Origin of the sequence: Laceyella sediminis (genome assembly GCF_003003125.1) — a bacterium.
In the GTDB taxonomy this organism is placed as follows: domain Bacteria; phylum Bacillota; class Bacilli; order Thermoactinomycetales; family Thermoactinomycetaceae; genus Laceyella; species Laceyella tengchongensis.
The window spans coordinates 115,343-206,377 of the sequence record NZ_PVTZ01000006.1; the positions used below are offsets into that span (position 1 = coordinate 115,343).

The 91,035-nt window shown below is 47.5% G+C and carries 101 protein-coding genes, 1 tRNA gene, 1 CRISPR repeat array and 1 other annotated feature (1 of these 104 running past the window's edge); of the genes, 12 read left to right on the forward strand and 90 right to left on the reverse strand.

Features of this window, described 5'->3' with window-relative positions; genetic code table 11:
- The 30 genes from CLV36_RS08930 to CLV36_RS09060 form a co-directional block, all read right to left on the reverse strand.
- Nucleotides 1-511: the 5' portion of a ReoY family proteolytic degradation factor gene (locus CLV36_RS08930; RefSeq protein WP_022738489.1), read on the reverse strand. 35 nt of this gene lie to the left of the window's left edge; the window shows 511 of its 546 coding nt (coding positions 1-511); it begins with the start codon at nucleotides 509-511; its stop codon lies off the left edge, out of view.
- Between the two features lie 125 nt (nucleotides 512-636).
- A complete protein-coding gene (locus tag CLV36_RS08935) occupies nucleotides 637-1,758 on the reverse strand; it encodes a hypothetical protein (RefSeq protein ID WP_106342443.1) in 1,122 nt (373 codons plus the stop codon).
- 60 nt (nucleotides 1,759-1,818) lie between these two features.
- Nucleotides 1,819-2,316 (reverse strand): hypothetical protein, encoded by a 498-nt coding sequence (locus CLV36_RS08940; RefSeq protein ID WP_106342444.1) that lies wholly within the window; start codon nucleotides 2,314-2,316, stop codon nucleotides 1,819-1,821.
- 186 nt (nucleotides 2,317-2,502) lie between these two features.
- Nucleotides 2,503-3,780, reverse strand: a complete 1,278-nt coding sequence (aroA, locus tag CLV36_RS08945) for a 3-phosphoshikimate 1-carboxyvinyltransferase (RefSeq protein WP_106342445.1) — start codon at nucleotides 3,778-3,780, stop codon at nucleotides 2,503-2,505.
- Between the two features lie 124 nt (nucleotides 3,781-3,904).
- A complete protein-coding gene (locus tag CLV36_RS08950; protein ID WP_106342446.1) occupies nucleotides 3,905-5,011 on the reverse strand; it encodes a prephenate dehydrogenase in 1,107 nt (368 codons plus the stop codon).
- A gap of 6 nt (nucleotides 5,012-5,017) precedes the next feature.
- On the reverse strand, nucleotides 5,018-6,112 hold the full coding sequence (hisC, locus tag CLV36_RS08955) for a histidinol-phosphate transaminase (protein WP_106342447.1): 1,095 nt from the start codon (nucleotides 6,110-6,112) through the stop codon (nucleotides 5,018-5,020).
- Between the two features lie 33 nt (nucleotides 6,113-6,145).
- Nucleotides 6,146-6,943: a tryptophan synthase subunit alpha gene (trpA, locus tag CLV36_RS08960; RefSeq protein ID WP_106342448.1), complete on the reverse strand. Its 798-nt coding sequence runs from the start codon at nucleotides 6,941-6,943 to the stop codon at nucleotides 6,146-6,148.
- Nucleotides 6,940-8,148, reverse strand: coding sequence for a tryptophan synthase subunit beta (gene trpB / locus CLV36_RS08965; protein ID WP_106342509.1), 1,209 nt, complete (start codon nucleotides 8,146-8,148; stop codon nucleotides 6,940-6,942). Before trpB ends, trpA begins: the two co-directional genes overlap by 4 nt.
- On the reverse strand, nucleotides 8,099-8,782 hold the full coding sequence (locus CLV36_RS08970; RefSeq protein WP_106342449.1) for a phosphoribosylanthranilate isomerase: 684 nt from the start codon (nucleotides 8,780-8,782) through the stop codon (nucleotides 8,099-8,101). The genes trpB and CLV36_RS08970 overlap by 50 nt, the downstream gene beginning before the upstream one ends.
- On the reverse strand, nucleotides 8,779-9,561 hold the full coding sequence (gene trpC / locus CLV36_RS08975; protein WP_106342450.1) for an indole-3-glycerol phosphate synthase TrpC: 783 nt from the start codon (nucleotides 9,559-9,561) through the stop codon (nucleotides 8,779-8,781). The genes CLV36_RS08970 and trpC overlap by 4 nt, the downstream gene beginning before the upstream one ends.
- Nucleotides 9,551-10,579 carry an anthranilate phosphoribosyltransferase gene (gene trpD / locus CLV36_RS08980; protein ID WP_102992283.1) on the reverse strand — a complete coding sequence of 343 codons (1,029 nt, stop codon included), beginning with the start codon at nucleotides 10,577-10,579 and terminating at the stop codon, nucleotides 9,551-9,553. The genes trpC and trpD overlap by 11 nt, the downstream gene beginning before the upstream one ends.
- Nucleotides 10,576-12,102, reverse strand: a complete 1,527-nt coding sequence (gene trpE / locus CLV36_RS08985) for an anthranilate synthase component I (protein WP_181352944.1) — start codon at nucleotides 12,100-12,102, stop codon at nucleotides 10,576-10,578. Before trpE ends, trpD begins: the two co-directional genes overlap by 4 nt.
- A gap of 294 nt (nucleotides 12,103-12,396) precedes the next feature.
- Complete coding sequence (gene aroB, locus CLV36_RS08990) at nucleotides 12,397-13,491, reverse strand: 3-dehydroquinate synthase (protein WP_106342452.1); 1,095 nt, start codon at nucleotides 13,489-13,491, stop codon at nucleotides 12,397-12,399.
- Entirely contained in the window at nucleotides 13,491-14,651 is a 1,161-nt protein-coding gene (gene aroC / locus CLV36_RS08995) for a chorismate synthase (protein ID WP_106342453.1), read from the reverse strand. The genes aroB and aroC overlap by 1 nt, the downstream gene beginning before the upstream one ends.
- A 214-nt stretch (nucleotides 14,652-14,865) precedes the next feature.
- Entirely contained in the window at nucleotides 14,866-15,042 is a 177-nt protein-coding gene (locus CLV36_RS17270; protein ID WP_022738470.1) for a hypothetical protein, read from the reverse strand.
- Between the two features lie 164 nt (nucleotides 15,043-15,206).
- On the reverse strand, nucleotides 15,207-15,650 hold the full coding sequence (gene ndk / locus CLV36_RS09000; RefSeq protein ID WP_106342454.1) for a nucleoside-diphosphate kinase: 444 nt from the start codon (nucleotides 15,648-15,650) through the stop codon (nucleotides 15,207-15,209).
- Between the two features lie 99 nt (nucleotides 15,651-15,749).
- The gene (locus tag CLV36_RS09005; RefSeq protein WP_106342455.1) at nucleotides 15,750-16,721 is read right to left on the reverse strand and encodes a polyprenyl synthetase family protein; all 972 of its coding nucleotides are present in this window, start codon (nucleotides 16,719-16,721) and stop codon (nucleotides 15,750-15,752) included.
- A gap of 17 nt (nucleotides 16,722-16,738) precedes the next feature.
- The gene (locus CLV36_RS09010; RefSeq protein WP_022738466.1) at nucleotides 16,739-17,584 is read right to left on the reverse strand and encodes a menaquinone biosynthetic enzyme MqnA/MqnD family protein; all 846 of its coding nucleotides are present in this window, start codon (nucleotides 17,582-17,584) and stop codon (nucleotides 16,739-16,741) included.
- Complete coding sequence (locus CLV36_RS09015; RefSeq protein WP_022738464.1) at nucleotides 17,581-18,180, reverse strand: UbiX family flavin prenyltransferase; 600 nt, start codon at nucleotides 18,178-18,180, stop codon at nucleotides 17,581-17,583. The genes CLV36_RS09010 and CLV36_RS09015 overlap by 4 nt, the downstream gene beginning before the upstream one ends.
- Nucleotides 18,177-19,046 carry a UbiA-like polyprenyltransferase gene (locus CLV36_RS09020; RefSeq protein ID WP_022738463.1) on the reverse strand — a complete coding sequence of 290 codons (870 nt, stop codon included), beginning with the start codon at nucleotides 19,044-19,046 and terminating at the stop codon, nucleotides 18,177-18,179. Before CLV36_RS09020 ends, CLV36_RS09015 begins: the two co-directional genes overlap by 4 nt.
- A 26-nt stretch (nucleotides 19,047-19,072) precedes the next feature.
- Nucleotides 19,073-19,792 (reverse strand): demethylmenaquinone methyltransferase, encoded by a 720-nt coding sequence (locus tag CLV36_RS09025; RefSeq protein ID WP_029072105.1) that lies wholly within the window; start codon nucleotides 19,790-19,792, stop codon nucleotides 19,073-19,075.
- A 34-nt stretch (nucleotides 19,793-19,826) separates the two neighbouring features.
- The gene (locus tag CLV36_RS09030; protein ID WP_022738460.1) at nucleotides 19,827-20,546 is read right to left on the reverse strand and encodes a heptaprenyl diphosphate synthase component 1; all 720 of its coding nucleotides are present in this window, start codon (nucleotides 20,544-20,546) and stop codon (nucleotides 19,827-19,829) included.
- Nucleotides 20,547-20,755: 209 nt separating this feature from the next.
- Nucleotides 20,756-20,914, reverse strand: coding sequence for a hypothetical protein (locus tag CLV36_RS17275; protein WP_022738459.1), 159 nt, complete (start codon nucleotides 20,912-20,914; stop codon nucleotides 20,756-20,758).
- A 57-nt stretch (nucleotides 20,915-20,971) separates the two neighbouring features.
- Complete coding sequence (mtrB, locus tag CLV36_RS09035; protein ID WP_022738457.1) at nucleotides 20,972-21,187, reverse strand: trp RNA-binding attenuation protein MtrB; 216 nt, start codon at nucleotides 21,185-21,187, stop codon at nucleotides 20,972-20,974.
- A 103-nt stretch (nucleotides 21,188-21,290) separates the two neighbouring features.
- Nucleotides 21,291-21,367: transfer RNA gene (locus tag CLV36_RS09040), tRNA-Pro, on the reverse strand.
- A 78-nt stretch (nucleotides 21,368-21,445) separates the two neighbouring features.
- Entirely contained in the window at nucleotides 21,446-22,009 is a 564-nt protein-coding gene (gene folE / locus CLV36_RS09045) for a GTP cyclohydrolase I FolE (protein WP_022738456.1), read from the reverse strand.
- Nucleotides 22,010-22,165: 156 nt separating this feature from the next.
- On the reverse strand, nucleotides 22,166-22,441 hold the full coding sequence (locus tag CLV36_RS09050) for an HU family DNA-binding protein (RefSeq protein ID WP_022738455.1): 276 nt from the start codon (nucleotides 22,439-22,441) through the stop codon (nucleotides 22,166-22,168).
- Between the two features lie 173 nt (nucleotides 22,442-22,614).
- On the reverse strand, nucleotides 22,615-24,093 hold the full coding sequence (spoIVA, locus tag CLV36_RS09055) for a stage IV sporulation protein A (RefSeq protein WP_106342456.1): 1,479 nt from the start codon (nucleotides 24,091-24,093) through the stop codon (nucleotides 22,615-22,617).
- A 153-nt stretch (nucleotides 24,094-24,246) separates the two neighbouring features.
- The gene (locus CLV36_RS17280; protein ID WP_181352945.1) at nucleotides 24,247-24,411 is read right to left on the reverse strand and encodes a hypothetical protein; all 165 of its coding nucleotides are present in this window, start codon (nucleotides 24,409-24,411) and stop codon (nucleotides 24,247-24,249) included.
- A gap of 90 nt (nucleotides 24,412-24,501) precedes the next feature.
- A complete protein-coding gene (locus CLV36_RS09060) occupies nucleotides 24,502-25,236 on the reverse strand; it encodes a DUF3939 domain-containing protein (protein WP_106342457.1) in 735 nt (244 codons plus the stop codon).
- A gap of 312 nt (nucleotides 25,237-25,548) precedes the next feature.
- Between CLV36_RS09060 and CLV36_RS09065 the strand changes: the two genes are divergently transcribed.
- Entirely contained in the window at nucleotides 25,549-26,073 is a 525-nt protein-coding gene (locus CLV36_RS09065; protein WP_106342458.1) for a hypothetical protein, read from the forward strand.
- A gap of 159 nt (nucleotides 26,074-26,232) precedes the next feature.
- On the opposite strand, the gene CLV36_RS09070 is transcribed toward CLV36_RS09065, so the two are convergent.
- From CLV36_RS09070 to CLV36_RS17285, 11 genes are all read right to left on the reverse strand, one after another.
- The gene (locus CLV36_RS09070; RefSeq protein WP_106342459.1) at nucleotides 26,233-27,258 is read right to left on the reverse strand and encodes an NAD(P)H-dependent glycerol-3-phosphate dehydrogenase; all 1,026 of its coding nucleotides are present in this window, start codon (nucleotides 27,256-27,258) and stop codon (nucleotides 26,233-26,235) included.
- A gap of 22 nt (nucleotides 27,259-27,280) precedes the next feature.
- Nucleotides 27,281-27,883 (reverse strand): glycerol-3-phosphate 1-O-acyltransferase PlsY, encoded by a 603-nt coding sequence (gene plsY, locus CLV36_RS09075; protein WP_425436575.1) that lies wholly within the window; start codon nucleotides 27,881-27,883, stop codon nucleotides 27,281-27,283.
- A 26-nt stretch (nucleotides 27,884-27,909) separates the two neighbouring features.
- A complete protein-coding gene (der, locus tag CLV36_RS09080) occupies nucleotides 27,910-29,223 on the reverse strand; it encodes a ribosome biogenesis GTPase Der (RefSeq protein ID WP_022738443.1) in 1,314 nt (437 codons plus the stop codon).
- A 90-nt stretch (nucleotides 29,224-29,313) separates the two neighbouring features.
- Nucleotides 29,314-29,496, reverse strand: a complete 183-nt coding sequence (locus tag CLV36_RS09085) for a capping complex subunit for YIEGIA (RefSeq protein WP_106342461.1) — start codon at nucleotides 29,494-29,496, stop codon at nucleotides 29,314-29,316.
- Entirely contained in the window at nucleotides 29,493-30,401 is a 909-nt protein-coding gene (locus CLV36_RS09090) for a YIEGIA family protein (protein ID WP_102992266.1), read from the reverse strand. The genes CLV36_RS09085 and CLV36_RS09090 overlap by 4 nt, the downstream gene beginning before the upstream one ends.
- 6 nt (nucleotides 30,402-30,407) lie before the next feature.
- Nucleotides 30,408-31,019: a hypothetical protein gene (locus tag CLV36_RS09095; protein WP_102992265.1), complete on the reverse strand. Its 612-nt coding sequence runs from the start codon at nucleotides 31,017-31,019 to the stop codon at nucleotides 30,408-30,410.
- Between the two features lie 113 nt (nucleotides 31,020-31,132).
- Complete coding sequence (gene rpsA, locus CLV36_RS09100) at nucleotides 31,133-32,296, reverse strand: 30S ribosomal protein S1 (protein ID WP_106342462.1); 1,164 nt, start codon at nucleotides 32,294-32,296, stop codon at nucleotides 31,133-31,135.
- Nucleotides 32,297-32,409: 113 nt separating this feature from the next.
- On the reverse strand, nucleotides 32,410-33,000 hold the full coding sequence (locus CLV36_RS09105) for a lysophospholipid acyltransferase family protein (protein WP_106342463.1): 591 nt from the start codon (nucleotides 32,998-33,000) through the stop codon (nucleotides 32,410-32,412).
- A 3-nt stretch (nucleotides 33,001-33,003) separates the two neighbouring features.
- Nucleotides 33,004-33,672 carry a (d)CMP kinase gene (cmk, locus tag CLV36_RS09110; RefSeq protein WP_022738435.1) on the reverse strand — a complete coding sequence of 223 codons (669 nt, stop codon included), beginning with the start codon at nucleotides 33,670-33,672 and terminating at the stop codon, nucleotides 33,004-33,006.
- Nucleotides 33,673-33,966: 294 nt separating this feature from the next.
- Complete coding sequence (gene ypeB / locus CLV36_RS09115; RefSeq protein ID WP_106342464.1) at nucleotides 33,967-35,313, reverse strand: germination protein YpeB; 1,347 nt, start codon at nucleotides 35,311-35,313, stop codon at nucleotides 33,967-33,969.
- Between the two features lie 122 nt (nucleotides 35,314-35,435).
- Nucleotides 35,436-35,597 carry a hypothetical protein gene (locus CLV36_RS17285; RefSeq protein WP_181352947.1) on the reverse strand — a complete coding sequence of 54 codons (162 nt, stop codon included), beginning with the start codon at nucleotides 35,595-35,597 and terminating at the stop codon, nucleotides 35,436-35,438.
- A 124-nt stretch (nucleotides 35,598-35,721) separates the two neighbouring features.
- Between CLV36_RS17285 and CLV36_RS09120 the strand changes: the two genes are divergently transcribed.
- Both CLV36_RS09120 and CLV36_RS09125 read left to right on the forward strand, forming a co-directional pair.
- Entirely contained in the window at nucleotides 35,722-36,693 is a 972-nt protein-coding gene (locus CLV36_RS09120) for an asparaginase (RefSeq protein ID WP_106342465.1), read from the forward strand.
- 63 nt (nucleotides 36,694-36,756) lie between these two features.
- A complete protein-coding gene (locus CLV36_RS09125; protein WP_106342466.1) occupies nucleotides 36,757-38,034 on the forward strand; it encodes an NCS2 family permease in 1,278 nt (425 codons plus the stop codon).
- Nucleotides 38,035-38,082: 48 nt separating this feature from the next.
- Here the strand turns inward: CLV36_RS09125 and CLV36_RS09130 are convergent, their stop codons facing one another.
- Together CLV36_RS09130 and CLV36_RS09135 are read right to left on the reverse strand one after the other, a co-directional pair.
- Entirely contained in the window at nucleotides 38,083-39,063 is a 981-nt protein-coding gene (locus tag CLV36_RS09130; protein ID WP_106342510.1) for a YpdA family putative bacillithiol disulfide reductase, read from the reverse strand.
- Nucleotides 39,064-39,138: 75 nt separating this feature from the next.
- Nucleotides 39,139-40,422 (reverse strand): Glu/Leu/Phe/Val family dehydrogenase, encoded by a 1,284-nt coding sequence (locus CLV36_RS09135; RefSeq protein ID WP_106342467.1) that lies wholly within the window; start codon nucleotides 40,420-40,422, stop codon nucleotides 39,139-39,141.
- Between the two features lie 169 nt (nucleotides 40,423-40,591).
- On the opposite strand from CLV36_RS09135, the gene CLV36_RS09140 reads away from it, so the two are divergent.
- The gene (locus tag CLV36_RS09140) at nucleotides 40,592-41,266 is read left to right on the forward strand and encodes a PIG-L deacetylase family protein (RefSeq protein WP_106342468.1); all 675 of its coding nucleotides are present in this window, start codon (nucleotides 40,592-40,594) and stop codon (nucleotides 41,264-41,266) included.
- 58 nt (nucleotides 41,267-41,324) lie between these two features.
- Here CLV36_RS09140 and CLV36_RS09145 read toward each other — a convergent pair whose 3' ends face one another.
- Complete coding sequence (locus CLV36_RS09145) at nucleotides 41,325-41,924, reverse strand: genetic competence negative regulator (RefSeq protein ID WP_022738426.1); 600 nt, start codon at nucleotides 41,922-41,924, stop codon at nucleotides 41,325-41,327.
- Nucleotides 41,925-42,097: 173 nt separating this feature from the next.
- Nucleotides 42,098-42,676, reverse strand: coding sequence for a CPBP family intramembrane glutamic endopeptidase (locus CLV36_RS09150; protein ID WP_106342469.1), 579 nt, complete (start codon nucleotides 42,674-42,676; stop codon nucleotides 42,098-42,100).
- Between the two features lie 125 nt (nucleotides 42,677-42,801).
- Here CLV36_RS09150 and CLV36_RS09155 point away from each other — a divergent pair, with 125 nt between their 5' ends.
- Nucleotides 42,802-43,011, forward strand: a complete 210-nt coding sequence (locus CLV36_RS09155; RefSeq protein WP_022738423.1) for a ferredoxin — start codon at nucleotides 42,802-42,804, stop codon at nucleotides 43,009-43,011.
- 444 nt (nucleotides 43,012-43,455) lie between these two features.
- Here CLV36_RS09155 and CLV36_RS09160 read toward each other — a convergent pair whose 3' ends face one another.
- The 3 genes from CLV36_RS09160 to CLV36_RS09170 all read right to left on the reverse strand — a co-directional run bounded on the left by CLV36_RS09160 (nucleotide 43,456) and on the right by CLV36_RS09170 (nucleotide 45,207).
- Complete coding sequence (locus tag CLV36_RS09160) at nucleotides 43,456-44,076, reverse strand: hypothetical protein (protein WP_106342470.1); 621 nt, start codon at nucleotides 44,074-44,076, stop codon at nucleotides 43,456-43,458.
- 27 nt (nucleotides 44,077-44,103) lie between these two features.
- Nucleotides 44,104-44,673, reverse strand: coding sequence for a C39 family peptidase (locus tag CLV36_RS09165; RefSeq protein WP_022738420.1), 570 nt, complete (start codon nucleotides 44,671-44,673; stop codon nucleotides 44,104-44,106).
- A 192-nt stretch (nucleotides 44,674-44,865) separates the two neighbouring features.
- Nucleotides 44,866-45,207, reverse strand: coding sequence for a rhodanese-like domain-containing protein (locus CLV36_RS09170; protein ID WP_054096505.1), 342 nt, complete (start codon nucleotides 45,205-45,207; stop codon nucleotides 44,866-44,868).
- A gap of 125 nt (nucleotides 45,208-45,332) precedes the next feature.
- Here CLV36_RS09170 and CLV36_RS09175 point away from each other — a divergent pair, with 125 nt between their 5' ends.
- Nucleotides 45,333-45,827, forward strand: a complete 495-nt coding sequence (locus CLV36_RS09175; RefSeq protein ID WP_022738417.1) for an inorganic diphosphatase — start codon at nucleotides 45,333-45,335, stop codon at nucleotides 45,825-45,827.
- A gap of 49 nt (nucleotides 45,828-45,876) precedes the next feature.
- On the opposite strand, the gene CLV36_RS09180 is transcribed toward CLV36_RS09175, so the two are convergent.
- Complete coding sequence (locus tag CLV36_RS09180; RefSeq protein ID WP_245888332.1) at nucleotides 45,877-48,024, reverse strand: ATP-dependent helicase; 2,148 nt, start codon at nucleotides 48,022-48,024, stop codon at nucleotides 45,877-45,879.
- A gap of 164 nt (nucleotides 48,025-48,188) precedes the next feature.
- Nucleotides 48,189-48,435: a binding site (T-box leader), on the forward strand.
- Between the two features lie 65 nt (nucleotides 48,436-48,500).
- On the opposite strand from CLV36_RS09180, the gene CLV36_RS09185 reads away from it, so the two are divergent.
- From CLV36_RS09185 to CLV36_RS09195, 3 genes are all read left to right on the forward strand, one after another.
- Nucleotides 48,501-49,655: a pyridoxal-phosphate-dependent aminotransferase family protein gene (locus CLV36_RS09185; RefSeq protein WP_106342473.1), complete on the forward strand. Its 1,155-nt coding sequence runs from the start codon at nucleotides 48,501-48,503 to the stop codon at nucleotides 49,653-49,655.
- On the forward strand, nucleotides 49,648-51,228 hold the full coding sequence (gene serA, locus CLV36_RS09190; protein ID WP_106342474.1) for a phosphoglycerate dehydrogenase: 1,581 nt from the start codon (nucleotides 49,648-49,650) through the stop codon (nucleotides 51,226-51,228). The genes CLV36_RS09185 and serA overlap by 8 nt, the downstream gene beginning before the upstream one ends.
- Nucleotides 51,229-51,328: 100 nt before the next feature.
- Complete coding sequence (locus tag CLV36_RS09195) at nucleotides 51,329-52,015, forward strand: SDR family oxidoreductase (RefSeq protein ID WP_022738412.1); 687 nt, start codon at nucleotides 51,329-51,331, stop codon at nucleotides 52,013-52,015.
- Nucleotides 52,016-52,102: 87 nt separating this feature from the next.
- Here CLV36_RS09195 and CLV36_RS09200 read toward each other — a convergent pair whose 3' ends face one another.
- The 30 genes from CLV36_RS09200 to CLV36_RS09340 form a co-directional block, all read right to left on the reverse strand.
- Entirely contained in the window at nucleotides 52,103-53,905 is a 1,803-nt protein-coding gene (locus CLV36_RS09200) for an ATP-binding protein (protein ID WP_022738411.1), read from the reverse strand.
- Nucleotides 53,902-54,618 carry a response regulator transcription factor gene (locus CLV36_RS09205; protein WP_022738409.1) on the reverse strand — a complete coding sequence of 239 codons (717 nt, stop codon included), beginning with the start codon at nucleotides 54,616-54,618 and terminating at the stop codon, nucleotides 53,902-53,904. The genes CLV36_RS09200 and CLV36_RS09205 overlap by 4 nt, the downstream gene beginning before the upstream one ends.
- Nucleotides 54,619-54,643: 25 nt before the next feature.
- Nucleotides 54,644-55,843, reverse strand: a complete 1,200-nt coding sequence (gene ccsA, locus CLV36_RS09210; RefSeq protein ID WP_022738408.1) for a cytochrome c biogenesis protein CcsA — start codon at nucleotides 55,841-55,843, stop codon at nucleotides 54,644-54,646.
- Nucleotides 55,844-55,863: 20 nt separating this feature from the next.
- The gene (gene resB, locus CLV36_RS09215; protein ID WP_022738406.1) at nucleotides 55,864-57,447 is read right to left on the reverse strand and encodes a cytochrome c biogenesis protein ResB; all 1,584 of its coding nucleotides are present in this window, start codon (nucleotides 57,445-57,447) and stop codon (nucleotides 55,864-55,866) included.
- Nucleotides 57,448-57,570: 123 nt separating this feature from the next.
- Nucleotides 57,571-58,284 (reverse strand): pseudouridine synthase, encoded by a 714-nt coding sequence (locus tag CLV36_RS09220; RefSeq protein WP_029072101.1) that lies wholly within the window; start codon nucleotides 58,282-58,284, stop codon nucleotides 57,571-57,573.
- 101 nt (nucleotides 58,285-58,385) lie between these two features.
- Entirely contained in the window at nucleotides 58,386-58,919 is a 534-nt protein-coding gene (locus CLV36_RS09225) for a spore maturation protein (protein WP_022738403.1), read from the reverse strand.
- A gap of 22 nt (nucleotides 58,920-58,941) precedes the next feature.
- Nucleotides 58,942-59,553: a nucleoside recognition domain-containing protein gene (locus CLV36_RS09230; protein WP_022738402.1), complete on the reverse strand. Its 612-nt coding sequence runs from the start codon at nucleotides 59,551-59,553 to the stop codon at nucleotides 58,942-58,944.
- Nucleotides 59,550-60,701 (reverse strand): D-alanyl-D-alanine carboxypeptidase family protein, encoded by a 1,152-nt coding sequence (locus CLV36_RS09235; RefSeq protein WP_106342475.1) that lies wholly within the window; start codon nucleotides 60,699-60,701, stop codon nucleotides 59,550-59,552. The genes CLV36_RS09230 and CLV36_RS09235 overlap by 4 nt, the downstream gene beginning before the upstream one ends.
- A gap of 198 nt (nucleotides 60,702-60,899) precedes the next feature.
- Complete coding sequence (locus CLV36_RS09240; protein ID WP_223248070.1) at nucleotides 60,900-61,295, reverse strand: spore germination protein GerW family protein; 396 nt, start codon at nucleotides 61,293-61,295, stop codon at nucleotides 60,900-60,902.
- A 25-nt stretch (nucleotides 61,296-61,320) separates the two neighbouring features.
- Nucleotides 61,321-62,814, reverse strand: a complete 1,494-nt coding sequence (locus tag CLV36_RS09245; RefSeq protein WP_106342476.1) for a recombinase family protein — start codon at nucleotides 62,812-62,814, stop codon at nucleotides 61,321-61,323.
- A 91-nt stretch (nucleotides 62,815-62,905) separates the two neighbouring features.
- Nucleotides 62,906-63,049, reverse strand: a complete 144-nt coding sequence (locus tag CLV36_RS17290; protein ID WP_181352948.1) for a hypothetical protein — start codon at nucleotides 63,047-63,049, stop codon at nucleotides 62,906-62,908.
- A 1,195-nt stretch (nucleotides 63,050-64,244) separates the two neighbouring features.
- A complete protein-coding gene (locus CLV36_RS09250; RefSeq protein WP_146130618.1) occupies nucleotides 64,245-64,799 on the reverse strand; it encodes a hypothetical protein in 555 nt (184 codons plus the stop codon).
- 250 nt (nucleotides 64,800-65,049) lie between these two features.
- Entirely contained in the window at nucleotides 65,050-65,403 is a 354-nt protein-coding gene (locus CLV36_RS09255; protein ID WP_106342478.1) for a hypothetical protein, read from the reverse strand.
- Between the two features lie 51 nt (nucleotides 65,404-65,454).
- A complete protein-coding gene (locus CLV36_RS09260) occupies nucleotides 65,455-65,733 on the reverse strand; it encodes a hypothetical protein (RefSeq protein WP_106342479.1) in 279 nt (92 codons plus the stop codon).
- Nucleotides 65,734-66,555: 822 nt separating this feature from the next.
- Complete coding sequence (locus CLV36_RS09265; RefSeq protein ID WP_106342480.1) at nucleotides 66,556-66,951, reverse strand: endonuclease domain-containing protein; 396 nt, start codon at nucleotides 66,949-66,951, stop codon at nucleotides 66,556-66,558.
- A gap of 1,276 nt (nucleotides 66,952-68,227) precedes the next feature.
- The gene (locus CLV36_RS09270) at nucleotides 68,228-68,749 is read right to left on the reverse strand and encodes a hypothetical protein (protein ID WP_106342481.1); all 522 of its coding nucleotides are present in this window, start codon (nucleotides 68,747-68,749) and stop codon (nucleotides 68,228-68,230) included.
- A 382-nt stretch (nucleotides 68,750-69,131) separates the two neighbouring features.
- Nucleotides 69,132-69,624: direct repeats of the CRISPR family, unit length 30 nt; unit sequence ATTTCAATACCACTATGGTTACAACTAAAC.
- A gap of 454 nt (nucleotides 69,625-70,078) precedes the next feature.
- The gene (gene cmr6, locus CLV36_RS09275; RefSeq protein WP_106342482.1) at nucleotides 70,079-70,873 is read right to left on the reverse strand and encodes a type III-B CRISPR module RAMP protein Cmr6; all 795 of its coding nucleotides are present in this window, start codon (nucleotides 70,871-70,873) and stop codon (nucleotides 70,079-70,081) included.
- Complete coding sequence (gene cmr5 / locus CLV36_RS09280; protein WP_181352950.1) at nucleotides 70,873-71,283, reverse strand: type III-B CRISPR module-associated protein Cmr5; 411 nt, start codon at nucleotides 71,281-71,283, stop codon at nucleotides 70,873-70,875. The genes cmr6 and cmr5 overlap by 1 nt, the downstream gene beginning before the upstream one ends.
- 16 nt (nucleotides 71,284-71,299) lie before the next feature.
- Nucleotides 71,300-72,112, reverse strand: coding sequence for a type III-B CRISPR module RAMP protein Cmr4 (gene cmr4 / locus CLV36_RS09285; RefSeq protein WP_106342483.1), 813 nt, complete (start codon nucleotides 72,110-72,112; stop codon nucleotides 71,300-71,302).
- Nucleotides 72,113-72,126: 14 nt separating this feature from the next.
- On the reverse strand, nucleotides 72,127-73,272 hold the full coding sequence (locus CLV36_RS09290; protein WP_181352952.1) for a type III-B CRISPR module-associated Cmr3 family protein: 1,146 nt from the start codon (nucleotides 73,270-73,272) through the stop codon (nucleotides 72,127-72,129).
- Nucleotides 73,265-75,142 carry a type III-B CRISPR-associated protein Cas10/Cmr2 gene (gene cas10 / locus CLV36_RS09295; protein ID WP_106342485.1) on the reverse strand — a complete coding sequence of 626 codons (1,878 nt, stop codon included), beginning with the start codon at nucleotides 75,140-75,142 and terminating at the stop codon, nucleotides 73,265-73,267. The genes CLV36_RS09290 and cas10 overlap by 8 nt, the downstream gene beginning before the upstream one ends.
- Nucleotides 75,142-76,215, reverse strand: coding sequence for a type III-B CRISPR module RAMP protein Cmr1 (cmr1, locus tag CLV36_RS09300; protein WP_106342486.1), 1,074 nt, complete (start codon nucleotides 76,213-76,215; stop codon nucleotides 75,142-75,144). Before cmr1 ends, cas10 begins: the two co-directional genes overlap by 1 nt.
- Nucleotides 76,216-76,571: 356 nt before the next feature.
- Complete coding sequence (locus CLV36_RS09305) at nucleotides 76,572-77,606, reverse strand: hypothetical protein (protein WP_106342487.1); 1,035 nt, start codon at nucleotides 77,604-77,606, stop codon at nucleotides 76,572-76,574.
- 587 nt (nucleotides 77,607-78,193) lie between these two features.
- Complete coding sequence (locus CLV36_RS09310; protein WP_106342488.1) at nucleotides 78,194-78,502, reverse strand: hypothetical protein; 309 nt, start codon at nucleotides 78,500-78,502, stop codon at nucleotides 78,194-78,196.
- A gap of 51 nt (nucleotides 78,503-78,553) precedes the next feature.
- Nucleotides 78,554-78,889, reverse strand: a complete 336-nt coding sequence (locus CLV36_RS09315; RefSeq protein ID WP_106342489.1) for a hypothetical protein — start codon at nucleotides 78,887-78,889, stop codon at nucleotides 78,554-78,556.
- Between the two features lie 877 nt (nucleotides 78,890-79,766).
- On the reverse strand, nucleotides 79,767-80,009 hold the full coding sequence (locus tag CLV36_RS09325; protein WP_106342491.1) for a hypothetical protein: 243 nt from the start codon (nucleotides 80,007-80,009) through the stop codon (nucleotides 79,767-79,769).
- 601 nt (nucleotides 80,010-80,610) lie between these two features.
- Nucleotides 80,611-80,766 (reverse strand): hypothetical protein, encoded by a 156-nt coding sequence (locus CLV36_RS17295; RefSeq protein ID WP_181352954.1) that lies wholly within the window; start codon nucleotides 80,764-80,766, stop codon nucleotides 80,611-80,613.
- Nucleotides 80,767-80,812: 46 nt separating this feature from the next.
- Nucleotides 80,813-81,148, reverse strand: coding sequence for a hypothetical protein (locus CLV36_RS09330; RefSeq protein WP_146130620.1), 336 nt, complete (start codon nucleotides 81,146-81,148; stop codon nucleotides 80,813-80,815).
- Nucleotides 81,149-81,423: 275 nt separating this feature from the next.
- A complete protein-coding gene (locus CLV36_RS09335) occupies nucleotides 81,424-82,245 on the reverse strand; it encodes a replication-relaxation family protein (protein ID WP_106342493.1) in 822 nt (273 codons plus the stop codon).
- 80 nt (nucleotides 82,246-82,325) lie between these two features.
- A complete protein-coding gene (locus tag CLV36_RS09340) occupies nucleotides 82,326-82,700 on the reverse strand; it encodes a hypothetical protein (protein WP_106342494.1) in 375 nt (124 codons plus the stop codon).
- Between the two features lie 144 nt (nucleotides 82,701-82,844).
- On the opposite strand from CLV36_RS09340, the gene CLV36_RS09345 reads away from it, so the two are divergent.
- Nucleotides 82,845-83,315: an NUDIX domain-containing protein gene (locus CLV36_RS09345; protein WP_181352955.1), complete on the forward strand. Its 471-nt coding sequence runs from the start codon at nucleotides 82,845-82,847 to the stop codon at nucleotides 83,313-83,315.
- A 14-nt stretch (nucleotides 83,316-83,329) separates the two neighbouring features.
- Nucleotides 83,330-84,118: a GntR family transcriptional regulator gene (locus CLV36_RS09350; RefSeq protein ID WP_106342496.1), complete on the forward strand. Its 789-nt coding sequence runs from the start codon at nucleotides 83,330-83,332 to the stop codon at nucleotides 84,116-84,118.
- A 59-nt stretch (nucleotides 84,119-84,177) separates the two neighbouring features.
- Here CLV36_RS09350 and CLV36_RS09355 read toward each other — a convergent pair whose 3' ends face one another.
- The 4 genes from CLV36_RS09355 to CLV36_RS09370 all read right to left on the reverse strand — a co-directional run bounded on the left by CLV36_RS09355 (nucleotide 84,178) and on the right by CLV36_RS09370 (nucleotide 86,045).
- Nucleotides 84,178-84,618 carry an SMI1/KNR4 family protein gene (locus tag CLV36_RS09355; RefSeq protein ID WP_106342497.1) on the reverse strand — a complete coding sequence of 147 codons (441 nt, stop codon included), beginning with the start codon at nucleotides 84,616-84,618 and terminating at the stop codon, nucleotides 84,178-84,180.
- 185 nt (nucleotides 84,619-84,803) lie between these two features.
- Nucleotides 84,804-85,268 (reverse strand): SMI1/KNR4 family protein, encoded by a 465-nt coding sequence (locus CLV36_RS09360; RefSeq protein ID WP_106342498.1) that lies wholly within the window; start codon nucleotides 85,266-85,268, stop codon nucleotides 84,804-84,806.
- A 52-nt stretch (nucleotides 85,269-85,320) separates the two neighbouring features.
- Complete coding sequence (locus CLV36_RS09365) at nucleotides 85,321-85,794, reverse strand: SMI1/KNR4 family protein (RefSeq protein ID WP_102992207.1); 474 nt, start codon at nucleotides 85,792-85,794, stop codon at nucleotides 85,321-85,323.
- A 44-nt stretch (nucleotides 85,795-85,838) separates the two neighbouring features.
- On the reverse strand, nucleotides 85,839-86,045 hold the full coding sequence (locus CLV36_RS09370) for an SMI1/KNR4 family protein (protein ID WP_102993811.1): 207 nt from the start codon (nucleotides 86,043-86,045) through the stop codon (nucleotides 85,839-85,841).
- A gap of 121 nt (nucleotides 86,046-86,166) precedes the next feature.
- On the opposite strand from CLV36_RS09370, the gene CLV36_RS09375 reads away from it, so the two are divergent.
- Complete coding sequence (locus CLV36_RS09375; RefSeq protein ID WP_102992205.1) at nucleotides 86,167-86,673, forward strand: SMI1/KNR4 family protein; 507 nt, start codon at nucleotides 86,167-86,169, stop codon at nucleotides 86,671-86,673.
- A 40-nt stretch (nucleotides 86,674-86,713) separates the two neighbouring features.
- On the opposite strand, the gene CLV36_RS09380 is transcribed toward CLV36_RS09375, so the two are convergent.
- The 7 genes from CLV36_RS09380 to CLV36_RS09405 all read right to left on the reverse strand — a co-directional run.
- Nucleotides 86,714-87,973 carry a DUF4244 domain-containing protein gene (locus CLV36_RS09380; protein WP_181352957.1) on the reverse strand — a complete coding sequence of 420 codons (1,260 nt, stop codon included), beginning with the start codon at nucleotides 87,971-87,973 and terminating at the stop codon, nucleotides 86,714-86,716.
- Between the two features lie 20 nt (nucleotides 87,974-87,993).
- The gene (locus CLV36_RS09385) at nucleotides 87,994-88,605 is read right to left on the reverse strand and encodes a YIP1 family protein (RefSeq protein ID WP_181352958.1); all 612 of its coding nucleotides are present in this window, start codon (nucleotides 88,603-88,605) and stop codon (nucleotides 87,994-87,996) included.
- A gap of 16 nt (nucleotides 88,606-88,621) precedes the next feature.
- On the reverse strand, nucleotides 88,622-89,086 hold the full coding sequence (gene lepB / locus CLV36_RS09390) for a signal peptidase I (RefSeq protein WP_158283227.1): 465 nt from the start codon (nucleotides 89,084-89,086) through the stop codon (nucleotides 88,622-88,624).
- A gap of 83 nt (nucleotides 89,087-89,169) precedes the next feature.
- Nucleotides 89,170-89,295, reverse strand: a complete 126-nt coding sequence (locus CLV36_RS17865) for a hypothetical protein (protein WP_281257248.1) — start codon at nucleotides 89,293-89,295, stop codon at nucleotides 89,170-89,172.
- A gap of 78 nt (nucleotides 89,296-89,373) precedes the next feature.
- Nucleotides 89,374-89,814, reverse strand: a complete 441-nt coding sequence (locus CLV36_RS09395; protein WP_022739158.1) for an SMI1/KNR4 family protein — start codon at nucleotides 89,812-89,814, stop codon at nucleotides 89,374-89,376.
- 399 nt (nucleotides 89,815-90,213) lie between these two features.
- Nucleotides 90,214-90,612, reverse strand: a complete 399-nt coding sequence (gene cdiI, locus CLV36_RS09400) for a ribonuclease toxin immunity protein CdiI (protein WP_022739159.1) — start codon at nucleotides 90,610-90,612, stop codon at nucleotides 90,214-90,216.
- 39 nt (nucleotides 90,613-90,651) lie between these two features.
- Nucleotides 90,652-91,035 (reverse strand): CdiA family toxin C-terminal domain-containing protein (locus tag CLV36_RS09405; RefSeq protein ID WP_181352960.1); only part of this gene is annotated, 384 nt, incomplete at its 5' end.

Below are 91,035 nucleotides of genomic sequence, written 5' to 3' on the forward strand. Positions count from 1 at the left end.
GCCGTAAAAATGTTTCTTCGTCTCTTGCTTGGAGCGCATGGTCAATCCGCTTGTACAGTTCTTTGCGTTGGAATTCTTTTACCGCTTGGTCTAGGATGATCTCCGCGAACAGACTGAGCAAATGGTCTTGCACCAAGTCATGTTTTTCCATGGGGTTTCCCTCCAATATCGCGGCATATTCGGGACATGCGGCTCGGTCTTTAAAGTGAAGCCCAATATAAACCTCTTCGTTCGGATTCGTTCGGATATCATAAAACGCCGTCTCAACATCTGTACCTACGCGTTTGTTTTTAGTGAATCGAAAGGGAATCATTTTACTGCACTTCGCCGAGATGATCATCGTCTTCGGCAGATGGCGGACATGATCAACGAAATGCACCCTTGAAAGCAATCGTTCATTGGAAGACAAGAATTCAAGCAACCACGCAGCTTCTTTTTTTTGCAGCTCATAACGATTCAAGAACCAACGGATAAACTCTTTTTTCTCTTGAATAGTAACGCTGCTCTCCATTCTTACCCCTCACTCACTAAATTATTTGAATATTTAGTCTATTGCTGGGTTATGTTACGCAGAAACATCGTGGTTAGTTTCTGGTAACAATATAATTCGACTGATTTCGCCTATTTTCCTGCTCGTCAGCCCAATTTCAAAAATTGATCTTCGATGACTTTTTCCCTAAACGCAGTGATCCCCCGCAACCATTTGGCACCCATCGGAGTCAGTGACAGATAATGCACTTCACCATCCACCCCTTCTCGCAAAACCCCCAGGTGCACCAGCATGCGCACCACTTTGTCAAACAAGCTTTCTTTCGTCTCATAATAGTATGGGGCCAACCATGGATCAACCGCTTGGTAAACCACTTCCGTCATCATCCATCCCGGATGGCACAAAGAGCTGATCCAGCGAAGGATGATGGGAAGGTGCGGAATGGGTTTGCGGTACAATCGGATGAAAAACTTGACCATTTCTTTGCCTGCTTCTTCTTGTTTGTTTATTTTCCCGCTTTTTTCTACGTTCAAACGCAAATAGCCTTCTCGATCTTCAATAATATAACCTTGATAAAAAGCATAGTCGTACAAGAAGGAAAAACGGTCGGGATACTGATGGTATCTTCTGCCAAAGCCAAACCTGGGCCCCTTTGCAGTAATCGGCTTTTCTTCAATGGCCATCTTTTGCAAAATATACTTCTGCTGTTGTTTGTAGATGGACCCGTCCACTGTCAGCCGAATGTCCTCCTTGCCCAAAATATCGAGAAACAGCCGCAAATCATCCAACATTTGCCCCTGTTCATCCCGATAAAACGACGGCTTCGACATCAGCCGGAAATGGGGTTGCAAATAAGGCTCTAAAAAGATGTCACACATTTGTTTGCCCAAATCGGACGGCAAATGGTAGAGGTATTGCGTCCGATGCGAATACCCAGGAAACAGCCAACCTCGCTTTAAGGCACCGACTACCAATGACCGCGGCTCCCCATCCGTTCCGTCCAGAGCCGCTCTCCCTTTGGCCAATAATTCCTCAAATGTGTACGCCGGGCTTTGGTCAAACACGAGCAGTTGCAAAAACCGTTGCTCAGCTTGCGACAATGTGCTGATTTGGGAGCTCAACTGGTTTTTCTTGCCGAATTGTTGCAACAAGGCGCAGATCAAATCGTTTTTGGAATGCTGATTATTCGTTTGACAACCGTAAAACCGGGTCAATTGTTTCAATTGTTCAATATCGGCATAGGTTAACCAATCTGCAATCCTCACCATCTTCCCATCCTCTCGCTTCGTCATCATTCCTATTTTTGACAAAACGAGAGCGAGATAGACTCAAGTGGCCGAAGAAGGCAATTTTTTTTCTTCCCTCTGCGCCTGCCCGAGGTGTCGGAGTTCGTCCTCCCTCACATGAAATAAACGCCCGAGGATGAACATTCCTAGTAGCATGCCAAACAATTCAAAGGAGGTGAACATCCGTCCGGGAAGAAACAGCGCCAACATGTCATCCAACAAACCTTGCCAATCTCTAATGATCTGATCGAGCCACTGGGGAAACGGCAGAAAAAAAGTCCCGTGCAACAGCCCGAAGGTGCCGATCATCTGGGTCGGGGTGAGGGCGTGCGCATGTTTGGCGGCGGAGCCCAATCCCATATAGAGCAGGCATGTGCCCACTCCTATGATGATGGCCGTCCATTCCCCCATTTTTTCCGAAAGCAAGGGATTGGGATACCACATGGAAATCATCCAGGGAAAGAAGCCGTTTTTTAAAGCGATTAATATCCCCACCACTAGCAGGATCTCACAACCCAACCGGCTCATGTGCTTGACCATCGGAAACCACCTCACCCCACTTTTATGAATCTAATCCACAAAAAAGAACCGCTCTATGTAAGAGCGGCTTTGCACAGGACGTACAATATTGGATAGGAGTGGAGAGAAACCATACTGTATATCCAATTATACGACTGGAGCAGGACAAGGTCAATCTTTTTTTTGCAATTTTCTGATTGATATTTTCTATAACTGCGCAATCAGATCCGCAAAACCAGGGAAAGAAACATCCATTGCTTCCGTCCCTTCCACCACCACATCACCAGACGCTGCAAATCCGGCAATCGCCATGGCCATGCCGATGCGATGGTCCCCGTGGCTGTGGCAATATCCACCGCTGAGCTGCGTTCCACCTTCAATGATCAATCCATCTTCCGTCTCTTCCACGGACGCCCCCAGTTTTCTCAATTCCTTCGCGGTGGTTGCGATCCGGTTGGTCTCTTTGACTTTTAGCTCTTGCGCATCCTTAATCACCGTCGTGCCGTAGGCCTGCGTCGCAACCACTGCCAAAATGGGAATTTCATCAATCAAGCGCGGAATCAATGCTCCCCCGATCTCCACTCCATGCAGGTCATTACATGAGACCGTCACATTGCCGACCGGCTCATTGCACCAATGAGCGGTGATCTCTGTCTGCACCTCGGCACCCATCATCCGAAAAGCATCCAATATACCTGTTCGCGTCGGATTGAGGCCAACATGTTCCACTGTAACTTGGCTACCGGGTACCATCAATGCCGCTGCCAGGATGAAAGCAGCCGACGAAATGTCACCAGGCACCCGCACCTTGGTTCCGGTTAGCGTTTGACCGCCTTTGATCCTCACTTCCGTCCCGTTCGCCTCTAGTTCCACTCCAAACCCAGGCAACATGCGTTCCGTATGATCCCGCGATTGAGATGGTTCACGCACAACCGTGTCCCCTTCGGCATTCAGCCCAGCCAACAGCAAACAAGATTTCACCTGCGCGCTGGCCACGGGACTTTCATAAGTGATCCCCTGCAACGCGCCTCCCCTCACACCGATGGGGGTAAACCGGCCGTCATTCCGGCCGTCAATGCGCGCGCCCATCTTTCTTAACGGATCCACAACCCGCTTCATGGGTCGCCTAGCGATGGACTCGTCACCGATCAGCGTGGAATAGATCGGCACTCCAGACAGGAGGCCCAACATCAATCGGATTGTCGTACCGGAGTTGCCCACATCTAGTGGGGACGCCGCTTCTTTCAACCCTTCAAAACCGCGCCCGCGTACACGGACCGCCGTTTCGGACAAGCGTTCAATCTCCACCCCCATCTGCTGAAAACAGCGAATGGTGCTCAAGCAATCCGCTCCGGGCAAAAAACCTTCAATCTCTGTCGTTCCGTTGGCCACCGCGCCAAACATGATGGAGCGGTGGGATATCGACTTGTCTCCCGGCACGGTGACAGTAGCGCGAAATGGTTTGCGCTGTGATGTGCGAATCATGGATGATACCTCCCTTTGTTTATCTGTCAACTCTGTTTTTTTGTGTTGCGGCGCGTCTCATGATGTCAACGGCGCACATCTAGGCTCGGTTAAAACATGCAGCCGGTTGCGCCTTTTACCGCTATCACGTTCTGTCAGCGTACACGGCGTATCCAGCCTCTTTAAGGCAAGCCACGGCCCGCTTGAAATCATGCTCTTTTTTATAAGTCAATTTCAACACGCCGGGCAACTCTTCGCGATTGTTCAACACTTCGATGTTGCTGATATTGACGCTCTGCTCACTTAGGATCGCGGTGACGCGTGCAATCTCCCCGGGCACGTCCGGAATGTCGAGCCAACATTCATACACAGGCGCAAGCAAGCCCTTTTTACGGTCAGGCAATTGCGCGCGCAACCGCCTCGATCTCGCGAAAAAAGCTTCAATCCGGTCCCCATCCCCCTCGTGGATGGCGTCGCGCATATTGTTTATCTGCAACACCCAATCATCGAGCAGGTTGATCAACTCTTCCCGGTTTGAGAGCAGGATATCCCGCCACATGACTGGATGGCTGGCGCCGATCCGCGTCAAACTACGGAATCCGCCAGCCGCCAGCCGATGAAACCACTCGTTTTGCTCATTGTAATCGCCGACCATGTTGACAAGCCCCGCAGCGATGATGTGCGGCAAATGACTGATGGCTCCCACCACTCGGTCATGGTGAACCGGATCCATGATCACCAATTCTGCTTTGGTCGCCAAATGCAAGAGGCGACTCAGCTTTTGCACAGCCAGCAAAGACGTATCGGGATCCGGGGTCAACACATAATAGGCGTTTTCAAACAGAAGGGAATGAGCTGCTTTCATGCCCGAGCGATGCGAGCCGGCCATCGGATGCCCACCGATGAAGATGACGTCTTGCTGTTTTAGTTTTTGGGCGTGTGCGACGATTTCCGATTTGGTGCTTCCCACATCGGTGACAATGCAAGCGGCTTTCAACGGTAAGCTGGTCAACCGGTCGATCGTCTCTTTGATCGCTCCAACCGGCAACGCGATAATAATGATATCCGCATCGCAAACCGCTTCTGCCAAATCGGTTGTCGCTTCATCGACCGCCCCTAACGTCGCGGCCAAGGCCAAGTCCTCGTCAGAACGGTCATAACCGACCACCACGGCATCTGTTCGTTCCTTCAGTCCCAGCGCAATCGATCCGCCTATCAATCCGGTTCCCAATACGGCTATGCGATCTGGCATGCTGTGTCACTTCCCTCTCTTCTGTAAAAATGCGTGTAACTCTTCCAAGAAACGTTCATTCTGTTCCTTTTTTCCGACTGTTACGCGGATGTGTTCGGGGAAGCCCAAGTGCACTCCGGAGCGGACGATCACACCGCGGTGCAACAAATGCTGAAACACTTCGTCAGCGGGGTGCCCCGTATCGACCAAAATGAAGTTGCCGTGGGCCGGGAAATAAGAAAGGCCCCACTCATCAAACTTCTCAGTCATCTGTTTGATACCCATCCGGTTTTGGTTGCGGCAGTACAAGACAAATGCCTCATCTTCCACAGCCGCCGCCGCGGCTTTTTGCGCCAAGCGATTCACGTTGAACGGCTCACGCACCCGTTCGAGTTCTGCGATGACATCGGGATGGGCGATGCCATAACCGACCCGGAAGGCGGCAAGCCCGTATATTTTGGAAAACGTGCGCAATATGATGATTTGCGGATTGTAATCCAACAGAGAAATAGAGTCGGGATAAGTCGAATCCGTCACATATTCATAGTAAGCTTCATCCAAGACCACCAACACATGCGGCGGAATCCGATCCAGAAAATCACTTAGCAGATCCTGGCCGACAATCGTGCCTGTCGGATTGTTAGGATTGCAGATCCAGACGAGCCGCGTCTTCTCGGTAATCGCCGCGAGCATACCCTCCAAATCGTGCACACCTTCTCGTAGCGGCACAACGACGGGAACCCCTCCTTCGATGCGCGTCACCGTGTCATAACGGGGAAAGGTGAAATCAGCCATCACCGACTCAGCCCCCGGTTCAAGATATGTCCGGGCAAGCATTTGTACGATTTCATCAGAGCCGTTGCCAAAAATCAAGCGGCGCGGATCCACTTCCAAATGCTCCGCCAGCTTCTCCCGCAGTTCCGGAGCGGCTCCTTCGGGATAATATTGAAATTCCCCTTTGATTTCCTCCAAGGCTTTCCACACCCGCGGAGAGCATCCAAACGGATTTTCGTTGGAAGCGAGCTTGATCACATCTTCCAGCCCCAACTCCCGCTTGACCTCTTCTAGCGACTTGCCAGGCTTGTACAAGGGAAGGCCCCTCACCGATGCTTTTGGTTGCATATCTATGCTCCTCTCATCCCTTTTCCACTTATCTTACTCTGATTTCAACTGTCTGACAAATCGTGTGAGGGAGGCCAGCGCATGGTCGATTCGGTTCGGATCAAGCAAATCGGAACGGCATTCCTCTATTTTCCCAACCAGCGCGCTCCCCACCACAACGGCGTCGGCATGACGGCGAAAACGACGCACATGCGCTCCGGTGGAGATACCAAACCCCACCGCCGTTGGTACGGGGCTCGCCGCTCGCACCGTATCCAAAAACGCTTCTACATCATCGGCGAAATACTGCCTCATGCCTGTTGTACCCAATGAAGACACGCAATACACAAAGCCTTCCGCCTCAGCCACAATCTGCTCGATCCGTTCTTTTGATGTCGGCGTCACCAGCGGAATGATGGGAAAAGCGCATCGATTGCCAATTCGCCTGAGCGGTGCGCTTTCTTCATGGGGCAGATCAGGCACGATCAATCCTGCGAATCCGCTTGCTTTCGCATCTTCCACCAATGCCTCCAACCCATGGTGCAACACGGGATTAAAGTAAGTGAACAAGATCAGGGGAGTGTGAAAGCCTTCTGCATGCAACTCTTCGCCCAATCGCAACACGTCTTTGAGCGTGACGCCATTTTCAAGCGCTCGTTCGGACGCCGTTTGGATCACCGGCCCATCCGCCATCGGATCGGAAAACGGAACGCCCAGCTCGATCGCCGCCGCCCCTTCTTCCTGCAGCAAACGAAGAATTCGCTTGGTCACCTCCAATGAGGGATCTCCCGCCATGATAAAAGGAATGAAATATTGCTCTGCTTGCCGCAATCTCACATCCAACGCCGTCATCCTCGCTCCACCTCCATCGCTTGGCGTATGGTTTCCACATCTTTATCGCCGCGTCCGGACAGACATATCAACACAATTTCCCCTTTGCGCCGCATGTTGGCCAACTTGACCCCTTCCGAGATGGCATGGGCCGATTCGAGTGCCGGCAAAATCCCTTCCGTCCGGCAGAGAAGCCGCACCGCTTCAATCGCTTCTGCGTCTGTCGCCGACGTATAACGCACCCGGCCACTGTTTTTCAGAAATGCATGCTCCGGCCCTACACCAGGGTAATCCAATCCGGCGGAAATGGAGTGAGCAGGCAAGATGCGCCCCGCTTCATCCTGCAAAAAATAACTGTACATGCCATGCAACACTCCCGGTCTGCCTTTGGTCAAAGATGCCGCATGGCGATCGGTTCCAATGCCTTGACCGGCAGCCTCCACGCCATGTAATTTCACCTTCCACTCATCCAAGAAAGCGGCGAACATGCCAATCGCATTGCTACCGCCGCCCACGCACGCCACTACATCTTCCGGCAACTTTCCTTCCCGCTCTAACATTTGTTGCCTAGCCTCATCACCGATGACGCGCTGGAAGAACTTCACCATCGCCGGATAGGGGTGAGGCCCCACAGCAGAACCCAATAAGTAAAAGGTGCTGTCCACCTCCGCCACCCAACGGCGCAACGCTTCATTGGTGGCATCTTTGAGGGTGCGTGTGCCGGACGTGACTGGAATCACTTTCGCTCCCAACAGCTCCATGCGAAACACGTTCAGCTGTTGACGACGGACATCCTCCTCACCCATATACACTTCACACGCCAGTCCCAGCAGGGCGGCGGCAGTCGCTGTTGCCACGCCATGTTGGCCCGCGCCGGTTTCGGCGATCACTTTTCGTTTTCCCATCCGCTTGGCCAGCAAAGCTTGCCCTAAGGCATTATTGATTTTGTGAGCTCCCGTGTGGTTCAAATCTTCCCGTTTCAAGTAGATTTTGGCTCCGCCGATCTCCTCCGTCAGGCGAGAGGCGAACGTCAAGGCAGTTGGCCGCCCTGAATAATGTCGCAACAAGTTCTTGTATTCCATAATAAATCCCTCGTCACGCACCGCTTCTGCAAATCCTTGCTCAAGTTCCGCTAAGGCCATCATCGTTGTCTCCGGCACAAATCGCCCCCCGAACTCACCGTATCTCCAAGACGCCCTCCGTTCCTCCGCCGCGCTCTTCCTCATCACCACTCGCCATCACCCTTTCCACAAATCGGTTTATCAACAGGCCGTCTTTGCGGCCATCCGTCTCAATGCCGCTGGACACATCCACCCCATCTGGGCCGTATCTCCTGATCAAGGCACCTACATTGTCAGGATGCAATCCCCCAGCCACCCACACAGGGAGACCATACGCTTTTGCCGCTTTCTGCCACTGGGGAATTCCTGTCCAATCGAATGATTTTCCAGAGCCCCCTTGGGCCGAATCTAACAGGATGCGGTCAATCCATGGCGCATATTCCGACAGTCCTGCTTCTGATACCGGTCGCGCTGAGGCGTCAAACACCTTGCAGAGACTGACCCCAACCATCTTTTTCAATGTTTCGCAATAAGCAGGAGACTCGGTTCCATGCAACTGCAACACATCAAACGAATAACGGGTTTGCCATGCTACGGCATCTACCAGAGAGGCATCTTTCAACACAGCCACCTTTTTTAAGCCTGCCGGCACGGCTGACAGCATTTCCGGCAAATGGTCGAGGGAAACCGTCCGCCGCCGGCCGGGGACCATGACGAATCCGATCGACTCGATAGGGAGCCTGGTTGCCATACGCACGTCTTCCACCGTTTGAAACCCGCACAACTTGATTCCCGTCATGCCGACCCCGCCCGCTTCAACCCTGAAAGCGCTCGCGCTGGATCGGCTTGACGCATCAGGTATTCACCCACCAAAATTCCTTTAACGCCCGCTTCGCGCATCCGTTTGGCATCTTTTGGCGCATGGATGCCGCTTTCGCCGATGACGGGAAGGTGGGTCGGCAAGAGCGGCCGCAATCGCTCTGTCACGGCCAAGTCCGTCTCAAAGGTCTCTAGATTGCGGTTATTGATGCCGATCACATCCGCTTGGCAAGCGAGTGCATCATCGATCTCACGTTCATCGTGGATTTCTACCAACACTTCCATACCCAAGCGGTGAGCCGTATCACTAAGTAGCTGTAGCCGCTTCCTGTCAAGCGCGGCCACGATCAACAAGATGGCGTCGGCGCCGATCAACTTACTCTCCAAGACTTGGAGCGGATCAATGATAAAATCTTTGCGCAAGACGGGCAATGCAACTCGTTCTTTCACTTTCACCAAGTTGGCGGTAGAGCCTTTGAAAAAAACGGCGTCCGTCAACACGGAAATAGCGTTGGCTCCGCCTTCCTCATAAGCGGTGGCGATCGGAACTGGGTCCACCCGTTCACGAATAATTCCTTTGGACGGAGATGCCGGTTTGATCTCGGCGATCACCCCCAATTCCTTTTCGGCACACAAACGTTCCGCCAAAGAAACCCCCTTCGGCATTCGCTCCGCCCGTTCCCAACTCTCTTCCGTATAGCTCTGGGTTAACTGTGTCAGTTCCAACCGCTTTTGGGTGAGAATCTTCTCAAGAAACATGGGCGACCTCCTTTGACAAGCGAATCACTTCTGCCAGCTTGCGGCAAGCTGCCCCGGAACGGATGATCCACAGCGCTTCTTTGACTCCCTCAGACAGTGTGGGGGCTTTGCCTGCCAAGTATAAGGCTGCACCCGCGTTCAAGGCCACGATATCGCGCGGTCCGCCTGTAATCCGCCCGTCAAAAATGCCTCGTATCAACGTCGCATTCTCGTCCGGCGTGCCCCCGCTTAAAGTTTCGCGCGCCACTCGCTCCAAGCCTAATGCTTCTGGTGAAACCTCATAAGTCGTCACGCGCCCGTCCTTTAATTCGCTCACTTTCGTTTCCGCCGCATTGGTCAGTTCATCCATGCCATCCAATCCAGCCACAACCATGGCGCGCTTGATACCCAACCGTTGCAACACATAAGCGACTGGCTCCGTCAAATCCGCATCATACACGCCAACCAACTGCACCTTCACACCAGCCGGATTGCACAAAGGGCCTAAGAGATTAAAAAACGTACGAAATCCCAATTGCTTGCGAGTTGGCATCACATGTTTCATCGCCGGATGATACAATTGTGCGAACAAAAATGACAAGCCCGTCTGTTCTAGCAGTCGGTTGGCTTCCTCCGGTGCGAGTCGGATCTGCACCCCCAACGCTTCCAGTACATCGGCGCTCCCGCTCTGACTCGAGGCGGCCCGGTTTCCGTGTTTTACTACCGGAACCCCGCCTGCGGCCACGACAAAGGCCGCGGCCGTTGAAATATTGAAAGCCTTTCTGCCAGAGCCTCCTGTGCCGCAGGTATCCACCGCATCAGCAAACCGCAACGGCAGGGGCACCGCCAGGGAACGCATTGCTTGCGCAAATCCAAGAAGTTCGTCCTCTGTTTCTCCTTTCATCCGCAACGAGGTGAGCAAGCTGGCGATTTGAACCGGCGTTGCGTTTCCCTCCATCATACATTCCATCGCCTGTCTCGCTTCTGCCGCTGTCAAATGCTCCCCTGCAACGACTTTTTTCACCAAGTTCGCGATCATCTCAACCCCTCCATGGATTCGCTCTGTTTAGCCATGGCCAACGCCGTCAACATTCCCTTGGCTTTGTGCGATGTTTCCAAGTATTCGCCGACCGGGTTTGAATCGGCCACAATGCCCGCACCCGCTTGCACAGTGGCGCACTGATTCTGAAAATGAATGGTACGGATAGCGATACACGAATCAAGATTACCTGTAAAGCTCAAGTACAAAATCGCTCCGCCATAGATGCCGCGGGGTTCAGGCTCAAACTGACGAATCAGCTCCATGGCCCTGATTTTGGGCGCCCCAGACAACGTCCCCGCAGGGAAACAAGCTTGAAAAGCTTCCAGTGCGTGTACTCCTTCTTTCAGAGTCGCCTCCAGATGAGAAACCAGATGCATAACATGGGAATATTTCTCGATGACCATCCGCTCCCGGACGCGCACAGCACCATATTCCGCCACACGACCCAAATCATTGCGGCCCAAATCAAGCAACATTACATGCTCGGCAATTTCTTTTTCATCGTTGAGCAACTCGTCCATTAGCTCCTGATCCTCACGTTCGTGCCGGCCACGTGGACGTGTTCCAGCGATAGGGCAGATTTCCGCCAGACGGTCGGTCACACGGATGATGCGTTCAGGGGAAGTCCCTACCACCTGTTCCTCCCCCAACCGCAGATAGTACATATAAGGAGAGGGATTGAGCACCCGCAGAATGCGGTAGACGCGGAACGGATCTGGCGCGTGGGGCTGGATAAATTTTCGGGACAGCACCACTTGGAAAATGTCTCCCTCCCGGATGTGCTCTTGTGCTTGCCTCACCAGCTCCATGTATTCTTCCTTGCCGATATTGGCAAATTCTTCGCTCGATTGGGAATCAGGCGATAGGACATGCTTAAAAGATAACTCCCCGCCTGCATGCCCTTGCAACATCTCTACACACCAAGTTTCCAACTCTTCAACCGCCCGCCGGTAACGCTCCGACAGCGGAACCTCTGCCAGCGCGCCGTCAGTCAGTGCCAGATGTTGCACAAAAGTGACGGTCTGCTTCAGGTGATCAAAAATGATCAACCGATCCGCAACCATAAGATGAAAATCATAATGTCGCGTCTCTGCGGTTGGATGAGTGATCGGGCGAGTTGGTTCAATAAACCGAACAGCCTCATATCCGACATAACCCACCGCGCCGCCAAGAAACGGGGGAAGATGGGCATATTTCGGAGCTTGGAATTGACTGAACCACTCCTTTAAAAACTGCATCGGATGCGTGATGTCCAGGGTGCGGCGCCCTTGCTCATCTTCTATCACTACCTGATTGCCTTTGCATTTCAACACACACATCGGCTCGGCTCCAATCATGGAGTAACGCGCCCACCGTTCGCCGCCTTCCACACTTTCCAACAAAAAAGCGTAAGGGTCATCTTTCACCCGTTCAAACAACCGGATCGGCGTCTCCGTATCAGCTACTACGGTCTTGCATATGGGAATAAAAGAATAAGAAGAAGAAAAAGATTGGCATTCTTCATACGTGGGGTAAATCATGGATGGCTCCCTCCTTCTCGATGATGAGAAGGGAGAAAAGGATATAGAGGGGGTGTAACACAAATAAAAAAGCCAAAGCACGCGAGCTCTGACTGAAGTCATCATATTCTTCATCATCTGGCTCAGCTCAACTACGCTATATCCTATTCTCCACTCAACTCTGCTCTCAACTAACTCATCAATCCACTCAAACTAACTGATCTTATCAAGACTTTATCCGAGTTCCCACAGAATGTCAACCCACGTCGAAAAAAAGGACGGGCCTCTTTGATGAACGGCCCGTCCTTTTTTCATTTACTGCGTAGAAATCTCCTTCAATGTTTGAACGATTTCGGCTTCCTCGATTCCACGCACCGTCTCTACCTGTCCCAACTTGCGCGACAAAACAAAAGTATACTGGCCACCGCGCGCTTTCTTATCCTTTTTCATCGCCTCTAACAGCGCAGGCAACGGCCAATTTTCCGCATACCGGATCGGCAAGCGCAAGCGGCGGAGCAACTGTTCCGTCCGATCGACCAATTCGCCCGGTGCGCCCAGCAAACGGGCGCTCAATCGCGACGCGCCAGCCATGCCGATCGCTACCGCTTCACCGTGAGTGTACACACGATACCCCGAAACCGCCTCCAACGCATGGCCGATGGTATGTCCATAATTGAGGATCGAACGGATGCCCAATTCTTTCTCATCCTGCGACACAACGGCGGATTTCACCTCGCAACCGCGAAAAATTGCTTCCGTCAGACGCTCGGGGGACAGCGCAAGCAATTCCTCGGCATGGGCTTCCAACCACTCCACAAAGGAGACATCCCAGATCAGTGCGTGCTTCGCCACTTCCGCCAGTCCGGAATGCACTTGGCGCGCTGGCAACGAGCGCAACACATCGACATCAAAAACGACCATCAGCGGTTGGTGAAATGCTCCGATATAATTCTTACCCAACGCATGATTGACGCCTACTTTCCCTCCCACGCTACTGTCATGCGCCAACAAGGTGGTCGGCAACTGGATGAAAGGGATGCCCCGCATATAGGTGGCCGCAACAAACCCGGCCAAATCCCCCACCACACCGCCTCCCAAAGCCAGCACAACGCTACTGCGGTCAAGGCCGAACTGCAAGCAATCACCAATCACTCGCTCAACCACGCTTAAGTTTTTGCTCTCTTCGCCGGCGGGAAAAACCGTCATCCCCACCTGATACCCTTCCGCACGCAATGACGCTTGGAGCGATTGGCCATACAAGGGAGCGACAGAGCTATCGGTGATCACCATCAGCTTGCGATCCTTTTCTACACCCACTTCCTTCATTAGGCGAGGCAACATCTGGTAGGTGCCACGGCCGATATGAATGGGGTAACACTGATTAGACGTGTTCACCGTCAAAGTGCGCATCAGAATCTCAACACCCTTTCACGGTAACGATTCAGTTGTTCTTTCAACTCATTCAATGTATCGGCTGGAAACTTCTCAAGTAGCGCACAGGCAATTTCCCACGCCACGACATTTTCCGCCACGACACACGCCGCCGGAACAGCACAGCTGTCCGACCGCTCAATGCTAGCGGCGAAAGGCTCTTTGCTATCGATATCCACACTATTCAGCGGCTTGTATAGGGTGGGAATGGGCTTCATCACCCCGCGAACGACAATCGGCTCTCCTGTGGTCATCCCGCCTTCAAAGCCGCCCAATCGATTGGTGCGGCGAGTGAAACCGGTCGCTTCCGACCATTCGATTTCGTCATGTACTTCGGAGCCTGGGCGGCGGGCCGCCTCAAAGCCAATACCGAACTCAACCCCCTTAAAGGCGTTGATACTCACAATCGCTTGCGCAATGCGCGCGTCCAATTTGCGATCCCAATGCACGTGGCTACCTAGCCCCACCGGGACGCCTTCCACGATGACCTCCACGATGCCTCCAAGGGAATCGCCCTCTTTTTTGGCTTGGTCAATGAGTGCCATCATCTGTTGTTCAGCATCTGGATCCAAACAGCGCACGGGGGATTCCTCTGCACGCGCAGTCCACTCTTCCCACGGAAAATCCAAACGCTTCGCTTCGACGCTACCAATGCGTAGCACATGGCCGCCCACACGGATATCGCACGCTTCCAAGATCAACCGCGCCACGGCACCTGCAGCCACTCTCATCGTCGTCTCCCGCGCGCTGGAACGTTCAAGCACGTCACGCATATCACGGTGATCATATTTGATCGCACCGTTTAAATCGGCATGCCCGGGACGGGGCCGCGAGATTCGGCGTTTTTCTGCTTCTTCTGGAAGGGGGTCGATGCTCATCACTTTCTTCCAATGGGTCCAGTCTTTATTCTCAACCACCAACGCCACTGGGGCGCCTGTCGTCTCACCGAAACGAACGCCGGATAAAATTTGCACCTGGTCTTTCTCAATCTGCATCCGACGCCCGCGGCCATATCCTTTTTGGCGGCGCGCCAGTTGATGGTCTATTTTCTTTTTGTCAAAAGGAACATGGCTTGGTAAGCCTTCCACAATCAATGTCAATTGAGGGCCGTGTGACTCTCCCGCCGTTAAATACCTCATCTCTCATCGTCCTCTCCTAATCTAAGCTCACACATTAAACAAACAATAAAAAATTTGTTAGTAATCATACCACAGTTTCGATCAGTTAAAAATAAGATTTAATAAAAATCACCCGGTTCCACATGGAACTGGGTGATTGTAAGATCCGGACGAGCCTGTTTTCTCCACCATCACTCGCCGGGTGCCTTGTTGTGGCATGATGAGCACCTATTGCTCACTCGCCGCCCACGCTTTGCCGAACGGCATGCTCCCAACTTGGGTAATAATAAAGCGCGCTTTGCATCAAGTCGGGATCGGCTTGCTTCACCTTCTTTTTTCCGAGCGGCTGGCCGTTTTCTGCCATTTGCCTGATTTTGGCCGCCACTTCATCTACGCTGAGTGGAATATCCATCTGAATTCCCCCTTTTCTAAGTTAACATCCAGTCTGGACAAAACCTTAGGGAAATAGACGGTATTTTCCATTATTTCAACCGCACCCACCGCATTTGAGAGAGATCGGCACACCGATAACAAACAAAAGCGCGGCCTATCGGCCGCGCCTCATGTCGAGGAACATTAGATCCAGCGATTGATCGTTTTTTCGTATTCGTTCAATTCTGCTTCATTGAACCACAGCGCGATTTCCCGCTCTGCGCTTGTGGGGGAATCGGAGCCATGCACGATGTTCATCGCAACATTCACGCCATAATCACCGCGAATGGTTCCCGGCAGAGCATCAGCAGGATTGGTTTTGCCCATCATTTGACGGGCAGTAGCAATCACGTTGTTCCCTTGCCACACCATCGCGAACACAGGGCCGGATGTGATAAAATCAACCAGTTCTCCAAAGAACGGTCTCTCTTTATGTTCAGCGTAATGCTCTTCAGCCAATTCACGGGAAACGGTCATCAATTTAGCACCGACTAACTGAAAACCTTTTTTCTCAAATCGAGCGACAATTTCACCAATTAGCCCACGTTGCACTCCGTCAGGCTTCACCATGATAAACGTTTTCTCCATACCCGTTGTTCCTCCACTTCATGCTATGTATCAGATCACACCGATTGGTGCATGAAAATTGTAACAGGAATGGGTTGTAAACGCAACCATCCCCATGCCTCAATAGGAACGGCGCAAAATGAATTCCGCAATCATTTGGAGAGATTCCCGTTCAGCCGTGGCGGGCAATTTTTCCAGACAGCTGAAAGCTTTGTCCATATACCTGCGCGACAAGTCCATGGTATATTCAATCCCACCACTGGTCCGAATCATATCGAGAATCTCTTTAAGCGATCCCGAGTCCCCTTTGGAACGCAGGTAAGTGAGAATCGCCTGCCTGACTTCCTCTGAGCCTTGGTTCAGCGCATAGATGACCGGCAATGTCACATTGCCTTGCTCCAGATCGCTTCCGGCTGGCTTACCCAACGTTTTCTCATCCCCCATGAAATCAAGCACATCATCTGTCAACTGAAAAGCCATTCCCACGTAATAACCGTAAGCCGTAACGGCCCGTTCCAAAGCAGGGGGAACATCAGAGACCATCGCTCCCAGTTGGCAGCTGGTTGCCATAAGCAAAGCCGTCTTTCTTTTGATCCGGTGCAAATACTTTTTCAAACTCAACTCTTCGCTGAATAGATCCTCGATTTGCGCAATCTCTCCCAAGCACATGCGGACCATGGCAGTTGCCAATCTTTCCTGCACGGGATACTCCCCCAGAGCCGTCAGTTCCTTCAATGCACAGGCCAAAATGTAGTCACCAGTATACATGGCAACCCGATTGTCCCATTCTTCCTTGACCGTTTTACGGCCGCGACGGGTCTCCGCATTGTCGATCACATCGTCATGCACGAGGGTGGCCATGTGGATCAATTCCAATGCTACGGCCACTTTTTGCAACTGCTCAAATTCATAGGAACCGAACGAACCGGCCAGCAACACAAAGACGGGGCGCATCCGTTTCCCCCCCGCTTCCAACAGGTGGTTAGAGGTCTTGCGCAACATGTCGTGATCGGTGTGGATGGCACAGGCCAGCGCTCGCTCGATCTGTGCTAACTCCCTTTTTTTCTCTTCATATATTTCTTGTAGATTCATTATCCACTTCACCCTGATCAGCGCATGCCTAGACTCGCTGGTAAATCCAGCATGTGGATTTCCACATTGGATGGCAACAGTCCCAAGTCTGCAGCATAGCGGAAATAGGTTTGCAGTCCCCGCTTTTCCTTTTCGCCAAAATCGTAACAAAGGCCCTCAAAATATGCTTTCCAGAAAGCCGCATCGCCTCCCAATTGGCGCATGGCCTCCTCGATCGCGGGAGTTAAGTTCTTCCGCCCTTCCGCTTTGGCTTGCATGAAACGCAGGTAAATCTCTTCCAAATCGCTTCGGCGCGATTCAGCGATGGCACGCCTTACCGCCCAGACGGCGTAAGTCATGCTCAACCCCGTCTGCTTCATCCACTCTTCGCCCAAATCATACATCCGGTATGCCGAACCGTTCCATTTGCCTTTCACCGCATCGTCGCCGATCAACAAAGCCGCGTCGGCTACGTTCATCATTTCTTCCAACGATGGGGCCATGGTGACATAATTTGGACGGACCCCCGCAAATTTCTCCAGGACGATTTTCAAAAGCGCCACGGAAGAAGCCGACGTATTGGTTAATGCAATGGTTTTCCCGTCCAAGTCGTGAAGTTGATCTCCTTTGGTGAACAGAAAAATGGAGCCCACAGGGCCCATCGCACTAATCGACAAATCGGGCATCAAAACATACTCGTCAGCATGTTCGGCATAAGCAAATGCCGAGATAGGGCTCATGTCGATGTTTCCCGCCGCCATATCGCGGTTAAGCAAACTGGGCACCTGGCGGATCCACTCCACATCAAGCCCCTGATCATCAAAATATTGATAGATCGGCAAGATATTGGTGAATGCGATCCTTCCGATTCGGATCGGTTTCATCGTCCACCCTCCCAACGTTGATACAATTGATGGTCAATCTTAAGCAGATCAAGCACTTTTCCGGCCACAAACCGCACCATTTCCTCGATGGAGGACGGCTGGTGATAAAATGCGGGCATCGCTGGCACGATTGAAACACCGCATCGTGATAGTTTGAGCATGTTTTCCAAATGGATTGAAGACAGCGGCGTCTCTCGCGGAACGATGATGAGCGGCTTGTTTTCCTTAATCATGACATCTGCGGCCCGTTCCAACAAATTGGTAGACAGGCCGTGAGCCAGCTTGGCCAATGACGCCATGGAACAAGGGGCGACAATCATGCCGTCTGTCTGGAAGGAACCGGAAGCGATCGTCGCGCCAATATCCTTCAATGGATGGTAGACGAGTGTGCCTGGCAGGTGTCCGTACCGTTTGGTGAAACAACGTTCCCGCTCCTGCACTTCCCATCCATGCTCTTCCATCAACACCCGCCATCCCGCTTCGGATACGACGAGATGCACAGTATGCCCCTGCCTTAAACATTCCTCTAAGATGCATAATCCATACGGGGCGCCGCTTGCTCCGGTCATCCCCAAAATCAGGCGTTTGTGACTCATAAAAACACATCCAACATCGTAAATACAAAAATCAACACGCTCAACACACCGTTCATGGTGAAGAAAGCGGTATTTAAGCGAGACAAATCATTCGGCTTCACAATGGCATGCTCATACACCAAAATGGCGATAGCAATCAACGCCCCCACCGTATACCACGCGCCGAGCGAAGTCATGTAGACGAGCGCTATCAAGCCCACAGCAGTGCACACGTGCATCAATCCCGAAATCCACAACGCAGGCGCGATGCCAAATCTAGCGGGAATGGAGAACAGCCGCTCCTCTCGGTCAAACTTTACATCTTGACAAGCGTAAATTACATCAAATCCACCAATCCACAACGCCACAGTGAGATATAGGACAATTGATGTCACATCGATTTGCGCTGTCGTCGCTACCCAGCCACCGATGGCCCCCAATGCGCTCGACAGGCCGCAGAAAAAGTGGCATGTCCAAGTGAAGCGCTTGGTGTATGAATAAAACATCAGAAAAAACACAGCCAACGGCAAACATTTGACCGCCAGCATATTTAATTGGAATGCGGCCACAAACAACATAGCGAATGAAACGACGACAAACCCCCATACAAACGGGACAGAAACCAACCCTGCTGGAATGGCCCGATTTTTGGTGCGGGGGTTTTTCGCGTCGATATGTCGGTCAATCAAACGGTTCAAAGCCATTGCGGCACTGCGTGCGCCCACCATCGCCAATGTGATCCAACCAATTTCCGCCCAACTCGGAAGAACCCCGCGCACTTCCAAACTGCCGAGAACGGCTCCCATATAAGCGAAGGGCAGGGCAAAAATGGTATGTTCAAACTTAATCATCTCTAATACAACTTTCAACTTATGCACCAAGTTCATCCTACCATCTTCCTTCGTTTCATCTCTCATTGGCCGGCTTTTCGCCCGACATGCAACGCCGTGATGCCACCCGTGAGCGGGTACACCTCGACTTCGTCCAACCCGACTTCTTCCCTCATGATCCGCGCCAGCTCCTCATAGTCAGGGAAATGGATCAAGGATTCCGGCAACCAGCGGTATTGTTCATACCGATTGGCGAAGAGCTTGCCCAACCACGGCAAGATGCGCTCAAAATAAAAGTAATACAACGCGCGAAACGGGGGCCATGTCGGTTTGGACAACTCCAGTGATACCACTTGTCCCCCCGGTTTGACAACCCGTTTCATCTCTTTGAGCACCTGCACCACATCTGGCACGTTGCGAAGGGCGAACCCGATGGTAGCGTGGTCAAAGCTGTTGTCCGGAAACGGCAATTGCATCGCATCTCCCCGCACTAATTCAACCTGTTGCCTCAGCCCTTTTTCAGACAATTTCCGCTCCGCCACTTGCAACATATTGTCGCTAAAATCCAGGCCGACCACCCGACCCGTTTGCGAAGCGTTCGCCAGCGAGATCGTCCAATCCCCCGTGCCGCAGCAGACGTCGATCGCCGTGTCGCCCGGTTTCACAGCCATTTTTTTCATGGCAAACTTGCGCCAGCGCTTGTGCTGATAAAAGCTCAACAAGGTGTTCATGCGGTCATAATCTTTGGCGATGCTTTCAAATACCTGCAAAACGAATTTCGCTTTCTCTGACTTATCCCTCATGGTCTTGTCCACTCCCTTTCACCGCTCAATTGCTTCAAGTGAAAGGCATTGCCTCTCTAATAAGAATGTTGAGCTCATCTTTAACGAGATCATCCTCCAGCTTGGCGGTGGCCTCGTTAAGGCGTTGCGAAGCGCTTTGAACCCACGCGGCCTCGGCCTCCGTATCAAACAAGTAGCCGCTGTCCTTGATGTGGCGGAGCACCATCAATTCCTTCACGATGTCACGCCACGGCGTTGGCTCGGGCTGATCCGCATGAAAAAAATCGGCTAGCGCCACCAAAAGACCACCCGATATTTCCCGCATCTGCTCCCATTCTTCCACCTTTGAAGCGAACGTTTCTTGTGCCATGTGAAAAGTCATTTTCTTTTCGTTCATTCGGCCAATCGCTTCCAACAGAAAGGCTAGCCCCTCCGTCTCTTGATGTTTGGCCAGCTGTTGGTAAAAGATGCTGCTGAAATAATCTCCAGCCAGAACGTATAATTGCTGTTTGCGATGCGCGTCTGGTTCGGGCTGCGAATCGACCGTGACGCGATCATGCATCACTTGCCCCATATCAAGCAAGGTGACCGCAACTGCATAGATTCGCGCCCGTTCTTCAGGCACATGCAACGATTTTAACATCAATTGCAAAACGCGCACAAAAAAAACAGGGATCGTGGGTCTCCCAATGATTTGTTTCAGATACGAAGGCGTGGACAAACCGTCAATCGCATCGATGATCCAGTTCAATTCTTCTTTATGTATGGACGACATGCAAACGTTCCCCCAAAAACCATAGAGTTCAGGCACTGCGAATAGTATACCATACTTTTAATTGGGATTGATGCTTCCATTGTTTTCCCTATTCTCTAATTGTTTGCTGAACGTTGACTGTGGTCAACTTTTCCAGTCTCCTTTCGCACCAAAGCCCCGCCGGCGCCCAGCGGTGGCTTTGCCGACACGCGACCGTTTTTTTGCTTCGATCAGCGCTCCAAGTGAGGTTTTCGAAAGTGGACAAGCAACCGCAGTCGATGCACATTGTCGTCCTGGTTGAACCAACGATCGGGCGTGCGAAAACGCGAGTGGAGCACACCACCGACGCGGCCGACACGCGGAAGCGCCAACGTCCGCACAACATGCATACACGCTTCCTCCCTCCCTTTATCACCTTTGCAAAAGGAAGAGAAGAAACAAGCTCCCTAGTCCGTATCCACGGAGCCAAAAGGCGTGATAATCGTCGCCTTGCCACGCACCTTCACAGCCGATGTATGTTCGGTGAATTGCGCGACCATGACTTCGCCTTTATCCAGTTTCTCTGAATGATGAAAACGAGTGTCCTTCCCCCGGGTAAGACCGATGACGTTGACACCGTTTTCTTTCGCCTTGATCAATATATAGTCAGCGGATCCATTCATCCTTTATCCCTCCTCTTCCTATTCTATCCGTCATGATAGTTTAACATGGAACTTTGCGCTTGATGCAATAAAAAAGACCCTTCCATGAGGAAGGGTCTTTATATGGTCGGGCTAGCCAGATTTGAACTGACGACCTCTTGCGCCCCATGCAAGCGCGCTACCAAGCTGCGCCATAGCCCGATAACTATGTGATTGCGCATCGACAAGTATTAGTATATTGCACGCTTGCATATGTGTCAAGGATCTTTTTTATTTTTTTTATTTTAATCCAATCAAGCTGAGCGCCTCTGCTCTGGCCGCCGAATCTTCAGCAAACACGCCGCGTACCGCCGATGTGATCGTTTTGGATCCCGGTTTTTTCACACCCCGCATAGTCATGCACATATGCTCCGCTTCCACGACGACGATCACCCCGTGCGGGTCCAATTTTTCCATGATTGAATCTGCTACCGTAGCTGTAATCCGCTCTTGCAATTGTGGGCGTCTGGCTACCGTTTCAAGCGCTCTCGCCAATTTGCTCAATCCTGTGACCCGCCCTCCACGCGGTATGTAACCCACATGAGCTTTGCCGAAGAAAGGAACCAAATGGTGCTCACAAGTGGAGAAGAATGGGATGTCTTTGACAAGCACCAGCTCTTCATGATCTTCTCCAAACACAACTGAAAAATGCTCTTTGGGATCTTCGTTCAAACCCGAAAAAATTTCAGCATACATGCGTGCCACACGGGCCGGTGTATCTAATAAACCTTCGCGGTTTGGGTCTTCGCCGATCGCTTCCAAAATCATGCGCACCGCGTCCTCAATTTTGCGATGATCGATCATTGCTGTTCCTCCATCCAAATAACATCTGCTTAGTTATATTCTCAACAACTGTAAACAGCTATATTATATCACAATCCCCAAGCGAAAAAAGAAAAAGGAAAAAGGCCTCGATTTAGAGGCCTTTTTAGCAGGTCATCCTTATGTACTTCGTCCTGCTTATTTGTTCACTTCTTCTTTCAGCTGCTTACCTGGTTTGAAAACAGGTGCTTTGGTTGCAGGAATATCGATTTCTTCACCTGTTTGCGGGTTGCGACCTTTGCGAGCCGCACGCTCACGCACTTCGAAGTTACCGAAGCCGATGAGTTGCACTTTGTCACCCGTGCGCAGAGCTTCAGTGATCGCTTCAAATACAGCTTCCACAGATTTTGCAGCGTCTTTTTTCGTCATTTCAGTAGCTTCTGCCACTTTATTGATTAGTTCGGTCTTATTCATAACCGCACCTCCTAAAACATCCACAGCTATCGCATTAAGCGATCCGCGAAAGAAGATTCTTTGCGCGGGACAATCCTATACTAATATAGACTTATGGGAAGTTCAAGAGAATCTTTGCGATTTCTCTGTTTGGAAACAAAAAAAGCGCTTTTTCAGCGCTTGTGATGGAACATTTACAAGATTATGGCGATCAATCCGCCCGACCCTTCGTTGATGATCCGTTCCAGTGTTTCTTGCAGTTTATACCGCGCGTTCTCCGGCATCATCGCCAATTTAGCTTGGATGCTCTCCCGAACGACTTGGTTGAGTGAACGGCCGAAAATATCTGTTTCCCAAATGCTGTTAGGATCTTGTTCAAAATCGCGCATCAGGTAGTTTAAGAGCTCCTCGCTCTGTCTTTCTGAACCGATGATAGGCGCAAACTCAGAATGCACATTGACGCGAATCATATGGATGGACGGTGCCGTCGCCTTGAGCCTTACGCCAAACCGGCTCCCCTGTTTGATCAACTCGGGCTCATCCAGGGTCATCTCTTCCAAAGCTGGCGGCGCCACGCCATAGCCTGTTGTGCGCACCATCTTAATCGCATCCGACACTTTGTCGTATTCCCGCTTGGCGATGCTGAATTCTTGCATCAATTCTAACAAGTGATCTTTGCCGCGGATTTCAACGCCCACCACATCTTGCAACACCCGGTCATACAAAGCGTCTGGCGCGTACAAATCGATTTCGGCGATCCCTTGCCCCATGTCCATCCCGGACAAAGCTGCTTTCTCAATGAATTCGTAATCGTAAAATTGGCCGACTACCCGATCAACATCGCGCAAGCGCTTGATATCTTTCACCGTCTCCCGCACGGAATTTTCGAAGTCCCGCCGCAACCAATGCTCTTCATCTAACACCATGACCCAGCTTGGCAGATTGACGTTCACTTCGTGGACCGGGAATTCATACAGCACTTCTCGCATGATGCTGAGAATGTCTTCTTCGCTCATCGTCGCCACACTGACGGGCAAAACAGGAATATCGTATTTCTCCGCCAGTTCCGCCCGTAGCTGTTGCGCCTGTTCGCCGTAGGGACGGGTCGAGTTCAACAGCAAGATGAACGGTTTACCCACTTCTTTCAATTCATTGATCACGCGCTCTTCCACTTCTTGATAAGATTCGCGCGGTATATCGGTGATTGAGCCGTCCGTGGTGATGACGATCCCCACGGTGGAGTGTTCCTGGATCACTTTTCTTGTGCCGACTTCTGCCGCTTCCTGAAACGGTATCGGCTCTTCAAACCAAGGCGTGCTAATCATGCGCGGTCCGTTTTCATCTTCATAGCCTTTGGCGCCATCAATCGCGTAACCGACACAATCAACCAGCCGGATATTGACGTCCAACCCCTCATCGACGTGTATTTGGACCGCTTGGTTTGGCACGAATTTGGGTTCGATCGTTGTGATCGTTTTCCCCGCGCCGCTGTGAGGCAATTCATCCGTTGCCCGCGAACGGTCGGCTTCATTCTCAATGTTGGGAATCACTACCTGTTCCATGAACCGTTTGATAAATGTCGATTTACCGGTGCGCACCGCACCGACCACACCCAGGTAGATGTCTCCTCCTGTCCGTTCTGCAATGTCTTTCAAGATATCTACTTTCTCCACGAAAGTCCCTCCTTCAAAATCGCCCTCTTTTCTGGATCTGTCGCCGGTGCGAAGGCTATCCCCCCTCCGGACCCTTCCTTTGACACTACTAATATATGAATGCCTTTTCCCAATATGAATCTTTGCCTAAAAAAATAGAGCCGCCGAGGGTAGTTATCCCGTTTCGGTTCTTTTTTTCACCTTCCCACGCACAGGAGATGATTTGCCTTTCACTAACATCGTCCGCGTCCGGAAGCCCGCCACCTTGACTGATCCTGTAAGATGGCCCAACAAGAAAATGCCTGGTATGACAATGAGATGAAACCATAAACTCGTCATTGTTTGATTCCACCCCTTCAACACACTTGTCATTCCATAAATATGTGGCTACAGATCAGAAATTCATGAAAAGAAAAAATCGCCCTGGCTTCAAGGCGATTTTTTCTCTGTTCCTTCACTTGGAACAATCAATTCTGGCATGTTTTTATTCATTTTCATCATCGGTGAATATCCCGGTACAAAATAGGAGTCCTGCGCCAGCCACACCCGCAGATCTTCCTCCGCTGACGGCTTTTCTTTGGCTTGTTGCCATTTTTTCATAACTTCGCTACGGTAATCCACATAGACCCGCCCGCGTTCATCCATGATCAAGTCCAGCAGTGTGTCCGGAGAATACGGACTGGGTACTTGCACGCTGTCTAGATTTAACTGCTCCAAGTCAACCTTGTAAAAACCAGGGCTTACGGCTTCACCCCGTGGATACTTTCCCTCTTTCGCTTTAAACGCATTAACAGACAATTGCACTTTGTCCACGGCATCATGGGTACGCAGATCAAACAGGCGAACCAACGGTTTAGTGTCCACATTGGTCATCACATAAATGAAGTACCCGCCTTTCTCGAACGCCGACGGCGGAATTTCCCCCAAATACCCTTGTATCTGCATAAAGTCGACCTGATAATGCGTCGAGTATTTCACATCATCTTGGCTGTATTTATACGGCAACATTTTTTGTTGCTTCAAATATGTATCCACCGCCGCCTGAACCCGTGCAAGATGCTGATCCAGTTTGTCCCATTCTTGTCTTCGTTCTTGCGGATACAGGCACCCCGTCAACAGCGTGCAAAACAGCAAGAGGATCGCCAAGCCACTCCAGCGTCGCATTTCCATTCCTCCATCACATGAACATTCTCAGGATAAACAGCAGAGCCACAATCAATAAAATCAATGAGACAGACGACAGAAGCCATCTCACCCAAGCTCTTTTTTGCTGTCTGCCCAACGTCATCAATAAATTAATCAAAACCAATAAAAATAAACTCACACCCAATTCCATTTCATTTCCACCCCTTGTCTTCATCATTACAGTATAGCAAATCCACATCTGCCTACCAAGCAGTCGGGCAGGTGCCCTGCTTCACCGACGGGCACCTGCATACGATAAATAGACTCTAGCCTGAAATGGAGGATTTTCCTATGAGCACCAAAAAGAAAAAGAAACCGCAAAGTCATAAAAAAGCTGTCAAAAAACAAACAAAACCAAACACCACCTTGGCTAAACCGCTTGAAGAAACCATGCCTCCCATTGTCTTTCCCCAACTGAGTTCGGTAAGCATCGCCCGCATTTTGAGCGGATTCCTGAAGTTCCGCTCCACCGTCAAAGATTTAAGCCAATCCATCCAGCGGGTAGAAAACGTGATGGATCATGCTTATCAAATGTTTGAAATCGCCACCAAAATGATGGCCCATGCCAAACAACGCGGTGGGTTTCCAGCACTGCCTGGCGAAAAGCGTCCCCCATCCACCTTAGACCAAGATATTCCGGTTATCAATCTCCCCTTTGACAATGATCCGCCGAACGGGTCACCAGGGCAACAGACCCCCTTCCAATTGGGCAACATCTTGAGCTTATTGCAATCGCCGCTCATTCAACGCTTCATCGCAAGCCTTTTTCGCCCATCGCAACCGACCGCAGCCAGTTACAAAAAACGAGAGGGGTAATGCTGATTCAGCATTACCCCTCTCTTTCGTGACCAATCCCTTTCACCTGCACACATCCCTGACCCCGATTCTTGTGCTCAAGTTTATGGATATTGGTTGAAGCTATTACAGAGTATGAAGTAAGCAAAAACCTTGCAACAGGGAAAGCGCCCAAAATGGCTACCAGCCGCCGATAATTTCTTCCAGCTCCTGCGTGCGCCCCCGTCCCATCAGCTCTTTCACGGCTTGTTCCGGGTCTTTGTCAGCGAACAGCACAGAATACAACTGCTCTGCGATCGGCATTTCCACCTGATACCGCTCCTTGAGCACATACGCAGCTTTGGTGGTGCGGACGCCTTCAACGACCATACCCATCGTAGCAAGCACCTCATCCAACTTTTTGCCTTGGCTGATCATGTGGCCGGCCCGCCAGTTACGACTGTGGCTACTGGTGCAAGTAACCACCAAGTCGCCCACGCCAGCCAGTCCGACAAAGGTGATCGGCTCAGCGCCCATCGCATGACCCAACCGGGCGATCTCTGCCAATCCCCGGGTCAGCAAAGCCGCTTTGGCGTTGTCGCCAAAGCCCAACCCGTCAACGAGTCCCGCGGACAGGGCGATGATATTTTTCAAGGCGCCCCCCACTTCCACCCCGATCACATCAGGATTGGTGTACACTCGAAAATACGAGTTCATAAACAGCATCTGCGCCTGTTCGGCCGCTTGTGCCGACTGCGAGGCAACGACGACAGTCGTGGGGCAACGGCGAATCACTTCTTCGGCGTGGCTGGGTCCGGACAACACCGTAATGCGATCCGCGTGGCTTGCACCCAACTCCTCTGCCAGTACTTCGGACATCCGTTTCAACGAGTCGATTTCAAACCCTTTGGCCGCATGGATGACGAGCGCGTCAGCCTCTATCCACCGCCGTGCTTCACGGGCAATTTCCCTCATGGAATGCGAAGGAACCGCAAATAGCACCGCCTCTTTGCCTTCCAGCGCTTCGGACAGCGAAGAGGTGGCCCGCAAGGTTTCCGGCAATTTCACATCCGGCAAATATTTGCGGTTGGTGTGCGTTTGATCGATTTCCTGCGCCTGCTCCTCACGCCTCGCCCACAATGTCACATCATGGCCGTTGTCGGCCAACACCGCAGCGAGAACCGTACCCCAGCTCCCCGCTCCAAGTACAGCAACTCTACCTTTCATGTGATTTCTCCCTTGTATCAATCTAAATCTTGCGTTCGTTTCCCTTAAACAGATTGATTACATTTTGTTTATGTCTCCACAGCGCCATCACAGACACGATCAACATCAACCACACCACAGCCGTGGGATAATCCAACAGCCACATCATCACGGGAACGATGGAGGTGTACACCAGCGATCCGACAGATACATAGCGTGTAAACAAGATAAACAAGATAGCACAGATCCCGGCGACGACGGCTGCAGTGAAGCCGATGAGGCACGTCACTCCTACTGTCGTGGCGATGCCTTTTCCACCGCGGAATCCTAAAAAGACTGGCCAATTATGCCCAATGATGGCGGCAATCCCGCACACCATCATCACCAATTTCACATCCGGGCTGTTGCCAGCCATCCAGTAACCAAAGCCGACCGCGGCCATCCCTTTGAGCGCGTCCAGCAAAAACACTACTAAGGCTGGCCCTTTCCCCAGCACACGCGACGTATTCGTAGCCCCCGCATTGCCGCTACCGTAGTCACGAATGTCGACGCCCTTGAGCCATTTGGTCAACAAATAACTAAAACTTATTGAACCCAACAAATAAGAAATGACAATCGGTATCCCCCATGTTTGTAGCATTGTCATTGCCCTCTCCCCGTCTCTCAGTTTCTTTAGCTTTTCTTTCGCAACAAGATTCTAAGTGGCGTCCCTTTAAACGGAAACGCTTGCCGCAATTGGTTTTCGAGATAGCGCAAGTAGCTGAAATGCGAAAGTTCCGGGTCATTGACAAACAAGATGAAGGTAGGTGGTTTCACCGTCGCCTGGGTCACATACCGAACCCGGAACCGGCGACCCCGATCCGACGGAGGCGGTGTTGTCACCATGGCGTCCTGAATCACTTGGTTCAGCACCGACGTGGGCACGCGCATTGCGTGTTGTTCAGCCACTTCATTCACTTCAGGCAAAACCGTATGAATGCGGCGTTTCGTTTTAGCGGAAACAAACAGGATCGGCGCGTAGTGCATAAACTGGAATTCTTCGCGAATCCGCCGCTTGAAGCGGTCCATAGTTTTTTCGTCTTTTTCGACCGCATCCCATTTGTTCACCACGAAGATGGCGGCTCTTCCCGCTTCATGCGCATATCCGGCAATTTTCTTATCCTGCTCCGCGATCCCCCGTTCGCCGTCGATCACGATTAAGCACACATCAGAGCGCTCGATAGCGCGCAATGCACGGATCACACTGTATTTCTCAATCGATTCGTACACTTTTCCCCGTTTGCGAATCCCGGCCGTATCGATGAGGACATATTTTTGTCCTTCATATTCAAACGAAGTGTCGACAGCATCCCGCGTGGTTCCCGCAACAGGGCTAACAATGACCCGCTCTTCTCCCAGCAACGCATTGACAAGTGAAGATTTTCCGACGTTGGGGCGGCCGATGAGGGACACTTTGATGGTGTCTTCTTCATACTCCTCTTCTTCCCTGTCAGGAAAATGTTCCACTACTGCATCCAGCATATCGCCTGTTCCGGTTCCATGCAAGGAAGACACCGGGATCACATGCTCAAAACCCAATTGGTAAAACTCAAATACATTCTCGGTGTATTTGATGTCATCCACTTTGTTTACCATCAGGATCACTGGTTTGTTGGTGCGGTGCAAAAACCTGGCCACCTCTTCATCCGTGGTAGTGACGCCATCGCGGGCATCGGCGACGAACAAAATCACATCCGCTTCGTCAAGGGCCAATTCCACCTGATTGCGAATATGATCCATAATCTCATCGGTGTCTCCAAACTCAATGCCGCCTGTATCAATTAAGTGAAACTCACGCCCATTCCATTCGCTACGAGAATAAATCCGATCTCTAGTAATGCCTGGCTGGTCTTCCACAATCGCGATGCGTTCCCCTGCCAAGCGGTTGAAAATCGTCGACTTTCCCACATTCGGTCGTCCAACTATCGCTACTACAGGTAAGCTCATACAACATCCTCACTTTTCGCATATTCCCATATATAAGTATAAGACATACCTAATCTTAACTGAACATCGATTCTTTAAGCAACAAGCATCTTAGTGTTTCACGATAATCTTCGTGTCCTGGTCAATCTCATGCACCATCGCATCCAAAATTTTTTCGAGCAGAAACGCTTTTTTCTCCAACTCTTCCAGGGAGTCAGCCGCAAAGATGGGAGCCCCTCCTGCCACTTTGTCGGGCTGCGTGGTGATCACCGCCAATATTTTCCCTTTGCTCATGTACTTTCCCACCTTTTTCTCAATTCCTTGGGCATTTTGCTCGGTTTGCGAATGGCGCTCTCTAAGACGGGCACATTTTTAACGATCTCAACCGCTCGTTCCACATCTTTCTCTTGCGGCAACAACAGGATACCCAGCCGCCCGTCTTTCAGGTCCCGTTTGGCCAACGGAGTCAGCGCCGGTTCTCCCGTGTCGCGGTACACGCCCAAAATGGTGGACACATCATGCAAAATCGCCTGCCTTTGTCCTATATTGCCAATCGTGACCCGTCCACTTGCCCGGCGCGGCGTGACCAGGATGCCGATCCCATTCTCCAAGATGCGTTTACGGTTGTCCTCCAACCCAATATTCATCAAATAGATGTCCTGCACATACAGGCTGGCTCCTTCAATCCGGAGCGGTGCGACCTCCACCTCGGCGATGTCATGAATCACTTTACCCGACATAAGAAACCCGCTCAAAAAAAGAATCGCCAAACCGACCAGCGCCCCCACCCACCAATGATGGAAAATGACGACACTAAGCGAAGTAAGAAAAGCAGCGAAGATGACGATATAATTTCTTCCTTCAAAAACCATGGCAATGCCTTCGATATAATTTTTCCCCCGGGGCACCAATTCCAGTTCATCCAAATTGGTCAACATCTGCCGTTCCATGTTGCGAACATCACGAAATTGTTGCGCGGCTACCGTCAAAAATGTGATTGCCGTGTAATCCTTTTGCATCAGAGCCGGAACAGCCACCGCGCCAAGAGCGGCAGCAATCAGACCCAAAGCCAGATGAATCACATGGCCGTGCGGGTAGGTCGGATATTGGCGGTAGTCACTCTCCAACATCCGGATTCTTGTTACGAAACCAGCCGCCACCCCCCATACCACGGCCAAGGTGTAAAGAGATAAGTTCATTTCACTTCACTCTTCCTTTCGTAGAGGAATCCGCATCCATTTCTCATGAACGTTGGCGGCAAACGCTCTTAACCGGCGCCATCCCAACATTACCAGCAACGAAAGCCATACCGTATCCAAAAAATCACCTGACCCCCAGATCAGCGGCATCAACATCTCACGGTGAAAAGACGCAATCCATACATGCAACATCACACTTCCACAAAGGACACAAGCCAGATGCTCTTTGACACTTCGGGAAAACAAGCCGCCAACACCCACAAACACTGCAACGCAGAATAAGCGGAACAGAGGATCAGCCCAATCGGTGGCGATCCGGGCATATTCATGCCACAAGAAAAGCGCTGTTCCCGAAAACACCCCGAAACTGATCATTACCGTTGCCCTGGACAAGCAGAGACGGCCAAACGTAACGGCCATCCCTCCCAGCAACACGACAGACCCTGGGTGAATCCACCACGCCTCCTTCATGGCAAGAGGCGGACTAGAAGTCAGCCACCAAGCGGTCACGGCCAATCCATATGCCCATTTGCGGGGCCAATCCGTTTCCAGCCATCCCGCCCAATACAAGATGATCAAAATGAGCAAACACAATTGTGCCAAAATGCCGGGAGCCATTTTCCGATTTCCTCCAGACGCAGGGGGATTTTTTTTAGTGTCACTCCGCTACCACCTTTTTAAGCAAAAAAAGAACCAGCCAAAATCTGGCTGGTTCTGACAAAAGCTGATTGTTATTTCAAATTGCGCAACTCGGGATACATGTCACCCAACGTGACGTTCAATCCGCTAGCCGGTTGTTCTTGTTGTTGTTGCTCCATTACTTCTTTTACTTCTTTGCGCTCCACTTCCACCTCAACATCTTTGATGCTCAAGCTGATGCGCTTTTGTTCTGGAGCCATTTCAAGTACTTTCACTTGCACTTCTTGGCCTTCCTCCAACACTTCAGCTGGGGTGGCCACATGGCGGCGGGAAATTTGAGATACGTGAACAAGCCCTTCCACGCCTGGGAACACTTCCACGAATGCACCGAAGGAAACCAAGCGTTTTACGGTGCCTTTAACCACATCGCCGGCGGAGAGTTCTTTGGCCACTTTTTCCCATGGGCCTTCCTCGGTTTCTTTAATGCTCAAGCTGATGCGCTCTTGTTCGCGGTTTACTTTGAGCACCTTTACCTTCACTTTGTCGCCTTCTTTTAACATATCGGCCGGATGTTCAACGCGATGCCAAGCCAATTCGGATACGTGAACCAAGCCATCCACTCCGCCGATGTCGACAAACGCGCCGAAATCGGTCAAGCGTTGAACGGTACCTTCCAGTACTTGCCCTTCTTCCAAAGAAGCGAGCACGGCTTCTTTTTTGCGGTTCAGTTCTTCTTCCAACACCGCTTTGTGGGACAAGATGCATTTGTTTTTCTCAGCGTCCAGCTCAATCACTTTCAATGAAAGCTCACGGCCTTTGTAATCGCTGAAATCTTCCACGAAATGCAATTCAACATGGGAAGCCGGAATGAAACCGCGCACACCAACATCAACAACCAAGCCGCCTTTGACGATATCGGCCACGGTCGCTGTGATCACTTCGCCGCTTTCAAATTTGCGTTGCAACTCTTCCCAGGACTTTTCAGCGTCGACGGCTTTTTTGGAAACGATCAATTTATCTTCGTCTTCCTTGATGCGGATTACTTTCACATCCAGCTCGTCGTCAACATTCAAGACGTCAGCTACTTTATCCACATGCAAACTAGATAATTCTGAAATCGGCAGGATTGCCTCCGATTTGTAACCAATGTCCACCAACGCTTGATTTTGTTCTACGCTAACAACTTTCCCTTTCACCACATCTCCTACTTGGAATGTAGCGACTTCAGTCAATTCAGATTTCATCTCTTCTGCCATGAACATGCCCTCCTCATTCTCCACACTGTCATAAAAATACCTAAATCAAATTATATGAAGGAAAGATCTGGATGAAAAAGGTGAATTGCGCTCACCTTTTTCATATGATCTGATTACCTGTGTTGATCAATCATTTGTTTAATCCGCAACATGACCAGCTCGGTGAGTTCGTTCGCAGCGTCGGTTCCGGCTTTGCCTTCCGTGTACACCACCGTGTCGATCGGCTCCCCGATAATCACTTTGGTCTGGCGAAACAAACGGTATGGACCGATAATCGCCACAGGGATCATGGGCGCTTTGCCTTTCATAGCGATCAGCGCAGCTCCGACGTGGGCTTTTCCGAGTTCACCCGTTTTGGAGCGGGTTCCTTCAGGAAAAATCCCCAACACGTGTCCATTTCGAAGCAGGCGGATCGCATGTTTAACCGCTCCGCTGTCGCCTCCGCCCCGCTTAACCGGAAAAGCATTTAATTTCGGAAGAATTTTACCGATGAACGGAATGCGAAACAACTCTTCTTTGGCCATGAAATGGATTTCGCGCGTGTCGATGAATCCGCCAACCACCGGCGGATCAAAATTACTGATATGATTGGCACAGATGACGGCGGGCCCTTGTGACGGAACATGCTCCTTTCCAATCACTTTCACCCGGAACAACATGCGCAACAGGTGTTGTGCGATACTGCGGATCTTCGTATAGAACATATCTTACTCCCCACCGCCTAATTTGTGACGGCAAAGTTGCATAATGCTTTCAACAATTTCATCAATCGAGAGATGTGTCGTGTCGATAAGCACAGCATCTTTGGCCTGTTTAAGCGGAGCATGCTTGCGCGTGCGGTCGTTTTCATCGCGGCGCCGGATCTCTTCCCTCAGCCCATCCAAGTCCACGTCCGCCCCTCTGGCTTTCAACTCTTTGTACCGTCGGAGGGCACGTTCTTCAATGGTGGCGGTCAAAAACACTTTCACGTCTGCTTCCGGCAAAACATGTGTGCCAATATCCCGCCCATCCATCACTACGCTCTGACGTGCGGCAATATCCCGCTGCTTATTCACAAGGATGCGGCGCACCCCCGGCATTTTCGCGATGGCCGACGCCAAGCTCGAAATTTCTTGGGTTCGGATCTCTTCTTTCAGCAATTGGCCGTTGACCATGACCCCTTGAGGATGAAGGGAAAAGTGAAGCTGTTCCGCCAACTGGGTGACCGCTTCTTCGTCAAACACATTTAAATTCTCCTGAAGCGCTTTCCAAGCGATGGCTCGGTACATGGCCCCGGTGTCGACATAAGACAACCCAAGGCGGCCTGCGACTCGGCGAGCCACCGTACTTTTGCCGGCTCCAGCCGGTCCATCAATCGCTACTTGCAACTGTTTCATCTACCTAACAAATCCTCCCTAAGTCGGGATGAAAAACAACCGAGCAGGGTGCGCCTGCTCGATTGGAGATACTTATTCGATTTAAATCGACGCCAAGTAAATCCCTATCGAAATCTTCGACCCCAACAGCCTATCTACTATGTATTTCTTTTTGACAAATCTATTAGGATCCCATAATTGGTGCCATGGTTCATAGAGTAAAGAAATCCTGTTTAAAGAATAACATAATTTTGTCACACATGCAATGAAAACAATTAAATGAGCCGATTGTATTATATCGGCCCATTTAAAATATTAAATTCGATTTCCATTTGCTTTCTCTATCCGGTCGACATATTCTTCTTCGCCTGTATCGGCATTGATAAACAACCGGTATTGTTCTCCGTTAATCGTCCCCAAAAATTCATGGCACAGGACTTGGCGACCGTTGCGATCGTAGATCACAGCCAGATTGTTCTTGGTCAGTTTCAGATGGGGATTCACTTGCTTCCGTGCTTGGGTTGCGCTTAATTTCGGTTTGCGTTTGGACCAATCCATCTTATTGAAAACATATTCATCTGCTTGCAAACCCATGACTTCCCCATTATCCAATGCCACTTTTACAGCCAGTGACTCAGGGTAGATGTACACGTCACCCTCTTTATGGACAAAATTAAACGAGGCGATGTTGGATACTTCGTCATAAGAAATCGGAGTCATGCTTTTATAACCAATCCGATTGAGGAAGCGGGTCGCCCGGGTTAACGCTTGATCCAAGGTCAACCGTTTTTTCGTGACAGGCCGGTCAAACACCATCCATACGATATGACCGTCAATGGTCGTCAAATCCGTGTACACTTCCGTCTTGTTGCGCCCCTCATATCTGACGCTATAAGTGGGATAATCCCCTTTTTTGTTTCGGGTCACATGCATCCCTTTGGTGGATTCGCGTCCAAATGCATGAGCGACTCGCTGTTTGGCTTGCTCCGGCGTGATCAGTTTCCCTTTCAACTGCTTCACCCGTTCCCGTTGGCGAATTTCCATGTTGTTGACGGACGGACCCCAATCCACTTCCGGAAATTCCTGCACCACTTGATTCACTTTCTTAAACCCGTCGATAATGGTGTTGTCCATCTTCTTGTCTTCTGACGCCACCGCCAATTCCACGTCCATCCAGCGCAGGTTCCGGTTGATCACTTTGCTCTGCAACGCTGCCATATCATCACGGATATGTTTTGCTTGCTGGTATAGATCACTCAATGTCTTCCATTCTTTGTCGCTGAGCGGCTCCTTATCCAAATCCCGGATGCCTACTTCATAGGCGAAATTTCCAACGCGAGACAAAAATTTTTCCGCTGAATCAAACGGCATCAACGTCAATGGCAATTGGCCGATGTCGCTTTGCGCCGCATACGCCAGACGCCACACGTTGGTCATAGCCGTGCTCAATTGGCGCCGCGAATTAAGGGCGATCGATTTCCCCAATTCTCCTTGCAAACGATCCATGCGGTCATTCAAATCATGGAACGCGCGTTGGTATTGGTTCTCCGCTTTGATCAACACGGAATTTTTGTCTTGATGCTCCATATAACCCCATGCGGCTGCGGCGATGAATGCGACAGCCACAATTGGCAATAAGATCGCTGCCATTCGTTTGTACATGACATCACGTCTCCTTTGTTGTCATGCGTTCTTCTAAGATTCTTTTGGTAGTCTGAACGATGCGCAAACGAAATATGCAACGCGTGCCACAAAAAACGGAAGCCTAGTTCAGACTTCCGCTTTCACAATTTTTCCCTCTCTATTTGAAAATCGTCGTCATTATTGCACAGGCAGCGCTTAAAACCCGTTTCCAACTTGCCTTTTTTCATCCGTCCCTTTAAAATGAAACGTTCACCACATTGATTGCAATTGATGGTAACCACATATTTTTCATTTTCGCTCATATGTATCACCGCCTTCTTCTCCCCCTATTATTGACATGGGATGATGGGTTCCATACGATAGAAAATGGCATCCTAAAATAGAAAGGTGGAAAAGGATTGTCATCATGCCGACAGTCTGCCATATATGAATAATAAAGTGATTGTCATTACCACTGGTGGGACGATCGCCATGAGCGAGAGCATGGAGTCGCAAGGGGTCAAACCGCAGGATCCCCAAGCATTGCAAAGCGCCCTGCCGTTATTGAACCAATACGCAAAAGTGGAAATGGATCATCTTTTCAACAAGCCGAGCCCCCACATCACCCCGGCGGATATGTTCCTGATTGCAGAACGCGTGAAAGAACATCTGGACCGGGGTGCCAAGGGGATCGTGATCACGCATGGAACCGACACGTTGGAAGAAACGGCTTATTTCTTGGATCTGGTTCTCGACACTGACATACCCGTGATCGTTACCGGGGCCATGCGTAGCTCCAATGAACTGGGGGCGGATGGGCCTGTGAATATGGTTAACTCCGTCCGCGTGGCCGCACACGAGCAATCGCTGGGGCGTGGCGTGATGGTCGTCTTCAATGACGAAATTCACACAGCCCGGGATGTCACCAAAACCCACACCAGCAATGTGGCCACCTTCCAATCACCCGGCTTGGGGCCGGTCGGCCTGGTAACCAAAAAGGAAATTCGCTTTTTCCGAGATTCGGTAAAAGAGCCCCGCTTCCCTCTTGCGATGCCTTCACACCAAGTCGCTTTGATCAAAGTGGCGGCTGGCATGGATGACAGCCTGATCGCATGGGCGGTAGAGCACGGATTTGACGGTATTGTGTTGGAAGCGCTGGGACAGGGAAATTTGCCTCCCGCTATGTTGCCCGGGCTAAAACGCGCGCTCGCCAGCGAGATTCCCGTCGTGCTGGTGTCCCGTTGTTTCAATGGATCGGTGCAGGACACGTATGAATATGAAGGAGGCGGGAAACAACTAAAAGAGCTTGGTTTGATCTTCTCCAACGGCATCAATGGCCAAAAAGCGCGGATCAAACTGATGCTCGCCTTGTCAAAAACAAAAGACGCAACCGAATTACAAAGCTATTTTCAGTATTGATTTGATTGTGCGCTCAATCAGAGCGTGGGTGGGCGAGGGAGCATTAGCAAAGAAGGAAGGAAATTGAAAGGATTACATTCGATTTTTCGATTAGAATCACACAACACATCTATTCGTACAGAATTTTTGGCCGGCTTAACTACATTTTTCACCATCAGTTACATCATCATCGTCAACAGCTCTATCATCTCCGAGACGGGGATCCCTTTTGAAGCAGCTCTTTTGGGAACCATCTTCACTTCATGCCTCAGTTGCCTGCTGATGGGATTATGGGCCAACGCCCCCATCATCATCGTGCCAGGCATGGGTGTCAACGCGTTTTTCACATATACCATGGTGCATGAGATGGGCCTCTCCTGGCAAGAGGCGCTAACCGCAGTAACCCTCTCTGGCATCCTGTTTACCGTGATCACCTTTACTCCGCTGGCCACTTGGTTGAGCACAGCGGTACCAACCGCCTTGAAAAAGGGGATGACCGTCGGCATCGGCTTGCTCATCACCTTTATCGGGTTACAAAAAGGCGGATTAATCATCAGCAATGAACAAACGTTCGTCAGCATCGGCAGCCTCCATCAACCCAAGGTGTGGATCACGCTGTTCAGCCTTGCACTGTTGATCATTCTCTTTGTGCGCAAGGTACAAGGCGCGTTTTTGATCACGCTGGTGTTGGCGACGGTGGTCGCGTTAATCGCCGACCCTTCATCCGCCCAGGGAGAGCCAGCTCCCCTTTCATTTGAACAGTATGTTCCATTGCTAGGCAACTTTGCCTTGGCAGGGTTGGGCAAACTCACTTTCTGGGTGGCGACATTCACGCTAACCATGATTCTCGTGTTTGAAAATATGGGATTGTTGCAAGGACTGTTAACTGACAAACAAAAGTTTCCCGCCGCTTTTCAAGCTAGTGCCCTATCTAATATTATGGCTGGGCTACTGGGAACGAGCGCAACCATATGCGCCTTGGAAAGCGCCACTGGCACCCAATCTGGGGGGAGAACGGGCTTGACCACCATTACGGCGGGCGGTCTCTTCTTGCTCTCGCTGATCCTCATTCCCTATCTGAAATGGATTCCAGAAAGTGCGGTGGCTGCCATCATGATTGTGGTTGGCGGATTGATGATGCAAGAGGTGCAAGCGATCCCGTTCGGTGATTTTACGGAGGGGTTGCCGGCTTTCATCACTTTTGCATTCATCCCGTTCACCTACAGCATTCCCACCGGCATCGCGTTTGGCTTCATCACCTATGCTATTTTGAAAATTGCGGCCAAACGGGCGAGGGAAGTGCCGATCTCATTTTTTATCATCGCCTTGTTATTCATGATTCAACTAGGTTTGCACGGATAAAGGATAAAGAAAAAAAGCGATTTCCGACTCTCGGAATCGCTTTTTCGCTTATATGCGGGCCACCTTCCGTTTGTCCCGGATGTGGCGCGCGATGGAACGCCCATGGTAACGTCCATTTTCGATAAACACTTTGGTTGCATCATGCCCTGTGGCAATCACTCCGGCCAAGTACAATCCTGGCACCGTAGTTTCCATATCGTCGGACAGCACCGGTACACCCGTCTCTTGATCGATTTGCCCTCCCAATCTCTCCACGAAAGTCAAGTTGGGCCTGTACCCCGTCATCGCAAACACCGCATCCGCCTTGATTTCCTTCCGTACGCCTTTTTCTTCAACCACCACAGCCTCTGGAGTGATTTCACGCACTTCCGTTTCCCAATGCATATGGATGCGTTCTTTTTCGATGGCCGCCTCGATCAAGGGTCTCACCCACGCCTTGACGCTGTCGTGAAAGGCGCTTTTGCGGTAAACCATATGAACGTGCGCTCCCACTTGATGCAAATCCAATGCCACATCAATCGCGGAGTTACGTCCGCCAATCACCACCACCCGCTCCCGAGCATAAGGATGGGCATCGTGAAAATAATGCTTTACATGGGGCAAATCTTCGCCCGGAATATTCAACATATGTGGATTGTCATAATACCCGGTGGCCAACACGACATTTTCCGCTTCATATATACCACGCCCATCCCGCTTGGACGTAATTACGCGAAATCCGTTTTCTATCCGCTCGATCTCCACCACTTTTTCGTATGTGTGCAGTTCCAAGTGGTGCTTCTTGACCACGGTCCGAAAGTATGCCAACGCTTCATGCCGGGTCGGTTTTTCATTTACTGTCGTGAATGGGATGCCCCCGATTTCCAAATTGTCGGCCGAGCTAAAAAAAGTCATCGACAGCGGATAATGATATATTGAATTCACCAAACAACCTTTCTCAATGATCAATGGATTCAAGCCCACTTTTTTCAACTCAATCGCGGCTGAAAGCCCACAAGGGCCCGCACCCACCACAATTACATCAAACATACTGTCACCTCCAACGATGCAAAAGAAGAACACCCCTTCATTCAAGGGTGTTCTCCTCACCACTTCCTTATTATACTATACCCAACCGCGGAAACGTGATGCTTCCGCCATTTTTCTCACACCCACCATATACGCGGCAAGACGCATGTCCACTTTGCGGGTTTGAGCGGTATTATAGACGTTTTCAAACGCACGCACCATAATGTCTTCCAATTTTTGTTCCACTTCTTCGTCAGACCAGTAATACCCTTGGTTATTTTGCACCCACTCAAAATATGAAACGGTCACGCCACCAGCGCTGGCCAATACGTCTGGCACCAACAAGATGTCACGCTCATGAAGGATTTTGGTCGCTTCCAACGTGGTCGGTCCATTAGCCGCTTCAACGACAATGTCGGCTTTGATTCGATCGGCGTTTTTAGCGGTGATCTGATTTTCAACCGCTGCTGGAACCAGGATGTCGCAATCGAGTTCCAACAACTCTTGGTTGGTGATGGTGTCTTTGAACAATTTGGTGACGGTTCCAAAAGAGTCACGGCGATCAAGCAAGTAATCGATGTCCAACCCATCCGGATCATGCAAGGCGCCGTAAGCGTCAGAAATACCAATCACTTTGGCTCCTGCATCATGCATGAACTTCGCCAGGAAGCTACCGGCATTGCCGAATCCTTGAATAACGACGCGTGCGCCTTCGATGCTGAGGCCGCGTTTTTTCGCTGCTTCGCGGATCATCAGGGTTACGCCTTTGGCCGTAGCTGTTTCGCGACCGCGGGAACCGCCCAACACCAACGGTTTACCAGTGATGAATCCTGGGGAGTCAAATTCGCGGATGCGGCTGTATTCATCCATCATCCACGCCATGATTTGCGAGTTGGTGAACACGTCCGGAGCCGGGATGTCTTTCGTCGGCCCTACAATTTGGCTGATCGCACGCACATAGCCACGAGACAAGCGTTCCAGCTCGCGGAAAGACATATTCCGCGGATCGCAGATGATGCCGCCTTTTCCTCCGCCGTAAGGGAGGTCGACAATGCCCGCTTTCAAACTCATCCAAATTGATAGCGCTTTCACTTCTGATTCAGTTACGTCTGGATGAAAGCGCACTCCACCCTTGGTTGGACCTACGGCATCATTATGTTGAGCGCGATATCCCGTAAACACTTTCACAGTGCCGTCATCCATGCGGACGGGAATCCGAACGGTTAATACACGCATAGGTTCCTTTAACAATTCGTACACAGCCTCTGGATAACCCAGCTTATCCAACGCTTTATGAATCACTGTTTGCGTGGATACCAAGACATCCATATTTTCACGCTGTTCCTCTTGACGACCTGCAGCAACAGACTGTTGTTCCATCCTGACCACCTCAGAATTAAATACTAACTGCTAAAAAGACCAGTATTCAGTATACAATAATACACTAAACAACCAAAGAATGTCTCTGTTTTTACGTATATTTAAAAACAGACGCACCAATTAGGTATAATAATGCAAGAGAACCCGACTGAAAGGATTTGACTCGAAAATGTACCAACAAGTTCTGTATTGTTTTGCCCATCCTGATGACGAAACATTTACTTGCGGCGGCACCATCGCCCGCTTCCATGCAGATGGCGTCCGTCAAACGCTCTACTGCGCCACTCGTGGTGAAGCAGGGAAAACAGGACAACCACCACTTTGCGCACAGGAAGAGTTAGGTGATGTCCGTGCGCAAGAACTGGCTCGGGCCTGTGATGTTCTTGGTATAGATGAGTGCATCCTGCGGGATTATGGAGACGGACAATTGAGCCAACTCCCTTTCCAACAACTCGTTGACGATTTGTTTAAGATCATGGAAAGCATCCGCCCAGATCTCATTATCACCTTCCCGCCGTCTGGCATTTCTGGCCACCTTGATCATCAGATTATTCAACAGGCTACCTTGGAAGCAGTAAAGAAAACTACATTCCCTACCAAACTTTACTATAACGTCATACCAGAATCAATCGCTCATTTGCATTCTGGAAAAATCCATGCGACACCGGATGAATACGTATCCATGAAAATAGATGTGACCCCATTCCGCGCTAAAATCGCCCAAGCGCTACGCGAACATAAAACCCAACACCTTTCAATTGATCGCGTCTTTCCAGGTGTGCGTGATGGTGATATCAACCGCTTGCGTTCACATGAATATTATCAACTAGTTATACAAAAATAAAATTTTTTATACAGCAAATTAATAACACACCCGGTTATTACGGGTGTGTTTATTTATCTCATCCAAAATATTGACTGATTTGGTTGATCGCATCGTTTTCACACACAACTTTGCCATACTCGGTCAGCATTGCCTCTGTCACCGTGGACACTTCGCCATACTCCGACAGCATGGCAATCAACGTATCCACCTGACCCCTGGACAAATTCTTCTCTCCACCAAACAGCAAATAATAGCGGTTTTGGTAGGCAAATAGCTGCCCTCCTTGCATAGCATGGGCTTTCATGCGCACAGCCGCTTGGACTACGTCTTCGAAGTCGTTAAAACGGAAAATAATGTCGTCCGACTCTTCCATCGTCACTTCTAACTCGTACATTTCTTCCGTTTGTTCAAACTCATCGACTTCTGATTTCGGAGTCCGGCCACGGGTAACCACAACCACCATCCCTTGTGCGGGAAGGGCGAAAACTTCGACAGCTACTGGCCCAACCACTTCAAAACCCAATTCCTGATATGCGTGTTCCATCATGTCATTAAAGAGTTCATGCACTTTCGGAATATCTCTCCACATGTCCTCTTTTTGAATCCCACGATCAGCCAAATCGTCGAGAGTCAAGAAAAAGCGCACCTTATCCCCGTCTAAACGCTCGACACGCATGGCCTACCCTCCCTCGCCGGAGACTCCCACATTCAGAATATGAGGGACTGAATCTCACTGTTACGCGGTCAAGTCTCCTATTTTTCTTTATATCAATCATACACAAAAATGGCTTTCCTTGCATAGGGTATTCGCATTTTTTTCGGGGCATTGCCAACCCTGGGGCCGCACCCTCATCCCTTCGCTCCATACCGCAAGTAACATCCCATCACGAAATCGACAACCGCATGAGCGATCACTGCTGGGGCAAGATGACCCGTCCATTCGACCATCAGGCCAAAGACTGTTCCGACTCCGGTGACAAAGACGACCAGTACCCATTTTTTTAAGTATCTGGTGTGTACAAGCGCAAATAGGAGAGCCGTTCCCCATACCCCGATCCAACCCTGCACCAGACCGCGGAACAACAACTCTTCCCCGATGGCAGCCATCACGGCGATCAACATGATATGCCACCAAGGACGACGCGCAAACAATAATTGGTTTAATCCCCCGTCATCAAAATGGTGTTCAGGCAACAAACGGATCAGCACAAACTCCATGGCCACGATGAATCCACCGACGCCGACACCCACCAGCCACATATGGAGCTTGGTAAACGGAGCCAATTCAACATAAAGTCGATTTTTCCACCATAAATATGGAACACTCAATAAAATAAACAGCAGTTGCGTAAAATAAAAACTAATCAAGATTAATCGCTCCTGCTGGCTCCGCTGATCACAGTTGATGCCGTTCAGGTCTTCGCTCATATCGCCCCTCCTTTTTCTTGATTTACTGATTGCTCCTTGAAATCGGACACAATTCCGTCTACAATGAGGGGTGGAAGTGGACTTAACTCATTATTGGGATATATACACGGGAGGAGATTTTCACTATGCGCACATGGGTAGATAAAGATACTTGTATCGCATGTGGAGCTTGTGGCGCAACCGCTCCGGATGTTTACGATTACGATGAGGATGGCATCGCATATGTGATCCTCGATGACAACACCGGAACGGCAGACGTACCAGAAGAACTTCATGATGACGTTCGCGATGCACAAGAAGGATGCCCGACCGACTCCATTAAAGTAGAAGAGTAATTCGTCAAAACCATGTTGTTCACACGGTGCATGTAAGCAAGCGGTTTGGCTTCACTCACGCACCACGTGCTGTCAACAAGCGGTCAACCCAGATCGCTTACATACCAGAACAACGATGAGCCACCTCTTGCCAGGTGGCTTGTTCTTTTTCGCACATACGCCGTTCAAGTGCGACCTTTAAACATGCCCACCATATAATGATAATGACTATCATTATCTTCGTCAACTCAGTTATTCATTCCCCTCCGTTCACCCTCAACCCTATTTATGACCTTCAAAATCTCCATAAAAAAACCTTAGCCCAGTACAATACCGAACTAAGGTTGTTGAAGTACAATTGGAGCCGCTGGCTATTTTGCATCAGACTCGCACTAAAACCCAGAAGCTAAGTCATCTGAAGTCTTACCACCTGGCTTCTCAGCCGTTTCTATGATTCGTCAACGGTTACTTTAGCAACTCTTTCATCTTGGCGGTCACATCGGTGGAAGCAAGTTGCTTGCCAGCGGGCAGGTTTAATATTTGAGCGGCGCCTTGGCTCAGATAAACCTGTTCACCCTTGCTGGTTTTAGCGATGAAGATGCCTTGTCCTACAAATTCAAAGTAACGGATTTGGTTCTCTTTTTTCACCGCTTTTTTCGCGGCTTTGTACATGTTCATCAAATCTTTGCTGCGGTTTTTCCCGCCCATTTTGATCGGTTGGACATCATCGGCGACAACGATGCCTTCGGGTTGCTCGCCTTTCATCATAAACCAGAGTTTCTCTTTCGTCGGTTGCAACATGCCAATCAGGCTAGTTCCTTCATATGATTTGATTACGTTGGCATCGGGTGTACGGAAAATCGGAATGGAGAAAGAAGAGAGTTGGAGTCCTTCTAAAGAAGATGCATTTTGAGGCATCAATGATTTGCCCTGTTTCGGAGATTTTTGTGAAACTGCTGTTAGGTAATCTTGAAAAGCTGTCTTTTCAGGCTGGTCCGAAGCGAAGCCGTTGCCGATAAATCCGACCAAGCCGACGGTGGCGACAATGGCCACTGCGGGAATGATGATTTTTAAGCTTTTAAGCATGTGAAATCTCCTCCTCGATGGTTGTCATCAGTAACCAATGTCATAAATGAGCTCTCTCCAATAAAAATTGTTGTTACTCTTGAAGGCTTGATAAGTCATGTAATAATGGTCTCCATACCAAGGATCCATATATTCGACATAGTTGTTATTATTTGAGGTGAAGTAGCCATCCAAAACAACAAAATGTCCGATGGTAGCTCCATTTGTCCACCAGATCAGGGGAATCATCGGTCTACCGTTGTTGATTTGCGATTGGATGAATGAATAGTTGGGGTAGTACCAATTGCCATAGTAGTTGGTCCATCTGGATCTTAAGCCGTAGGTGGACAACCCACTTTGAATCTCACTGCTGGTGGCCGGGTTATTGTAGTACCCACCTTTGACCGCATATGCGAAATTGTATTGTGAAACATTCTTGCCTTTATATTGCGAAACTGCGGCTCCGCTTGCCGCCCAACACCAGTTGCTGTAATCTTGCTTGATTTCGGGCACATAAGCGCCGTACGCCTTTGCTTGATCCGGTGCCGTCAACTGGAGGCCCACCGCAGACAGCAAAGCAAAAAGAGCTGTCATAACAAAAAGTCGAATCTTATTCACTGATGCACTTCCTCTCTGTGGTGATGATCGTACTGAAAAATTTAAATTCGATATTTAAATAAAAACCCCTTCTTCAAAAACGAAATAGAAGAAGAGGCAACATAAATTGTCAATCATTATTAAAAACTTATTATTATATAAGAATTTATTTATTATATTTTCAGAAGGAACTTTGTCCGTTCTATGCCGCTGTCATTCTTCTTCCTGCTCCAAATAAAGCAACACTTCCGCTAAACCGCCGTCCACATTTACCACATCCGCGTAACCTTGCTGCAATAAAAAATTGGCGGCATGTAAACTGCGAACCCCATGCGCGCACAAGAGGTAAATCGTTTTGTTCGGATCGATCTCCGTTAACCGCTCCGGCAACGAGCCAAGTGGCATGTGTTTGCAATGCTCCAAATGAACCATTTCCCATTCTGCGGGTTCGCGTACGTCGATCACTTCAATGTGGTCCGCCCCCAACTCTCCGTTTAAGTATTTCTGTGCAAACGCACTAGGTGAGATGTGATACTTGCTTTGATCGTTTTTCATAACTGCGCTCCTTTATTGATTTATTGTTTCACAGTGTCTTTTCATTTGCTTCTTTATTCAAAACCGACTAAAATGAGGGTTGAGTGATTTTACAGCTTCATTGTACATAAAGAGGAGGAAAGCTCATGTCTAACCAACTGATTGTGGATGCTTTTATTGAGATCCCTACTGGAAGCCAAAACAAATACGAATTCGACAAAGAAAAAGGCGTATTCCGTCTTGACCGGGTGCTGTACTCCCCCATGCATTATCCAACCGAATACGGTTACCTTGAAAACACCTTGGCTGAAGATGGAGATCCATTGGACATCCTTGTCCTGACCAGCTTCCCAACCTTTCCTGGTTGCGTGATCTCCAGCCGGGTTATCGGCGTGCTGCTCATGTCCGACGACAAAGGTCCAGACGAAAAAGTATTGGCCGTGCCTGTAGATGACCCACGTTTCAATGGCGTAAACAGCTTGGATGATGTGGCTCCGCACGTCCTGAAAGAAATCGAACACTTCTTCCGCGTCTACAAAGACTTGGAAAACAAAGAAACCAACATCATCGGTTGGAAAGACGCTGCATTCGCCGCTGAACTCTACCAACAATGCCTCGACCGTTACCAACAAAATAAATAATCAGCCAACCCCTTGCTTTACGGTTTTCGTGAAGCAAGGGGTTTTTTGTTCATTCCGGGCAGGACAACAGGCCCAATTGCCGTGACAGCTCATAGTGGAGGGATTGCGTTTGGCCGGGGAACCGTACCAGGATCTTTCGTCCCGGCGCCACTCCGGCAAGCGGCGTCACTTCCACAATGCTACCCAAGCCGAAGCGAATGTGGTTGACCGACATCCCCGGGGCCACTTCTTCACTGACAAAGCGGAGTTGGGGCTGGGCTTTGCTCGTTGCGCGGGCAGACGTAAACACCCGAGCCGTTCGCTCCAACTCTCGCTTGCGTTCAAGCGGGGCACTCGTGGAGAAGCGCGCTCCCCCATGCCCCAATTCCTTAGCAAACGGGGACGGCGCCACTCTTTTGCCTTGTCTGGTTTGGCTGACAGAAAGCCAGCATTCCGTTTTAGCCCGAGTCATCCCCACGTACAAAAGGCGCCGCTCCTCTTCCCACGCGGCCGCTTTCCGTTGTTCTGATACCTGTAGGCTTCGGTGGTGTGGAAGTACCATCGCATGTAACCCGATGATATAGACACGGTCAAATTCCAATCCTTTTGAACGGTGAAGGGTCATCAGTTTGACAGGAGCGGTCGCATCAGAATGGCGCAATTGCCGCTCAACTTCTTGCGCATGGGCCAGGAGCCCTTGTCCATTCGCAAAATGGCGGGCCGCCAAGGCCAATTCATCCAAAGGTTCAAACAGGCTGGATTGATCACTCCCCGTTTCCTTAGCAAACGCTTCCAGATAACGGTCATAACCGATGCGTTCGCGAATATAAGCCACAGCTTCCTCGGCGTTCATCTCCGTCAAGCGCGGGACTTGATCCCGCAACTCACTCAAATACCGGACTTGGTAAGGTTCCAATCCATCTAAGCCGGGCAACGCCGCCAACAATGATCCCCCTTGTTTTTTCGCCCTTGCCCAACAAGCGTCAATCCAATCCTCATTGTAAAGATAGCGTTTAGGCTTATTGATAATCCGCACCAGCGCGTCCAGATCCTGTGGATTCCAAGCCAATTTTAAATAGGCGAACACGTCTTGAACTTGCCACCGCCGATAAAACGAACTTTCCCCCGACGCAACCATAAAGGGAATCCCTTTGCGCACCAGGGCATCAACCACCGCGCGTGCCTGAGTCGACGTACGGTAGAGAATGGCCGTTTCCATCCCATCAGTCAGGTGAGTTAAAATCTGTTCTGCTTCCTCTTCCTCATCAAGCGGCTCCATCCACTTCACATCTGGCCCCCTCACCCCGGTTCCCGCCCGCGGTTTCCGCTGCCGGCGGCGGTTGTGGCGAATCAATTGTTCACTTGCCTGAATCAATTCTTCGGTAGAGCGGTAATTGACAGACAGAATGATCCGCGTTAGCTCGGGGAAATCTTTGTTTAGTTCAAGCATAAATTTGGGGTCGCTTCCGCGGAATCCGTAGATGGATTGATCATCATCCCCTACCACAAACAAATGGCGGTGTTTCGCCGCCAATTTCACCAAGATCTCGTACTGCACCCGGTTGATATCCTGAAACTCGTCCACCAGTATATGTTGGAACTTCGTTTGCCAGTGGGAGAGCCATTCCGATTGCCGACAACATGCATGCACAGCTAAAAGAATGTCATCATAATCCCACATTCCACGTTCCGATTTCATGCTTTCATATGCCATATACAAATCCCGGAAGAGAATATTCTTCTGTTTCTCGACTCGCAACCGTGCCGGCAAAATCCCATTGTTTTTGCACAGTCCAATTTGGTTTAGATAAGTGGACACCGTCTCTTCATCGGTCGGTAATTCCCGCTCCGCTAACAAGTCCCGCATCACAGCGGTTTGTTCGGCTTGTCCCATAAGAGGAGGAACGTTGCAACCGCTCTCGCGCAACATCTGCAAAAACAACGAATGAAAAGTGCCAACAGCCAACTCCCGGGTGCGAGTAGGCATCACTTGTTCCAATCGCTCCCGCATCTCCCGCGCGGCGGCCCGGGTAAATGTGACCAACATCAACTGGTTCGCCGGGATGCCTTGTTCCAACAAATACAACACGCGCCGGGTCAGCACCGTCGTCTTCCCACTACCCGGACCGGCAAACACTGCCGTGGGGCCGATCGGCGCGGTCACCGCCTTCCGCTGGTCGTCATTCAACCCACTTAACAACATCTCCATTCCCGACACTTGCAGCAACTCGCGTCCTCCTTTCCTTGATGTTCACGCTCATTTCGATTAGGTTATATCTTATCACAAATCAGCCAACACGCTTAACCCAGCAAAAAATTTTTTTACTCTTCACAGTTGACACTACTGATTCAACATGCTAAATTAGGTATCAAATTTAGATTAGCAACGCGATGAAGGAGCCAAACATCAATGGTGAACTCTCAGAGAGCCGATGGTTGCTGTGAATCGGCAGTTTGCCTGATGTGGAGCACTCCCGAGTGGCTGATTGAACCGCTAAGAAGTAGATCAGCACGGTTGACCCGTTATCCACTAGAGTCGATATGGCAGATCATGCCCATCGACTTGCCAAGGCTGTCAGCGCGAGCCGACAGCGAATGAGGGTGGCACCACGTACCCCACGTCCCTCTGCCCAAACGAATTGGGTGGAGTAGGCGTGGGGTTTTTTTATATATGACGAAGGAGGAAATACTAAGATGAATTGGCAAGATAAAGCCCATTTACGAATTCCCGGACCAACCCCGATCCCACTTCGGATTCAGCAAGCGATGTCCCAGCCGATGATCGGACACCGCGGACAGGCGGCCTCCCGATTGTTGCAGGAATGCGCGACATCGTTGCGCGCTCTGTTTGGCACAACCCATACCCCGCTCATTTTGACAGGAAGCGGCACCTCCGCTTTGGAAGCAGCCGTAACCAATGCGGTACAACCGGGGGATGAAGCGATTGTTGTGGTGACAGGGGCTTTCGGAGATCGTTTCGCCAAAATAGTGGAACGATACGGAATTGCCTTGCATCGGTTGGATGTCCCGTGGGGAACCTCTTGTTCACCTGAGCAGTTGGCTACCTTCGTGCAAGACCATCCCCGGGCCAAAGCGGTGTTTCTCACTTATTGCGAGACTTCCACCGCCGTGCTCAATCCCATTGCCGACCTGGCAAAGGCGGTCCGCGAGCATTCTGACGCGTTGGTCATTGTCGACGGTGTCAGCTGTCTGGGCGCGGTACCCTGCCACATGGATGACTGGCAGGTGGATATCATGGTGACCGGTTCCCAAAAAGCATTGATGCTTCCACCCGGCCTCGCTATGGTCGCAGTGAGCGAGCGGGCGTGGAAACGCATCGAACAGCAAACACAGCCCCGTTTTTATCTCGACCTCACTGCGTACAAGCGTAGCATGGAACAACATACCGCTCCTTACACCCCGGCCGTGTCTCTGTTGTACGGCTTGAAGGAAGCATTGCTCATGCTGGAAGAAGAAGGATGGGAAAACGTCTTTGCACGCCATCAACGCTTAATGCGCATGACCCGCGCGGGACTTAGGGCACTAGGATTGCCGTTACTCACTTCCGACGATGACGCTTCCCCGACAGTCACCGCCATCGACGGACGGCAAACGGCATGGGATACAGAGTCCTTGCGCAAACACATGAGCGAAATGAACGTCACCATCGCTGGCGGCCAACAACATCTGAAAGGCCAAATTGCCAGAATCGGCCACATGGGTTACTGCGATGAGCTAGACGTGCTTACAGTCTTGGGCGTGTTGGAGATGGCATGTTTTAAAATGGGCGTACCTGTAGAGTTGGGAACTGGCGTAAAAGCAGCACAAGAGGTGATATTGCATGTATAAAGTATTGATTACCGATCCGTTGAGCGATCAGGGCATTGACAAACTGTTGCGGGCCGAAGACGTCGAAGTCGTGCGAAAAATCGGTTTGACAGGCGAGGCATTGTTGTCAGAAATCGCCACTGCCGATGCTCTATTGGTACGAAGTCAGACCAAAGTGACTGAAGAAGTGATCAATCAAGGAAGCCGGTTGAAAGTGATCGCCCGCGCCGGCGTTGGTGTTGACAACATTGATATCCCCGCAGCCACTAGAAAAGGGGTGATCGTCGTCAACGCCCCCGATGGCAACACGATCTCCACCGCGGAACACACTTTTGCCATGCTCATCTCCTTGGCTCGCAACATTCCTCAGGCTCACCGTACCGTGATAAACGGGGAATGGAACCGAAAAGCTTTTGTCGGGGTGGAGTTGAACCAAAAAACGTTGAGCATCATCGGCTTTGGGCGGATCGGTTCGGAATTGGCCAAGCGTGCCAAAGCATTCCGCATGAACGTGATCGCCTTCGACCCTTATCTAACTGAAGAGCGGGCGCAAAAATTTGGCGTACAAAAAGCATCTTTCAACGAAGCAATTGCCGCTGGCGACTTTATCACCGTGCACACCCCGCTTACCAAAGAAACACGCCATATGATCAACCATGAGGTGTTCGACAAAATGAAAGACGGCGTCCGCATCCTCAACTGCGCCCGTGGTGGCATCATCGACGAAACCGCTCTTTATGACGCCATTGTTTCCGGCAAAGTCGCCGGGGCCGCTCTCGATGTGTTTGAGGTTGAACCGCCAGGCAATCACCCGTTGTTTACTTTGCCACAGGTGATATGTACACCGCATTTGGGCGCTTCCACCATTGAAGCGCAGGAAAATGTGGCGGTAGATGTGTCCGAAGAAGTGCTTCATATCCTGCGCGGCGAGCCGTTTAAAAATGCGGTCAACCTCCCTTCCATCCCGGCGGAATTGCAACAAAAACTGGCTCCTTACCATGAGTTGGTCGAAAAGCTGGGGCATTTCGTGGGTCAAATGACCACCGAGGCGATCAAAGAAATCACCATTACGTACGCTGGGGAACTGGCTGAAGGGGACGTGGTTCCCCTTACGCGGATGATGCTGAAAGCAGTCCTTTCACACCATCTAGCAGATATCAACTTTGTGAACGCCCCCCACTTGGCCAAACAGCGCGGCATACATGTGCTGGAACAGAAATCAGGACACAGCCATGGTTTCACTCAATGGCTGAACATTGAGGTTAAAACGGACAAAAACCAGCATCAAGTCAGCGGCACCTTGCTCAACGGTTTTGGGCCGCGCATCATCAAAATCGACCAATTCCCGGTTGATGTTGCTCCCAAGGGACATCTGCTATTCATCCAGCATCGAGATCAACCGGGCGCCATCGGCCGAGTTGGCACATTGCTAGGCAGCCGGGACATCAACATCGCCACCATGCAGGTCGGTCGAAAGCAAGCGGGAGGACAGGCGATCATGATCCTACGCATTGACAAAGCGATCCCTCACGACTTGATGAACACTTTGAAACAAATGGATGAGATCCAATCCGTAATGGAAATCGACCTGTGAGCCTCCCTTGTCCGGCGCTGCTGAATGGGATAAACTAACAATAGTTTGTTCATTCGTGACCGGATGCAATCCGTCACTGCATCAAGGAGGACTGCCAACCATGGAACTGAACGGAAAAGTTGCTATTGTCACCGGAGCCAGCAAAGGATTGGGAGAAGCCATCACCAAGCGGTTGGCATTGGGCGGGGCGACAGTCATCGCCAGCGCCCGAAGCCAAGCCAAGCTGGAAGCAGTGGCAGAAACCAATCCTGAGCGGATTCACCCATTTGCCTGCGACGTCACGAACAGTCAACAAGTGCAAGACTTAGTGCAATTCGCGATCCAACGTTTTGGTCGGTTGGATGTGCTGATCAACAATGCCGGCCTCGGCCACTTCGCCCCCGTTGACGAACTCACCGAGTCGCAATGGGATGAAATGATGGATGTTAATCTCAAAGGAGCCTTCCTCACTTGCAAATATGCGATTCCCCACCTCAAGGCGACGGAGGGACATATCGTCAACATCTCCAGTGTAGCCGGGACGGAAGCTTTTGCTCGCGGCGGCGGGTACTGCGCATCCAAGTTCGGATTGATGGCGTTGACCGACGCGTTGACCCAAGAATTGAAGCCGCACCATGTGAAAGTCTCCGCTTTGTGTCCTGGTTCCATCAAGACCGAATTCGGACGGCAAAAAGACTACGCGATGGAAGCAGAGCAGGTCGCTGAAGCGGTCTGGACCATCGTGTCCGCACCCAAGGGAGTCATCTACAATACCATCATCATGCGTCCGCTGGTCCCCGCCAAGTAATGGGGCTATAACCCAATCAGGAAAATACGCGTAGCGGGCAATAATAAAAGACCGTCACCCCTCTTAGGGTAACGGCCTTTTTTCTTTTTATGCGTACAACACTTCATCAGCCACACGCACAGGCAACTCTACGATAAAGACGGTGCCTACGCCCAGTTGGCTCTTCACCGACACGGTACCTCCGTGGGCGGTGACCAGATGCTTCACAATGGACAGGCCCAAGCCTGTTCCACCGGATTTTCCTCTGGTTCGTGCCTTGTCCGCCTTATAAAAACGTTCAAAGACGAAGGGCACATCCTCTTCGGGAATACCCGAGCCCGTGTCTTCCACTTCCAGAAAGATGCGTTCTCCTTTCTGATGCACATGGACTGTCACAGAACCGCCCGTCGGTGTATGGCGGATCGCATTGTCCACTAGGTTGGTCAACACTTGCTCAATCTTGTCTTCATCCCAAAACACCGTCGGCAAATGTTCGGCCAAATCCGCTTCCAAACGGACTTCTTGTTCTCGCGCAAGGTTTTGGAATTTGCGGATGACCCGTTGCACGAATTTGTCCAACGGCTTCTCGGCCGGCTCCACTTGAATGTGCCCCGCCTCCATTCGGGCCAGATCCAGCAGTTCGCGCACCAAGCGCCCCATCCGTTGCGATTCCTCGTTGATCACTTGCGCAATCTCTCTCCGCTCTTCCGGCGTTTCCGCTATATCGTCGAGCAAAGCCTCGCTGTAGCCTTGCAACATGGCCAGAGGTGTTCTCAATTCATGCGACACATTGGCAACGAAGTCCTTGCGCAGCTTGTCCAAGCGCCGTTCTTCCGTCACATCCCGCAACACGGCCACCACTCCGCGCACTTGATCGCCCGCATACAGTGGCGACATCATGACAACCCACGTGCGCCCATGTTCCGAGATATCCCCTGTATGTTCTTGCGTATCCTCGATCACCTTGTTAAAGAGAGCTTGCAAAGAAGGGGGCAGAGCATTTTTCTTCACTTCTCCCTTCCACAACGACAAAAAGCCCTCACCGATGGGATTGGTCATGATGATTTTGCCAAACTTGTTGATGGTCAACACACCATCTGACATGCTTCGCAAAATGCTTGCCAACTGCTCCTTCTCCTGTGACAACTGGTGAATCGTGTCTTCCAACTGTGAGGCCAAGCGGTTGAAAGTCATAGCCAACTCGGCGATTTCATCCCGTTCATGGTAGCGCACCGGCACCCGTGTCGAAAATTCCCCACGAGCCATTTTCTCCACCGCGCGCTTCATCTGGATCAAAGGTTGCGAAATGCGCGAAGACAGGAAGAAGGCGAAAATCGTCGTCAAGACGATGCCGATCAGGAACGTGTAGAAAATCCACCGTTTGATGTCGGCTTCGCTCAGTTGATCCTGCACTTGGTACAACACGATGGCCCCCGATGGCTTTTTATCCTTGATATAAGGCACCGCCACCAGCAAAATGTCGTTCTTTAATAATGGATTTCCCGGACGGGGGTTGGTTTGCAATCGCACCTTCCCCCGCATGGTAATCGACTGACCCTTTAAGACCTTCTTTAACTCTTCATCCGTCAATATCTCCCGCCACTGCACATTGGGCACGTGCGGCGAAACCCCGATGGGGCTGACAGAGCCACTCGCGTCCAACACCACCAAGTATGTACCGAATTCGGACGCCCCCATCAGCACATTGTTGAGATATTGGGTCTGGTTGGGGCCGGCCTCTTTCAATTGGGTCTGAATGCGCGTCGCCAACTTCTCCAAACTTTGTCTTTGCCCTTCGACATAGCTGTTCTCGATCTGTTCGCTCAAAAACAGGCTCAACAACACCAAGATCAATGTGACGAGAATGATGATAGTCAACCATAATTTACCGACAACACTTCTTAAGATCACTCTTTCGGCACCTCTAACTTATAACCGACTCCCCAAACAGTGGTGATCATCTTGGCGGCTCTGGAGGAAGCACGGTTGAGTTTCTCGCGCAAACGTTTCACATGCGTGTCAACCGTTCTCAAATCCCCAAAAAATTCATAATGCCACACATCGCGGAGCAATTGTTCCCGTGTGAACACTTTGTCTGGGGATTTGGCCAAGTAGTACAGCAACTCGTATTCTTTGGGCGTAAGTTGAATTTTTTTGCCCCCCGCTTTCACCTCATGCGCATCGTGGTCAATGGTCAGCTCCGGGAATACGAGTACATTGTGCGTCTCCGTATCCGTAGTGAGGAAAGCGGTGGCCGAAGCCCGTCTAAGCACCGCCTTCACCCGATGAACCAACTCGCGCGGGCTGAATGGCTTCACCACATAATCGTCGGTTCCCGCCTCAAATCCTTCCACACGATTGGCCTCTTCTCCTCTCGCAGTCAGCATAATAATGGGGGTTGCCTTCTTTTTGCGAATCTCACCGCACACATCCAACCCATCCATCCCTGGTAACATCAAGTCAAGCAAAATCAAATCATAATCTGTAGAAAACGCCATTTCCAAAGCGATTTCGCCGTTTTCCGCCTCATCGATCAAATAACCTTCCCGCTCCAGATACATGCGGAGCAGACGGCGGATGCGATCTTCATCATCAACTACAAGAATGTGATATTGTTTTTCCATTGCACTTTCACCCCGGCTGTTAAACTTATGCGTAAGAATGTAAACCTGAGATGACCAAATTAATCACAATTAGGTTAATCATGATTATGACAAAACCGCCAACTGCTAGCCAAGCCGACTTGACGCCATGCCATCCGCGCGATAGGCGGAGATGGAGATAAGCGCTGTAGAACAACCAGGTAATGAGCGCCCACACTTCTTTCGGGTCCCATCCCCAAAAACGGCCCCAAGCCTCATGCGCCCAAATCATAGCAAAAATCAGTGCGCCCAGCGTGAAGATCGGGAAGCCGATAGCAATAGCGCGATAGCTGATCTCCTCTACGAGATCGGGATTTACCCGGCTCACCATGGGGTGGAGAATTCCTCGAAGCGGCTTTTTGGCAATAAGCCGGATCAACCCGTACAGAATCGCTCCGCTGATGACGCCCCACAAGACCGAGTTGAGTTGTGATGCGGCATCTTTTCCTTTCATCCAACTCGGCGCTTCCATTAACGGTTGGCCCAAGCCCGCAAAGCGATCGATGCTGATCACTTCACTGTCATGCGGCGCAACCAAAGGCGGCAAGGAGTACTCCTGCACAGCCGGCTGCCCGTCGACGATATGTGAAAATTTCGCTTCATAGTTCATGGTTTTAAATGCCATATTCACCGCACTAAAGCCCACAAACATCAAAACGATCACCAGAGTAATTTCTAACCATCTGGCATTTTTTCCTTCTTTCTCTCTACCAAACTGAAACACCAAATAGATCAGGCCAGCCACAAAGCCAACCCCAAACGCCCCTTGACCAAGCGCAGCAGTCGATACGTGCACCGGCAGCCAGATGCTCTGCAACGCGGGAATCAGCGGCTGAACCTCATGCGGGAACACCGAAGCATACGCCAGCAAGACCACCGCAAGCGGCATCACAAAAGCCCCCAATACCGCCGAGCGGTACATGAAATAAAGAATGATAAACGCGATGACGATCGTGAAGCACAAAAACGCCGTAAACTCAAACATATTACTCGTCGGCCAGTGCCCGCCGATCAGCACCCGGGTGATAATAAACATCAATTGAAATACCACGCCGACGATGCTCATCCCGATGCCGATATTTCCCCACAAACGGCTCTTGGGACTTTCCTTCTCCGATCCTTTGTTGGTCCCCATCACAAAGGCGACAGTGGATAATAGGTAAAGGAAAAAGGTACACAAAAGGAGATTTTCCATCAACTGTTCCATCGTTTCCTATCCTCCCATGCTCAGTTGCGTTTCACTTGGAGTGTGTCAAATTCACCTATCAGTTTGAGTTCGCGCTCCAAACTGTACCAGTTTTTGTTCGTGTGCGCACCGATATAGAGTCGCCCATCATCCACAAGCGCCCACACTCGGCGATGATGCCAATAGAAGCCCATCACCAAGCCGATCATGCAGATGACCCCACCAAACAGGATCACATTCAGGCTTTTGTCAACACGAACCATCAGACCGGTAGAATCGACCATCTTCATGCCCGCCAAGTCTATCGCATACCGATTTTCTTTCGTCAACTCATCGAGGTTTTGGCCGGAAATCACCCAGGAACGCTCCCCTTTAGCTTGTCCTTTTTCTCTCACTTCAAAGACAAACGCCGGTTTGTTCGGATCGGGAGACTTGGTTATCGGCCGGTTGTTCTCCAACGCGAAGTCAGGATAGTAATCGAGCAGAACCACTTCTTTGTCTTTCACCCGGAAAACTTGATTTGGCTTCAAATCATATAGATCAACAGTGAATTTTCCCAACGCCTTCCCGCTTTCTTTGTCCACCAACTTCAAGTCGAGCGCATCCAGCAATCCGATGCGAAAGTCGGCTTGCACCAGTCGGAGATCTTTATAGGCGAGCGGATGGTTGACGAGAATCGAACCCTTGGCCACTGGCTTCAGCTTGCCAGTATCCCAATCTTTCTCATACAGCACGGCTCGGGTTTCATATTTTTGGGCGATTGGCCCCGCATCTTGCTTCGACTTGGGCACGTTTTTTTGATCATAGAAGGTGATATCAAAACCCTCATTTTTAACATAATAAGGCAATTCAGGGACTTTTTTCACTTCCCCTTCGCGCACCCACATCGTTTCATCCAAGTACCAACCCGGCACATAACGCAACAAAACACCGAATAAGAAAATGATCAAGCCAATGTGATTGATGTAAGGTCCCCACCGGCTAATGCGTCCTTTTTCCGCAAGCAAAGCGTTTCCTTCTCGTTTCACCTGGTATCGCTTCGACTGTAACGCCTGCTCCAGCTTCGCCAACTTCTCATCTGCTTCTGCCGCTGTGAGAGTGGTTTCCGCAGTGATCCGTTGCCGCTTCAAAAAATCGACGCTCTTTCTCACCTGTTGGTTTTTCAAAGCTTTGTATAATGGGATCACGCGGTCAAGGCTACATACCACCAGCGAAATCCCGATCAAGGAGACCATTGTGAAAAACCACCATGAATTGTACATGTCGGAAAAGCCCAAGATGTGGAACCATTTGCCCCACAACCCGTATTGCTTTTCATAATAAGCCGCGGGATCGCTCGATGGAACAAACTTCTCTTGTGGGAAGATCGTCCCGATGCTAGCCGCGATTAATGTGATGATGATGAGAATGATGGCCACTTTAACCGAAGAGAAAAAGTTCCATACCATATCAAAAGGAGAGGATTGAAAGGTTTGCGAACGCCGCGCTTTCCCTTCATATCGCATCTCCTGAACAATTGTCTCTTTCCCTTTGGTCTCTTCATCAAGCGGTTTCCCGCAACTCTCGCATAATATGGTGCCGACGGGGTTATTGTGACCGCATTCACATTTGGAATTCTCAATCAAGGCTATCTCTCCCCCCGTTTTTCAACCCCTTGCTTTGTCTAACTCTACAATCTTCCAACTTACATTATAACGCCTGTCTTTTTAACCACGGTACTGCAATTTGAAGATTATATGAAAACCCTTTTATGTGAGTAGCCGCCGCAATCTATCCAGTTCTTGGCGGGTTAACTCGCGGTATTCTCCCCGCTTCAATCCCTGAAGCGTAAGAAACGCCAACTTTGTCCGGATCAAATGGGTAATCGGAAGGCCAACTGCTTCGCACATCCGCCGCACTTGGCGATTGCGCCCTTCCCTGATGGTGAGTTGCAATTTGGTATGGATATCGTCTTGAGACAAGATCCGGACTTTGGCGGGGGCAGTCCAACCATCCTCCAACTTCACCCCTTTGCGCAACTTTTCCAAATCGGCCGGACTTGGCCGCCCTTTCACGGTGGCCACATATGTCTTGTCCACTTCATATCGCGGATGAATCAAGCGGTTGGCAAGTTCCCCGTCATTGGTCAACAACAACAACCCTTCCGTATCATAATCCAGCCTCCCCACCGGATAGACGCGTTCGGGTACGGAGCGGAAATAATCCGCGACCACCCGTCGCCCTTGCGGATCGAACATGCTCGTGATGACACGCAAAGGTTTATAAAATAAAAACACTCGTTTTTGTTCCTGTTGTACCAACGCCCCATTCACTTCAATTCGGTCCCGCGCCGGGTCGACTTTGACTCCCAATTCGGTGACGACTTTCCCGTTCACCTTCACTTTTCCGGCTTTAATCAGCTCCTCGGAGTGGCGCCTTGACGCAACACCGGCATGAGCCAACACCTTTTGCAGACGTTCAATCACTATGATTCACCTCTATGTCATCTTAACCGTTTCAGCTGGGGGACACAAGTGTGCGCACCGGAACAAAAAAAGACCTGATTCCAGGCCAATAGAAGAAATTATAAATATAGGATGGAACAAATCCCCAAGGATGCGAGAAAGCCGATCAAGTCCGCCCACAATCCGACCTTCAGCGCATACAGGGAGTTGCGAATACCGACCGCCCCGAAATACACGGTCAAAACGTATAGAGTCGTGTCGGTGCTGCCTTGGATGGTGGATGCCAATTTGCCCAAAAAAGTGTCGGGGCCGTGCGTGCGGAGGATGCTCTCGACAAAGGCCAATGAACCCGTACCCGAGATCGGGCGCAGAATGCCAATCGGCACCACTTCCTCGGGAATGTGAAAAAACGATAATACCGGAGTGAGGAACTGCAAATAAAACTGCATTGCGCCGGTATCCCGGAAGATGGCGACCGCCACCATCATTCCCACAAGATGAGGAATAATGGAAACAGCGGTGGGAAACCCTTCTTTGGCTCCTTCAATGAAGCTTTCATAGATCGGCACGCGTTGGAACAAAGCGTACAGGGGGATGAACACCAGCAAGGCCGGCAACATGATTTTGGATATGAGCGAAACCGCTTCAAACATCAAACACTCCCCCTTTCCCCGGTCATTTCCAATGCGGCTTCAACAAGCCTGAACGGTCAAACGTGCGGTGTTGGTAGTAGCGATCCAGCAACACGGCCATTGATGTGGCTATAAATGTGGCAACCAACGTCGGTCCGATGATCTCCGTTGGCTCCACCGACCCATACTTGAGTCGGATACCAATAATCGTTGTCGGAATCAGCGTCAAACCTGAAGTGTTCAACGCCAACAACGTACACATGGCCGGTGTCGCCGTCTTGGGATCGGGATTCAGCTTCTGCAACTCCTCCATGGCTTTCAATCCCATCGGGGTTGCGGCGTTTCCCAAGCCAAACAAGTTGGCGCTCATGTTGGACAAGATGTAACCCATCGCCGGATGTTCCGGTGGCACAGTAGGAAATAGAAACCGCGCGACCGGCCTCATCAGCCGGGCCAACTTCTCCAACAGCCCAGCATCTTGCGCAATCCGCATCATACCTAACCAAAACACAAGAATGCTGATCAGACCGATACACACAGCCACCGCATCCTTCGCCCCGTTCAACGCCGCATTGGTCACTAGGTCGAACCGGCCTTGGGCCGCGGCGGCAACCACTCCGCTTAAGATCATGAAAAACCAAATCCAGTTGATCATCGCTCCGCCCCCTGCCACACCATCAATCCGATCCATTCTTTCATTTCATGGAAGATGGATGGTTCTGGACGTTGCTTCACCACCAATGGTATGGCGCCGATCTGCTCTTCCCTGAGGAAAATCCGGGCACTTCCCACCTGCTGATGGTTATGTTTCACCATCTTGAGCGGAAAACTGATGACCGGTTCAACCACCACTTGCCCCTTTTCCTGATCTGTCAGCGGGTAGGAAAACGACGCCCCTGCGATGATATCAAAACGCTTTTCCTCCGCCGTCAGGTGTGCTTCTTTGGAAATGACTTGTCCTTTCCGCAAGATCGGCACCAAATCATAGTGCTGAAAACCATATTCCAGCATGCTCATGGAATCGCGCCAGTCATCGCCGTCATTCAAAGTTACCGTCACCAACTGGTGCCCGTCCTTTGTGGCTGAGGAGACCAATGTGCGGCGTGCTTTTTTGGTAAATCCCGTTTTTACACCGTCAGCCCATTTGTATAAGCGCAACATTTTATTCTTGTTATAAAATTTACGATGCCATTTCTCTCCGGGCCATGGGACAGTTTTCACTTCCGTCTTCACGATTTCTTGAAAGACCGGGTTCTGCAAGGCATATGAGGTCAATACAGCCAAATCTCGCGCCGACGAATAATGACCTTCGGCATCTAGCCCGTGAGGGTTGACGAAATGGGTGTGAGATAACCCCAAATATTCGGCCTTTTCATTCATCATATAAACAAAGCCTTCAATTGATCCGCCCACGTGTTCCGCGATAGCAACTGCCGCGTCATTGCCCGAGCGGAGCATTAATCCATACAACAACGTTCGCAATGGGATCTTTTCCCCCAGCTTGAGATAAATGGACGATCCCTCCACTCCGACCGCCCGCGGCCCAACCGTCACCAACTCATCCAACTTTCCATTTTCAATCGCCACGATCGCCGTCATAATTTTCGTGAGGCTGGCAATCAACATTTCTCGGTCGGCGTTCTTTTCAAATAAAACCCGGCCAGATGTGACATCGACACAGATCGCAGCTTGCGCACTGGGAGCGATGTCGATGGTCTCCTGCGCCGCCACCGGTTGCACTCCCACCATCCATCCCCATACCGCAACGATCAGAACCGCTCCCCATCGTTTTAGCTTCACCATTTATTCACCCCATTGCTCCGTCTGGGTTTGTACCAATATATGCAAAGGGGACAAGAATATGTGAAAACAACGACACGGCACTCCCGCCATATCGTTGTTTTCCATAAACACGTATCGATATTAGAAAAACCTTCTCCCGCAAAGCCTAGCACCCTCCGGAGCGGGATCTTTAAGAACTCGGTCAAGCAGACCCTCGTCCTATTCGCATCCTCCATTTGATTTCTTTTTGCCCCAATTTTTCAGCTGCTCAACCAATCCCGGCGCCATGTCCAACACCCGGTCGATCAAATGAGTATTTCCATCCATGTTCAACAAGCGGATGCCTTTGTCGCCGACAACGATGAATCCGACAGGTGTGATGGAAATTCCCCCACCGCTTCCACCGCCGAAAGGAAACTTTCCGCCTTCTTGCTCCTTTCCTTTCCCTTCTTGATCTTTTTTCTTGTCTTCCTCCCCCGAGCGGCTTCCTTTCTCTTCTTCCGCAACTCCCTTGAACTCACTTCCTCCTGCCGCAAATCCAAAACCCACTTTGGATACTGGGATGATGATTGTTCCAAAGGTAATTTGCAAACGAGCCAAAAGCCAGCAAGGCACGATAGCCGTTCTACATACTAGACCCCTATAGAAAATTTATCGTTACCTTCGGCTTTTCGTCGATTTGATCGCGCTCCCAGATAATGTTGTGAATAATCGATTTGTATGCGCGGTTTAATGCCTTGGCGTCTTTTTCATGATCCAGTACATGAATGACATCCTTCACCGTCGCCAACATATCTTCATTTCTGGCTTGTTCCGTATGATCAATTTGCTTCTCAATCACTCGGTAATCCTCTTCACATTGTCGCAATTGCGATTCATATTCCGCTTTCTTCAGCACGTACTCCTCTTTGCTTATCTCCCCATCCGCTCTCATGTCGGTCAAATTGCTGAGGCGGTTTTCAATCTTCTTGATCTCTGCCAATTTCTTTTCCAACAAATCATACAGCACGCGCCGATCTTCAAGATCAATCCCTTTGCGAATCGCTTCTTCCAACTCTTCTTTTTTCTGCTCTATCGCAGCGCGAACAGCCGACTCGATCTGCGACATGTTTCCGCCCACATTGGTGCAACGCGTTCCAAAATGATCTCGGTAGGTGCAGGATTTCAAGTTATCATACGGCCTGTCAGATCTCTTCTGAATTTGCAACGTATGTCCGCATTTTCCACACTTGATGATCCCAGAAAAAGCATGTTTCCCTGCCCTGCTGGCGTGTGGAGTTACTTTTTCCCGTTGAAACAAAAATTGCAGCTTATTGTGTTCGATTTCCGTCTTTACGGGCTGATGGCAGTTCTTGTATACCACCCATTCCGTCTTGGGTTTGGTAATGATCGCACCCGTCGTGACAATCTTCTTCTTTTTCCCTACAACAATATGTCCCAAATGAACCTCATCTAACAGTAAGCGACGAACAACCTGCGGGCTCCATAATCCTCCACGAGGAGAAGGAATCGTCAGCTTGTTCAGCTCCCACGCAATATCCGTTGAAGACCAACCGCTAAGCGCCCAATCTACCATCATGCGATAAATCTCCAACTTTTTGGGATCAGGAACCGCCTTCTTCGATTCTCTATCATATATATAAGGAAACGGCGGTTTTCCATTGCACCAGTTCCCCATTTTTGTGGCTCGCGCTTTCCCTTGGCGCAACCGTCTGGCAATCGATTTATACTCCTGCCGTGCAATCATCCCCTGGAAATCAGCCAACATCATGTCTGACTCATCATTCAGATTGTAGACTTTCTGCGGCGTGATAATTAGCGTATCCGAAATCGCAAACGTTTTTTCAATCGTCGCTTGGTCTACTTTGTCACCACGGCCCAACCGGTCATAGTGAACAACCAGCACAGCGTCATACATCTCCAGCTCAACATCTTGCAAAAGCTCTTGCATCTTGGGTCGAGCTTCGATGCTGTCCCCCGTACCGATCTCCGCGTATTCAACATAGGACCAACCATTCTTTTCGCACATTGACACCAGTTCATCCCTGTGCTTGTCAAGGTCCACATCTTCATCGCCACGTGATTTACGCAGATAAATGGCAACATTGTGCACATCGTAAATGCTTTGGCTCATTTGCGAACTCCTCTCGGTGCATTGTTATGTACATATCATATAACAAAAAAATCGGGATGCAAAGCGCACCCCGACCGTATAGTGAAACCCCTTAATTTCTGTTCTTTTGAGCTACTTTCATCTGTTGGACCAGCTTCACAAAGTCCTTACAGGCTTCCTGTGTAGGACTGCCGTTTATGACTAATATAACCTCTTCCAGCTCGATCACTTTCTGCTCTGGATGTTGTTCCCTCATTGACTGTCCACCCCTTATGGGTGCATTGTTGCCAAAAAGGAGAGGGAACTTACATCCATTGGTTACATTTATGCCATTTGGTTATTTATATATGTATTGGTCTCCTGAAAGTATTTTAAATGATCATCGATTTTCAACAATGTCACTATGGATTCAACTAAAACCGTTTGGCCAAACCGCAAAGCTAGCTGAAATGGTAGGATTTCAATACCAGTATGGATTCAACTAAAACTTTGGAAATCATCATTGCGGTATTCGCCATAATGCTTTCAATACCACTATAGATTCAACTAAAACGGATTTCGCCACTCGCTTTTCAGGCGGTATGACTTGCTTTCAATACCACTATGGATTCAACTAAAACCGCTCAGCTCAGAAGGTGAGGGAATAGCAATATGGACTTTCAATACCACTATGGATTCAACTAAAACCCGTATGTGAACATCAGTCATTTCAAGCATTTTCATTATATCAAAAAACAAAATTGTCTGTGAACCGTTAATGATGCGAAAACCCCGGGAGGTTCACAGACTTTTTAGCATGCTAAAGGATAGTTTAGACCTCTGATTAAATCTATCCCCCTCATTTCTTTTTAGATTCCTTATAATTGACTTCGACTCGAAGTAGTCTATCAGTACAATTTCCTTTTCAACGCCCGCTATTACAATTCAACAACCACTATGGTTACAACTAAATATCAAAGTTGATTGAGTCACTCCATGAAAAGTTGATTTCAATACCATTATGGTCACAACTAAACCTTCAACCGAATATAAAGACGGCGATGCCATTGACTTGTTTCAATACCACTATGGTTACAACTAAACGCGAGGGGCTACCCGTGGGGAAACCAATGGGGGGCGATTTCAATACCACTTTGGTTACAACTAAACGGCGTTATCGTCGTAGTTGTTGGTGGCGGTATTGACATTTCAATACCACTTTGGTTACAACTAAACCAGTATGTGAACATCAGTCATTTCAAGCATTTTCATTGTATCAAAAACCAATATAATCTGTGAACCGTTAATGATGCAAAAAACCCCGGGAGGTTCACAGACTTTTTACTAAAGGATATGGTAGACCTCCGATACAATCTACCCCGCACTTCTTTTTTAGATTTCTTATTAGTTGACTTCAACTCAGTAGCCAAATCCTCCGAAGTCCCAATTATTTATACAGTAACCGCGATACGTTAAAGGATTGAAGCCTGTACTTTTTTTAGCTCTTCCATATTTCGATACGAAACATAAATGAATTCTCCTTCTACCAACAAGCGCAACTCTTCATCCAATTGGTATGTATCCCACAACCAGATGGTATTCTCAATCAACTCCCGAACATCACATACACACCGAACACCAGAATAACCCAGCCCAATGCTGAATTCAGATAATGAACGATCCGTACACTTCCTAACATAGAAATCAACCGCTTTTGGTGGATAGCCCAATAACAGACCAAGCATCTTATGGTATTCAGGGGAATTTAAATCAATTTGCCGTAGGTTGTCAACATACTCCTGTTTCTTCTCTTTTGATTGAAAAAAAAGAAAACGACCTGTGTGATCTTTAAGATGTGGATATTCTTTTAGTATTGGAAACAACTCCGCCAAGCCTTGATTGTAGGTCCGATATAAGGCTGGTTTTATCCCTTTAAGAAAAGCCTCATGATCTACCATCATTTTTTTGTCCATTGCTATTTCACCAATCTCCCTTGGCCAGCCGAAAACATCAACTTTCAATACCATTATGGTTACAACTAAACGTACACTAAAGGGTATTGTAGACCCCTTACCCGATCTATCTCTGCCCATTGAAGATATTGCCTTGACTATGTAGGTCTTTAATAAACTCTATAACTAACCCCCTTACTTGTCTTCAATTTGCTCTCTCTAATTAGTAATGTATCTGATCTTTAGATAGCGGTAGACGCATAAAATTCCCCCTATTGAACTGCTAAATGAAAGGCCAGCCGCATCACATCTGATTGGCCAGCTTCTATTGTTCGTTCGCTTTCTCTATCCGGTCTACTCGGCGTTTCAGCTCTAACACGGCTTTGTCTATGCGAAACGTGGTCGCCTCTAGCGAGTGGATCTTATCTTCGTGCAAATTGTGCCGCGCAACTTCTTCCACCTGATTTTCAAGAATGTCCTCCGTCGACATACGCACCACGTTCTCCACTCCATCAAAGCGTTTATCAACCTGGTCAAAACGCTCCGCCACTTCTACTTTAAACTCTTCCAGCTCCGTCTCAATCCGGTCGAAGCGTTCGGCTACCTCTTGGCGAAGCGATCGGTTTTCTTCTTCCATGTCATTCAGCTTGGCAAGGATCTGCTTTAGGATTTCTTCCATCGTCCGGCCTCCTTTCTCTCAGTATAGCAACAATTTCCAATAACATAAAGCTCATCTCCCTCGGAAAAATAGCATCCAGAACCTGCCGCCCACGACCAGCGCGATCCCCAACACATCGATCCACCAAGGCAGAAGTTGACCATCAGTGAATGCATATAAAAATACGCCCCACACCAGCGGATATGTAAATGTCCTGGCGGTGTACATGAAACGGAAAATCAGCAATGTAGTTAGCAACGCGACTGAGCCGAAGCCGGTTGGGGGCATCGAGTACATCTTCATGATTCCAAACCATAAGACGAACGGCTCCACATATGTCAAAATAGCCAACCAAAATGCGTTCTCTCTTGCCTGTGATGGGTCTGAAAAGTTATATTGATTCTCACAGTCTCACCTCCGTGCCTATCATATCAATTTTTCATACAGTTTAGAATACTATCGCCCCAGGAGTAAAAAGCCTATACCGCAATATCTCAGACTTTTCTGAAACCATTTTTCCCAAATGCTTGCCCGACCAAGGATAAGACGGTCGGGATCAAAATGATGTACCAGAAAATGAGGAACTCCCCCAAGGCATAGGCAACCCCAACAACTTGTGATGTTTGAAACGTTACTGTTGCCTTGGGTCATACACCCATTCTAATACCACTATGGATTCAACTAAAACTCTTTGACCACCGGTTGTTACGGATTTCTTTGTACATTCTAATACCACTATGATTACAACTAAACTTATTAGGGACATTTTCTGGATTGTCACCATATCATTTCAATACCAATATGGTTACAACTAAACCGGAATCATTCAAAACAGCACTGAATTTGATTCGCTATTTCAATACCAATATGGTTACAACTAAACCAACAAATCATACATTAGAGGAGGGGGAATAAACCATTTCAATACCAAAATGGTTACAACTAAACGCGGTGGAGTGGCCACAGTAGTGGATCATATTAAACATTTCAATACCAATATGGTTACAACTAAACATTAAAGGATTAAAGGAACCAGTAAAAGTTTGGGATATTTCAATACCAATATGGTTACAACTAAACTCTTATGTGAACATCAGTCATTTCAAGCATTTTCATTATATCAAAAACCAAAATAATCTGTGAACCGTTAATGATGCAAAAACCCCGGGAGGTTCACAGACTTTTTACCACACTAAAGTATATTGTACTCGTCTGATATAGTCTACGAATAACTATATCTTTAAACAATCCATAAAGCCCACTAATGACCTCCCCCGCTTGTTGCCACAAACTTTTTCTTGGTCCACCCGTTACTTCATGAACCTTTCCCACGCACCAATTCAACCAGTTCTTAATTTGATCACTATTAAATCGTTTCACCTTAAGTTTGTAATGTTTCTTCAATACATATTCCTTTTTACGATCCCGCTCTTTTTGTGCTGGTGTGCTTTGATATGCATTCCCATCCGCTTCAATCACCAGATTGTATTTTGGAATATACAAATCCACTTCCAAGTCCCCAAAGAGGATATGTTTTTTTACACGGTAGCCGGCACTCGTCAGGGCCAAATATAATCTCTTCTCAAGATAAAAGTCACAATTACTGGCCTTCACTAGTTGCCAATCTGGCCAACGCTTTTCCTTCAATACAATCCGAACAAATCGAATACACGCCTTAACGAATTTCTTACCCGAATAACCCGTATCTTTAACGGCGGCATGCTTATCCCCCCTCTTTTCGTATCCTTCCCTTTCTATTTATCTGAATTTATTAAAAATATAAGACAAAAAAACCTTGTCTTAGAACAAGGCTACTTGGGCAAGGCTTGGATATCTTTATCGAATGCGGTCAAATCGAGTTCTCGCTCAATCAGCTTTGTAAGTTCCCGACTGTGCTGTGAAAAAAATTCATGACCTGCGTTCAAAAAGGGGTCTTCTTTTTCATACGAGCAAAGGTCAATCAAACATGAGCTGCAACTGGTCACGGGTCGGCTTGGATATGTATACGCGGCGGGATAGGCTCAATTTTACCAGAATGCAATAATTAACCCAAAAGCCAAATAAGCTACAACACCAAGTATTGTAAGAGAAACAGCGACAATAGCAATGCTGATAATTGTTTTTATAATAACCTGTTTCATACCATACCCCTTTATATTTTATTTATATAAGTATAGATTATATACATTTAATTCAAAATATTAAAAAACCTTATTAAATAGGGGGTTATATCATAAACCAAAAAGCCCCCCCTTTCTCTAGTTGTTGCTTTACCATTATGGTTACAACTAAACTGGCGGCCCACATGGGCGTGGATGCGAAAGTATTGGTTTCAATACCAATATGGTTACAACTAAACCCTGATCTTCGACGAAGCCCAGGAGTTTCGTTGCGAGTTTCAATACCATTATGGTTACAACTAAACCAAAAAGCGCCGTAAATGTATCAGGTTTTCATATGGAGTTTCAATACCATTATGGTTACAACTAAACCAAAAAGCGCCGTAAATGTATCAGGTTTTCATATGGAGTTTCAATACCATTATGGTTACAACTAAACCAAAAAGCGCCGTAAATGTATCAGGTTTTCATATGGAGTTTCAATACCATTATGGTTACAACTAAACCCCGTATGTGAACATCAATCATTTCAAGCATTTTCATTATATCAAAAACCAAAATAATCTGTGAACCGTTAATGATGCAAAAACCCCGGGAGGTTCACAGACTTTTTAGCTCACTAAAGGATAATTCAGTCCTCCGATACAATCTACCCCTCACTTCTTTTTTAGATTTCTTATTAGTTGATTCCAACTCAGTAGCCAAACCCTCGAAGTCCCAATTATTTATGCAGTAACCGTGATACGTTGAAGGATTGAAGCCTGTACATTTTTTAACTCTTCCATATTTCGATACGAAACATAAATGAATTCCCCTTCTACCATCAAGCGCAGCTCTTCATCCAATTGGTATGTATCCCACAACCATATAGTATTCTTAATCAACTCCCGAACATCACATACACAACGAACACCGGAATAACCCAGCCCAATGCTGACCTCAGTTAATGAACGATCTGTACACTTCCTAACATAGAAATCAACCGCTTTTGGTGGATAACCTAGGAGCAGACCAAGCATTTTGTGGTATTCAGGGGAATTCAAATTAATTTGCCGTAGGTTGTCAACATACTCCTGTTTCTTCTCCTTTGATTGAAAAAAAAGAAAACGACCTGTGTGATCTCTAAGATGCGGATATTCTTTTAGTATTGGAAACAACTCCGCCAAACCTTGATTGTAGGCTCGATACAAGGCTGGTTTTATTCCTTTAAGAAAAGCCTCATGATCTACCATCATTTTTTTGACCATTGCTATTCCCACCTTTGAAAACAGGGACTACCTTAATAGGTAATCCCATTGTACCACTACTAATGTTTATAGGGATTGCCGTTTTTATCAAATGTCTCCCCGCACTCCTTGCAACCATAGTTTCCAGAGTGTGTTTCTTCGATGTTTTCCTTTTCTCCACATGCAGGACATCTTGGCATATGATCCCCCCTACTATCAAAAAATGATGTAGTTACACCTTAATTATATGTAAAATATTCTTAATATTAAAATTGAAACTCCCGTCCTTCCTTTCAAAATATAGCTTGGCACTTCACCGCGACAGTCCGTAGCTTCAGCTATTTTAATTCTGACAACACCACCAGGCAGTCATCTTTTGAACGGTTTCCTCATCCATACACCCATTCTAATACCGTTATGGTTACAACTAAACCCATCGCCGATCTCCCCGCCACCACCTGACGTATATCATTTCAATACCATTATGGTTACAACTAAACCCCAAGTATCAACCACAAAAAAAGGCCCCGCGATGGGATTTCAATACCACTATGGTTACAACTAAACCGGGCTTGAACTGGCCTACACCGACAGCGAGCGAATTTCAATACCACTATGGTTACAACTAAACAAAAAATACCGGTGGCGGTGGGCAAACTGATCCGTTATTTCAATACCACTATGGTTACAACTAAACGATTCGATCAGTTAACGTGCGGTTCATCTGGTGGAAATTTCAATACCACTATGGTTACAACTAAACACCGGTTAGCGGGTAAAGAGTTTAAAATTTCGTCGCATTTCAATACCACTATGGTTACAACTAAACATCTAAACGGTATCAACATCTTAGTGGAGGAGTTGAAATTTCAATACCACTATGGTTACAACTAAACCCGTTTGTGAACACCAGTCATTTCAAGCATTTTCATTATATCAAAAACCAAAATCATCTGTGAACCGTTTATGATGCAAAAACTCCAGGAGGTTCACAGACTTTTTAGCTCACTAAAGGATAGCTCCAATTACGGAAAACTCTCACAAGCTACGTTACCTCCATCGCAATATAAAATTGAAAAAAGCTTACTCTTCCTTTTGCCCTTTTAAAAATCATACAGAGATACTGGGGATTCATCCTTTCAATACCACAATGGATTCAACTAAAACTTCGTCGCTTCCTTTTCTTCACACTATCCCTAAAAAAGAACAATCTCTTAACAACGAGTTTAACCCCTATGTATTTAATAGCTTTAATTTATATCGTGCACTCCTACTTCACTATTAATATAAATAGAGTCGTCGATCTCCAGAGAGTTTTTCTCATTGGAGATCGACGACATCGGAAAAGTGCTAACCTTGTTTGCTATCAGATGCAAATCGCCCATAGCCCCATGCTGTTTTAGCACCAGCTCCAATCCAATCAAGCGCTTGAGGTAACCACTCTGTTACCATTTGAACAGCTTTTTGATCTCCTTCGTTACCAGAGCAGCGTGGAGCAACTCCAAAAACAAAAGTTTGCCCTTCTGCCACTGTCAAGAAAGGGATCGGATTGGGAGATTCCCAATCTACTGGCTTACCCTTTTTCGGGTCTTTATAATACTCCGGGTGATGTGGGGTCATAATATCAATTTCCAACTGTACTGGTACCACAGGTAATGCATCAAAGAAGACCACACTCCCCACCGAACTATTAGATTCCTCAGGAATTGGCCCAAAAATATCATTAATTTGTGTGCTTGTAACCGTGGTGTCATATGATGTTGCCCAACTGCGCAATATTCCTTTGATCGAAGAACCGGGCAGATAAGGAACTCCCAAAGTATGATGCCAAGTTAGGCCGTTATCCACAGGATTAGAACGTCCCATGCCTGGTACAAATCGGGATATCGTTTTCATATAATACAGCTTGCCTGAGCGAAACTGGATTAGCTTCTCCATCCTCTTCACAGCACAATTTAGTTGATGTGCATCACCGATCTTCGATTTTGAAACAGATTTCATCCATGCTTGCTTCTTTTTCTCCAACGTCCAATAAGCATATTTCTCATGAATTTCCCATTGATCACAAAATTTTTCAAACCATAATCCCATATTGCTGTCTTTAGAGTTGAGAACAGTGTTGGCTTCAACATATAAAGGCATCATCAATCGTCACCCTCTGCCTTCTTCAGCTCAGCAACCGCAATTTTGCGATGCCATTCCAACCAAGCCAATGTCTCAACCAACGCCCACCGATATCTACGTTGGTCATGTTTAGTAATCGCATGCAGCAAATCCTCCTCGCCAGCGTACAGAGAATAAGGATGCCTCTTACATAACCATTCTTGTACATGTTCATACAGCCAATAATGGGGATCTTCCTTTTTTTTGTCCTTTGCTGCCGCTTGAAGTTGGGCCAATGATTGTCCCAATCCATTGATTAAAATATCCCCAGCAAGCTTTACCACATATCCCGCATATTCATCCCCTTTCTCTTCTGACTCTATTTGTCTCTTCACTCGCTCCACAACATCCAATGAAAAAGCAGCTCGTTGTTGATCCAGCGTTTGGTCCATTGATTTCCTCTCCCCCCTAGAAGATTTCGGTAACAAACCAACCCTGTCCGATGGTTTCATTCCCTCCGACCTGCAGGTAGCGCGATTGGCTCAAAAAACTTACAAGCTCCTTCAACTCTCGCTCTTTCCCAAAACGTCCCATGAGTAACGTATAAAAAACCGTATCTGGGGGAATCGTTTCTTCTTGCCACAATCCTATACTTTTCTTTGTTTCCTCATCCAGTCGATTACGTGATTGGATGGGCAATCCATACTGCGCAAAATAAGAAAAATCCTCATCACGAATAATAACTAGCCGATGCTTTAGTTCATTTCGTACACTCTCATGATGAATCAAGAAGGAAATATTGTTTGCCACCTGCTCGATGAGCTCTGGATCAGGCTTTGTCTTGAACGAATACTCTTCCAGAAACAAAACTTCCTCTTGGTCTCGAACAGATGCTACCACTGCCTCATACGAAGAAGGAGCTTTGTCAATAGTAATCCCTGTTTTGTTGATCAGTTGGCAATCGCGATAAAATCGATTTATCAAATAAGGACAAGTCACCCATCGAAAATGACCTGTCAAAGAACGGATAGGCAATAACAACAATCTTGCATCAGCTACACTTACTGCACCTGCGGAATCTTCGATACCAAAAATCTGATTAACCTCCAACTTCTCCTGTCTTGCTTTATCTCTCAGAGCCCCTTTTAAGCTTGATCCAGGAATCGTTGGATAACTAGTTGTTGCCTCTCTGGCTACGGGTAAATCGATCACACTATAAACTTGTCCTGCACCAGGATGAATAGATGTCTCTGCCAACATCCCCATGATATAGCCATTCATGTTTTTAACCCTCCTCATTCTTGCCAAGTTCCAATCACTACCTGACCAAAGCCATATGATTTAAGCTCCCCTGTTAGAGCTCCATGCAACAAATTCAATTTTGGTAAATCTTCTATCTTTCCTTCAAAAAACCATGTTCCTCCAGCTGGAAGGACCGGAAACAAATCTCTCGGCCAATTCTTCACCATATTGCGTCCACCAATTTGGTTTGCTTTTCCTAAACTGGCCGAAATACATTGTGCCGACGGGCATATTTCTTTGACTTCAGGCGGCCCGTTTCGCACAGCTTGGTCCATATCAATATAAGTTCCTGGAGTAAGTAATGAAACGGTAAAACGAATAATCCCCTCTTTTGTTGTAGCTACCTCTGGCATCCGAGGCAATTCAGGTGTTAATTCTTCTGTTACCGTCACCTTGGCAAATCGGCCTTCTCCACCCAACGGAACGATTTGCGTTCCCATGGGATGCCACGACTCGTCCAACCCTTCCACTCGCACAACCACCTCCAATTCTGGTCTTGGGCGAGTCAGTGCAATTGAGTACAAATGTCCTTCTACTGCCGTTCGGGTAAGATCGCTCCTTTTTATCCCGACTCTGTGCTCTAACTTCCATCCATCAGACGGATTAAACATATGTTCGGGCGAGGGAACATCCCCGCTTAGCACCGCTTCCATTCCTGCTGAAGTGAGCCACACTTCAAGTGCTTCGCCTTTATCGATGGCATTTTCCGCCAACGGAAACCGAATGCCACTTCCCAAATCACTAGCTTCTACAACCTTTCCCAATGTAAAACGGGCATATACCCAATCCTCATCTTCCTTACGCTTTCTATACAATATTCTAGGTGATGGGTAAAGTCTTTCTCCTTTCCACATCAGATATGGACCAAATAAACGCAAATCTCCCAGATGATCTGGTTTCCCCCAATCCTTCAACTCACTTTCCCCAGCATCCCCCAATTCCTTGGGCCATGGTATGGAATTATCTGAGGTCCATCCAAGGCGATAATAAGCCATTGCCGTGCGTATAGCGCCTTGCAATGTCATCATAGAGGGAGGAAACACACTCTTGAGCATCGCTACCGGTTCATTCATATTAAAAGGCGTACCGTCGCGGAAAAATAACGTATCCAGTGCTTGAAACGACCAAATCCTACTCAACCACACCTTCTCCTTCCTGTGCAAGAAACTGAGCAACCAATGCCCCCGCCACTCGAAACTTCCCTGTCAACTCCACGTTATCGTCCTTGCGCTTGGCGACAAAACATACCTTCATCAAATTTTCTATTCGTTGATTGATTTCGTCTTCATTACATTTTTCAGAATCCATAATACGAACATAATCGGCAGTAATTAGACGCTTCAATTTTTGCCTATGCTCTTCTGGGTCATTTGTAAGCATAGGAGCTTGCTCGTAAAGTGTTTTCAACTTATATAGAAACTGATTAGAGAAAATAGTTTGGTCTCCATTGCGGGTATACTCTTTAAACCCATCAAATATAGTTTGTGCTTGATCTGGATTCCCATCGCATACAACCTTCCACGGAGCTGACCATGTCAAGGCTACACCAGAGCTTTTCCATATCCCAATCGCTAAGCTATCGCGACCAGTATGATCTTTGGCCACTTGATCAAGCAAGTGATGTCCTTCTTGCAACACACTTTTAAGCGGCGTTTTGCAATGAGCATACAGAATCGCCGCAGAACTGGTAGCTTGTAAAGTTGGCTCCCCGCCTTCTCTAAAAGCTTGCCGATATTTTTGTTGCAATTTCACAGCAACAGGCAATGCTTCTGGTACAGGTAACATTGCCAGCACATCGTCTCCACCTGCGTAAATAACCACGCCATTATGGTTTCGTACCAAATCGTTTAGATCCTTACAAAACTGGGACAAAGCTTTACTCACTTTTTGTTCATTCTTTTGTAACTGTTTCCCCAGCTGATCTCCATCCATCAACAGTATTGCATAATAGGGGGAAGGTTCTTTACTCAAACCAAGGTATAAGGGTTTCAACTGAGCAAATGTTTCAGCATCAACAACCTTGTCCGCCCATCTTTGAAAAAAAACATTGCCATCCAGTTGAATAAATTTTTTAAGAAGAACATCTTTTTCCGCTTTTCTTTGCAACAACGGAAAATGATCAGCCAGTGCTACTGTTTGAGTATTCTTCGATGACTTCAAAGCGATCGAAGCAAATTTTTTCGCCTGCTCAGGAGACTTCTCTAGCATGCGTAAAATGGTTGGAAAAGCCGCCAAATAAGTAGTCGGAGGAAATTTTACAGCAACAGAAGGAAGTTCCCACCCAATCGCTTTTTTGGCATAGAGAGGATAAAACCGTTTGATGAGAGCAATAGCACTTAACCGTTCACGTTCACGCAAATCTAAGGCATTGCGTTGATTCTCGTGAAAGGAATGCCAAAACATATCCTGTTCCTGGCGATGACGAGATCTAACATATCCAGATAATTCTTGTAACTGTGGCATCAATGTGCATTTATCACCAGGTTCGATGGTTGGTATATAACTGCGCCAATTTTTCCGCAGATTCAGCAAGGTGGGATCATCTCCAATTACCCAAGCCATTTCCCACCAACCATGTACTTGTCGCTCCCAAATTTCCCTGGTCCCATTACCAAGTACCGCTATATCGCTTATTGTCTCATTCCAAACAGTATCTGCAATCTTAATCCAAGCCCGTTGCACAGCCTCCTCCACTTTTTGGGGCTGAAACCCTTCCAGAATTGACGCTTTAAATCGATTGGGCAATGACCCAATCCAAGGCCCCTCAAACAATTCCTTTCCCTGAAGCGTTTGATTAATTGCCTGTAGCAATGGATTATGAATTTGCTTAAATTGATCATGTACATCAGGAAATACAATACTACCACCTTGATCCATCACCGCAGCCATCGCATGACCAGAAAGGTAAGAAAGCAGAAATGAGCTGGCCAACAGGTCACGTGTTCGACGAGATTGAGCAACAAATCCTTGAACAGGTCCAATGGTAAAATGAAAATATTTACCGCTCATCAACGCACCTCCCGAAATGGTTGATCTTTGATATACTCCTTAAACATTTGTAGTGCCTTGTGATAACAGAAAGGGTGATTTTTTTGCTCTTCTCCCACTTTCTTGATTAATTTGTCGGGAAAAGGGGCCGATAAAATAGCAAAAAAAGGATAATATTGTTGACCAATTTGAATTACCCTTAGCCATACCGGCGATGAAACCCGTTGATATCGTTTTGGAAGAATCTGATATATCTGTCCATTTTTTTTGGATGAGACTATTAAGGGTAGACCAAGAAAGAGACGATGTTCTTTATGCTCTGATCGAAATCCTTTGATTACTTGCATTCCCGCTACCATCGCATTAAGTTCTGTGTCGCTTCCTTCATTGGCTAAAAAGAATGTAGTTCGCTGATCTACAATGGTATGATTACAATGATCCCATGGCGAAAACCAAAATTGGATTTGCTGTAACCCGCATTGAAACCTTTTAATCCATTCTTCTATGGTTGATGCTTCATGTGCAATAGGTAGCTGATCCATCCATTGCTGAATTTCTGGATCATCCGCTTGCCATTCCTGTAAGGCGATGGTACCAAATCCCCTACGACTTCTGGCTCCGAGACCACCAATATGTCCCAACATCCATAGGCTGGACACCAGCCCTTTCCAATCAGGTGCTACTTTATTGGCATTACGGTGGGGGCGTAACAACAATTGAATCGTGAAGCGGCCAGAAAGTTTATCGGCATAGTTTGAAACCGGGGAAATGTAAGAACACCTCCGCCTTAGGAAAAAGCTGAAGTAGTCCAAATCTCGAGGCAATGAACTCATTCTCATTATTTTTAGATTTTCATTTTTTTTGCGCATAAAAAAAGCTGACTGCCCAGCTCCTCCCCCTGTTCCTCCAAATAAAATCTCCTCCCATGTCGCTTTTCCACCCTCTGGTACCTTCTGAAAGTGAGGATTGATTGCCCGATACCAATAACGCAACGCCCCTTTTACAGAGGGCAGTCGAAGTTCTGCTGTCATCGCATCTGCTCCCGCCAAAAACAAAGGGGTAACTACCCGAAAAGTAGCTGTGATTACTTTCACTTTATCACCAACCTTCCAATGTTCTTTAAAAAGGCATAGGTAATTGATAGGTTTCAAACAAAGTCCGAGGGACTAGGAGGTGGTTGATACTTTCAAAAACTATTCTCAACCTCAAATATAAACTTCCTTAAAAATACAGAAAATCGACGACAATTGTATTTTATTCTGCATTTGTTTTGTTTTTCCTTTTTGATCTTCTATATTTTTTCATTTTCCCATAATTTTAAACCAAGTCATGTATCCGATAAATAAGTAACCATGTAGTAGCACTTTAAGTATTAAATGGTGATAGAAGATTTTTATTCGCCATAGACACACAGAAAAAACAGAGGTGTTACCCTCTGCTCTTTAGAACGTCAAGATCTATTCCTGTTTTGCTTGTTAAATGCATATGCAAGTGCAAAAATATTACCGATCAACGATAATCGGAAGTTAGATATACTAAAGTATCGGTATTTATTAAGTGTATTCAACGTTTCTTTCTTTATTTTTTCTTCTCCATACACAATGAAAGGAATCTCATCATTTTTTTCCATAAGCATTTTTGCAATGGTAATTAAATCTTGGTCGCTGGATCCATCAGCCGACATAATATATCGGTAAATTAGGATATCAAATTCATTATTTTCCAGTGCTTGGTGCAGTTGATCGCGATCAAACAATTTGACTTGAACATGTTGAATGCCACGTCGACGAATCAAGTCCACTTCCTCTGTTTCCATTTTTTTGATCTCTGCTTCAGGCCCCATCACCCAAATGCGTGAAGAAGTAAATGTTTTTTCATTTTCAATATTCTTTTTCAGTGCAACATAATCTTGTTCTGTTTCACGAGCAACCTGTTCTAACGTATCCTTATACTGTTTCTCCATTTGCAATCGAACCTGCTGCAACTGATTGTGGTAATCTTTAATGGCCAAAGCAAGTTCATTATGAAATTGTTTTTCAATCATTTGCTTCTCTTCTCTTAATTGTTGTTGAAACTCTTTATTTAACTCTTTTTTGGTTTGGTCTAACTCTAGCTCCATTTGTTTTCTTAAATCCATTTTCGTTTGACCGATATAATAAATAACAATATAGCCTCCAATAGCTAGCAAAGCCGTTTGCGCCCCTACAAGAAACTGAAACATTGCGAAAAATGAATCGCGTTCGCTTTGCATCGTCTCCTGAAAACGAGTCATTTCTGCTTGAATATGATCTCGGTAATTTTTAACCTCTTCCCCAAGATCTTTTAGCAACTCCCGATGGCCTTCCAAATCTTCAATACGGTTGTTTAATCCTTCTAGTGTGGGTGCCTTTTCTACTTGTTTGGCATCTTCTGCATAAGCCAGAGAAGGAAGACTCAGCAGGATATACAAACAAATATATATGAATAGCCAACATCGCCCTTTCATATGATTCCTCCTCATGTCTCTACCGGGTTAAATAAACTGCACTTTCACTACATACTATCAATTTTAGTGAAGAGCAATGGAATTGAAAAGAATTAAAATTTCCTTCAGCTTTAGTTTTATTTAAATGGTCTATCAATACTTCTTAACTCCAACCATAGGAATCGAACCATTCCGGTAGGGATTGAACATACTTAGAAGCAGGGGTAATGATACCCTGCTTTTTTCATTTGACGTGGAGGACAAGGGATAGTCTAGTCCTCTAGGATCACCTCAACAACAAAAAGAGGCTACTCAGAGCCTCTCTGAAAATTCGCCCCCGCTCATCGAGTATATAATCCCGATCAAGCTCGTGTTAGGTTAAAACAACCTCCTTATAATTAAGCAAAGCGTATTCAATAGCAACTGATGCCATGGCCTTACCCCTCCTGGCCATTCTGTGTTAACTATATTGTTTTATTAGATATTGAAAATAACATCCCCTCTTTTCTGATTATCCGTGATCATTCAATATCAGGTCATGAGAACAGAGCCGCACTACTGTTGTTAAATAAAAAAAGCCAGCTTCCATCATGCGATAGGGCTGGCTTTTATTGTTCGTTGGCGCGTTTCTCTTTTTCCAAGCGACTTACCCGCTTATCAGTGTAGTTCTGCCGCTCTTCCAACAAACGGATGCGCTGATCAAGAAGGTCACTTTTCTCTGAAAACTCAATTTGATTCTCTAGAGTATCCTGCGCTGACATGCGCACAATGTGCTTCACATCCTCTAGCTCCGTTTCAATACGGTCGAAGCGCTTGTCAACCTCATCAAAGCGTTTATCAACTTCGTTGAAACGTTGCTCGAAACGTTGTTCCATATTGTCCAATTTGGAAAGAATTCGCTTTAATAACTCCTCCATCGTCCAGCCTCCTTTCTCTCAGTATAGCAACAATTTCCAATAACAGAAAGCTCATTTCCCTCGGAAAAATAGCATCCAGAACCTGCCGCCCACAACCAGCACGATCCCCAACACATCGATCCACCAAGGAAGAAGTTGACCATCAGTGAAGGCATATAAAAATACGCCCCACACCAGCGGATATGTAAATGTCCTGGCGGTGTACATGAAAAGGAAAATCAGCAATGTTGTTAGCAACGCGACTGAGCCGAAGTCGGTTGGGGGCAACGAGTACATCTCCATGATGCCAAACCACAATACGAACGGCTCTACATATGTCAAAATGGCCAACCAAAATGCATTCTCTCTTGCTTGTGATGGGTCTTGAAAGGTTATATTGATTCTCACAGTCTCACCTCCGTGCCTATCATATCATTTTTCATACAGTTTTGAATACTAACACCTCAGAAGCAAAAACCTAGACTGCAATATATTATATTTTTCTGAAATAAACTTTTCAAATGCTTTGCCGACCAAGGGTAAGACAATTAGGATCAAGATGATGTACCAGAAGATGAGGAGTTTCCCTAAGACATAGGCAGCCCCCATGCTGATCCAAAACAACTTGTGGTGTTTGAACCGGAACTGTTCCCTTGGGTCATACACCCATTCTAATACCACTATGGTAACAACTAAACGCAGAAGGCCGGGAGGAAGGCTGAACGTCTTTCACTATTTCAATACCACTATGGATTCAACTAAAACGCGCTTCGCGGTAAGCGAAGACGATTTTACCACGGAATTTCAATACCACTATGGATTCAACTAAAACCCGTATGTGAACATCAGTCATTTCAAGCATTTTCATTATAACAAAAACCAAAATAATCTGTGAACCGTTAATGATGCGAAAACCCCGGGAGGTTCACAGACTTTTTAGCTCACTAAAGGATAGCTCCAATTACAGTCACGATCAGAGATACTGGGGTTAGGTTCTCCTTTGGCTATCCCAGGCGTAGGACTCTTAGTTGGCAGATTGGATGTGAACCACTTTTCCTTGTTGTATCCCTTGTCATCCTTTCAATATCACTATGGATTCAACTAAAGCTTCGTCGATTCCTTATCTTCACACTATCCCTAAAAAGGCACCGGTGCTACTGGACGGCACTTTTTCTACGAGCAAAAAAACCGACTCATTGGGCGGCGATTTTCTTTAACTCATCAAAAAGAGCTTCTTCTTTTTCAATCAGCGGACGCAATTTGTTATCACTTTTAAGCAGTTCAGTTACCTGGTCAATTTCTTGTCGAAGCGCAGAGCTTGCGAGCGGATCTTCCTGACGAAATATGTATAAGCTGTCATAAGATTTGACCATTGACTGACAAGCGTCTGGCGCATCATTTCCAACTCACCTTCAAAGGTGTTAATGTAGCGATCAAATTGGGTGATCAGTTGCTCGCGGTGCTCATGAATGGCGTATTGAAGATACTGGAGTGCAGCGGATGGGATTTGTTTATAGATTTTAGTCATTATCTTTTCTCCTTTGACGGGGGTTCATCTCATGATAACAATATTGTCAAGTGAGAACTAGTAAAAGATGATCACATGAGATGGTGTAATCGTGTAACAAAAATGAACGTTTATGATACACATTTGATACCACTATGGATTCAACTAAAACAGGTTTTGGTAGATGAGGTGCACCAAATCTTAGATCATTTCAATACCACAATGGTTACAACTAAACGTAGCTCAACCCGAAACGTTTAAACAGCTGATTAAATTTCAATACCACTATGGTTACAACTAAACCTGCCGCCGCAGATGCTGGTTCCTTGGCTGGAGATATATTTCAATACCACTATGGTTACAACTAAACCCGTATGTGAACATCAATCATCTCAAGCATTTTCATTATATCAAAAACCAAATTAATCTGTGAACCGTTAATGATGCAAAAACCCCGGGAGGTTCACAGACTTTTTATCTTACTAAAGGATATGCTACATATCCAATATCCACTATCCTCCACTTCTTTTTAGCATATCTTTGCTTCCAACATCAACTGAACATACAAGCCCGTCTCTTGCCATTCTCATCTCGTTTCGGTAGACAATACAAGTGAAAAAAGTCATTTGCAACGTATAGCAGCTTTCTTTTGAGATACTTTCATCTGGTTTACCATCCTGATAAAGTTTTCACAGGCAGCCGGTGTGGGACTGCCATTGATAATCAAAATAACATCTTCCAGCTCAATCACTTTTTGTTTTGAACGTTGTTTGCTCATCCCATCCGTCAACTCCTTGAGATCTGCTTACACTCTCCCGTAGCACTTAGACAAACCTGAAAATGATATAGCGAAAAACTAAATAAACAATGAACAACACCAAGATTACTGGCAAAAACAAGAATAAGCCTCCCAATCCATACCCGATGCCAACTGCAATCCAAAACGCCTTATGATCTTTTCTCAATGGTTTATTCACACCCTGACTCATAGGCATGAATCTGGCTTTCATATCTGCAACCATTTGCTTACCTTGGCCAGTCAAAATCCGTTCCATCAGTGATGTGATTTGCAAGAGCAAATAGAGGATCACCACGCTGGTCGTCCCCACTAAAAGCATGATTGAGACAACAGATGTGTGCGCAACGAACTCATCAAACAACACCATCTCCCTTTCTTTTGGAAAATAAAAAAGGTGTTCCTGATCCCTTCGGTTTGGTATCAAGCCACCTCTCCACTGTTCACTCACTTTTTCTCGCTACGCCAAGTAACAGCAATCAATTAACTTCAAATCAAAACAAAAAAAGACAGGTATCATTAGTCGGCATTAAAAATCACACATCATCCCTTTTCTCATCGGTGCCAGCACATTTGTGTGATAGGTACACATTCTAGCCCTGCATAGGGATATGCTTTTGTACAGCAACCTGTATACGTTTAAGTACGCACTGCCAGTGACTCCAGAAAGTAGGATGTTTCCTCCCCTTCTTTGAAAAAACGCATCTCCGGCGGTGGGTTTTTCATCTCGCGAAACTCCCATTCTCGCTGCACCACTTCCAACCAGCTTTTCATCAACTCCACCCGACTTCGTGATGTGGTCACCCAGATAACAGGCTTGCGTGAGCTGGCTCGTACAGCCAATTGATTAAAGGCTCGGTAATAGCGTCTGTATTTGGCCTTGATCTTGGTTGGGCTTTCGTTGGCCGTATCGTATTCAATCCAGAAAGAGCTATCATCGATCTCCAAGCATAGATCAGGACGGGGCAATTCCTTTTCTTCTTCCTGCTTTAGCTTCACATCTTGCCACTCTTGCCATCTCACCACTTCCCACGGATATCGAAACATCTCCGTAGCCTCATAAGTGTTGTAAAAACGGAGCCGATCTAGCGCTTCATCTCTACCCATGGCGTGCATAAGCCGGATCAAGATCTCCGTCATCCTGCGATAATGCCGTTTCTGCGACTCGCTTCGTTCATAATACCGACGATCTTCCTCCAACCAGCCCATCACCCATTTCCAACCGGCCGGCCCCAATTGGTACATGCGCGGCCCTTTATTAAATGGGGCAGTGCATGACTGGATGTGCTTTTCCTCTTTGCTTTTTTTATTTAACCGTTTGATGGTTTGATCCACAGTATGAACGGATCTTGCCAACAACTTGGCGAGTTGGTAACGATCGGCCATGCCCAAGTAAAAAAGGAGCAACATCATTTTCTCCTGTGTCTCCAGTTCATCATTGCGCAAAACATCGATCACCATCGCACCAACCCCTTAAAAGTCAATCTCGACTGTTTTGGTCGCCTTCTTTTCCTTTTTCGCCGGCCATTGATACATCTGTTTCAACTCTTTATAAATGCGTTTTTGAACCAACTCACTGGGTCCCGGTGAACAGTGGAAGCAAGGCGGGTGGTTGGTTTTTCCACACACTGATCGCGTAAGGTTTGCAGAAATGCTTCCTCACATGAAAATTCCCCGGTTTGAAATGACGGACTATCCATCAACGATAAATCCCAGGCATTAGCAAAGATGAAGTCGCTCAGTTTCTCGCATGCAAGGATTTGTGCTTCATCATAAAGAGATTCTACGATCACGGGTGGGTCTTCGGTGCCATTTAGCAAGACCCACCATGACCAACATCCTTGGCACTCACTAAAGAAATAAACGCCTTCATTGGCCTTCATATTGTCAGGAAGACTCAGGAACGTTAATCCCAATTCCTGCTCCTTTTTGGTTATTACCAGTTATCAATTCCAAATAGATCATTTCGATTGTGTATTCGGAATATTTATACCACGATATTGACATAACCTTTGGTAATGACCAGTATCACTTTGAAAAATCATTTTGGAGGATATACTGTGGCACGAAAAGATTACTATCATCAACCAAACGCCCCCCAACCCAACTCCATTGTTCCGGCTGCCTCGGCAGTGGTCACAGATTCAAACGGAAAAATCTTGTTTCATAAACGCAGAGACAACGCGCTATGGTCTTTGCCAGGTGGAGCGTTGGAACTAGGCGAATCCATCGAACAAGCGATCAGCCGGGAAGTGAAAGAAGAGACGGGGTTTGAGGTGGAGGTGTTGAAATGTATCGGGATTTACACTGATCCTGAGCACATCATCGCCTACTCAGATGGGGAAGTGCGCCAACAGTTTTCCATCTGTTTTGAATGCCGAATTATTGGTGGTGAATTATCCATTAGTTCGGAGTCGTATGAAGTCCAATTTTTCACCGTAGAAGAAACGAAACAGCTTGCGATGCATCCCGCCCAACGCGTTCGCATCCAAGACTATCTGCAACATCAGGAAAAAGCCTTTATCCGGTGAATGAGGTGAACCAGATGAGCAACTCCAAAATAGACGAGGTCGTAAAAATCATTCATGAACGGATTATAGAAGGGAAATATGTGGCTGGACAACGATTGCCAGCAGAACGCGTATTAGCCGAAGAATTGGGGGTTAGCCGCCCCACCATCCGAACAGCGCTCCTTCGACTTCAATCAGACAATCTCATCGATATTGTGCCTCGCGGTGGCATTTTTGTCCGTTCCCATGCGCCAAAAGTAAAAATGGGTGGCGGAACTCCCAAAAACAAAGGACCTGAATTGCAGCAAGTCGGTTCTTTCATCCATTCCATGCGTGCGTCTGGTCGGGATATACTCATCCGCTATCTGGAACCATCCTCCATCCGCCCCGCCGGCGAAGAGATTGGCGCTAAGCTCAACATACCGGAGCATGAGAACATATTGCGTCGCTATCGCGTGCAACTAGTTGACCGCGTTCCTTACTGGATCTTGGACACCTATCTGCTCGCCTCTGTAGCTGGCGAATTGGTTGGGCAAGAAGATCACCAACTTCCGTTGTTCAAATGGCTGCGTGAGCATAAACAACTGCTACCCATCCGCACGCATGAACAACTCACCTGTCGCATGCCATCAGCCGATGAGGCCACCCTCCTCCATATCGGAAGAAACCAACCAATCGTGGAAATGGACCGCTGGATCTGGGCCAAACCTGAAAACGGCGATCACGATGAAGAAATCTTGTTTGAATACAGCCGCATTATCGCCAACGCTTCATTACATGAATTTGCTTATACCTATGAGATTGCTGAGGATGCGAGCAAATAGCCATCACCCACTTGCTTTTTACTGCAAGTGGGCATTCATTATGAAGGGGTGATTGAGATTTATGGATGTTTCAACCCATAAACAAAATCTCGAAAACTATCAGCAATTTTATAAGTGTTTGCATCTTCATCTGACTGCGCAAAATGGAATGCGTGATCCCAATAGTAAACTCCTTCATTGCCAAGATCAGTAACTAATACAATTTTCCCTGATCCAGGACAATCGCCGATGATTATGCTGTTAGGCAACAAATCATCTCTATACTCATGATACCACATGACCAAATCAAAAGACTTTTCCACTCCCAGTCCATACATTACATCCAGCAGAATGCACTCATTTAGTTCTTTTACATAAAAAGTGCTGTACCTTACTAAGGCTGTGCCTCCATTATACTTTCGCAAAAAGTCTTTATAATCTTCCGGAAGCGAAAACCCAATTTGTTGCTCAAGACTTTGTATCATTTCTTTTGTTGCTTTACCAAAACCCTTTATGTTCATAGGAAACAAACCTCACTTTATTTTTTCTTTCTGGCATGAAAGATCATAGTAATCAGCGAGATACATCTGCCTATATGCCCCCATCACGTGGTAAAAGTCATCATAATTCCCCATTAACAGTATAAGGGATCAATATGTCAAAACAGCGCAAAATTAAAAAAGCGCCATATTGGCGCTATAAAAAGTTAGTAATCGGTTCTTTCATATAAAGAAATAATGAACTCTGTAAAAGAAGATCCGACTACCCGAACACGATCTAAATTAAATCCCGTGCTATCAAAAATCTCCGAAAGAGCATCATCAGAGGAAAACCAGATGATCACTGGATTTTCTTTGTTTTTATCATAAAAAAAACAATAGCGATTTAAGGCTGAATCAAATCCAAAGGGAACAATCAGTCCTTTTTCTTTAAATTCTTCTTCACCAAAATACAGGGCCTCAACTTCATCGAAGATCTCTTCCGGATCATAAAACTCATCAAAATGATAATGCTCCTCATTGATAAGAATGTGTCCATGGCCGCTTTCTGGTCGTCTATATTGTTGAACCCAATTTACATAGTCTTGTGGAAATTGCACTTCTAGTCTTGCTTCAACTTCATCAAATTGTTCAACAGGCATTTTTTCTTCTCGCTTTATCCAAGTAATCATGTAACAAATCCCCTCCCCCCTGCTCCTGCTTTAAAGCAAAGTTGAAACAAGTCTAAGTAGATGGATAGTACAAGCTATTCACTAATTCGCTAAACGATCCTTTTATTTTAGTAACGACATAATCTGGATCATCCTCATAATGAGCCTCCCAATTAATTAGCACGATTGAGGGAGATTCAGTTGATCCTCGATAATCGAAACAATACCATTTGTTCTGTCCATCCAATGCAAAGGGAACAAACCCTGTAGGAAGGGAAGGGTCAGAGTCATCAGTGAGATACATCTGTCTATATTCCCCAATCACATGGCAAAAGCCATCATCATCCCCTACTTCTTCTGAAATAGATAACCACCGATCGAAAGAATAGGGTTCACCATCTACATCAATGTAACATCCGGGATTGCTTCCATGATAAACCTTCGCCCATTTTACATAAGCACTAGGCAAACGCTGACCAACAAACTCCTCAATCCGCTGAATATCTTCATCTGTAGCCAGCTGCTTTACTGCTTCCCATTTAGTCATTGTTCCCCCTCCTGATTGAGCCACACAGGTAGGCTCTATTTTAGCTAATCTCTCGGCTCATAAAGCATATCTAGAAACTGAGAAAAGGAGTCGGCAATCTTTTTAATATTGTCTTCATCACGCTCATGATAGAAGAAAACAACAATCGGCTCCCCAGCTACAAGTGTACGATAATCAAAACAAATGAAGTTTCCTGCCGGATCATCAGCGAAAGGAACCAGTTCTATTGAGCCTTGTGTTCTCCAATCAATACTTCATGTGCCTCCAACACTTTGTATATGTTATAATATCTCTAATAAACTTGAGACATTATCATCAAAATTGATCTTCAATAGGCTCCCTTATTTTTTAAGATTTGGTGGTGGGAATGAAATGAAAAAGGATTTCCAAGGGTTTTGGCTACCATTAGATGAATATACTAGTCCCATTCCAGTAACAGATGAAATGATAGCTCAAGCTGAACAAAAGCTAAATTTCAAACTTCCTAGTTCTTACATAGAGCTAATCAAAACACAAAATGGCGGAATTCCTGCCAACTCTTGCTTTCCAACAACCGTTCGAACCTCTTGGGCAGAGAATCATATTGCGATTGAAAATATTCGTGGCATTGGAGGAACTGACGGTATTGACTCTGAAGAACTCCGAAGTATTGATGAAGATTGGGGTTATCCTATTCATCTAGGATTTGTAATATGTGATTGTCCATCAGCAGGTCACGATGCAGTGATGTTAGATTATAGCCAATGTGGAAAAAATGGTGAGCCCCGAGTTATTCATGTTGATGTTGGAAATCCCGATGAACCTACGATCACTGTCCTTGCAAAGGATTTTAAAACCTTTATAAATGGGTTGGTTAATTGTAAAGAATATGAAGAATGAAAAAAGCGCCTAATGGCGCTTTTAACCATATTGATAGGTCTCACTTTTTCATTTCAGATATTCCACCTACATGAGTAAACTGTCTATGAATAGAATATTCTACAAGCATCATTGTCGTTCCATCTTGATGATGATGCCAAGTATATCCTTTTGGTGGTCTATGACTTGCTGGAACAGGTGGATCAGAATTTTTATCTAAACCCGCTTTTGCGTTGGCTTCTCTGAAATCTTTTTGGCGATCCTCAGGATTTGAAAACTTAATTTTAACCGGTTTAACTTTCGGATGAATATATTTTGAAAAATCAGGATATCCATCAGGGTAGCTTACTGATTTACCTTCACTATTTGTATAAGTCCAAACCCCCTTGTCATCTATAGTGATACTTCCACCTTTATTTAACCACTTTTCAGGGTTAGGTGAATTCTTCGGCTTTGTTGCAAGTATTTCCTTGGTAAATTTCTCTTCACCATTTTTGGTAAATTGCTTAACTCGTTTATTATTAACTTTATCTTTTTTTGGATTTTTCATGGCACAATGACAACTGTCAGGTACCAGCGTATCCTTAGCTATCCGACCGACTTTAACCAACTTAACAGGTGTCGGTAGGCTCTCGACCATGTTCCATAGGCGATTTGGAAGCGGAATAGACTTTCCATTCTTGTCCTTCCCATTCCACGCTTCCATGAACATTTCTTTATCGAAAATAAGTTTCTCTGGATTCTCAATAATGTCGTTTACACTAGCCTTCAAATTATCCCATGAATCCTTGGCATAGCCTAAAGGATCAGAAGTTAACTTATCCCAAGCAGCCTTATAGTCCTCAAATCCAAATACTTCAGAAAAATAAGCTCCTGGCTCATTGATAGCACGTTTAATATCCTCATTTAAAATCTGATCCTTCTGTTTACCTAACCAATTGATGCCTTGATCAATTTTATTTCCCGCCCAATCAATACCATCCAAAGTCTTCTGTTTTAACCGGTCAAGAAGGCTTGGTTCTTTTTCGCCTGGAGACTTCATTGGCTGCACATCAGAAAGACTGGGGGGCTTGGAATGATCACTCGTTACAATCTGGGGTGATGTTGGTTCGGTTGGCTTATTTACGTCCTGGTTGGGTGTGTCACTTAGTACCTCTTCCACTTTCTCTTGCAGAGATTGTTGGATTTCTGAACTATTTACTGCAGTCAAAAGCAACCCAGCTAAAAGAGCACCAGCTACAATGATGATGATATACTCTACCGTTGAAGCCCCTCGCTTTGAATGTAAATGCTGTTTAACTCTTTTAAGCCAATGCTTCATCATTCCTTCCCCTTCCTTAGTTACTGTGACAAAGCCAGAAGAAATAGAAGTAAAATAAGTACTAGAGGAACAAGAATGATCGAAGCAAAACCTTTCCAAGAGCCTATCTCATGAATTTCTCCAATGATTTTGGAATGGACAATGATGTAATAAATCGTCATGACAAAGTTTGCTGTCAGACAAAGAAAAAACAATAAGGCAAGGAACATGGAAGAATCAATATCAGGAGTGTTAGAAGTGAAGTTCTCTTGCCGAAAGATCAGCAACATGGGTATGAACAAGGCCAGCTTTGTCGTATATGCCACCGTCGCCCATGCACTGGCTTCACTCGTCTCCCTGAATGTTGCTACACCTCCGAATAACCTGGCCACACCGAATGTACAAAGGCTTCCTAAAAACCAGGCGACCGCTCCTAGGATGGGACCAATCACCATGGATAAAAGCAGAATTACCGGTATAGAGGTGGTATCCCCTGCGTCTCTATTCATGGCTTGTTCTAGACACAAGGTAATCCCAAACAGTGGAATTAACACAAATAACAACTTCGATGATGTTTCCTCCATTGCTTGTCGAATGGTGTTTTTTGGTTGCTTTATGAGCGGAACCCAATACACTCGCAAAACATCTAACACAAGCATTACACCCTTTCTATTTCACAACTACTCCAATGATGTCATCTTTCTTAATGGCACCAAACTGGCGGCTATCATAGCTCGTCAAACGGTTATCTCCGAGAACAAAGAAATGGTCTGCAGGCACCACCACGGTTTCTTGATTAACCCTTTTGTCCAAGCGTGGACGATACGGTTCCATCAAGATTTGCCCGTTGATATATAGCTGGCCTTCCTTTATCTCGACTGTCTCATTTCCAAAAGCAACAACTCGTTTCGTATGCACCTGATTGACTCCTGGAGCTCGAAAAACGATTATATCCCCTCGCTTAATGGTATCGGGATTCTTTTTAACCAGATACACTTCCCCTTCCATTAAGGCTGGCTCCATGCTTTTGCCAACTCCTTGATAAAATCCGAAGAGTGAGTTCCAGAAAACAATCAACAAAAAAAAGAGACCTAATAGGCTCCCTATCCCACTTTTGGTCTTAAACCAAGCCACATAGCTCCTCCTTTCTACTAACAATTTTCCGTTAAATTTATATATTTATCCCTTTTGATTATAGCCAATTAAAAGATTTTTATCTACAAAACCAAGTTTGAACTAAACCAAAAAGCAATAAACCTTCGCAAACGCTGACCAACAAACGCCTCAATCCGCTGGATGTCTTCATCTGTAGCCGGTTGCTTTACTGCTTCCCACTTAGCCATTTTAAATCCCTCCTGTTTAGTCAATTACAAAATAAAAGAGCCCGCACAAGTAGGCTCTTCTTTAAAATATTTTCGTTGCTAGTCTCTCGGCTCATAGAGCATATCTAGAAACTGAGAGAAGGAGTCGGCAATCTTTTTAATATTGTCTTCATCACGCTCATGATAGAAGAAAACAACAATCGGCTCCCCAGCTACAAGTGTACGATAATCAAAACAAATGAAGTTTCCTGCCGGATCATCAGCGAAAGGAACAAGTTCTATTGGAGCTTCGTGTTCTCCAATCAATACTTCATGTGCCTCCAAGATTGAAAAATTATCTTCGTCCTCGTTGAAGTTAAACAGATTTCCAAAGACTTTCTCTTTCTCATTCCCCAAATCAAATAAAAGTTTTGTTTTGGGACGTCCCGCATTATTTTTTAATACACAATCAAAAAAAGACTTTGGAAAATGAACTCCCAATTCCGTTTCAACTTCCCGTATCCGCTTTTCATCAATGGGCTTTTTATACTCCCATTCCATTGTAAAACTACCTCCAATACCAACTTTTCACCTAAATGCCATTACCGCACCAAACATCTCTTCCGCCTGTATAACCTGTTATACCCGATGGAATATAAATAACTTTGTACATACATCGCCATCCGTATTAAAATAACAGATAATTTTCAGGATAAATACTTTTGCAGTTTTAAGCCTCAATTAACCCTTTGGTATCCAAAGGGTTTGGTGACCTCCCTAAAATTGAATCCAATTTCGAATTAGAATAGCAACATACCCGTACAAGTATTACATTCTATTTGACCATATTGAGCCCACTTTGGAATTAAGCAACAAAAATCCTCTGATTCAGTCAGAGGATTTTTGTTATGGATAATATTCGGATGAAATTCCGAGAAACGCACTATTGGCACCGCTACGTTATGTGTTTATATCCAAACTCTCCTTAATTTCTCTTAACAGTTTGCAAACCTCTTCCTCATGCTCTGGATATTTTTTGATATATTCTTTACTGTGATCGATAAGGCAATTATAAAAATCCTTAAAACTCAAATAGCCCATTGTATCTTCTTCCGCCGCAGGATAATCTTTAATTAAAGATACTTCATCTTCTTTACAACGATATTCCTCCCATTCATCAAAATCATCACGAAATAGAATGCCAACACATTCTATTCCGAAACCTGATTTATCTTTAAAATTATTTAATGCATCAATAAAATAACCATCTCCAATATGCCAAAAATAATATTTCATAAAATCCTTTTTCTCTTTATCATCATAAAAGATTTTATATGTTTGCTCCTCATGATTGTACATACATTAAAACCTCCCTATTTCCCGATAATAACCAAGTTATTATTTAAACGTAGGGAAAAAATTTGTAATTTCCCCTTGATCATTTATATATCCTCTAAATTTCATCCCATTGGAACTATAGCCCTCTACTTCTCTCCCAGTAATCCTTTTCGCTTTGATACCTTCTTCCATCGCCTCTTTTCCCCATTGAATCATTTGAGCATCTGTATAAACATTAGGGTCATATACAGTTTTAGGAAATCGTATTGTCTTAAATTGACCAGAGGGAATTAGTTTTCCATCCGGACCATAAGTTAAGGATGGAATCTTGTATCGTACTTCATACAAGCCGGGAAAAGTAGGATGTTGCTGTTTACTAATTATTAAATTGCTCGGATCCATACCTGTTGTTTCCAATGTTTTATAGAAGTCATGCATATTATG

Coding starts and splice junctions, on each gene's coding strand:
- folE (WP_022738456.1), bottom strand. CDS start 22,009: ATGATCGATCATCGCAAAATTGAGGACGCGGTGCGCATGATTTTGGAA.
- CLV36_RS09005 (WP_106342455.1), bottom strand. CDS start 16,721: ATGAATCTACAAGAAATATATGAAGAGAAAAAAAGGGAGTTAGCACAG.
- trpE (WP_181352944.1), bottom strand. CDS start 12,102: ATGATTTACCCCACGTATGAAGAATGCCAATCTTTTTCTTCTTCTTAT.
- CLV36_RS09175 (WP_022738417.1), top strand. CDS start 45,333: ATGTCTAACCAACTGATTGTGGATGCTTTTATTGAGATCCCTACTGGA.
- CLV36_RS09235 (WP_106342475.1), bottom strand. CDS start 60,701: ATGGTGAAGCTAAAACGATGGGGAGCGGTTCTGATCGTTGCGGTATGG.
- CLV36_RS09305 (WP_106342487.1), bottom strand. CDS start 77,606: ATGAAAGGGCGATGTTGGCTATTCATATATATTTGTTTGTATATCCTG.
- trpB (WP_106342509.1), bottom strand. CDS start 8,148: ATGAGGAAGAGCGCGGCGGAGGAACGGAGGGCGTCTTGGAGATACGGT.
- CLV36_RS09185 (WP_106342473.1), top strand. CDS start 48,501: ATGAATTGGCAAGATAAAGCCCATTTACGAATTCCCGGACCAACCCCG.
- CLV36_RS09070 (WP_106342459.1), bottom strand. CDS start 27,258: ATGAAAGGTAGAGTTGCTGTACTTGGAGCGGGGAGCTGGGGTACGGTT.
- CLV36_RS09170 (WP_054096505.1), bottom strand. CDS start 45,207: ATGAAAAACGATCAAAGCAAGTATCACATCTCACCTAGTGCGTTTGCA.
- CLV36_RS09245 (WP_106342476.1), bottom strand. CDS start 62,814: ATGAGCCAAAGCATTTACGATGTGCACAATGTTGCCATTTATCTGCGT.
- serA (WP_106342474.1), top strand. CDS start 49,648: ATGTATAAAGTATTGATTACCGATCCGTTGAGCGATCAGGGCATTGAC.
- mtrB (WP_022738457.1), bottom strand. CDS start 21,187: ATGAATGGATCCGCTGACTATATATTGATCAAGGCGAAAGAAAACGGT.
- CLV36_RS08950 (WP_106342446.1), bottom strand. CDS start 5,011: ATGCCAGATCGCATAGCCGTATTGGGAACCGGATTGATAGGCGGATCG.
- CLV36_RS08970 (WP_106342449.1), bottom strand. CDS start 8,782: ATGACGGGAATCAAGTTGTGCGGGTTTCAAACGGTGGAAGACGTGCGT.
- CLV36_RS09085 (WP_106342461.1), bottom strand. CDS start 29,496: ATGAGCAAAGGGAAAATATTGGCGGTGATCACCACGCAGCCCGACAAA.
- trpA (WP_106342448.1), bottom strand. CDS start 6,943: ATGACGGCGTTGGATGTGAGATTGCGGCAAGCAGAGCAATATTTCATT.
- ndk (WP_106342454.1), bottom strand. CDS start 15,650: ATGGAGAAAACGTTTATCATGGTGAAGCCTGACGGAGTGCAACGTGGG.
- CLV36_RS08935 (WP_106342443.1), bottom strand. CDS start 1,758: ATGGTGAGGATTGCAGATTGGTTAACCTATGCCGATATTGAACAATTG.
- der (WP_022738443.1), bottom strand. CDS start 29,223: ATGAGCTTACCTGTAGTAGCGATAGTTGGACGACCGAATGTGGGAAAG.
- CLV36_RS09380 (WP_181352957.1), bottom strand. CDS start 87,973: ATGAAGCATTGGCTTAAAAGAGTTAAACAGCATTTACATTCAAAGCGA.
- CLV36_RS09105 (WP_106342463.1), bottom strand. CDS start 33,000: ATGTTCTATACGAAGATCCGCAGTATCGCACAACACCTGTTGCGCATG.
- CLV36_RS09195 (WP_022738412.1), top strand. CDS start 51,329: ATGGAACTGAACGGAAAAGTTGCTATTGTCACCGGAGCCAGCAAAGGA.
- CLV36_RS09135 (WP_106342467.1), bottom strand. CDS start 40,422: ATGGAACAACAGTCTGTTGCTGCAGGTCGTCAAGAGGAACAGCGTGAA.
- CLV36_RS09060 (WP_106342457.1), bottom strand. CDS start 25,236: ATGCGACGCTGGAGTGGCTTGGCGATCCTCTTGCTGTTTTGCACGCTG.
- CLV36_RS09375 (WP_102992205.1), top strand. CDS start 86,167: ATGAAAAAGGATTTCCAAGGGTTTTGGCTACCATTAGATGAATATACT.
- CLV36_RS17270 (WP_022738470.1), bottom strand. CDS start 15,042: ATGGATATTCCACTCAGCGTAGATGAAGTGGCGGCCAAAATCAGGCAA.
- trpC (WP_106342450.1), bottom strand. CDS start 9,561: ATGTTTCTTGAGAAGATTCTCACCCAAAAGCGGTTGGAACTGACACAG.
- CLV36_RS09255 (WP_106342478.1), bottom strand. CDS start 65,403: ATGGAAGAAATCCTAAAGCAGATCCTTGCCAAGCTGAATGACATGGAA.
- CLV36_RS09020 (WP_022738463.1), bottom strand. CDS start 19,046: ATGAACTTGGTGCATAAGTTGAAAGTTGTATTAGAGATGATTAAGTTT.
- cdiI (WP_022739159.1), bottom strand. CDS start 90,612: ATGTACAATCATGAGGAGCAAACATATAAAATCTTTTATGATGATAAA.
- CLV36_RS09130 (WP_106342510.1), bottom strand. CDS start 39,063: ATGTTTGATGTAATTGTGGTGGGTGCGGGCCCTTGTGGGCTTTCAGCC.
- CLV36_RS17290 (WP_181352948.1), bottom strand. CDS start 63,049: ATGAGGGAACAACATCCAGAGCAGAAAGTGATCGAGCTGGAAGAGGTT.
- CLV36_RS09230 (WP_022738402.1), bottom strand. CDS start 59,553: ATGATCAACTGGATTTGGTTTTTCATGATCTTAAGCGGAGTGGTTGCC.
- plsY (WP_425436575.1), bottom strand. CDS start 27,883: ATGACAATGCTACAAACATGGGGGATACCGATTGTCATTTCTTATTTG.
- CLV36_RS09335 (WP_106342493.1), bottom strand. CDS start 82,245: ATGGTGATCGATGTTTTGCGCAATGATGAACTGGAGACACAGGAGAAA.
- CLV36_RS09360 (WP_106342498.1), bottom strand. CDS start 85,268: ATGATTACTTGGATAAAGCGAGAAGAAAAAATGCCTGTTGAACAATTT.
- CLV36_RS17865 (WP_281257248.1), bottom strand. CDS start 89,295: ATGGCTAAGTGGGAAGCAGTAAAGCAACCGGCTACAGATGAAGACATC.
- CLV36_RS09325 (WP_106342491.1), bottom strand. CDS start 80,009: ATGACTAAAATCTATAAACAAATCCCATCCGCTGCACTCCAGTATCTT.
- hisC (WP_106342447.1), bottom strand. CDS start 6,112: ATGCAACCAAAAGCATCGGTGAGGGGCCTTCCCTTGTACAAGCCTGGC.
- aroB (WP_106342452.1), bottom strand. CDS start 13,491: ATGCGCACTTTGACGGTGAACACGTCTAATCAGTGTTACCCCATTCAT.
- CLV36_RS09095 (WP_102992265.1), bottom strand. CDS start 31,019: ATGGCTCCCGGCATTTTGGCACAATTGTGTTTGCTCATTTTGATCATC.
- CLV36_RS09030 (WP_022738460.1), bottom strand. CDS start 20,546: ATGTCGTCCATACATAAAGAAGAATTGAACTGGATCATCGATGCGATT.
- CLV36_RS09120 (WP_106342465.1), top strand. CDS start 35,722: ATGAATAATAAAGTGATTGTCATTACCACTGGTGGGACGATCGCCATG.
- CLV36_RS17275 (WP_022738459.1), bottom strand. CDS start 20,914: ATGCATGTTGTGCGGACGTTGGCGCTTCCGCGTGTCGGCCGCGTCGGT.
- cmr5 (WP_181352950.1), bottom strand. CDS start 71,283: ATGGACCAAACGCTGGATCAACAACGAGCTGCTTTTTCATTGGATGTT.
- CLV36_RS09365 (WP_102992207.1), bottom strand. CDS start 85,794: ATGACTAAATGGGAAGCAGTAAAGCAGCTGGCTACAGATGAAGATATT.
- cmr6 (WP_106342482.1), bottom strand. CDS start 70,873: ATGATGCCTTTATATGTTGAAGCCAACACTGTTCTCAACTCTAAAGAC.
- CLV36_RS09155 (WP_022738423.1), top strand. CDS start 42,802: ATGCGCACATGGGTAGATAAAGATACTTGTATCGCATGTGGAGCTTGT.
- CLV36_RS09140 (WP_106342468.1), top strand. CDS start 40,592: ATGTACCAACAAGTTCTGTATTGTTTTGCCCATCCTGATGACGAAACA.
- CLV36_RS09010 (WP_022738466.1), bottom strand. CDS start 17,584: ATGAAACCGATCCGAATCGGAAGGATCGCATTCACCAATATCTTGCCG.
- CLV36_RS09225 (WP_022738403.1), bottom strand. CDS start 58,919: ATGTTTGAAGCGGTTTCGCTCATATCCAAAATCATGTTGCCGGCCTTG.
- CLV36_RS09050 (WP_022738455.1), bottom strand. CDS start 22,441: ATGAATAAGACCGAACTAATCAATAAAGTGGCAGAAGCTACTGAAATG.
- ccsA (WP_022738408.1), bottom strand. CDS start 55,843: ATGGAACAGTTGATGGAAAATCTCCTTTTGTGTACCTTTTTCCTTTAC.
- CLV36_RS09090 (WP_102992266.1), bottom strand. CDS start 30,401: ATGAACTTATCTCTTTACACCTTGGCCGTGGTATGGGGGGTGGCGGCT.
- CLV36_RS09250 (WP_146130618.1), bottom strand. CDS start 64,799: ATGGTATTGAAAGTTGATGTTTTCGGCTGGCCAAGGGAGATTGGTGAA.
- CLV36_RS09145 (WP_022738426.1), bottom strand. CDS start 41,924: ATGCGTGTCGAGCGTTTAGACGGGGATAAGGTGCGCTTTTTCTTGACT.
- CLV36_RS08940 (WP_106342444.1), bottom strand. CDS start 2,316: ATGGTCAAGCACATGAGCCGGTTGGGTTGTGAGATCCTGCTAGTGGTG.
- CLV36_RS17295 (WP_181352954.1), bottom strand. CDS start 80,766: ATGAGCAAACAACGTTCAAAACAAAAAGTGATTGAGCTGGAAGATGTT.
- CLV36_RS09395 (WP_022739158.1), bottom strand. CDS start 89,814: ATGGAATGGGAGTATAAAAAGCCCATTGATGAAAAGCGGATACGGGAA.
- CLV36_RS09205 (WP_022738409.1), bottom strand. CDS start 54,618: ATGGAAAAACAATATCACATTCTTGTAGTTGATGATGAAGATCGCATC.
- trpD (WP_102992283.1), bottom strand. CDS start 10,579: ATGATCGCGAACTTGGTGAAAAAAGTCGTTGCAGGGGAGCATTTGACA.
- CLV36_RS17280 (WP_181352945.1), bottom strand. CDS start 24,411: ATGACGAGTTTATGGTTTCATCTCATTGTCATACCAGGCATTTTCTTG.
- aroA (WP_106342445.1), bottom strand. CDS start 3,780: ATGATTCGCACATCACAGCGCAAACCATTTCGCGCTACTGTCACCGTG.
- CLV36_RS09160 (WP_106342470.1), bottom strand. CDS start 44,076: ATGCTTAAAAGCTTAAAAATCATCATTCCCGCAGTGGCCATTGTCGCC.
- cmk (WP_022738435.1), bottom strand. CDS start 33,672: ATGAAACAGTTGCAAGTAGCGATTGATGGACCGGCTGGAGCCGGCAAA.
- CLV36_RS09025 (WP_029072105.1), bottom strand. CDS start 19,792: ATGAGGGATAAGTCAGAGAAAGCGAAATTCGTTTTGCAGGTATTTGAA.
- ypeB (WP_106342464.1), bottom strand. CDS start 35,313: ATGTACAAACGAATGGCAGCGATCTTATTGCCAATTGTGGCTGTCGCA.
- cas10 (WP_106342485.1), bottom strand. CDS start 75,142: ATGAGCGGTAAATATTTTCATTTTACCATTGGACCTGTTCAAGGATTT.
- cmr4 (WP_106342483.1), bottom strand. CDS start 72,112: ATGAATGGCTATATCATGGGGATGTTGGCAGAGACATCTATTCATCCT.
- CLV36_RS09065 (WP_106342458.1), top strand. CDS start 25,549: ATGAGCACCAAAAAGAAAAAGAAACCGCAAAGTCATAAAAAAGCTGTC.
- rpsA (WP_106342462.1), bottom strand. CDS start 32,296: ATGGCAGAAGAGATGAAATCTGAATTGACTGAAGTCGCTACATTCCAA.
- CLV36_RS09015 (WP_022738464.1), bottom strand. CDS start 18,180: ATGAGTCACAAACGCCTGATTTTGGGGATGACCGGAGCAAGCGGCGCC.
- CLV36_RS09150 (WP_106342469.1), bottom strand. CDS start 42,676: ATGAGCGAAGACCTGAACGGCATCAACTGTGATCAGCGGAGCCAGCAG.
- CLV36_RS09350 (WP_106342496.1), top strand. CDS start 83,330: ATGAGCAACTCCAAAATAGACGAGGTCGTAAAAATCATTCATGAACGG.
- CLV36_RS17285 (WP_181352947.1), bottom strand. CDS start 35,597: ATGAGCGAAAATGAAAAATATGTGGTTACCATCAATTGCAATCAATGT.
- aroC (WP_106342453.1), bottom strand. CDS start 14,651: ATGAGGTATTTAACGGCGGGAGAGTCACACGGCCCTCAATTGACATTG.
- CLV36_RS09270 (WP_106342481.1), bottom strand. CDS start 68,749: ATGGTCAAAAAAATGATGGTAGATCATGAGGCTTTTCTTAAAGGAATA.
- CLV36_RS09310 (WP_106342488.1), bottom strand. CDS start 78,502: ATGGAGGAGTTATTAAAGCGAATTCTTTCCAAATTGGACAATATGGAA.
- CLV36_RS09355 (WP_106342497.1), bottom strand. CDS start 84,618: ATGAACATAAAGGGTTTTGGTAAAGCAACAAAAGAAATGATACAAAGT.